115 protein-coding genes, 2 tRNA genes, 1 other RNA gene and 3 pseudogenes (1 of these 121 running past the window's edge) are annotated in these 111,046 nt (G+C 70.2%); 57 read left to right on the top strand and 64 right to left on the bottom strand.

Translation table 11 applies throughout. The features are described 5' to 3' along the window. Positions 1 to 21: 21 nt before the first annotated feature. From ACJ512_RS27840 to ACJ512_RS27855, 4 genes are all read right to left on the bottom strand, one after another. The gene (locus tag ACJ512_RS27840) at positions 22 to 402 is read right to left on the bottom strand and encodes a thiol-disulfide oxidoreductase DCC family protein (RefSeq protein ID WP_407688726.1); all 381 of its coding nucleotides are present in this window, start codon (positions 400 to 402) and stop codon (positions 22 to 24) included. A gap of 23 nt (positions 403 to 425) precedes the next feature. Beyond that, a complete protein-coding gene (locus ACJ512_RS27845; RefSeq protein WP_407688725.1) occupies positions 426 to 728 on the bottom strand; it encodes a DUF4193 domain-containing protein in 303 nt (100 codons plus the stop codon). 67 nt (positions 729 to 795) lie between these two features. Beyond that, positions 796 to 1,011 (bottom strand): hypothetical protein, encoded by a 216-nt coding sequence (locus ACJ512_RS27850; RefSeq protein WP_407688724.1) that lies wholly within the window; start codon positions 1,009 to 1,011, stop codon positions 796 to 798. A gap of 123 nt (positions 1,012 to 1,134) precedes the next feature. Continuing rightward, on the bottom strand, positions 1,135 to 1,431 hold the full coding sequence (locus tag ACJ512_RS27855) for a hypothetical protein (protein ID WP_407688723.1): 297 nt from the start codon (positions 1,429 to 1,431) through the stop codon (positions 1,135 to 1,137). Between the two features lie 150 nt (positions 1,432 to 1,581). On the opposite strand from ACJ512_RS27855, the gene ACJ512_RS27860 reads away from it, so the two are divergent. Beyond that, positions 1,582 to 2,256: an HAD family hydrolase gene (locus ACJ512_RS27860; protein ID WP_407688722.1), complete on the top strand. Its 675-nt coding sequence runs from the start codon at positions 1,582 to 1,584 to the stop codon at positions 2,254 to 2,256. Here the strand turns inward: ACJ512_RS27860 and ACJ512_RS27865 are convergent. Both ACJ512_RS27865 and ACJ512_RS27870 read right to left on the bottom strand, forming a co-directional pair. After that, complete coding sequence (locus ACJ512_RS27865; RefSeq protein WP_407688721.1) at positions 2,176 to 2,493, bottom strand: heme-binding protein; 318 nt, start codon at positions 2,491 to 2,493, stop codon at positions 2,176 to 2,178. The genes ACJ512_RS27860 and ACJ512_RS27865 overlap by 81 nt on opposite strands. A gap of 80 nt (positions 2,494 to 2,573) precedes the next feature. Beyond that, on the bottom strand, positions 2,574 to 2,942 hold the full coding sequence (locus ACJ512_RS27870; RefSeq protein WP_407688720.1) for an STAS domain-containing protein: 369 nt from the start codon (positions 2,940 to 2,942) through the stop codon (positions 2,574 to 2,576). Positions 2,943 to 3,113: 171 nt separating this feature from the next. Between ACJ512_RS27870 and ACJ512_RS27875 the strand changes: the two genes are divergently transcribed. The 5 genes from ACJ512_RS27875 to ACJ512_RS27895 are packed head-to-tail and all read left to right on the top strand — an operon-like array spanning position 3,114 to position 7,690. After that, positions 3,114 to 4,016, top strand: coding sequence for an STAS domain-containing protein (locus tag ACJ512_RS27875; RefSeq protein WP_407688719.1), 903 nt, complete (start codon positions 3,114 to 3,116; stop codon positions 4,014 to 4,016). Positions 4,017 to 4,038: 22 nt separating this feature from the next. Beyond that, entirely contained in the window at positions 4,039 to 4,428 is a 390-nt protein-coding gene (locus ACJ512_RS27880) for an STAS domain-containing protein (protein ID WP_407688718.1), read from the top strand. Next, positions 4,418 to 4,837 carry an anti-sigma regulatory factor gene (locus ACJ512_RS27885; RefSeq protein ID WP_407688717.1) on the top strand — a complete coding sequence of 140 codons (420 nt, stop codon included), beginning with the start codon at positions 4,418 to 4,420 and terminating at the stop codon, positions 4,835 to 4,837. Before ACJ512_RS27880 ends, ACJ512_RS27885 begins: the two co-directional genes overlap by 11 nt. A 58-nt stretch (positions 4,838 to 4,895) precedes the next feature. Continuing rightward, positions 4,896 to 5,468, top strand: a complete 573-nt coding sequence (locus ACJ512_RS27890; protein ID WP_407688728.1) for a SpoIIE family protein phosphatase — start codon at positions 4,896 to 4,898, stop codon at positions 5,466 to 5,468. Further along, positions 5,465 to 7,690 (top strand): SpoIIE family protein phosphatase, encoded by a 2,226-nt coding sequence (locus ACJ512_RS27895; RefSeq protein ID WP_407688716.1) that lies wholly within the window; start codon positions 5,465 to 5,467, stop codon positions 7,688 to 7,690. The genes ACJ512_RS27890 and ACJ512_RS27895 overlap by 4 nt, the downstream gene beginning before the upstream one ends. Here ACJ512_RS27895 and ACJ512_RS27900 read toward each other — a convergent pair. Then, positions 7,684 to 9,456 carry a glycoside hydrolase family 15 protein gene (locus tag ACJ512_RS27900; RefSeq protein ID WP_407688715.1) on the bottom strand — a complete coding sequence of 591 codons (1,773 nt, stop codon included), beginning with the start codon at positions 9,454 to 9,456 and terminating at the stop codon, positions 7,684 to 7,686. The genes ACJ512_RS27895 and ACJ512_RS27900 overlap by 7 nt on opposite strands. Before the next feature lie 93 nt (positions 9,457 to 9,549). On the opposite strand from ACJ512_RS27900, the gene ACJ512_RS27905 reads away from it, so the two are divergent. Further along, positions 9,550 to 10,569 carry an iron-containing redox enzyme family protein gene (locus ACJ512_RS27905; RefSeq protein ID WP_407688714.1) on the top strand — a complete coding sequence of 340 codons (1,020 nt, stop codon included), beginning with the start codon at positions 9,550 to 9,552 and terminating at the stop codon, positions 10,567 to 10,569. Here ACJ512_RS27905 and ACJ512_RS27910 read toward each other — a convergent pair. The 6 genes from ACJ512_RS27910 to selD form a co-directional block, all read right to left on the bottom strand. Beyond that, complete coding sequence (locus ACJ512_RS27910; RefSeq protein WP_407688713.1) at positions 10,566 to 10,760, bottom strand: CDGSH iron-sulfur domain-containing protein; 195 nt, start codon at positions 10,758 to 10,760, stop codon at positions 10,566 to 10,568. The two genes, ACJ512_RS27905 and ACJ512_RS27910, sit on opposite strands and share 4 nt — an antisense overlap. Then, on the bottom strand, positions 10,757 to 11,476 hold the full coding sequence (locus ACJ512_RS27915) for a HemK2/MTQ2 family protein methyltransferase (RefSeq protein ID WP_407688712.1): 720 nt from the start codon (positions 11,474 to 11,476) through the stop codon (positions 10,757 to 10,759). Before ACJ512_RS27915 ends, ACJ512_RS27910 begins: the two co-directional genes overlap by 4 nt. Before the next feature lie 122 nt (positions 11,477 to 11,598). Next, a complete protein-coding gene (locus ACJ512_RS27920; protein WP_407688711.1) occupies positions 11,599 to 12,153 on the bottom strand; it encodes a type 1 glutamine amidotransferase domain-containing protein in 555 nt (184 codons plus the stop codon). A gap of 37 nt (positions 12,154 to 12,190) precedes the next feature. Continuing rightward, the gene (locus ACJ512_RS27925; RefSeq protein WP_461479907.1) at positions 12,191 to 12,565 is read right to left on the bottom strand and encodes a malate dehydrogenase; all 375 of its coding nucleotides are present in this window, start codon (positions 12,563 to 12,565) and stop codon (positions 12,191 to 12,193) included. 104 nt (positions 12,566 to 12,669) lie between these two features. Further along, on the bottom strand, positions 12,670 to 13,656 hold the full coding sequence (locus ACJ512_RS27930; protein ID WP_407688709.1) for an LLM class F420-dependent oxidoreductase: 987 nt from the start codon (positions 13,654 to 13,656) through the stop codon (positions 12,670 to 12,672). Between the two features lie 38 nt (positions 13,657 to 13,694). Beyond that, a complete protein-coding gene (selD, locus tag ACJ512_RS27935; protein ID WP_407688727.1) occupies positions 13,695 to 14,687 on the bottom strand; it encodes a selenide, water dikinase SelD in 993 nt (330 codons plus the stop codon). 28 nt (positions 14,688 to 14,715) lie between these two features. On the opposite strand from selD, the gene ACJ512_RS27940 reads away from it, so the two are divergent. The 6 genes from ACJ512_RS27940 (at position 14,716) to nrfD (ending at position 23,246) form a co-directional block, all read left to right on the top strand. Next, positions 14,716 to 14,810, top strand: a tRNA-Sec gene (locus ACJ512_RS27940). A gap of 14 nt (positions 14,811 to 14,824) precedes the next feature. Beyond that, complete coding sequence (gene selA / locus ACJ512_RS27945; RefSeq protein WP_461479908.1) at positions 14,825 to 16,114, top strand: L-seryl-tRNA(Sec) selenium transferase; 1,290 nt, start codon at positions 14,825 to 14,827, stop codon at positions 16,112 to 16,114. Then, complete coding sequence (locus ACJ512_RS27950) at positions 16,102 to 17,805, top strand: SelB domain-containing protein (RefSeq protein WP_461479909.1); 1,704 nt, start codon at positions 16,102 to 16,104, stop codon at positions 17,803 to 17,805. The genes selA and ACJ512_RS27950 overlap by 13 nt, the downstream gene beginning before the upstream one ends. A 7-nt stretch (positions 17,806 to 17,812) precedes the next feature. Further along, complete coding sequence (fdh, locus tag ACJ512_RS27955) at positions 17,813 to 21,112, top strand: formate dehydrogenase (protein ID WP_407689586.1); 3,300 nt, start codon at positions 17,813 to 17,815, stop codon at positions 21,110 to 21,112. Further along, positions 21,109 to 22,128: a 4Fe-4S dicluster domain-containing protein gene (locus ACJ512_RS27960; RefSeq protein ID WP_407689585.1), complete on the top strand. Its 1,020-nt coding sequence runs from the start codon at positions 21,109 to 21,111 to the stop codon at positions 22,126 to 22,128. The genes fdh and ACJ512_RS27960 overlap by 4 nt, the downstream gene beginning before the upstream one ends. A gap of 44 nt (positions 22,129 to 22,172) precedes the next feature. Then, positions 22,173 to 23,246, top strand: coding sequence for an NrfD/PsrC family molybdoenzyme membrane anchor subunit (gene nrfD / locus ACJ512_RS27965; protein ID WP_461480165.1), 1,074 nt, complete (start codon positions 22,173 to 22,175; stop codon positions 23,244 to 23,246). Here the strand turns inward: nrfD and ACJ512_RS27970 are convergent. Next, on the bottom strand, positions 23,230 to 23,694 hold the full coding sequence (locus ACJ512_RS27970) for a GatB/YqeY domain-containing protein (RefSeq protein ID WP_461479910.1): 465 nt from the start codon (positions 23,692 to 23,694) through the stop codon (positions 23,230 to 23,232). The genes nrfD and ACJ512_RS27970 overlap by 17 nt on opposite strands. Positions 23,695 to 23,838: 144 nt before the next feature. On the opposite strand from ACJ512_RS27970, the gene ACJ512_RS27975 reads away from it, so the two are divergent. From ACJ512_RS27975 to ACJ512_RS27995, 5 genes are read left to right on the top strand one after another with little or no spacing between them, the layout of a single operon-like run. Further along, positions 23,839 to 24,969, top strand: a complete 1,131-nt coding sequence (locus ACJ512_RS27975) for a DUF7847 domain-containing protein (RefSeq protein WP_407689206.1) — start codon at positions 23,839 to 23,841, stop codon at positions 24,967 to 24,969. 24 nt (positions 24,970 to 24,993) lie between these two features. Continuing rightward, entirely contained in the window at positions 24,994 to 25,641 is a 648-nt protein-coding gene (locus tag ACJ512_RS27980; protein ID WP_407689205.1) for a DUF4129 domain-containing protein, read from the top strand. Further along, positions 25,623 to 26,768: a DUF4350 domain-containing protein gene (locus tag ACJ512_RS27985; protein WP_407689204.1), complete on the top strand. Its 1,146-nt coding sequence runs from the start codon at positions 25,623 to 25,625 to the stop codon at positions 26,766 to 26,768. The genes ACJ512_RS27980 and ACJ512_RS27985 overlap by 19 nt, the downstream gene beginning before the upstream one ends. After that, on the top strand, positions 26,762 to 27,730 hold the full coding sequence (locus ACJ512_RS27990; RefSeq protein ID WP_407689209.1) for an AAA family ATPase: 969 nt from the start codon (positions 26,762 to 26,764) through the stop codon (positions 27,728 to 27,730). Before ACJ512_RS27985 ends, ACJ512_RS27990 begins: the two co-directional genes overlap by 7 nt. Next, positions 27,730 to 29,064 (top strand): DUF58 domain-containing protein, encoded by a 1,335-nt coding sequence (locus ACJ512_RS27995; RefSeq protein WP_407689203.1) that lies wholly within the window; start codon positions 27,730 to 27,732, stop codon positions 29,062 to 29,064. The genes ACJ512_RS27990 and ACJ512_RS27995 overlap by 1 nt, the downstream gene beginning before the upstream one ends. A gap of 71 nt (positions 29,065 to 29,135) precedes the next feature. On the opposite strand, the gene ACJ512_RS28000 is transcribed toward ACJ512_RS27995, so the two are convergent. Beyond that, positions 29,136 to 30,128: a stage II sporulation protein M gene (locus tag ACJ512_RS28000; RefSeq protein ID WP_407689202.1), complete on the bottom strand. Its 993-nt coding sequence runs from the start codon at positions 30,126 to 30,128 to the stop codon at positions 29,136 to 29,138. Positions 30,129 to 30,153: 25 nt separating this feature from the next. Here ACJ512_RS28000 and ACJ512_RS28005 point away from each other — a divergent pair, with 25 nt between their 5' ends. Further along, complete coding sequence (locus ACJ512_RS28005; protein WP_407689201.1) at positions 30,154 to 30,981, top strand: RDD family protein; 828 nt, start codon at positions 30,154 to 30,156, stop codon at positions 30,979 to 30,981. Positions 30,982 to 31,135: 154 nt separating this feature from the next. Continuing rightward, positions 31,136 to 31,870 (top strand): PadR family transcriptional regulator, encoded by a 735-nt coding sequence (locus ACJ512_RS28010; protein ID WP_407689200.1) that lies wholly within the window; start codon positions 31,136 to 31,138, stop codon positions 31,868 to 31,870. A 78-nt stretch (positions 31,871 to 31,948) separates the two neighbouring features. Here the strand turns inward: ACJ512_RS28010 and glpK are convergent, their stop codons facing one another. After that, the gene (gene glpK / locus ACJ512_RS28015; protein WP_407689208.1) at positions 31,949 to 33,511 is read right to left on the bottom strand and encodes a glycerol kinase GlpK; all 1,563 of its coding nucleotides are present in this window, start codon (positions 33,509 to 33,511) and stop codon (positions 31,949 to 31,951) included. 91 nt (positions 33,512 to 33,602) lie between these two features. On the opposite strand from glpK, the pseudogene ACJ512_RS28020 reads away from it, so the two are divergent. After that, positions 33,603 to 33,854: pseudogene (locus tag ACJ512_RS28020) on the top strand (glutamate--cysteine ligase); the annotation flags it as partial. Between the two features lie 223 nt (positions 33,855 to 34,077). Here the strand turns inward: ACJ512_RS28020 and ACJ512_RS28025 are convergent. After that, positions 34,078 to 35,388: an ISL3 family transposase gene (locus ACJ512_RS28025; protein WP_461479911.1), complete on the bottom strand. Its 1,311-nt coding sequence runs from the start codon at positions 35,386 to 35,388 to the stop codon at positions 34,078 to 34,080. A gap of 113 nt (positions 35,389 to 35,501) precedes the next feature. On the opposite strand from ACJ512_RS28025, the pseudogene ACJ512_RS28030 reads away from it, so the two are divergent. Together ACJ512_RS28030 and ACJ512_RS28035 are read left to right on the top strand one after the other, a co-directional pair. After that, positions 35,502 to 36,740, top strand: a pseudogene (locus ACJ512_RS28030) (glutamate-cysteine ligase family protein); the annotation flags it as partial. Positions 36,741 to 36,753: 13 nt separating this feature from the next. Continuing rightward, on the top strand, positions 36,754 to 37,446 hold the full coding sequence (locus ACJ512_RS28035) for a class I SAM-dependent methyltransferase (RefSeq protein ID WP_407686027.1): 693 nt from the start codon (positions 36,754 to 36,756) through the stop codon (positions 37,444 to 37,446). A gap of 1 nt (position 37,447) precedes the next feature. Here the strand turns inward: ACJ512_RS28035 and egtE are convergent, their stop codons facing one another. The 9 genes from egtE to ACJ512_RS28080 all read right to left on the bottom strand — a co-directional run bounded on the left by egtE (position 37,448) and on the right by ACJ512_RS28080 (position 47,023). Then, on the bottom strand, positions 37,448 to 38,587 hold the full coding sequence (egtE, locus tag ACJ512_RS28040) for an ergothioneine biosynthesis PLP-dependent enzyme EgtE (RefSeq protein WP_407686026.1): 1,140 nt from the start codon (positions 38,585 to 38,587) through the stop codon (positions 37,448 to 37,450). Further along, positions 38,584 to 39,549, bottom strand: coding sequence for an L-histidine N(alpha)-methyltransferase (egtD, locus tag ACJ512_RS28045; protein ID WP_407686025.1), 966 nt, complete (start codon positions 39,547 to 39,549; stop codon positions 38,584 to 38,586). The genes egtE and egtD overlap by 4 nt, the downstream gene beginning before the upstream one ends. Further along, positions 39,549 to 40,256: an ergothioneine biosynthesis protein EgtC gene (egtC, locus tag ACJ512_RS28050; protein ID WP_407686024.1), complete on the bottom strand. Its 708-nt coding sequence runs from the start codon at positions 40,254 to 40,256 to the stop codon at positions 39,549 to 39,551. Before egtC ends, egtD begins: the two co-directional genes overlap by 1 nt. Next, the gene (gene egtB / locus ACJ512_RS28055) at positions 40,256 to 41,554 is read right to left on the bottom strand and encodes an ergothioneine biosynthesis protein EgtB (protein ID WP_407686023.1); all 1,299 of its coding nucleotides are present in this window, start codon (positions 41,552 to 41,554) and stop codon (positions 40,256 to 40,258) included. Before egtB ends, egtC begins: the two co-directional genes overlap by 1 nt. Next, positions 41,551 to 42,840 carry an ergothioneine biosynthesis glutamate--cysteine ligase EgtA gene (egtA, locus tag ACJ512_RS28060; RefSeq protein WP_407686022.1) on the bottom strand — a complete coding sequence of 430 codons (1,290 nt, stop codon included), beginning with the start codon at positions 42,838 to 42,840 and terminating at the stop codon, positions 41,551 to 41,553. Before egtA ends, egtB begins: the two co-directional genes overlap by 4 nt. 151 nt (positions 42,841 to 42,991) lie before the next feature. Then, on the bottom strand, positions 42,992 to 43,654 hold the full coding sequence (locus tag ACJ512_RS28065; RefSeq protein ID WP_407686036.1) for a sensor domain-containing protein: 663 nt from the start codon (positions 43,652 to 43,654) through the stop codon (positions 42,992 to 42,994). Between the two features lie 32 nt (positions 43,655 to 43,686). After that, on the bottom strand, positions 43,687 to 45,135 hold the full coding sequence (locus ACJ512_RS28070) for a catalase (protein WP_407686021.1): 1,449 nt from the start codon (positions 45,133 to 45,135) through the stop codon (positions 43,687 to 43,689). A 93-nt stretch (positions 45,136 to 45,228) separates the two neighbouring features. Next, positions 45,229 to 45,744 (bottom strand): hypothetical protein, encoded by a 516-nt coding sequence (locus tag ACJ512_RS28075; RefSeq protein WP_407686020.1) that lies wholly within the window; start codon positions 45,742 to 45,744, stop codon positions 45,229 to 45,231. A gap of 103 nt (positions 45,745 to 45,847) precedes the next feature. Continuing rightward, positions 45,848 to 47,023, bottom strand: coding sequence for a sensor histidine kinase (locus tag ACJ512_RS28080; RefSeq protein WP_407686035.1), 1,176 nt, complete (start codon positions 47,021 to 47,023; stop codon positions 45,848 to 45,850). A gap of 340 nt (positions 47,024 to 47,363) precedes the next feature. Between ACJ512_RS28080 and ACJ512_RS28085 the strand changes: the two genes are divergently transcribed. Further along, positions 47,364 to 47,693 (top strand): WhiB family transcriptional regulator, encoded by a 330-nt coding sequence (locus tag ACJ512_RS28085; protein WP_407686034.1) that lies wholly within the window; start codon positions 47,364 to 47,366, stop codon positions 47,691 to 47,693. A gap of 59 nt (positions 47,694 to 47,752) precedes the next feature. On the opposite strand, the gene ACJ512_RS28090 is transcribed toward ACJ512_RS28085, so the two are convergent. From ACJ512_RS28090 to ACJ512_RS28105, 4 genes are all read right to left on the bottom strand, one after another. Continuing rightward, positions 47,753 to 48,112, bottom strand: a complete 360-nt coding sequence (locus ACJ512_RS28090) for a hypothetical protein (protein WP_407686033.1) — start codon at positions 48,110 to 48,112, stop codon at positions 47,753 to 47,755. A gap of 101 nt (positions 48,113 to 48,213) precedes the next feature. Next, positions 48,214 to 48,423 carry a hypothetical protein gene (locus ACJ512_RS28095; protein ID WP_407686019.1) on the bottom strand — a complete coding sequence of 70 codons (210 nt, stop codon included), beginning with the start codon at positions 48,421 to 48,423 and terminating at the stop codon, positions 48,214 to 48,216. 215 nt (positions 48,424 to 48,638) lie between these two features. After that, a complete protein-coding gene (locus ACJ512_RS28100; protein ID WP_407686018.1) occupies positions 48,639 to 49,049 on the bottom strand; it encodes a type II toxin-antitoxin system death-on-curing family toxin in 411 nt (136 codons plus the stop codon). Beyond that, the gene (locus ACJ512_RS28105; protein WP_407686017.1) at positions 49,049 to 49,291 is read right to left on the bottom strand and encodes a DNA-binding protein; all 243 of its coding nucleotides are present in this window, start codon (positions 49,289 to 49,291) and stop codon (positions 49,049 to 49,051) included. Before ACJ512_RS28105 ends, ACJ512_RS28100 begins: the two co-directional genes overlap by 1 nt. 411 nt (positions 49,292 to 49,702) lie before the next feature. On the opposite strand from ACJ512_RS28105, the gene ACJ512_RS28110 reads away from it, so the two are divergent. Beyond that, entirely contained in the window at positions 49,703 to 50,098 is a 396-nt protein-coding gene (locus ACJ512_RS28110) for a hypothetical protein (protein WP_407686016.1), read from the top strand. A 451-nt stretch (positions 50,099 to 50,549) separates the two neighbouring features. Further along, a complete protein-coding gene (locus ACJ512_RS28115; protein ID WP_407686015.1) occupies positions 50,550 to 50,822 on the top strand; it encodes a hypothetical protein in 273 nt (90 codons plus the stop codon). 78 nt (positions 50,823 to 50,900) lie between these two features. On the opposite strand, the gene ACJ512_RS28120 is transcribed toward ACJ512_RS28115, so the two are convergent. The 9 genes from ACJ512_RS28120 to ACJ512_RS28160 form a co-directional block, all read right to left on the bottom strand. Beyond that, on the bottom strand, positions 50,901 to 51,440 hold the full coding sequence (locus ACJ512_RS28120) for a hypothetical protein (RefSeq protein WP_407686014.1): 540 nt from the start codon (positions 51,438 to 51,440) through the stop codon (positions 50,901 to 50,903). Positions 51,441 to 51,524: 84 nt separating this feature from the next. Then, positions 51,525 to 52,043, bottom strand: a complete 519-nt coding sequence (locus ACJ512_RS28125) for a hypothetical protein (protein ID WP_407686013.1) — start codon at positions 52,041 to 52,043, stop codon at positions 51,525 to 51,527. A gap of 271 nt (positions 52,044 to 52,314) precedes the next feature. After that, positions 52,315 to 53,214, bottom strand: a complete 900-nt coding sequence (locus tag ACJ512_RS28130) for an arsenate reductase/protein-tyrosine-phosphatase family protein (protein ID WP_407686012.1) — start codon at positions 53,212 to 53,214, stop codon at positions 52,315 to 52,317. Next, the gene (locus ACJ512_RS28135; protein WP_407686011.1) at positions 53,207 to 53,521 is read right to left on the bottom strand and encodes a hypothetical protein; all 315 of its coding nucleotides are present in this window, start codon (positions 53,519 to 53,521) and stop codon (positions 53,207 to 53,209) included. The genes ACJ512_RS28130 and ACJ512_RS28135 overlap by 8 nt, the downstream gene beginning before the upstream one ends. Then, positions 53,521 to 54,015 (bottom strand): hypothetical protein, encoded by a 495-nt coding sequence (locus tag ACJ512_RS28140; RefSeq protein ID WP_407686010.1) that lies wholly within the window; start codon positions 54,013 to 54,015, stop codon positions 53,521 to 53,523. Before ACJ512_RS28140 ends, ACJ512_RS28135 begins: the two co-directional genes overlap by 1 nt. 367 nt (positions 54,016 to 54,382) lie before the next feature. Beyond that, entirely contained in the window at positions 54,383 to 54,562 is a 180-nt protein-coding gene (locus tag ACJ512_RS28145) for a hypothetical protein (protein ID WP_407686009.1), read from the bottom strand. Between the two features lie 14 nt (positions 54,563 to 54,576). Next, entirely contained in the window at positions 54,577 to 55,422 is an 846-nt protein-coding gene (locus tag ACJ512_RS28150; RefSeq protein ID WP_407686008.1) for a hypothetical protein, read from the bottom strand. Beyond that, on the bottom strand, positions 55,422 to 55,907 hold the full coding sequence (locus ACJ512_RS28155; RefSeq protein WP_407686007.1) for a hypothetical protein: 486 nt from the start codon (positions 55,905 to 55,907) through the stop codon (positions 55,422 to 55,424). Before ACJ512_RS28155 ends, ACJ512_RS28150 begins: the two co-directional genes overlap by 1 nt. After that, a complete protein-coding gene (locus ACJ512_RS28160; protein ID WP_407686006.1) occupies positions 55,904 to 56,239 on the bottom strand; it encodes a helix-turn-helix domain-containing protein in 336 nt (111 codons plus the stop codon). Before ACJ512_RS28160 ends, ACJ512_RS28155 begins: the two co-directional genes overlap by 4 nt. A 541-nt stretch (positions 56,240 to 56,780) precedes the next feature. Here ACJ512_RS28160 and ACJ512_RS28165 point away from each other — a divergent pair. Continuing rightward, on the top strand, positions 56,781 to 56,912 hold the full coding sequence (locus ACJ512_RS28165; protein WP_461479912.1) for a hypothetical protein: 132 nt from the start codon (positions 56,781 to 56,783) through the stop codon (positions 56,910 to 56,912). A gap of 22 nt (positions 56,913 to 56,934) precedes the next feature. Here the strand turns inward: ACJ512_RS28165 and ACJ512_RS28170 are convergent, their stop codons facing one another. The 4 genes from ACJ512_RS28170 to ACJ512_RS28185 are packed head-to-tail and all read right to left on the bottom strand — an operon-like array spanning position 56,935 to position 59,874. Then, on the bottom strand, positions 56,935 to 58,746 hold the full coding sequence (locus tag ACJ512_RS28170) for a hypothetical protein (RefSeq protein WP_407686004.1): 1,812 nt from the start codon (positions 58,744 to 58,746) through the stop codon (positions 56,935 to 56,937). Next, positions 58,743 to 59,051 carry a DUF2742 domain-containing protein gene (locus tag ACJ512_RS28175; RefSeq protein ID WP_461479913.1) on the bottom strand — a complete coding sequence of 103 codons (309 nt, stop codon included), beginning with the start codon at positions 59,049 to 59,051 and terminating at the stop codon, positions 58,743 to 58,745. Before ACJ512_RS28175 ends, ACJ512_RS28170 begins: the two co-directional genes overlap by 4 nt. After that, entirely contained in the window at positions 59,051 to 59,665 is a 615-nt protein-coding gene (locus ACJ512_RS28180) for a hypothetical protein (protein WP_407686002.1), read from the bottom strand. Before ACJ512_RS28180 ends, ACJ512_RS28175 begins: the two co-directional genes overlap by 1 nt. Beyond that, the gene (locus ACJ512_RS28185; RefSeq protein ID WP_407686001.1) at positions 59,665 to 59,874 is read right to left on the bottom strand and encodes a helix-turn-helix transcriptional regulator; all 210 of its coding nucleotides are present in this window, start codon (positions 59,872 to 59,874) and stop codon (positions 59,665 to 59,667) included. Before ACJ512_RS28185 ends, ACJ512_RS28180 begins: the two co-directional genes overlap by 1 nt. A gap of 105 nt (positions 59,875 to 59,979) precedes the next feature. Between ACJ512_RS28185 and ACJ512_RS28190 the strand changes: the two genes are divergently transcribed. Continuing rightward, positions 59,980 to 60,579, top strand: coding sequence for a helix-turn-helix transcriptional regulator (locus ACJ512_RS28190; RefSeq protein ID WP_407686000.1), 600 nt, complete (start codon positions 59,980 to 59,982; stop codon positions 60,577 to 60,579). Continuing rightward, on the top strand, positions 60,563 to 61,768 hold the full coding sequence (locus ACJ512_RS28195; protein WP_407685999.1) for a tyrosine-type recombinase/integrase: 1,206 nt from the start codon (positions 60,563 to 60,565) through the stop codon (positions 61,766 to 61,768). The genes ACJ512_RS28190 and ACJ512_RS28195 overlap by 17 nt, the downstream gene beginning before the upstream one ends. Before the next feature lie 14 nt (positions 61,769 to 61,782). Here the strand turns inward: ACJ512_RS28195 and ACJ512_RS28200 are convergent, their stop codons facing one another. From ACJ512_RS28200 to ACJ512_RS28210, 3 genes are read right to left on the bottom strand one after another with little or no spacing between them, the layout of a single operon-like run. Beyond that, the gene (locus ACJ512_RS28200) at positions 61,783 to 62,877 is read right to left on the bottom strand and encodes a DUF4185 domain-containing protein (RefSeq protein ID WP_407686032.1); all 1,095 of its coding nucleotides are present in this window, start codon (positions 62,875 to 62,877) and stop codon (positions 61,783 to 61,785) included. 44 nt (positions 62,878 to 62,921) lie between these two features. Then, positions 62,922 to 63,959: an aspartate-semialdehyde dehydrogenase gene (locus ACJ512_RS28205; protein ID WP_407685998.1), complete on the bottom strand. Its 1,038-nt coding sequence runs from the start codon at positions 63,957 to 63,959 to the stop codon at positions 62,922 to 62,924. Continuing rightward, on the bottom strand, positions 63,960 to 65,225 hold the full coding sequence (locus ACJ512_RS28210; RefSeq protein WP_407685997.1) for an aspartate kinase: 1,266 nt from the start codon (positions 65,223 to 65,225) through the stop codon (positions 63,960 to 63,962). It abuts the gene before it with no gap. 248 nt (positions 65,226 to 65,473) lie between these two features. On the opposite strand from ACJ512_RS28210, the gene leuA reads away from it, so the two are divergent. Further along, a complete protein-coding gene (leuA, locus tag ACJ512_RS28215) occupies positions 65,474 to 67,282 on the top strand; it encodes a 2-isopropylmalate synthase (RefSeq protein ID WP_407685996.1) in 1,809 nt (602 codons plus the stop codon). 28 nt (positions 67,283 to 67,310) lie between these two features. Next, positions 67,311 to 67,694, top strand: a complete 384-nt coding sequence (locus ACJ512_RS28220) for an SHOCT domain-containing protein (protein WP_407685995.1) — start codon at positions 67,311 to 67,313, stop codon at positions 67,692 to 67,694. Between the two features lie 7 nt (positions 67,695 to 67,701). On the opposite strand, the gene ACJ512_RS28225 is transcribed toward ACJ512_RS28220, so the two are convergent. Beyond that, the gene (locus tag ACJ512_RS28225; protein WP_407685994.1) at positions 67,702 to 68,694 is read right to left on the bottom strand and encodes a DEDDh family exonuclease; all 993 of its coding nucleotides are present in this window, start codon (positions 68,692 to 68,694) and stop codon (positions 67,702 to 67,704) included. A gap of 307 nt (positions 68,695 to 69,001) precedes the next feature. Here ACJ512_RS28225 and ACJ512_RS28230 point away from each other — a divergent pair, with 307 nt between their 5' ends. Together ACJ512_RS28230 and ACJ512_RS28235 are read left to right on the top strand one after the other, a co-directional pair. Then, positions 69,002 to 70,240 (top strand): MurT ligase domain-containing protein, encoded by a 1,239-nt coding sequence (locus ACJ512_RS28230; protein ID WP_407685993.1) that lies wholly within the window; start codon positions 69,002 to 69,004, stop codon positions 70,238 to 70,240. Then, positions 70,233 to 70,940, top strand: a complete 708-nt coding sequence (locus tag ACJ512_RS28235) for a type 1 glutamine amidotransferase (RefSeq protein WP_407685992.1) — start codon at positions 70,233 to 70,235, stop codon at positions 70,938 to 70,940. The genes ACJ512_RS28230 and ACJ512_RS28235 overlap by 8 nt, the downstream gene beginning before the upstream one ends. A 92-nt stretch (positions 70,941 to 71,032) precedes the next feature. Here ACJ512_RS28235 and recR read toward each other — a convergent pair whose 3' ends face one another. Both recR and ACJ512_RS28245 read right to left on the bottom strand, forming a co-directional pair. After that, positions 71,033 to 71,644, bottom strand: a complete 612-nt coding sequence (gene recR, locus ACJ512_RS28240) for a recombination mediator RecR (protein ID WP_369736531.1) — start codon at positions 71,642 to 71,644, stop codon at positions 71,033 to 71,035. 13 nt (positions 71,645 to 71,657) lie between these two features. After that, positions 71,658 to 72,053, bottom strand: a complete 396-nt coding sequence (locus ACJ512_RS28245; RefSeq protein ID WP_407685991.1) for a YbaB/EbfC family nucleoid-associated protein — start codon at positions 72,051 to 72,053, stop codon at positions 71,658 to 71,660. Positions 72,054 to 72,151: 98 nt separating this feature from the next. Between ACJ512_RS28245 and ACJ512_RS28250 the strand changes: the two genes are divergently transcribed. Beyond that, positions 72,152 to 72,931 carry an Rv3717 family N-acetylmuramoyl-L-alanine amidase gene (locus tag ACJ512_RS28250; RefSeq protein WP_407685990.1) on the top strand — a complete coding sequence of 260 codons (780 nt, stop codon included), beginning with the start codon at positions 72,152 to 72,154 and terminating at the stop codon, positions 72,929 to 72,931. On the opposite strand, the gene ACJ512_RS28255 is transcribed toward ACJ512_RS28250, so the two are convergent. Then, the gene (locus tag ACJ512_RS28255; RefSeq protein WP_407685989.1) at positions 72,928 to 73,365 is read right to left on the bottom strand and encodes an SRPBCC family protein; all 438 of its coding nucleotides are present in this window, start codon (positions 73,363 to 73,365) and stop codon (positions 72,928 to 72,930) included. The genes ACJ512_RS28250 and ACJ512_RS28255 overlap by 4 nt on opposite strands. Before the next feature lie 152 nt (positions 73,366 to 73,517). On the opposite strand from ACJ512_RS28255, the gene ACJ512_RS28260 reads away from it, so the two are divergent. Further along, entirely contained in the window at positions 73,518 to 74,870 is a 1,353-nt protein-coding gene (locus ACJ512_RS28260; protein WP_407686031.1) for an FAD-binding protein, read from the top strand. Continuing rightward, positions 74,867 to 76,177, top strand: a complete 1,311-nt coding sequence (locus ACJ512_RS28265) for a class I SAM-dependent methyltransferase (protein WP_407685988.1) — start codon at positions 74,867 to 74,869, stop codon at positions 76,175 to 76,177. The genes ACJ512_RS28260 and ACJ512_RS28265 overlap by 4 nt, the downstream gene beginning before the upstream one ends. Here ACJ512_RS28265 and ACJ512_RS28270 read toward each other — a convergent pair. From ACJ512_RS28270 to ffs, 3 genes are all read right to left on the bottom strand, one after another. After that, entirely contained in the window at positions 76,174 to 77,949 is a 1,776-nt protein-coding gene (locus tag ACJ512_RS28270; RefSeq protein WP_407685987.1) for a DNA polymerase III subunits gamma/tau, read from the bottom strand. The genes ACJ512_RS28265 and ACJ512_RS28270 overlap by 4 nt on opposite strands. 64 nt (positions 77,950 to 78,013) lie before the next feature. Then, a complete protein-coding gene (locus ACJ512_RS28275) occupies positions 78,014 to 79,303 on the bottom strand; it encodes an aminotransferase class I/II-fold pyridoxal phosphate-dependent enzyme (RefSeq protein ID WP_407685986.1) in 1,290 nt (429 codons plus the stop codon). Between the two features lie 36 nt (positions 79,304 to 79,339). After that, positions 79,340 to 79,436, bottom strand: an RNA gene (gene ffs, locus ACJ512_RS28280) — signal recognition particle sRNA small type. Positions 79,437 to 79,515: 79 nt separating this feature from the next. Between ffs and ACJ512_RS28285 the strand changes: the two genes are divergently transcribed. Together ACJ512_RS28285 and ACJ512_RS28290 are read left to right on the top strand one after the other, a co-directional pair. Then, positions 79,516 to 79,604, top strand: a tRNA-Ser gene (locus tag ACJ512_RS28285). Positions 79,605 to 79,696: 92 nt separating this feature from the next. Beyond that, positions 79,697 to 80,458, top strand: a complete 762-nt coding sequence (locus tag ACJ512_RS28290) for a hypothetical protein (protein WP_407685985.1) — start codon at positions 79,697 to 79,699, stop codon at positions 80,456 to 80,458. Positions 80,459 to 80,475: 17 nt separating this feature from the next. Here the strand turns inward: ACJ512_RS28290 and ACJ512_RS28295 are convergent, their stop codons facing one another. Both ACJ512_RS28295 and ACJ512_RS28300 read right to left on the bottom strand, forming a co-directional pair. Continuing rightward, positions 80,476 to 81,222: an enoyl-CoA hydratase/isomerase family protein gene (locus ACJ512_RS28295; RefSeq protein WP_407685984.1), complete on the bottom strand. Its 747-nt coding sequence runs from the start codon at positions 81,220 to 81,222 to the stop codon at positions 80,476 to 80,478. Positions 81,223 to 81,230: 8 nt separating this feature from the next. Beyond that, positions 81,231 to 81,614 (bottom strand): hypothetical protein, encoded by a 384-nt coding sequence (locus ACJ512_RS28300; protein WP_407685983.1) that lies wholly within the window; start codon positions 81,612 to 81,614, stop codon positions 81,231 to 81,233. Between the two features lie 71 nt (positions 81,615 to 81,685). Here ACJ512_RS28300 and ACJ512_RS28305 point away from each other — a divergent pair, with 71 nt between their 5' ends. Then, entirely contained in the window at positions 81,686 to 82,750 is a 1,065-nt protein-coding gene (locus tag ACJ512_RS28305) for an NAD(P)H-dependent amine dehydrogenase family protein (protein ID WP_407685982.1), read from the top strand. Here ACJ512_RS28305 and lipL read toward each other — a convergent pair. Both lipL and ACJ512_RS28315 read right to left on the bottom strand, forming a co-directional pair. Further along, positions 82,693 to 83,988 (bottom strand): esterase/beta-lactamase LipL, encoded by a 1,296-nt coding sequence (gene lipL / locus ACJ512_RS28310; RefSeq protein WP_407685981.1) that lies wholly within the window; start codon positions 83,986 to 83,988, stop codon positions 82,693 to 82,695. The two genes, ACJ512_RS28305 and lipL, sit on opposite strands and share 58 nt — an antisense overlap. Then, positions 83,985 to 84,137 carry a hypothetical protein gene (locus tag ACJ512_RS28315; protein ID WP_407686037.1) on the bottom strand — a complete coding sequence of 51 codons (153 nt, stop codon included), beginning with the start codon at positions 84,135 to 84,137 and terminating at the stop codon, positions 83,985 to 83,987. Before ACJ512_RS28315 ends, lipL begins: the two co-directional genes overlap by 4 nt. 64 nt (positions 84,138 to 84,201) lie before the next feature. On the opposite strand from ACJ512_RS28315, the gene ACJ512_RS28320 reads away from it, so the two are divergent. The 5 genes and pseudogenes from ACJ512_RS28320 to ACJ512_RS28340 all read left to right on the top strand — a co-directional run bounded on the left by ACJ512_RS28320 (position 84,202) and on the right by ACJ512_RS28340 (position 87,154). Next, the gene (locus tag ACJ512_RS28320; protein WP_407685980.1) at positions 84,202 to 84,375 is read left to right on the top strand and encodes a CsbD family protein; all 174 of its coding nucleotides are present in this window, start codon (positions 84,202 to 84,204) and stop codon (positions 84,373 to 84,375) included. A 15-nt stretch (positions 84,376 to 84,390) separates the two neighbouring features. After that, complete coding sequence (locus tag ACJ512_RS28325; RefSeq protein ID WP_407685979.1) at positions 84,391 to 85,092, top strand: cutinase family protein; 702 nt, start codon at positions 84,391 to 84,393, stop codon at positions 85,090 to 85,092. A gap of 4 nt (positions 85,093 to 85,096) precedes the next feature. Continuing rightward, positions 85,097 to 86,068, top strand: a complete 972-nt coding sequence (locus tag ACJ512_RS28330) for an NAD-dependent epimerase/dehydratase family protein (protein WP_407685978.1) — start codon at positions 85,097 to 85,099, stop codon at positions 86,066 to 86,068. Positions 86,069 to 86,262: 194 nt separating this feature from the next. Beyond that, positions 86,263 to 86,898, top strand: a pseudogene (locus ACJ512_RS28335) (wax ester/triacylglycerol synthase domain-containing protein); the annotation flags it as partial. Then, positions 86,792 to 87,154: a WS/DGAT domain-containing protein gene (locus ACJ512_RS28340; protein ID WP_407686030.1), complete on the top strand. Its 363-nt coding sequence runs from the start codon at positions 86,792 to 86,794 to the stop codon at positions 87,152 to 87,154. The pseudogene ACJ512_RS28335 and the gene ACJ512_RS28340, both read left to right, overlap by 107 nt. Here the strand turns inward: ACJ512_RS28340 and ACJ512_RS28345 are convergent. Then, positions 87,151 to 87,537: a PPOX class F420-dependent oxidoreductase gene (locus ACJ512_RS28345; RefSeq protein ID WP_407685977.1), complete on the bottom strand. Its 387-nt coding sequence runs from the start codon at positions 87,535 to 87,537 to the stop codon at positions 87,151 to 87,153. The two genes, ACJ512_RS28340 and ACJ512_RS28345, sit on opposite strands and share 4 nt — an antisense overlap. A gap of 64 nt (positions 87,538 to 87,601) precedes the next feature. Between ACJ512_RS28345 and ACJ512_RS28350 the strand changes: the two genes are divergently transcribed. Further along, positions 87,602 to 88,156 carry a TetR/AcrR family transcriptional regulator gene (locus ACJ512_RS28350; RefSeq protein WP_407685976.1) on the top strand — a complete coding sequence of 185 codons (555 nt, stop codon included), beginning with the start codon at positions 87,602 to 87,604 and terminating at the stop codon, positions 88,154 to 88,156. On the opposite strand, the gene ACJ512_RS28355 is transcribed toward ACJ512_RS28350, so the two are convergent. Then, entirely contained in the window at positions 88,153 to 89,364 is a 1,212-nt protein-coding gene (locus ACJ512_RS28355; protein ID WP_407685975.1) for a cytochrome P450, read from the bottom strand. The genes ACJ512_RS28350 and ACJ512_RS28355 overlap by 4 nt on opposite strands. Positions 89,365 to 89,518: 154 nt before the next feature. Between ACJ512_RS28355 and ACJ512_RS28360 the strand changes: the two genes are divergently transcribed. From ACJ512_RS28360 to ACJ512_RS28370, 3 genes are read left to right on the top strand one after another with little or no spacing between them, the layout of a single operon-like run. Further along, positions 89,519 to 90,313, top strand: a complete 795-nt coding sequence (locus ACJ512_RS28360; RefSeq protein ID WP_407685974.1) for a rhomboid-like protein — start codon at positions 89,519 to 89,521, stop codon at positions 90,311 to 90,313. Between the two features lie 39 nt (positions 90,314 to 90,352). Continuing rightward, entirely contained in the window at positions 90,353 to 92,338 is a 1,986-nt protein-coding gene (locus ACJ512_RS28365) for a putative alpha/beta hydrolase (RefSeq protein WP_407686029.1), read from the top strand. Beyond that, positions 92,325 to 92,831 (top strand): hypothetical protein, encoded by a 507-nt coding sequence (locus ACJ512_RS28370; RefSeq protein WP_407685973.1) that lies wholly within the window; start codon positions 92,325 to 92,327, stop codon positions 92,829 to 92,831. The genes ACJ512_RS28365 and ACJ512_RS28370 overlap by 14 nt, the downstream gene beginning before the upstream one ends. On the opposite strand, the gene ACJ512_RS28375 is transcribed toward ACJ512_RS28370, so the two are convergent. Continuing rightward, on the bottom strand, positions 92,806 to 95,094 hold the full coding sequence (locus ACJ512_RS28375; RefSeq protein WP_407685972.1) for a peptidase: 2,289 nt from the start codon (positions 95,092 to 95,094) through the stop codon (positions 92,806 to 92,808). The two genes, ACJ512_RS28370 and ACJ512_RS28375, sit on opposite strands and share 26 nt — an antisense overlap. 175 nt (positions 95,095 to 95,269) lie before the next feature. On the opposite strand from ACJ512_RS28375, the gene ACJ512_RS28380 reads away from it, so the two are divergent. From ACJ512_RS28380 to ACJ512_RS28410, 7 genes are all read left to right on the top strand, one after another. Further along, complete coding sequence (locus ACJ512_RS28380; protein WP_407685971.1) at positions 95,270 to 95,659, top strand: hemophore-related protein; 390 nt, start codon at positions 95,270 to 95,272, stop codon at positions 95,657 to 95,659. Further along, a complete protein-coding gene (locus tag ACJ512_RS28385; RefSeq protein WP_461479914.1) occupies positions 95,656 to 95,955 on the top strand; it encodes a hypothetical protein in 300 nt (99 codons plus the stop codon). Before ACJ512_RS28380 ends, ACJ512_RS28385 begins: the two co-directional genes overlap by 4 nt. Before the next feature lie 63 nt (positions 95,956 to 96,018). Beyond that, the gene (locus ACJ512_RS28390; RefSeq protein WP_461479915.1) at positions 96,019 to 97,740 is read left to right on the top strand and encodes a transposase; all 1,722 of its coding nucleotides are present in this window, start codon (positions 96,019 to 96,021) and stop codon (positions 97,738 to 97,740) included. Between the two features lie 247 nt (positions 97,741 to 97,987). Continuing rightward, positions 97,988 to 99,709: a transposase gene (locus ACJ512_RS28395; protein ID WP_407689781.1), complete on the top strand. Its 1,722-nt coding sequence runs from the start codon at positions 97,988 to 97,990 to the stop codon at positions 99,707 to 99,709. A 247-nt stretch (positions 99,710 to 99,956) separates the two neighbouring features. Further along, positions 99,957 to 101,678 (top strand): transposase, encoded by a 1,722-nt coding sequence (locus tag ACJ512_RS28400; RefSeq protein ID WP_407689781.1) that lies wholly within the window; start codon positions 99,957 to 99,959, stop codon positions 101,676 to 101,678. A 247-nt stretch (positions 101,679 to 101,925) separates the two neighbouring features. Continuing rightward, positions 101,926 to 103,647, top strand: coding sequence for a transposase (locus tag ACJ512_RS28405; RefSeq protein WP_407689781.1), 1,722 nt, complete (start codon positions 101,926 to 101,928; stop codon positions 103,645 to 103,647). 383 nt (positions 103,648 to 104,030) lie between these two features. Further along, positions 104,031 to 105,248, top strand: a complete 1,218-nt coding sequence (locus ACJ512_RS28410) for an AAA family ATPase (protein WP_407688402.1) — start codon at positions 104,031 to 104,033, stop codon at positions 105,246 to 105,248. 437 nt (positions 105,249 to 105,685) lie between these two features. Here ACJ512_RS28410 and ligD read toward each other — a convergent pair whose 3' ends face one another. After that, positions 105,686 to 106,726: a non-homologous end-joining DNA ligase gene (ligD, locus tag ACJ512_RS28415; RefSeq protein ID WP_407688401.1), complete on the bottom strand. Its 1,041-nt coding sequence runs from the start codon at positions 106,724 to 106,726 to the stop codon at positions 105,686 to 105,688. Between the two features lie 11 nt (positions 106,727 to 106,737). Between ligD and ACJ512_RS28420 the strand changes: the two genes are divergently transcribed. Together ACJ512_RS28420 and ACJ512_RS28425 are read left to right on the top strand one after the other, a co-directional pair. Continuing rightward, positions 106,738 to 107,808: an ATP-dependent DNA ligase gene (locus tag ACJ512_RS28420; RefSeq protein ID WP_407688400.1), complete on the top strand. Its 1,071-nt coding sequence runs from the start codon at positions 106,738 to 106,740 to the stop codon at positions 107,806 to 107,808. Between the two features lie 44 nt (positions 107,809 to 107,852). Further along, positions 107,853 to 108,422: a DUF4352 domain-containing protein gene (locus ACJ512_RS28425; protein WP_407688399.1), complete on the top strand. Its 570-nt coding sequence runs from the start codon at positions 107,853 to 107,855 to the stop codon at positions 108,420 to 108,422. Between the two features lie 263 nt (positions 108,423 to 108,685). Here ACJ512_RS28425 and ACJ512_RS28430 read toward each other — a convergent pair whose 3' ends face one another. The 3 genes in view from ACJ512_RS28430 to ACJ512_RS28440 are tightly spaced (at most 6 nt apart) and all read right to left on the bottom strand, a layout consistent with a single transcriptional unit that may run on beyond the window. Next, complete coding sequence (locus ACJ512_RS28430) at positions 108,686 to 109,591, bottom strand: haloalkane dehalogenase (RefSeq protein WP_407688398.1); 906 nt, start codon at positions 109,589 to 109,591, stop codon at positions 108,686 to 108,688. 1 nt (position 109,592) lies between these two features. Beyond that, positions 109,593 to 110,078, bottom strand: coding sequence for an NUDIX domain-containing protein (locus ACJ512_RS28435; protein WP_407688397.1), 486 nt, complete (start codon positions 110,076 to 110,078; stop codon positions 109,593 to 109,595). A gap of 6 nt (positions 110,079 to 110,084) precedes the next feature. After that, positions 110,085 to 111,046: the 3' portion of a WS/DGAT/MGAT family O-acyltransferase gene (locus ACJ512_RS28440; protein ID WP_407688396.1), read on the bottom strand. 394 nt of this gene lie beyond the right edge of the window; the window shows 962 of its 1,356 coding nt (coding positions 395-1,356); the start codon falls outside the window, past its right edge — the gene reads right to left on this strand; it ends in the stop codon at positions 110,085 to 110,087.

The following is a 111,046-nucleotide window of genomic DNA, read 5'->3' on the forward strand; positions in this document are numbered from 1 at the left end:
GCGCACCAAGGCTTTAAGCGTCTACCCGCACCGCTGGGGCTCGGTCTCGCACAGCGGCGTCACGCCGCGGAACCGATAGCGGTGTGCGGCCACCCAGCGATAGACCGCATTCTGCACGGCGCCCATACCGGGGAGCCGGTAAAGCCACAGTGGCACGGGCGTGCCGAGCGCCGCGGACAGGGCCGCGTTGATGGCCCGGGCGCCCGACGAGACGGCGCCCGAGGAGTCCAGCCACCACGCCGACTCGGGCGGCCGGTCGCCGGGAACGCCCAGGCGGTCGGCCATGCCCGGCGCCTGAAACGGTTCGATGCGGAGCCGGCCGGTCCGGTCGAGCCGGGCCAGCCGCCTGGCCGCCCGGGTGCACATCCCGCACCGCCCGTCGAAAACCAGGGTGCCGTCCATGCCCCGAGTCTACGGCGATCCGGTCAGGCGCAGTCGGCGCAGATCGCCACTCCGGGCCCCGACTTGCGCAACCGGCTGCGGTGCTGCACCAGGAAGCAGCTCGAGCAGGTGAACTCGTCGGCCTGCTGCGGGATCACCGTGATCGACAGCTCTTCGGAGGACAGGTCCGCGCCCGGCAACTCGAAGAAGTGCACGTCGTTGGGATCCTGGTCGACGACGGCGGTCGACGTCTCGGGCAGGGTGGGTGCCAGCTCGCGGAGCGAGCCGATGTCGGAGCTCTCGGTGTCTGTAACGCGACGTGCGTCGTAATCGCTTGCGGTCGCCATGGCCTTTCCTTTCTCGACAGTGGCGGGTTGACGCACTTTCCTGTACTCATCACCCGTGGCTCATGCACTACCCCGTTGGACTACCGGTCACACCCCTGAACTCGAAAAAATCTGCACGTCCGCCGCCGACAGCGCCACCCGGCAGCACGGCGGTGCCCGTGCGACACCCAGGCAGGCCCAGCCACGGCGCCAGCACCGCCACGGCCAGGGCCGAGGCGGCCACCGTGACCTCCCCTACCACCAGCGCGGGCAGGCCGACGGCCAGTCCCAGCACCCACACCACCGCCGCCACCAACCCGGGGCGCCGGTAGTGCTCATGGGTGTCGTCGACAGCGTCGAACGCGCCTCGGTGTTATGCGGTCGGGTCCACGACCGAACGAAGGCCCGTCGCGTCCCTCGCCGCCGGTCAGCTGGTGGGCGGGGGTGGCGGCTCGTCGGACCCGGCCGCGTGCCGGCGCACCTCGGCCGTCCTGACGGCGCGGTGGGTGCGCATCAGCCAGAGCGCCGACACCGCCCCGGACAGGGCGGCCAGGACCAGCGCCACGAGCCCGACGACGGCGCTCCCGGCGGCCAGGGCGTAGATGCCCACCGTGAGCGCGACCACGGCGACCGCCCCGATGATCAGGCCCGGGACATTGGCGCCGTGGTTGACGGTTTCGCCGGCATGGCGGCGGGTGGTGCGTGCGTAATCGATCGGGTCCAACGTCGCTCCTCGGGAGAAGGTTTGCGTACCAGGGTGGTTCGAACAGAATCCGCGCGGCGGTGTCCCCCGCGTCTACCCCTCGGCGCGGAGGGCAAACACCCGTGCCCGCTCGCCGGTGTCAACCCGACGCGGGACGGGTATGCCGGGCGCATGAATAGCCCCGCGGTCCTGTTCGACGTGGACGGCACGCTCGTCGACTCCAACTACCTGCACGTCTACGCCTGGCAACGGGCCTTCGACGCCGAAGGCCTGTCCGTCGCGGCCTGGCACATCCACCGCTGCATCGGCATGGACGGCGCGGAGCTGGTCCGCACGCTTTCACACGACGCGCCCGAGGACGTGCGGGAACGGCTCAGCGACGCGCACAGCCGCTACTACCGCGACGCCAGCGGACTGCTGGCCCCGTTGCGGGGTGCCCGCGCGTTGCTGCACCGCGTCGCCGGGCTCGGGCTGCAGGTGGTGCTGGCCAGTTCGGCACCCGGCGACGAACTGGAGGCGTTGCGCAAGGTCCTCGACTGCGACGACGTCATCGCCGCCACCACGTCGTCGCGCGACGTCGACACCGCCAAACCCGAGCCCGGCATCATGCGGGTCGCCCTGGACCGCGCCGGCGTGGGAGCCGAACAAGCCGTGTTCGTCGGTGACGCCGTCTGGGATGCGCACGCCGCGGCGAGCGCCGGGCTCCCCTGTATCGGGGTGCTCAGTGGCGGCATCTCCCGCGCGGAGTTGCAGGACGCCGGTGCGTCACCCGTCTTCGCCGACGCGCAGGACCTGCTGGACCACCTGGAATCCACCCGCATCGCGGCGCTGGCCGGGGGCGGCTGAGGGTCGCTGCGGATTCCGCGCCACGACCGGCATCATGATGCCGCGCAGGTCGTTGTACTGCTGCGGGTGCGTCCGCACATAGTCATGCAAACTGACCGCGGCCTGCTCGTGCGGCCGCAGGTAGGCGGTGGTCACCCGCGGTGCGGCCGCCGCCGGGGCGCTCACCACGCCGGCGAGCAGACAGCATGCCGCGGCGCCGGCCAGCGGACGGTAGGTGGCGAGACGGCGGATGTTCATGGTCTCCCAGTCCTTCACACGTTCCGGACCCCCCCGCCACGGCGGATAGCCGCACCCGCGGATGTCCAAACGCCGCCGTTTCAGCGGTTGAGCTTGCCGTCCCGCACCGCGGTCAGCGCGTCGTCCAGCGTCGGATACAGCGGGAAGGTCTTGTCCAGACCGGTCAGATGGATCGGCCGCCTGGTCGCCGGACCCCGCGCGACCACGCCGAAGTCGGCGGACTTGCCGAGCTTCTCGTAGGTCGCGGCGAGAATCTTCAACCCCACCGAACCGAGGAACTCCACCGCGGAAAGATCGATGACCAGCGCCGTCGGTCCCTCGGCGACCACTGCGCCGATGGCTTGTTCGAGGGCCGGAGCGGTGACCAAATCGATCTCGCCGCTCACACTGACCACGGAGACCCCATCGTGGTCGGCGACCATCGTGGTAATCGAATCAGGAGCTGACAATGGCGATCCTTCGTCCTGGGCCATGACTAATGGTGCAAGCGTAACCCGCCGCACGAACGGCGAGAAGAAGAAGACGCCCTCACCGCCTGCCCCACAGCAATCCAAGCTAGTCTCGCACAAGGTATGCGGCGCACCGCGGCGTGCGCCCCGGGAGGGCATCAGGGAGGAAAGATGTCGGAATCTCCATCAGATTTCCCCGGCACCGCCACGGCCGCCCTGCCGGTGAGCATCTCCAGCGACGGCCTGCTGCCGCAACTGGTCCAGCACCTGCGCCAGAACCGCACCATCCTGCGCGAGGAATGGGCCCGCAGGATCACCGAAGCGCAACTGCTCACCGCGATGACACCGGACGAGCTGTTCGGCGAGGCCACCGCCGTCTACGACAACTACGTCGAGGTGCTCGAGACGGGCAGCGTCGAGGCGCTGCAGGCCTACGCCCGCGACCTGTCCGAACGCATCATCCCGCGGGGTGTGGAGACCGACGAGGTCATCGGCATCGTCCTGCTGCTGCGCGACGTGCTCGCCCGCTCGCTGTTCAAGAAGTACCAAAGCAACTTCGAGATGCTCAACCGGGTGCTCGACGCCTACGAGCCGGCGGCCAACCGCATCGCCAACACCGTGGCCGTCAGCTTCGTGCAGGAGCGCGAGCGCATCATCCGCCAGCAGCAGGAGGCGATCCGCGAGCTTTCGACGCCGGTGCTGCAGGTGCGCGAACAGCTGCTGATCCTGCCGATCATCGGCGTGCTCGACAGCCAGCGCGCCCGCCAGGTCACCGAGCAACTGCTGCGGGCCATCCGCGCCAACCGCGCGAAGGTCGTGGTCATCGACATCACCGGTGTGCCCACCATCGACTCGACGGTGGCCAACCACCTCGTGCAGACCGTCGACGCGTCCGGCCTGATGGGCGCGAGCGTCATCATCACCGGCCTGTCCTCGGAGATCGCGCTGACCCTGGTGACCATCGGGCTGGACCTGTCGAAGATGAACGCCGTCGGCGACCTGCAGGGCGGCATCGAGGAGGCCGAGCGCCTGCTCGGCTACGAAGTCACCCGCGCCGGGGAGCAGACCGGGTGAGCCCAGCCGGGGTGAGGGGACCATGCCGGTACCGATCCTGAAACAGGGGACGATCCTCATCGCCACGGTGCAGGCGGCATTGTCCGATTCCGACACCGAGCGTCTGCGCCACGACCTCATGGAGCACGTCAGCCGGTACCGCGCGCAGGGCATCATCGTCGACGTCACCGCCATCGACGTGATGGACTCCTTCGCCGCGCGGTCGCTGCAGACCATCGCCCGGATGACGCGGCTGCGCGGCGCCGACACCGTGATCGTCGGCCTGCAGCCGGAGGTGGCCTTCGCGATGGTCCAGCTGGGGCTGGCGTTCGACGACATGACCACCGCCCTGGACCTCGAAGAAGGGCTCTCCGTGCTGCATCGGCAGCTGCGGGCCGGCAAACCGGCGATCGGGCGCGACGGTGGCGGCTGACGCGTGCGACGTCGTCGTCGCCATCGATCAACCCGACGACATCGTGGCCGCCCGCAAAGCCGGACACCAGCTCGCTCTCGACCTCGGGTTTTCCCTGACCGACGTCACGATGATCGCCACGGCGATCTCGGAGATCGCGCGCAACATCACCAGCTACGCGGGTCGCGGCACGGTCCGCGTCACGGTGGCCGACCAGGAGGGCCGCAAGGCCCTGGTGGTGCGCGCCGAGGACCACGGCCCGGGCATCGCCGACGTCGAGCGCGCCATGGAGGACGGGTACTCGACCGGCCGCGGCCTGGGCATGGGCCTGCCCGGCGCCCGGCGCCTGATGGACCGGCTGGCGGTGGAGTCCGTGCCGGGCCACGGCACGGTCGTCGAGATGTGGAAATGGGTTCCCTCCGGTGCGTGAGGACTGGGACGGCGGGGGCCGGCTCGGGCCGATCGAGTGGGCCACCGCGGGCCGCCCGCTGCCCGGGGAGGCCGTCTCCGGTGACCAGCCCGTCGCGATCGACATCGCCGGCGAGGCCGCCTTGTTCGGGGTGATGGACGGGCTCGGCCACGGCCCGGCAGCCGCGACACCCGCGCTGCGCGCCGTCGATGCGCTGCGGCGCGCCCGCTCCGAACGCCTGGAGGTTCTGGTGCAGCTGTGCCACCGCGTGCTGGCCGGCACCAGGGGGGTCGCCATGACCCTGGCCCGGGTGGACTTCACGGCCAACACCCTGACCTGGACCGGGGTCGGCAACGTCACCGCCAACCTGATCGCCAAGTCCGCCCGCGGCATCCACGTCCGGTCGTCGGCGCGCCTGACCGCGGGCGTCGTCGGCTACCGCATTCCGGAGATCCGGCCGGCGCAGGTGGTGCGGCTGCGCGCCGGCGACCTGATCGTCATCGCCAGCGACGGCATCAACCACTACCCCGTGGAGGGAATCGACTTCGCCGCCTCCACCTCCGCCATTGCCGAACATATATTGGTCGAGCACGCCAAGGACACCGACGACGCGATGGTGCTCACCGCTCGTCACCGGGGAGCAACCAGATGAGCAACGCCGACGCCTTTCGCGCCCGCTACGACGTCGCCCTGCGCACCTACCTGGCCGCCCGCGACGAGGACAGCCTGGCCGTGGGGCACGAGCTCGGGCGGATCGCGCTGCAGGACCGGATCAGCACGCTCGACATCGTCGAGCACCACTTCGGTCTGGTCCGCGACTCCGGGCTCACCTCCGCCGTCGACGCTGCGGGCGCGTTGGAGTTCCTGCTGCAAACGCTGGCGCCGCTGGACGTCGCGACCCGGGGCTTCCTCGACGGCAACAGGCGCTATGCCGAGCAACGTGCCCGCGCCGAGGAGATGGCCGACCGCGACAAGTTCCGCACCGCCCTGGTCAACTCGCTGCAGGAGGGGTTCTTCGTCGCGGATCGGGAGGCGACCGTGGTCGAGATGAACCACGCCCTGGTCGAGATCGTCGGGTACCCTGCCGAGGGCCTGCCCTACCGGTGGCCGCACCCCTGGCTGCTCGACAAAGAAACCGCCCTGCAACAACGTTCGGTGGTGCGGGACAGCGGCGGCAGCCACTACGAGACACCGATCCGGCACCGGGACGGCCACCTCGTGTGGGTCCTGGTGACCATCAACGCGGTGCAGCGCTCCGGCACCGGTCTCGATGCGTACGTGGGTACGGTTCGCGACATCACCGCCGAACGCGCCTTCGCGGCCCGCGAGAGCGCGGTGCTGCGGCTGGCCACGGCGGTGGCCGTGGCCAAGAGCGTCTCGGAGCTGCTGTCGATCACACTCGACGAGTGCCGGGCGGCGCTCGACGTGCAACGCGTGCTCGTCGTCGAATGGCCAACCGGGGACGGCGAACCCAACGTCCAGGTGGCGGGCCGGCCGGCCCAGTCCTGGCGCCAGCTCGACCCGTGGCTGCGCCAGACCTTCCAGCAGGCGCGCCACCAGCTGCCGCTGACGGCCAAGCCGATCGAACGGCCGGACCGGCCCGGCAAGTCACAAGGGCTGGTCGCGGTGCTGTCCGGCTCCGGCGACCTGGCCCTGTGGCTCGAACTGAGCTCACCGCGCTGGGTCAGCGCGGACGACCGGCTGCTGGTCACGGTGCTCATCGGCCACCTCAGCCTGGCCATGCAGCATGTCCGCCAATTCGAGACCGCCCGCGAGACGTCCCTGACGCTGCAGCGCGCCATGCTGCCCCCGATCCAGCCGCCGCCCGGATTCGCCGTACGCTACGAACCGGCCGTCCCGCCGCTGGAGATCGGGGGCGACTGGTACGACGTGCTCCCCGTCGGCGAACACCGCATCGGCATCGTGGTCGGCGACTGCGTGGGCCGCGGATTGCCGGCCGCCGCGGTCATGGGTCAGCTGCGCAGCTCGGCGCGCGCACTGCTGATCAACGGCGCCCAGCCGGCCCTGCTGCTCGAGCAGCTCGACCTGGCGGCGTCGCTGATCCCCAACGCTTATTGCACAACGGTTTTCGTGGCCATCGTGGACACCGGGTCAGGGGCCATGGAGTACAGCAACGCCGGCCACATGCCCGCGGTCATCGTGGGTCCCGAACCGGGGGCGACGACCGTGCTCGCCGACGCCTCGTCGGTACCGCTCGCGGTGCTCCGGGACGTGCCCCGCCCGCAGGGCGTGCGGGTGCTGCCGGCCGGCTCGACGCTGATGGTGTTCACCGACGGCCTGGTGGAGCGCAAACACGAGTCGATAGATCTCGGGATCGACCGTGCCGCAAAGGTTTTGGCACAGTCGAGGGCGTTGCCCCTGGACGCCGTCGGGGAGTCGGTGCTTCGCGAACTTGCCCCGGTGCCGGGATTCGACGACGATGTGGCCATGGTGATCTACCGGCACCGGCGGCCACCGTTCCGATTCGAAACCCACGCCGGCGCAGACCAATTGGCCGGCATGCGGCGCAGGCTCGGCGAGTGGCTCGAGGGCGCCGGCGTTCCGGAGTCGCTGAGCGCCGACATCGTGCTGGTCGCCAGCGAAGCGTGCACCAACTGCGTGGAGCACGCCTACCGCGGGCGCGGGGACGGGACGATGCTGGTCGAGGCCGACGCCGTCGACCGGGAAATCCGGCTGCGGGTCGTCGATTCCGGCTCCTGGAAGCAGCCCGCCGCCAACCCCGGGAACAGCGGGCGGGGGCTGCTGCTGATGCGGGCGATCAGCGACTCGATGGAGATCCACCCCACGGCCGACGGGACCACCGTCGAGGCCAACTTCCGCCCGCCGGCGCCCGCCGCGGCACATGGTCACTGATCGCGCTGCAGATGGCGGGCGGTGTTGATCAGGCCCACCATGCTGAAGGCCTGCGGGAAGTTGCCCAACTGGCGCGCGGTGTCGGTGTCGTACTGCTCGCCGAGCAGACCGACGTCGTTGCGTAGGTCGAGCAGGCGCTCGAACAGCGCGCGGGCCTCGTCGCGGCGGCCGATGCCGTGCAGGGCGTCGGCCAGCCAGAAAGTGCATGCCAGGAAGGCACATTCGCCGCCGTGGATGCCGTCGACGTCGCCGTCGGCGCCGGGCCGGTACCGCACGATCAGTCCGTTGTCGCCCAGCTCGCGCTGCACGGCCTCGACGGTGCCCACCACACGCGGATCGTCCCACGGCAGGAAGCCGACCCGCGGTATCAGCAGCAGCGCGGCGTCCAGGCCACGGGAACCGTAGAACTGCGTGAACGTCCCCCGGTCGGCGTCGAAGCCGTGTTCGCAGACGTCGGCGTGGATGCGGTGCCGCAGGGCCCGCCACTCCTCGACCGGACCGTCGAGTCCCTGCTCTTCCACGCTGCGCACCGCGCAGTCCAGACCGGCCCAGGCCATCACCTTGGAATGCACGAAATGCCTACGCGGCCCGCGGACTTCCCACAGGCCCGAGTCCTCGGAGTCCCAATGCCCTTCCAGGAAGTCGAGCAGCTCCCGCTGGACCTCCCACCCGGTCTCCTCCGGGTCCACACCGCTGTCGCGCGCCAGGTACAACCCGCACAGCACCTCGCCCCACACATCCAGCTGGAATTGACCGGCGGCGGCGTTGCCCACGCGCACCGGGGCCGAATTCTCGTAGCCGGACAACCAGTTCAGCTCGTGCTCGGTCAGCCGGCGGGTGCCGTCGACGGCGTACATGATCTGCAGCTTGGCCGGATCACCGGCGACGGCCCGGACCAGCCAGTCCCGCCACGCCTTGGCCTCGTCGACGTAGCCGGTGTCCAGCAGCGCCTGCAACGTGTAGGTGGCGTCGCGCAACCAGCAGTACCGGTAGTCCCAATTACGTTTGCCGCCAAACACTTCGGGCAGTGCCGCGGTGGCCGCGGCCACCACCCCGCCGGTCGGCCGGTAGGTCAGCGCCTTGAGCGTGATGACGGCGCGGCGCACCGCCGCGTCCCAGGGCCCCCGGTAGGTGCAGCGGTCGATCCAGGTTCGCCAGAACATCTCCGTGTCCAGCAGGACCTGCTGCGCCTCCGCCTGTGCGGCGTTGCGATTGTGCGTCGGCATGTGCGTGAGCACGAACGGGATCTTCTCGCCCCGAGCCACCTCGAACTCGGCCACCACGGCCTGGTGATCCCCCTCCAGCCGCACGGAGGTGCACAGGCACAACGTGTCGGGACCCGCGGTCGCGCGCATTCCCTGCTCGGTGAACGTGATCCAGGGCCGGACGCTGCCGTAGTCGAACCGGATCACCAGCCGCATCCGCATCCGTACCTTCCCGGACAAACCCTCGACCACCCGCACCACGTCGGCGGCCTCCCCGCGCGGCGGCATGAAGTCGGTGACCCGCACCGTGCCCTCGTGGGTGTCCCACTCGCTGTCCATGATCAGCGTGTCCTCGCGGTACCCGCGGCGGGTCGCCGCCCCGGTCCCGACCGGGGCGATGCGCCAGTGCCCGGCCGAGTCGTCGTCCAGCAACGCCGCGAAGCAGGCCGTCGAGTCGAAACGCGGAAGACACAACCAGTCGATGCTGCCGTTACGGGCCAGCAACGCCGCGGTGTGCAGGTCCCCCAGCACCGCGTAGTCCTCGAGGGGTACCGACGCCATCAGTGTTGCCCTACGGGCGACTGCGTCCACATCATCCCGATCGTATGCCCGCGGCCGGCCGTTTGCTCCGGCCGGTGACGGGTATCCATCGGCGTGACCCGCGCACCGATCATCGCCGAACCGGCCCTGCCGGCGGCCCACGGACCGTTGTCGACGGCAGTTCGCCTGGCGCTGACCGGACCGCCCTCCTACGACCACCTGGCGCGCATCGGTTCCGGGGCGCGCGATTCCGACCCTTACGGCCTGGACCTGCAGCTGGCGCTGTGCATGTGCTACGAACTGCACTACCGCGGTTTCGCCGGCGTGGACCCCGCCTGGGAGTGGAACCCCGCGCTGCTGGGTTTGCGCGGTGAGCTCGAACGCGTGTTCCTGGCCGGCGTGCGGCGCGACGTCGGGCCGATCGAACCGGGCCGCAGCGCGGCGACCGAAATGGAGGCGCTCACCGTCGAGCCGCCCGGCGGCACCGGCCCCTCATATCACCTGCGCGACAACGGAACCTGGGAGCAGATGCGCGAGTACTTCGTGCACCGTTCGCTGTACCACCTCAAGGAGGGCGACCCGCACGCCTGGGCGATCCCCCGCCTCACCGGCGGCGCCAAGGCCGCGTTCGTCGCGATCGAGTACGACGAGTACGGCGCCGGGCAGGGCCCACGCCTGCATCAGCAACTCTTCGCCGACCTGCTGGCCGCCGCCGGCCTGGACACGGCCTACCTGGGCTACCTGGACGCCGTCCCGGCCGAGGCGCTGGCGGTGGTGAACCTGATGTCGCTGTTCGGGTTGCACCGCGCGTTGCGCGGGGCGGCGGTCGGCCACTTCGCGTCGATCGAGATCTCCTCACCACCGGGCTCGCGGCGGATGGCCGAGGCGCTGCAGCGGATGGGCGCACCGGCGGCCTGCGCGCGGTTCTACCGCGAGCACGTCGAGGCCGACGCGGTCCACGAACACGTGGTGCGGGTCAACGTGATCGGCGATCTCGTGGCGCGCGAACCGCAGCTCGAGCCCGACGTCGTCTTCGGGATGCGGGCCAACGCGCTGCTCGAAGACCGCTTCGCCGGCGCCGTGCTGGCGGCGTGGGAGCAGGGGCGGTCGTCGTTGCGCAGGCCGGTCGACTAGCCCTCGGCGACGCGGCGGCACCGGCGATGGCTGGTGTCGCACAACGGATACTCCTCGCTGCGCCGGCAGGTGCAGACCGCCACCATGAACCGGTCGGACTCCACGACTTCGCCGCCGGGCATCTCGATGCGCACCGGGCCCGAGACCAGCACCGGCCCGCCCGGCACCACCTGTACCCGGGTGGCGCTCACCGCTTGTCCGCCCGGATCACGACGAGTTCCTCCTCGCGGCAGCCGCGCGGGATGCGCCCCGTCCGCTCCAGCCAGGCCGCCCTGGCCATCAGCACCGGGCCGAACGGAATCGGTTCGGAGGCAACGATATCCGCCTGCATACCGGCGGAGCGCAAGATGTCCAGCGACCGGCCGGCGTCGGCGAAGGCGGACTGCACCATCAACATCGTCCCCCCGTCGCACAACAGCTTCGGCGCGGACCGGCACAGCGGATCCAGTATCGACCGGCCGTCGCCGCCCCCGTTCCAAGCCCGGGCCGGGCCGGCGACCGCCGGGATGGCCTCGGGACCGGCGCCGGGCGGCGTCGGCACGTAGGGCGGGTTGGAGACGACCACCTCGAACGGGGCCAGGTCCAGAGCGCGTGTCCAAGAGCCTTCGCGGACGTCGACCACCACCCCGGCGCCGGCGGCGTTGCCGCGCGAACACCGCACGGCGTGCGGGCAGATGTCGAAGGCGGTGACGCCGGCGCAACCCAACTCGGCCGCCGCGATCGCCACGAACCCGCTGCCGGTGCACAGGTCGAGCACCCGGCGCCCGGGAATCAGCGCCGTGCGCTGCATCGCGGCCACCAGCAGGCGCGAGTCCTCCTGCGGCCGGTACACGTTGCCGTTTTCGGGCCCGGTTTCGGGGACGGTCGGGTTCAGCGCGCCGGGCGGCGCGGGGAATGTGATTGTCAACCTGGGCCTTTCGAAAGCCGTTAGAGCATGGCCGCGGCGGTCGCGGCGTGGCCTGTGTAATGCCCGCAAACAGGCGGGCTCAAACGGTGCGGCCTTTCGGGCATGCCCGCACGCGTTCGGCGTCAGTCCGAAGGCGTGCGAGCGAACTCGGCGAGGATCGCCGCGCAGAACGCGGGCAGGTCCTTCGGCGAGCGGCTGGTGATGATGTTGCCGTCGACGACGACCTCCTCGTCCACCACGTCGGCGCCCGCGTTGCGCAGGTCGGTGCGGATGCTCGGGTACGACGTCAGCTTGCGCCCGGGCACGACCCCGGCCTCCACCAACGTCCAGGGGCCGTGACAGATAGCGGCCACCGGCTTCCCGGATGCCACGAAGTCGCGCACGAACGAGACGGCGCCGTCGTCGAGGCGCAGCTTGTCCGGGTTGACCGTCCCGCCGGGCAGCACGAGGCCGTCGAACTCGCCGACGGAGACATCGGCCACCGCCCGGTCGACCGCGAACGTGCCGGCCGGCTCGAGATCGTGGTTGCGCGCCTGGATCTCACCGGCCTTCAACGACACGACCTCGACGCGGGCGCCCGCCCCGGTCAACGCCGAACGCGGCTGCTCGAGTTCGACCTTTTCCACACCGTCGGCGGCCAGGATGGCGATCGTCTTGCCCTGCAACTCCTCTGACATTGCGCGCTCCTTCAATGATTGCGTGTGCTCGAAGATTTCATGCCCGTGCCGTCCGCAACGCCGCGTACACGTCGGCCCCGGCGATCCCGGTGAGCACCGCTGCCGCGACCGCGCCCTGCCGCCGCCGGCCGCGGCCGCGCCGGGCCACGCCCACGAGCAGCAGCCCCATGTCCAGCGCGTCCCCGGCCACCCTGGTCCACACCCGCTCGGCGGGACCGCCCAGCAAGGCGACGCCGTGGCCGCATTCCCGCACGCCGAGCGCACGGATGACCCGGCGGGTGACGGCGGTGTCGTCCACGCCCGCGACCGCGGCGACCTTCCCCGGCGCCACCAACTCGGAGAGCCCCAGAGCGAAACTGGCGCCGCCGAGCGCTTTCACCAAAGTCGCGGTTGTTCCGGAACGTGGACTCACATCGACCCCTTGCATGCTGGAAAGTGTTGTAGCGCAGCCGCTTTTGCTCGGGCTGGCCATCGGTCGTTGATTGGTACCCCCGGATGCAGCGGCCAAACCTGCGGTCAGCCGGAGGCGGCCCGCAGCGCCTCGAGCAGCGGTTCGGCGGCCTCGGCCAGAAACCGGTCCTGGGTCTCGCCGCCGATCTGGACGAGCGCGATGTCGGTGAACCCGGCCTCCCGGTAGGGCCGCACGGCCTCGACGACCGCGTCCAGGTCCGGGCCGCACGGGATGGTCTCGGCGACGTCCTCGGGCCGCACGTACTGCGTCGCGCCGGCGAAACCGGCCGGGGTGGGCAGGTCGGCGTTGACCTTCCAGCCGCCGGCGAACCAGCGGAACTGGTCGTGCGCGCGCTCGACGGCGGCGTCGCGGTCGGGGTCCCAGCTCACCGGGATCTGGCCGACGATGCGCCCACTGCCGGCCATGTTGGCCGCCTGGCGGGCGCCGTGCCACGCGTGGACGAGTCCGCCGTCCGGCTCGGTGGCGATCATGTGGTCGCCGAGCTTGGCGAACTGGTCGACGGCCTTCATGCCCCCCATCGCCACCCCGATGCCGACCGGGACCTCGGGCACGTCCCACAGCCGCGCCGAGTCGACCTCGAAGTAGTCGCCGCGCCAGCTGACCAGCTCGCCGGTGAACAGTTCGCGGATGATCTCGATGGCCTCGCACAGCATCTCCTGCCGGCGCTCGACGGTGGGCCAGCCCTCGCCGACGATGTGTTCGTTGAGGTTCTCCCCACTGCCCAGGCCGAGCGTGAAACGCCCGTCGGACAGGATCTGCACGGTGGCCGCCTTCTGGGCGACGATCGCCGGGTGATACCGCATCGTCGGGCAGGTCACGTAGGAGTACAGGTCGACCCGTTCGGTCGCATGGGCCACCGCGCCCAGCACCGTCCACGCGTGCGGGGCGTGGCCCTGCGACACCAGCCACGGCGAGAAGTGGTCGCTGCACACCTCGAAGTCGAAGCCACGTTCTTCAGCCGAAACAGCATATCGCACAAGGTCTTTCGGTCCACTCTGCTCGGTCATCAGAGTGTAGCCAAAGTTCGTCATACCGCCCTGGTTACCCCGGCCGGTCGGTGGCAAACCGCTCAGCGAACCACGATGGTGCGCTCCCCGCGGGCCACGAGTTCCCCGATGACGGGCGCCCCCGGGATCTCGGCCGCGACCAGCAGACCGCCCGAGGTCTGCGCGTCGGCGAGCAGCAGCGCCTCGTCGGCGGTCACCGCCGACAGGTCCACGTGCGGGGCCACCCACTCGAGATTGCGCCGGGTGCCGCCGCTGACGTGGCCGGCTTTTAGCGCCTCCCGCGCGCCCTCCAGGTAGGGCACCGCGGCCGAGTCGATCACCGCGGTGACACCGCTGGCTCGCGCCAGCTTGTGCAGATGCCCGAGCAGACCGAAACCCGTGATGTCCGTGGCACATTCGGCGCCCGCCGCCAGCGCCGCCGCCGCGGCGGCGGCGTTGAGCGTGGTCATCGCGTCGATGGCCTGCGGGAAGCGTTCGCCGGTGGCCTTGTGCCGGCTGTTCAGGACGCCTACGCCCAGCGGCTTGGTCAGCGACAGCGGCGTCCCCGGCCGGCCGGAGTCGTTGCGCAGCAAACGCTTCGGGTCCCCGATGCCGGTCACCGCGAGCCCGTACTTGGGTTCGGGGTCGTCGACGCTGTGCCCGCCGGCCAGATGGCAGCCCGCCAGCGCGCACACGTCCAACCCGCCGCGCAGCGTCTCGCTCGCCAGCTCGAACGGCAGCACGTCGCGCGGCCAGCCCAGCAGGTTGACCGCCACGACCGGCCGGCCGCCCATCGCGTAGACGTCGGAGAGGGCGTTGGCGGCCGCGATGCGGCCCCAGTCGTAGGCGTCGTCGACGACCGGGGTGAAGAAGTCCGTCGTCGCGATCAGCGCCGTGTCGCCGTCGATGCGCACCACCGCCGCGTCGTCCCCGCTGTCCAGCCCGACCAGCAGTTCGCCGACCGCGTCGCGCGGCGTGGCCGCGCCCAGCCCCCGCACCACCTCCTCGAGTTCGCCGGGCGGGATCTTGCACGCGCAGCCGCCGCCGTGGGCGTACTGAGTCAGCCGGTAGTACATGGCGTCCATAATTGTCCCCATGGTCCAGGGAGGTGTGTCCGGTCTGGTGACCGGCGCGGTCTTCAAAACCGTCGAGCGGCAGGTGCTGTCGTTGGCGGGTTCGATTCCCGTCCGCCTCCGCCACCCTGGGCCCTGACATGAGCGATGGGACCGATCCGCGCCGGCGGGTGCCCCGCACCGACGCGCTGCTCGCCGATCCCCGCCTCGCCGAAGCCGAGCGGGTGCTGGGCCGCGAGCTGGTCAAGTCGGTGATCGCCGCCGCCCAGCAGGCCGCGCGCGACGGCGAGCTCGCCCCGGAGCGGGTCGCCGACCACGCCGTGGCCGCGCTGCCGCGCACCGCGTCGGGCCTGCGGCCCGTCGTCAACGCCACCGGCGTCGTCGTGCACACCAACCTGGGCCGGGCGCCGCTGTCGCCGGCCGCGCTGGACGCCGTCGTCGCCGCCGGCGGGGCCACCGACGTCGAGTTCGACCTGGCGACGGGCCGGCGCGCCCGCCGCGGCCGCTCGGCGCTGGCCGCGCTGGCCCGGGCCGTCCCCACCGCCGGCGGCGTGCACGTGGTCAACAACAACGCCGCCGCGCTGCTGCTGGCCGCGCTCGCGCTGGCCCCCGGCCGCGAGATCGTGATCAGCCGCGGCGAGATGGTCGAGATCGGCGACGGGTTCCGCATCCCGGACCTGCTGGCGTCGGCCGATTCGCGGCTGCGGGAGGTCGGCACCACCAACCGCACCGCCCTGGCCGACTACACCGGCGCGATCGGGCCCGACACCGGCTTCGTGCTCAAGGTGCACCCGTCGAACTTCCACGTCAGCGGGTTCACCTCGGCGGTCGCGGTGCGCGAGCTGGCCGGGCTGGGTGTGCCGCTGGTGGTCGACATCGGCTCCGGGCTGTTGGCGCCGCATCCGGTGCTGCCCGACGAGCCCGACGCGACGTCGGCGTTGCGCGACGGCGCCGACCTGGTCACCGCCAGCGGCGACAAGCTGCTGGGCGGGCCGCAGGCCGGGCTGCTGTTCGGCGACGCCGCGCTGGTCGAGCGGCTGCGCCGGCATCCGGCGGCGCGCGCCCTGCGGGTGGACAAGCTCACCCTCGCCGCGCTGGAGGCCACCCTGGTGGGCCCGCCGCCGCCGGTGGCGCGGGCCCTGACCGCCGACGTCGCGGCGCTGCGCGCGCGGGCGCAGCGGCTGGCCGCGGTCCTGCCGGGCGCCGAGGTGGTCGACTGCGTGGCGGCCGTCGGCGGCGGCGGCGCCCCCGACGTGCGGTTGCCCAGCGCCGGGCTGAGCCTGCCGGAGTCCTACGCCGCGGCGCTGCGCGCCGGCGACCCGCCGGTGGTCGGCCGCGTGGAGGCCGGCCGGTGCCTGCTGGACCTGCGCACCGTGGCCCCCGACGACGACGAGGCGCTGGCGGCGGCGGTGCGGGCGTGTTCGTCGTAGCCACCGCCGGGCACGTCGACCACGGCAAGTCGACGCTGGTGCACCGGCTCACCGGCATGTGGCCGGACCGCCTGGCCGAGGAGCAGCGCCGCGGCCTGACCATCGACCTGGGCTTCGCCTGGGCCGACATCGGCGGGCGGCGGATCGCGTTCGTCGACGTGCCGGGCCACGAGCGGTTCGTCGCCACCATGCTCGCCGGCGTCGGGGCAATGTCACCGGAAAGCCTCGTCGTGTTCGTGGTCGCGGCCACCGAGGGCTGGATGCCGCAGTCCGAGGAACACCTCGCGGCGCTGCACGCCCTGGGCGTCCGCCACGGGTTGCTGGTGATCAGCAAGGCCGACCTGGCCGACCCCGCACCGGCCGTCGAGGCGGCCCGGGAGCGGTTCGCGGCCACCTCGCTGGCCGACCCGCCGGTGGTGCTCGGCACCGACCTGGACCGGGTGCGCGCCGGGCTGGTCGCGCTCACCGACCGGCTGCCCGCACCGGACCGCGGCGCCGACGTGCGCCTGTGGGTGGACCGCACCTTCACCGTCCGGGGCGCGGGCACGGTGGTGACCGGGACGCTCGCGGCCGGCACCGTCCGGGTCGGCGACGAACTCGAAGCCGCCGGGCGGCGCGTCACCGTGCGCGGGCTGCAGTGTCTGGGCGAGGACCGCGCCGAGGCCGGCGCGGTGGCCCGGGTCGCGCTGAACCTGCGCGGCCTGGACCGCCGGCACATCGGCCGCGGCGACACCGTGCGCACCCCCGGGGCGTGGCTGGACACCGCCGAGGTCGACGTCGCGCTGCGGGCGCCGCAGACGCTGCACCGCGAGCTGGTCCTGCACGTCGGGTCCGCGGCGGTGCCGGTGCACGTCCGCCCGCTCGGCGCGGGCGCGGCGCGGCTGCGGCTGCGCCGGCCGCTGCCGTTGCGGGTCTCCGACGTCGGGCTGCTGCGCGACCCCGGGGAGCACCGGATCGCCGCGGGGATCGAGGTGCTCGACGTGCGTCCGCCGGCGCTGCGCCGCCGCGGCGCCGCGCGGGCCCGCGCCGACGAGCTGGCGACCGGTAGCGCCCGCCCGCCCGACTGCGCCCGGGCCGACGAGCTGCGCGCGATGGGCCTGCCCGCGCGTGGCGAGCGGATCGGCGACTGGGTGGTGGACCCGCAGTGGTGGGCGCGACGGCGTGCGGACGCGGTGTCGGCGGTGCGGCGCTGGGCCGCCGAGCACGACGTCGCGGCCGGCATGCCGCTGGACGCGCTACGCCGCCAGCTCGGGCTGCCCGCCGCCGCGCTGGTGTCCCTGCTGCTCGAGGGCAGCGGGCTGACGGTGTCCGACGGCTTGGTCGCACCGCCCGGCGTCGGCCTGCCGGCCCGCGTCGAGGAGGCCGTGCGCACCCTCGAGCAACGGCTGGCCGCCGAACCGTTCCGCGCCCCGGAGGCCGACGACCTGGCCGCCCTGCAGCTGGGTGCCCGCGAGCTGGCCGCGGCGGTGCGCGCCGGGCGGCTGACGCGCATCGCCGACGGGGTGGTGCTGGGTCCCGACGCGCTCGACCGCGCGGCCGCGATCCTGGCGGCGCTGCCGCAGCCGTTCACCGTGAGCGAGGCCCGGCTCGCGCTGGGCACCACGCGGCGGGTCGCGGTGCCTTTGCTGGAGCGCCTCGACGCCCGGCGGCTGACCCGCCGCGGCGGCGACGGCACCCGCGAAGTGGTTTGATCGAAGGATGGATTTCGGCAAGCTGCTGCAGTCGTGGCCGGTCTACCGCCAGCTCACCGGCGCCGACGCGCTGGGCCGCGGCAAGGCCGCACAGTCCGAGCGCTCCGCGGGGCTGCAGCCCCGCACCGCCACCGCCGACAGCGTCGCGCATTCGGTGTGTCCGTACTGCGCGGTCGGCTGCGCGCAGAAGGTGTACGTCACCGACGGCGAGGTCGTCCAGATCGAGGGCGACCCGGACAGCCCGATCTCCCGGGGCCGGTTGTGCCCCAAGGGATCCGCGAGCAAGCAACTGGTCACCGGGTCGCAGCGCGAGACCACGGTGCGCTACCGCGCCCCCTACGCCACGCAGTGGACCGAGCTCGACCTGGACACCGCGATGGACATGGTCGCCGACCGGGTGCTCGACGCCCGCCGCAAGGGCTGGCAGGACTTCGACAAAGACCGCAACACCCTGCGCCGCACGATGGGCATCGCCAGCCTGGGCGGGGCGACGCTGGACAACGAAGAGAACTATCTGATCAAGAAGCTGTTCACCGCGCTGGGCGCGCTGCAGATCGAGAACCAGGCCCGTATTTGACACAGCGCCACGGTTCCCGGTCTGGGAGCCTCCTTCGGTCGCGGCGGCGCGACGGACTATCAGCAGGACCTCGCGAACTCCGACTTCATCGTCATCATGGGCTCGAACATGGCCGAGGCGCATCCGGTCGGCTTCCAGTGGGTGATGGAGGCCAAGGCGCGCGGCGCCGAGGTCGTCCACATCGACCCGCGGTTCACCCGCACCAGCGCGGTCGCCGACCGGCACGTGCCGCTGCGCGCGGGCACCGACATCGCCTTCCTCGGCGGGGTGATCAACTACATCCTGTCCAATGAACTGGACTTCCGGGAGTACGTGACCGCCTACACCAACGCGTCGTTCATCCTCGACGAGGGCTACCGCGACACCGAGGACCTCGACGGCCTGTTCAGCGGCTACGACCACGACACCGCCTCCTACGACCCGGCGAGCTGGCATTACGAGTCCACCGGCCACGGCGGCCGGGGCGGGGCGGGCGACAAGCAGCAGGGGGCGCCCACGCAGCTCGGCTCGGGCGGGCCCCCGATCGAGGGCGGCGCCGGGGACATCCCCAACGACCCGGCGCTGCAGCACCCGCGCTGCGTCTACCAGGTCCTCAAGCGGCACTACGCCCGCTACACCCCGGAGATGGTGGAGCGGGTGTGCGGGGTGCCGGCCGAAACCTTCACCCAGATCGCGCGGGCGTGGACGCAGAACTCGGGCCGGGAGCGCACCGCCGCGCTGGTGTACAGCGTGGGCTGGACCCAGCACTCCACCGGCGCCCAGTACATCCGCGCCGGGTCCATCATCCAGCTGCTGCTGGGCAACATCGGCCGCCCCGGCGGCGGGATCTTCGCGCTGCGCGGGCACGCCAGCATCCAGGGCTCCACCGACGTGCCGACGCTGTTCAACCTGCTGCCCGGCTACCTCACGATGCCGCAGGCCGGCCAGGAGACCCTGGCGGACTACCTCGAGAAGATCACCAGCCGCAACCAGAAGGGCTTCTGGCACAAGGCCGACACCTACATGGTGTCGCTGCTCAAGGAGTACTGGGGCGAGCACGCGACGCCCGACAACGACTTCTGCTTCGACTACCTGCCCCGGATCAACGGCGACCACAGCACCTACCGCACGGTGCTGGACATGATCGACGGCACCGTGTTCGGCTACTTCCTGCTCGGCCAGAACCCGGCCGTCGGGTCCGCCCACGGGCGGCTGCAGCGCCTCGGCATGGCCAACCTCGACTGGCTGGTGGTGCGCGACCTCGTCATGATCGAGAGCGCCACCTTCTGGAAGGACGCGCCGGAGATCGAGACGGGCGAGATCTCGCCGGAGACGTGCCGCACCGAGGTGTTCTTCTTCCCGGCCGCCTCCCACGTCGAGAAGGCCGGCACCTTCACCCAGACCCAGCGCATGCTGCAGTGGCGGGAGAAGGCGGTCGACCCGCCCGGCGACGCCCGCTCGGACCTGTGGTTCTTCTTCAACCTGGGCCGCAGGCTGCGCGAGAAGCTGGCGGGCTCGACCGACGTGCGCGACCGCCCGCTGCTGGACCTGGCGTGGGACTACAGGACCGAGTCGGCGACCGACGGCCCCGAGTCCGAAGAGCCGTCGGGCGAGGACGTGCTGCGCCGCATGAACGGCATCGACCTGACCACGGGCCGAGCGGTGAACGGCTACACCGAGCTCAAGGCCGACGGCAGCACGGCCTGCGGCTGCTGGATCTACAGCGGGGTGTACGCCGACGAGGTCAACCAGGCGGCGCGGCGCAAACCGAAGGAGCAGCAGGGCCCCTACGACAACGAGTGGGGCTGGACCTGGCCGGCGAACCGCCGGGTGCTCTACAACCGGGCCTCTGCCGACCCGGCGGGGCGGCCGTGGAGCGAGCGCAAGAAGCTCGTCTGGTGGGACCCCGACAAGGGTGAGTGGACCGGCCACGACATCCCCGACTTCGAGCTGAACAAGCCGCCGGACCACCGCCCGCCCGAGGGCGCGGTGGGTGTGGAGGCGCTGCGCGGCGACGACGCATTCATCATGCAGGCCGACGGCAAGGCCTGGCTGTTCGCGCCCAACGGGCTGGCGGACGGCCCGCTGCCCACCCACTACGAGCCGCACGAGTCGCCGGTGCGCAACGCGCTCTACGCCCAGCAGGGCAATCCGACGCGAATCGTGTACGGGCGCAGCGACAATCCATCCAACCCGTCGCCGCCGGAGGCGCACGGCGAGGTGTTCCCGTTCGTGTTCACCACGGCCCGGCTCACCGAGCACCACACCGCCGGTGGGATGAGCCGCCAGCTGCCCTATCTCGCGGAGTTACAGCCGGAGCTGTTCGTGGAGGTCTCCCCCGAGCTGGCGCGCATGCGCGGGCTGACGCACATGGACTGGGCGCACGTGGTCACCAGCCGGACGGCGGTGGAGGCCCGGGTGTTCGTGACCGACCGGATGAAGCCCCTGCGCATCGAAGACCGCGTGATCCAACAGGTTTGGATGCCGTATCACTGGGGCTACGCCGGACCGATCGAGGGGGATGTGGTCAACGACCTGCTCGGGGTGGTGCTGGACCCGAACGTGTTCATCCAGGAGAGCAAGGTCGCCACCTGCGACGTCCGGCCCGGGCGGCGGCCGCGCGGGCCCGAGCTGCTGGCTTACATCGCCGACTACCGCCGTCGCGCCGGTATCACCGCCGAAACGGGTACTCGGCTGGACACCACCCGGCCCGACCCGGTGGCCCATCTCGAGCCGGAGGAAACGCCTTGAGCGACAACAGCTTTTACGGAGATTTGCCGGATCCCGCCGGTAACGCCGGATACGCGGGGGACCACCCGCCGCGGGTGGGGTTCTTCACCGACACCTCCGTCTGCATCGGCTGCAAGGCCTGCGAGGTGGCGTGCAAGGAGTGGAACTCCGTGCCTGACGACGGCTTCAACCTGCTGGGGATGTCGTTCGACAACACGGGCATGCTGGGCGCCAGCACCTGGCGCCACGTCGCCTTCATCGAGCAGGATCGCCCGCTGGGCCGGCAGGATCCGGGCATGGCGGGGTCGCCGACCGGCCCGTCGGGCAGCGGCGAGTCGGCCGACATCGCCGCGGCCGCGATCGAGTCCATGCCGCGCGGCGGCGCGGAACTCGGCAACACCCCGGTGGACCTGGAGTTCCCGAAGTTCGCGCGCCCCGGGGACGGCAGCGGCGCCCAGACCCGCACCGACTTCCGCTGGCTGATGAGCTCCGACGTCTGCAAGCACTGCACCCACGCGGGCTGCCTGGACGTGTGCCCGACGGGCGCGCTGTTCCGCACCGAGTTCGGCACCGTCGTGGTGCAGCAGGACATCTGCAACGGCTGCGGCTACTGCGTGTCCGGCTGCCCGTACGGGGTGATCGACCGGCGCGAGGGCGACGGCCGGGCGTGGAAGTGCACGCTGTGCTACGACCGGCTGCGGGACGGCCTGGAACCGGCGTGCGCCAAGGCGTGCCCCACCGACTCCATCCAGTTCGGTGTCCTCGACGAGCTGCGCGAGCGCGCCGCCCGCCGCATCGACCAGTTGCACGGGCTCGGGGTGAGCGAGGCGCGGCTCTACGGTCACGACCCGAACGACGGGGTGGGCGGCGACGGCGCGTTCTTCCTGCTGCTCGACGAGCCCGAGGTGTACGGGCTGCCGCCGGACCCGGTGGTGCCGACCCGCGACGCGCCCGCGATGTGGCGCTACGCCGGGATCGCGGCGTCGGCGCTCGTCGCCGCCGCGGTGTCGTCGTTCCTGGGGCGGGGCCGGCGGTGAAAGAACAGCGCAGCGACGCGGGCGCCGCGGACGTCCACGCCCAGATGTTCAGCCGGGGCCGGGACGGCGGCGGCGGGCGCGAGCAGCTCGCCGTGCCGCGGGCCGAATTCCGGTCGTACTACGGGCGCGCGGTGCTCAAGTCCCCGGTGTGGGAGTGGAAGATCGCGGCCTACCTGTTCGCCGGGGGCCTGTCGGGGGGCTCGGCGCTGCTGGCCGCCGGGGCCGACCTCACCGGCCGGCCCAAGCTGCGCCGCGTGGGGCGGGTCGGGGCGCTGGCCGGCCTGGTCGCCAGCATGTACTTCCTCGTCGCCGATCTGGGCCGCCCCGAGCGGTTCCACCACATGTTGCGGGTGGCCAAGCCGAGTTCGCCGATGAGCGTGGGCACCTGGATCCTGTCCGCCTACGGGCCGGGCGCCGGGCTGGCCGGGGCCGTGGAGCTGATGCCGCCGCCGCTGCGACGGTCCGCTCCCGGCCGGCTGCTGGCCGCCTCGGCTCGCCCGGCGGGGCTGTCGGCGGCCGCTTTCGCGCCCGGGGTCGCGTCCTACACCGCGGTGCTGCTGTCGCAGACCGCCGTCCCGGCCTGGAACGCCGCACACCCGTACCTGCCGTTCGTGTTCACCGGGTCGGCCGCGGCCAGCGGCGGCGGGCTGGGGATGCTGCTGGCGCCGGTCGACGAGGCCGGCCCGGCCCGCCGGCTGGCCGTCCTGGGCGCCGGGCTCGAGGTCGCGGCGTCGCGGCTGCTGGAGCGGCGCATCGGCCTGGCCGCGCAGGCCTACACCACCGGCAAGGCCCACCGGCTGCGCAAGCCGGCCGAGTACCTGACGGTCGCGGGGGCGCTGGGCGCGGTGGCGGGCGGACGCAACCGCGGTGTCGCGGCCCTGTCCGGGCTGGCGCTGCTGGCCGGCAGCGTGCTGCAGCGGTTCGGGGTGTTCGAGGCCGGGGTCGAATCCACCCGCGACCCGAAGTACGTCGTGGTGCCGCAGCGGGAACGGCTCGACGCCGGCCGCCCGGCCCGCGGCGACGACCGGCCGCCGCAGTTCCCGCGGGTCGTCGCGGCGGTGCGGGCCGCGCGCGGCGCCGCGGCGCGCGCGCTCGGCCGCGCTACAGGCGCTCTTTGACCGCCGCGGACAGGCGGCCGCCGTCGGCCTTGCCGGCCGCGATCGCGGTGGCCGCCTTCATCACCAGGCCCATCTGCTTCATGCCCGGACGTTCCCCGATCTCCTCGGCGACCTGGGCGATGGCGGTGTCGGCGACGTCGGCCACCTCGGCCTCGGTCAGCGGTGTGGGCAGGTACTCGTCGATGACGCGGCCCTCGGCGTGCTCGTTGGCGGCCATGTCGCCGCGGCCGTTCTCGGTGTAGATCTCGGCGGCCTCGCCACGCTTGCGGGACTCCCTGGCCAGCACCTTGATGACGTCGTCGTCGGTGAGTTCCTTGGCCTGCTTGCCGGAGACTTCCTCGGTCTGGATCGCGGCCAGCAACATGCGCAGCGTCGCTGTGCGCAACTTGTCCTGCGCCTTCATCGCCTGGGTCAGGTCCGCCCGGATCCGGGCCTTGAGTTCCGCCATGCCTGGAACGGTACGCGCCACGGCCACCCGGGAGATTGCGACACCGAGATTGAGAAATGACCCGGCCGCCGACAGGATGGATGCCATGACGAACGACGGGCGCGGCTCCTTGGGCTACTTCGGCTCCGAAGGCCGCCGGACTTGGTGAACGCGCCCCCGCCCGGCCCGCAGTACGGCTCCCCATACGGCTCGGGCCCCCAGTACGGCTCCCCATACGGCTATGGCCCGCCGCAATACGGCTCCCCATACGGCTCCCCATACAGCTATGGCCCGCCGCAATACGGCTCCCCGTACCGGCCGCCGGCAGCCGTCAAACCCGGGATCATCCCGCTGCGGCCGTTGACCCTGAGCGAGATCTTCAACGGGGCGGTCGGCTACATCCGCGCCAACCCGAGGGCCACGCTCGGGCTGAGCGCGACGGTGGTGGTGGCGATGCAGATCATCACGCTCGTGGCCACGCTCGGGCCCCTGACGGCCTTCGGCAGCGTCTCGACCCAGCCGCCGGGCGAGTTGACCTCCGGGGTCGCCGTCGCCTTCCTGGCGTCGATCGCCGCCGGCCTGCTGATCACGTGGCTGGGCGGCATGCTGCTGTCCGGGATGCTCACCGTCATCGTCGGGCGCGCGGTTTTCGGATCGACGATCACCATCGGCGAGACCTGGGCCAGGATTCGCGGGCGGCTGGTTCCCCTGCTCGGCCTGGCGCTGCTGGAGGCCGCCGCGGTCGCCACCCTCGGGGGCCTGGTGGCGGTCGCCGCGGCCCTGCTGGCGGCGCTCGGCACCGGGGCGGCGGCGATCCTGTTCGGTTTCCCGCTGCTGCTCGGCGTGCTGGCGTTGCTGGTGTACCTGTACACGGTGGTGCTGTTCGCGCCGGTGCTGATCGTGCTGGAGCGGCTGCCCGTCGTCGACGCGATCACCCGATCCTTCGCGCTGGTCCGCAACGGCTTCTGGCGGGTGCTGGGCATCCGGACGCTGACGTTCGTGGTGGCAACCGTCGTCGCGAACGCGATCGCCGCGCCGTTCAGCATCGCGGGCCAGCTGCTGCTGGGCGGGACCGCGTCCACCGCCGTCCTGGTCCTCGGCACCGCGATCGCCTCCGTCGGGTCGGCGATCGGGCAGATCATCACCGCACCGTTCAACGCCGGAGTCGTCGTGCTGCTCTACACCGACCGCCGCATGCGGGCCGAGGCGTTCGACCTGGTGCTGCAGACCGGGGCCGCCGGCGGTCCCTATGCGGTCGCGTGCACCGACAACCTCTGGCTGACCCGGCCCGCGTAAGGGCCGAGCGAGGACCACCACACCGTGCCTTCCATCGACATCGACCGCGATGCCGCCCACCGGGCCGCGCAGGCCGAGCTGGACAAGCCGGTCTATTCCCGGGGTTCGGCGTGGCAGCAACTGTCCGACTGGATCAACGAGCAGCTGTACCGGCTGCTGGAGAAGACCGCGTCGCTGCCGGGTGGATGGTTCACCGCCGCGGTGCTGTTCGTCCTGCTGGCGGTCGCGACGGTGGTCGCCGTCCGGGTCGCGCGGCGCACGCTGCGCACCCGTCGCGGTGGGGTCGCGCTGTTCGCGGCCACGCAGCTCACCGCGGCGCAACACCGCGCCACCGCCGAAACCTATGCCGCCGAAGGCGATTGGGCCGCGGCGATCCGGCACCGGCTGCGCGCGGTCGCCCGCCAGCTCGAGGAGACCGGGGTGCTCGATCCGGCCCCCGGGCGGACCGCCACCGAGCTGGCCCGAGACGCGGGCGCCGCACTTCCCCACCTGGCCGGCGAATTGTTCCAGGCGGCAACGGCTTTCAACGACGTCACCTACGGCGAGCGGCCCGGGACCCAGCCGGAGTACCGGATGATCGCCGACCTCGACGAGCACCTGAGGTCGCGCTCGCCCGCCGCGCCGGCGCCGGCGCCCGCCGGCACCGTCGAGTCATGGGCGCGGGTCCGGTGACGGCGGCCTCCGGCGCCGCGGCGCAGCGCCGGCGCACCTGGGGCTGGGTGGCGCTGTCGCTGCTCGTCGTCGCGGTCGTCGCCGGCGTCGGCGCCTACCTGACCGCGCCGCGGTCCGGGGCGCGGATGGATCCGGCGTCGACCGCGCCCGACGGTGCCCACGCCCTGGTGACACTGCTGCGCGACAACGGCGTCGAGGTCGTCGTGGCGTCCGGCATCGCCGACGTCGAGCGCGCGGCCCGCCCCGCCACGCTGATCCTGGTGGCGCAGAGCCAGTACCTGACCGACCCACTGCTGGACGAACTGGCCCGCGCCCCGGGCGATCTGCTGCTGGTCGAACCGACGGCGCGGACCCGCGAGGCGCTGCTGCCCGGGGTGCGCAAGGCGCCCGCGCCGAAAAGCTTCGACAGCAGCCCGGACTGCACCCTGCGGGAGGCCGAGCGGGCCGGGGCGGTGCGCTTCGGGCCCAGCGACAGCTACCGGGCCGCCGACGGCAGGACCGTGACGAGTTGTTACGGCGGGGTGCTGATCCGGTTCCGGGCCCACGGCCGGGCCGTCACCGTGGTGGGCAGCGCCGAGTTCATGACCAACGGGGGCCTGCTGCGGGCGGGCAACGCCGCGCTGGCGATGAACCTCGCCGGCGACCGGCCCCGCCTCATCTGGTACGCGCCCCAGCACACCGAGGGCGAGAACTCCTCCACCACATCGCTGTTCGGCATGATTCCGCCCAACGCGACGTGGCTGGTCTGGCAGCTGCTGCTGGTGGTGACGCTGGTCGCGTTCTGGAAGGGGCGCCGGCCGGGCCCGCTGGTGGCCGAGGAGTTGCCCGTGGTGGTGCGCGCGTCGGAGACCGTCGAGGGCCGTGCCCGGCTGTACCGGTCGCACCGGGCCCGCGACCGCGCCGCCGCGGCGCTGCGCGCCGCCACGCTGCAGCGGTTGCTGCCCCGGCTCGGCCTGGGCGCGGGCGCCTCGCCCCCGGCGGTGGTGGCGGCGCTCGCGCAACGCAGCGGCGCCGACGCCGGGCTCGTCGCCCACCGGCTCTACGGCCCACCCCCGTTGACCGACGACGACCTGCTACAACTTGCCCGTGCGCTCGACGACATCGAAAGGCAGGCCACCGGATCGTGACACAATCGACTCCCACCGCTGACTCGGCCCGAGAGGCGCTGCTGGCATTGCGCGCGGAACTGGCCAAAGCCGTCGTGGGACAGGAGGGGGTCGTCAGCGGGCTGGTGATCGCGCTGCTGTGCCGCGGCCACGTCCTGCTGGAAGGCGTTCCGGGAGTGGCCAAGACGCTGCTGGTGCGCGCGCTGGCCGCGGCGCTGCGACTCGATTTCAAGCGGATCCAGTTCACCCCCGACCTGATGCCCGGAGATGTCACCGGTTCGCTGGTGTACGACGCGCGCACCGCCGCGTTCGTGTTCCGGCCGGGCCCGGTGTTCACCAACCTGCTGCTGGCCGACGAGATCAACCGCACCCCGCCCAAGACCCAGGCCGCGCTGCTGGAGGCGATGGAGGAACGTCAGGTCAGCGTGGACGGCGAGCCCAAACCGCTGCCCGACCCGTTCATCGTGGCCGCCACCCAGAACCCCGTGGAATACGAGGGCACCTACCAACTGCCCGAGGCGCAGCTGGACCGCTTCCTGCTCAAGCTGAACGTCACACTGCCGCCGCGCGACGCCGAGATCGTCATCCTGCACCGGCACGCGCACGGCTTCGATCCCCGCGACCTGTCCGCGATCACGCCGGTGGCCGGTCCCGACGAACTGGCCGCCGGACGCCGGGCGGTGCAACGGGTGCGGGTCGCCGACGAGGTGCTGGGCTACATCGTCGACATCGTGGGGGCCACCCGCACCTCGCCCGCCCTGCAGCTGGGCGTGTCGCCGCGGGGGGCGACCGCCCTGCTGGCCACCGCGCGGTCCTGGGCGTGGCTGTCCGGCCGCGACTACGTCACCCCCGACGACGTCAAGGCCATGGCCTCCTCGACGCTGCGGCACCGCCTGATGCTGCGGCCCGAAGCCGAGCTGGAAGGGGCCGGCGCCGACGGCGTCCTCGGCGGGATCCTGGCCTCGGTCCCGGTACCCCGCTAGTGGTCCTGACCGGACGCACCGGCCTGGTCGCACTGCTGTGCGCCCTGCCGATCGCGGTGTCCCCTTGGCCGGCAAGGGCTTTCGTGGTCCTGCTGGCGGCGCTGGCCACCGCGGTTGCCGTCGACGTCGCGCTGGCGGCCGGCACCCGCGGGCTGGGGTACACCCGCTCGCCGGACGGTTCGGTGCGGCTCGGCCAGGAGGTGGACGCGGTGCTGACGGTCCGCAACGACGGCCGCCGGCGGTTCCGCGGGCAGGTCCGCGACGCGTGGCCGCCCAGCGCCCGCGCGCAGCCGCGCATCCACGCCGTCACCCTCGGGGCCGGCCAGCAGCTGCGGATCCGGACCCGCCTGCGGCCGGTGCGGCGCGGCGACCAGCGCGCGGCGGCGGTCACGACCCGCTCGATCGGGCCGCTGGGGCTGGCCGGACGGCAGGCCTCGCGGCCGGTGCCCGGCCTGGTCCGGGTGCTCCCGCCGTTTCTGTCCCGCAAGCATCTGCCGTCGCGGCTGGCGAAGCTGCGCGAGATGGACGGGCTGCTGCCCACGCTGATCCGCGGGCAGGGCACCGAATTCGACTCGCTGCGCGAATACGTCGTCGGCGACGACGTGCGCTCCATCGACTGGCGCGCCACCGCGCGCCGCGCCGACGTGGTGGTGCGCACCTGGCGGCCCGAACGCGACCGCCGGGTGGTGCTCGTGCTCGACACAGGGCGCACGGCGGCCGGGCGCGTCGGCGTCGACCCGGCTTCGGCCGATCCCGGAACCGGACCGGCGGGCTGGCCCCGGCTGGACTGGGCGATGGACGCCGCCCTGCTGCTCGCGGCGCTCGCGGCGCGGGCCGGCGACCACGTGGACTTCCTCGCCCACGACCGGGTGAGCCGGGCCGCGGTGTTCGGCGCCTCGCGCACCGAACTGCTCGCCCAGCTGGTCGAGGCGATGGCCCCGCTGCAACCGACACTGGTCGAAACCGATTGGCGCGCAATGGCTTCGGCCCTGGTCCGGCGCGCCCGGCACCAGTCGTTGGTGGTGCTGCTGACCGACCTCAACGCGACCGCCCTCGAGGAGGGGCTGCTGCCGGTGCTGGACACGCTGTCGGCCCGGCACCGCCTGCTCCTCGCGGCGGTCGCCGACCCCCGCGTCGACGAGATGGCCGGCGGGCGCGCCGACGCGGCGGCGGTGTACGACGCCGCGGCCGCCGAGCGCTCCCGCAACGAGCGGCGCGCGATCGCCGCCCGGCTGCGCGGCCGCGGGATGGAGGTCGTCGACGCCGCGCCCGCCGAGCTCGCGCCCGCCCTCGCCGACCGCTACCTGGCGATGAAGGCCACCGGCCGGCTGTAGTCTCACCGCGAGAGTGCGAGTACCGACGGCCTTACCCGAAGAATGTGTTGCCAGTTGCACTCTCGCGGGACTCAGCCCGTCGGGACCACGTCCGGGGCGTCCTCGATGTCGCCGGACTCCCCGGCCTTCGCCGCCCGGCGACCGAAGTAGACCACGTACGACAGGAACGCGGCCTCGGCCAGCACGCCGATGCCGACCCGCACGGCCGTCGGCAACGGCGCCGGCGTCACCAGCGCCTCGATCAGCCCGGACACCAGCAGCACCGCCACCAGACCCACGGCGACCGACACGACGGCGCGGCCCTGCTCGGCCAACACCTGTGCGCGCGGGCGGTCCCCCGGCGAGATCACCGACCAGCCCAGCCGCATGCCCGTCGCGCCCGCCAAAAACACCGCGGTCAGCTCCAGCAGCCCGTGCGGGGCCAGCAGGCCGAGCAGGACACCGCCCTTGCCCGCGTTGAACATCAGTCCGGCGATCAGGCCGACGTTGGCGGCGTTCTTGAACAGCACGATCGGGATCGGCAACCCCAGCAGCACCGACAACGCGATGCACTGCGCGGAAACCCAGGAGTTGTTCACCCACACCTGCAGCGCGAACGCCGCCGCGGGGTGCGCGCTGTAGTACGAGGCGACGTCGTGGTTGACCAATTCGTCGATCTCACTTGGCGTTCCGACCGCCGACTGCACCTCCGGGTTCGCCGACACCCACAACGCGATGACCGCCACCACGGCCAGGAACACCACCGCCGTGCCCAGCCACCACCGCCAGGTGCGATAGGCGACCACCGGGAAGGACACCGTCCAGAACCGGACGAACGTCCTGCTCAGCGGTGCGTGCGCGCCGGTCACCACCGAGCGCGCGCGGGCCACCAGGCTCGACAGCCTGCCGGTCAGCAGCGAGTCCGAGGACACCGAGCGCAGGATCGACAAGTGGGTGGACACCCGCTGATAGAGCTCGACGAGCTCGTCGACCTCCGCGCCGGTCAGCGACCGGCGCCCCTTGACCAGCCGGTCCAGCCGGTCCCAGGTAGCGCGATGGGTCAGCACGAATGCGTCGACGTCCACCCTGGGCAGGGTACCGTTCGGTGTTATGTCGGAGGTGGTGACCGGGGACGCCGTGGTGCTCGACGTGCAGATCGCCCAGTTGCCCGTGCGGGCCGTGGGCGCGCTGATCGACATCGCGGTGATATTCGTCTGCTACGTGCTGGGGCTGCTGCTGTGGGCCGCCACCCTGACCCAGTTCGACAGCGCGCTGACCGCCGCCATCCTGATCGTCTTCACGGTGCTGGTGATCGTCGGGTACCCGCTGATCTTCGAAACCACCACGCGGGGAAGGTCGGTCGGCAAGATCGTGATGGGCCTGCGGGTGGTGTCCGATGACGGCGGCCCGGAACGGTTCCGGCAGGCCCTGTTTCGCGCGCTGGCATCGGTCGTGGAGATCTGGATGCTGGCCGGCAGCCCCGCCGTCATCTGCAGCATCCTCTCGCCGCGGGCCAAACGAATCGGTGACGTCTTCGCCGGCACCGTGGTCGTCAGCGAACGCGGGCCCCGGATGGCGCCGCCGCCCGCGATGCCACCGGCGCTGGCGTGGTGGGCGTCGTCGCTACAGCTGTCGGGCCTGGACGCCGGCCAGGCCGACGTCGCACGCCAATTCCTCTCCCGGGCACCGCAACTCGATCCCGGCCTGCGCCAGCAGATGGCGTACCGGATCGCCGTCGACGTCGTGTCACGCATCGCCCCGCCACCCCCGCCCGGCGCACCGCCGGAACTCGTGCTCGCCGCGGTCCTGGCCGAACGGCACCGTCGCGAACTGGCGCGCCTGCGACCGCCGGGTCCACCGCTGTGGGGTTACGGCCCGCCGGCCGCCCCGTGGCCGCCGTTGGGGCCGCCGCCCGGCGGGTTCGCCCCGCCGCGCTGATCGCCCGGCACTCCCCCTGCCGGCCCGTCCCCTGCGGGACGGGCCAACGTGGTCCCCGCGCGCCCTCGACGTTGCATCGCGTTAGTTCGCGATATATCGTTATATATCGAAGCGGACGACCGTCGCTTCACCCACCAGACGTAAGGACAACACAATGAACCACCCATTCACACCGGGCAACGGCCCGTTCGGCGACCGGCCCGGCCCGGGCCTCGGCTTCGGGCCGGGGCCCGCACTGGGGGCACCGCCCCTCCGGCGCGCCCTGCGCGGCGCCAGGCGGCACGCCCGGCACGAGTTCTTCGAGCACCTGCGCGACCACGCCGGCGACCATGGCGGGCCGATGGGCTTCGGCCCCGGATTCGGGCCGGGCTTCGGCCCGGGCTTCGGGCCCGGGTTCGGCTTCGGGCCGGGCGGGCGCCGCGGCGGCGGAGGCCGTCGCGGCGGGCCCGGCCGCGGACGGCGCGGCGACGTGCGGGCGGCCATCCTGGTGCTGCTGGCCGAGCGGCCGATGCACGGCTACGAGATGATCCAGCAGATCGCCGAGCGCAGCAACGGGATATGGAAGCCCAGCCCCGGGTCGGTGTACCCGACCCTGCAGTTGCTCGACGACGAAGGCCTGATCGCCGCGAGCGAGACCGCGGGCAGCAAGAAGCTTTTCGAGCTGACCGAGGAGGGCCGCGCGGCCGCCGGCAAGATCGAGACCCCGCCGTGGGACGAGATCGCCGAGGGCGCCGACCCGGGCCAGATGAACCTGCGGGCCGCCGTGGGCCAGTTGTTCGGCGCGGTGGCGCAATCCGCGCACACCGCCACCGCCGAACAGCAGCAGCGCATCGTCGAGATCGTCAACACCGCGCGCCGGGAGATCTACGGCATCCTCGGCGAGGACTGACCCCCATCCTTTGACCGCGAGCGTGCGCAGATGTACAGCCGCACCGGCGTGTCGGCGTACCGACGCGCACGCTCGCGGTTAAGGAATATCCACCCAGTCCAGGCTCCGCTGCACCGCCTTGAGCCAGCCCGCGTACGCGGCGGCGCGCCGGTCGTCGTCCCAGGACGGTGTCCAGCGCCTGCCCTCGCGCCAGTTGGCCCGCAGCTCGTCGGGGCCCGTCCAGAAGCCGGCCGACAGGCCGGCCGCGTAGGCGGCGCCCAGCGCGGTGGTCTCGGCGACCACCGGCCGCACCACGTCCACTCCCAGCACGTCGGCCTGGATCTGCATGCACAGATCGTTTGCCGTGATCCCGCCGTCGACCTTGAGCACCTCGAGGGGCACACCGGAGTCGGCCTGCATGGCATCCACCACGTCGCGGCTCTGGTAGCAGATCGCCTCGAGCGTCGCACGGGCCAGGTGTGCGGCGGTGTTGAACCGGGACAGGCCCACGATCGCGCCGCGGGCATCGGAGCGCCAGTACGGGGCGAACAACCCGGAGAACGCCGGCACGAAGTACACCCCGCCGTTGTCGGGGACCTGGCGGGCCAGCAGCTCGCTCTGCGCGGCGGCGCCGATGATACCCAGCTGGTCGCGCAGCCACTGCACGGCCGAACCGGTGACCGCGATCGAACCCTCGAGGGCGTAAACGGGTTCGGCGTCCCCGAACTGGTAACAGACGGTGGTCAGCAGGCCGTGGCCGGAGCGCACGATCGCCTCGCCGGTGTTGAGCAGCAGGAAATTGCCGGTCCCGTAGGTATTCTTCGCCTCGCCCGGCTTCAGGCACACCTGGCCGACCATCGCCGCGTGCTGGTCGCCGAGGACCCCGGTGATCGGCACCTCGCCACCGAGCGGCCCGAACTCCGTCGTGACCCCGTACGGCTGCCGCGGTGACGACGGCGCGATCGCCGGCAGCATCGCCCGCGGCACCGAGAAGAACGACAACAGCTCGTCGTCCCAGTCCAGCGTCTCCAAATCCATCAGCATGGTCCGGCTGGCGTTGGTCACGTCGGTGACGTGCACCCCGCCCCGCGCGCCGCCGGTCAGGTTCCACAACACCCAGCTGTCGGCGGTGCCGAACAGGGCCTCACCCCTCTCGGCGGCCGCGCGCACCCCGTCGACGTTGTCCAGGATCCACTGCAGCTTCCCGCCGGAGAAGTACGTCGCCGGCGGCAGGCCCGCCTTGCGGCGGATCACCTCGCCGCGCCCGTCGCGGTCCAGCGCCGACGCGATGCGGTCGGTGCGCGTATCCTGCCACACGATCGCGTTGTAGTACGGCCGACCGGTGCGCCTGTCCCACACCAGCGTCGTCTCCCGCTGATTCGTGATGCCCAGCGCGGCAATGTCTTTCGGTCCCAGCCGGGCGGCGTTGAGGGCCGTCATCAGCACCGAGGCGGTGCGCTCCCAGATCTCGACCGGGTTGTGTTCCACCCAGCCCGCGCGGGGCAGGATCTGCTCGTGCTCGAGCTGATGGCAGGCCACGTCGGCGCCGTCGTGGTCGAAGATCATGCACCGGGTGCTGGTGGTGCCCTGGTCGATGGCGGCGATGAACTCGGGCAACGGCTCTCCTCCGGCGTGAACTGCGACACTTCCTGGCGTCTCCATGATGGTCCACCCGCTGCTCGGCAGCGCAGCGAACATGCCGGTTGACCCCGCGCCCTTGCGCCCGCGCCGGTAAACCTGTTCCATCGGCGATGTGGGCGAAGAGGTCAAGCGCACCACGTATAACCGCGCACACAGGCGGGAATACCGGCGCAAGGTGCGGCTGTGTCTGGACGTTCTCGAGACGATGCTCGCGCAATCGCACTTCGACTCGGACCGGCCGCTGACCGGCATGGAGATCGAGTGCAACCTCGTCGACGCCGACTACCAGCCGGCCATGGCGAACCGCTACGTGCTCGACGCCATCGCCGACCCCGCCTACCAGTCCGAATTGGGCGCCTACAACGGCTCTCCTGACGCATCCGTGGGTCCGATCTGGTGATGGTTGGACGTTTGTCTGGTCCTTTCCGCGATAGTTGCTTTTGGCGCTGCCTCGCGTAGGGAGGGGTCCATGTGGAGCCCCCGAGCGCAGCGAGGCGGAACGACATGGACGCCGACGAGCGGGTGGCGCAGAATCGGCAACGCTCGGGGAAGGGGGCACCCTCCGAGAGGTGCCCTGGTGGGGGGTGTCAGCCGCGGCCGGGTAGGGCGGGTCGCTGCCCGCCGAGGGCGAGCATGGCCAGGGCGATCAGTGCGGCGGGGTTGTGGAAGCCGAATGCGATGCGGGTCAGGACCCGGATCTTGGTGTTGGTGGATTCGATCAGTCCTTGGGATAGGCCGTGGTCGAGGGCAGCGTCGATGGCTTGACGGTGGCGCACGATGCGGCGGGCCAGCTCGACGAACACCGGGATGCGGCAGCGCCGCGCCCAGGAGGTCCATTTATCGAGGGCGTCTTTGCCTTGTTGGCCTTTGACCGAGAACACATGCCGCAGGCCCTCTTTCAAAAGGTAGGCGCGGTAAAGCCGGGTGTCGGTTTTGGCGATCCAGGCCAACTTGGCGCTCTGGCGTTCGGTGAGGTCTTCGGGGTTTTTCCACAGCGCGTAGCGGGCGGCTTTGAGTCGGCGGGCCTGCTCGTGTCCGGGTCTGGGTGCGGCGTCGTTGGCGGGGCGGCCGCGGCGGCGTTTGGGCTCGCTACGGGCCAGCGTCCGCGCATCGTTCCAGGCCCGGCGCCGCTCGGCATCAAGGGCCTCGGTGGCCCAGGACACGACATGAAACGCATCGGCGCACAGGATCGCGTCCGGGCAGCGTTCGGCGACCACGGCAGCGATCCAGTCCGCGGCATCGGCGGAGACGTGGGTGATCAACGCGGCCCGCTCAGCACCCAAAGCGTCGAAGAAGCGTCGCAGGGTCGCCTTGTCGCGTCCCGGCGCGGCCCAGACCAGATGCCCGCTGTCGTGGTCAACGACCACCGTCAAGTACTTGTGGTGGCGTTTGTAGGAGATCTCGTCGATGCCGATCCGGCGTAGGTTGGCAAACCGATCAACAGTCTTTTCGGTGTCGGCCCACACCCGCGCCACGATCGCCCCGACGGTGCGCCACGCGATGCGCATCAACTCGCAGACCGCCGTTTTCGAGCAAGCCACCGCCAGCCAGGCCACCGTGTCATCGAAGGCCAGCGTGTGTCCGGCGTGATGACGCGACCACGGCACCGCAACCACGGTCGGCCCGTGGGTGGGGCAGTTCACCCGCGGCGCCTCGGCCTCCAACAGCACTTGCACCGTCCCCAAATCCAGGCCCCGCCACCGGCGGAGACCCTCCCCGCGGTCATACCAAGGCGCCTTGCTCCCACAGCGCCCACAACGCTGTGAAACACCGCTGCGTGGGCGCACCCGCGCCACCACCACCTCGGCGCCCTCGTCCTCCTCGCAGAATTCGATGTCCTCGACCACCGTGCGCCTATCGACACCCAGCAGCGCACGCCATAACCTCGCATTGCGCACGTCGTTGCCCGCTTCCTTTGGTTCCTGACCTTTGACAGCCAGAAACCCTAAGCCACAACGACGTGCGCCTACTCAGCGCACAAAACCACCCACGGAAGCGTCAGGGGAGCCCCTACAACATCGAATTCAACGTGCCGCCCCGCGCGCTGGCCGGGCACACCGCCTCCGACCTGGAGGCCGAGGTGCGGGCCAGCCTCAACGAGGCCGAGAACAAGGCGAACTCGGGCGGCGCCCACATCGTGATGATCGGCATCCTGCCCACCCTGATGCCCGAGCACCTGCGGGGCAACTGGATGAGCGAGTCGCGGCGCTATGCGGCGCTCAACGACTCGATCTTCGACGCCCGCGGTGAGGACATCCCGATCAACATCTCCGGGCCGGAGCCGCTGACCTGGAGCGCCGCCTCCATCGCCCCCGAATCCGCTTGCACCAGCATGCAATTGCACCTGCAACTGGCGCCGGAGGAGTTCGCGGCCAACTGGAACGCGGCCCAGATGCTGGCCGGGCCGCAGCTGGCGCTGGCCGCCAACTCGCCCTACTTCTTCGGCCACCGGCTGTGGGCGGAGACCCGCATCGAGGTTTTCGCGCAGTCCACCGACACCCGCCCCGAGGAGCTCAAGACCCAGGGCGTGCGACCGCGGGTGTGGTTCGGCGAACGCTGGATCACCTCGGTGCTGGACCTCTACAGGGAGAACATCCGCTACTTCCCCTCGTTGCTGCCCGAGGTGTCCGAGGAGGATCCCGCCGCCGAGTTGGCGGCCGGGCGCGTCCCGCATCTCTCCGAGTTGCGCCTGCACAACGGGACCGTGTACCGCTGGAACCGGCCGGTGTACGACGTCTCGGAAAGCGACGGGGTCGGTCGCCCGCACCTACGGCTGGAGAACCGGGTGCTGCCGGCCGGCCCGACGGTCATCGACATGCTGGCCAACTCGGCGTTCTACTACGGGCTGCTGCGCAGCCTGTCGGAGGCGCAGCAGCCGCTGTGGAACGCGATGAGTTTCGGCGCGGCACAGGCGAACTTCCTCGAGGCGGCGCGGCGCGGCATGGCCGCGCGGCTGCACTGGCCCGGCGTGGGCGAGGTGACGCCGTCGCGGCTGGTGCTGGACACGCTGTTGCCCCTGGCCCACGAGGGGCTGCGCCGCTGGGGGGTCGACGCCGGGGTGCGCGACCGCTTACTCGGCGTCATCGAGGGCCGCGCCGCGACCGGCCGCAACGGGGCGACCTGGCAGGTGTCGACCGTGCGGGCCCTGCAGGACGGCGGGATGACCAGGCCCGCCGCCCTGGCCGAGATGCTGCGGCGCTACTGCGCACACATGCACGCCAACGAGCCGGTGCACACCTGGGAACGCTAGTACGTTGGAAGCCATGACTTCCGATGACGTGATGGACTGGGACAGCGCCTACCGCGGGGAGGGGGAGTTCGAGGGTCCGCCGCCGTGGAACATCGGTGCGCCCCAACCCGAACTCGCCGCGCTGCTGGCGGCCGGCAGGTTCCGCAGCGACGTGCTCGACGCCGGGTGCGGGTTCGCGGAGTTGTCGCTGGCGCTGGCCACCGAAGGCTACACCGTGGTCGGGATCGACCTGACCCCCACCGCGGTCGCGGCGGCCACCCGGGCCGCCGCCGAACGGGGCCTGAGCACCGCCAGTTTCGTGCGGGCCGACATCACCGACTTCGCCGCCTACCCGCCGGGCTCGGCCGGCCGGTTCAACACGGTCGTGGACTCCACGCTGTTCCATTCGCTGCCGGTCGAGGGCCGCGACGGCTACCTGAGCGCGGTGCACCGCGCCGCCGCGCCGGGGGCCGGCTACTTCGTGCTGGTCTTCGCCAAGGGCGCCTTCCCCGCCGAGATGGAGACCAAGCCCAACGAGGTCGACGAGGACGAGTTGCGCGCCGCGGTGAGCAGATACTGGGAGATCGACGAGATCCGGCCCGCCTACATCCACGCGAACATCCCGCCGGCCGCCGACGCACCGTTCGAGATGCCCGCACACGAGCGCGACGAGCAGGGCCGGATGAAGCTGCCCGCCTACCTGCTCACCGCGCACAAGGCGGGCTGACCTACCCGGTGGCGGCCGTCGCCGCGATCAGCGCCTCGGCGAAGGTTTCCAGGTCCCCGGCCGTGGTGTCCACGTGCGGCGAGATACGCAGCCGCGGCGCCGAGAGCTCCAGCGGCGCCCGCTGCACCCCGACGTAGGTGGTCAGGATCCGCCGCTGGGACAGCAGCCAATCCCGCACCGCCTGCGGGTCGGCGCCGTCGGTCGGGGCCAGGGTGGTGATCGCGCCCGGCTCCTCGGCCTCCTCGACGACGGCCCAGCCGGGCACGTCGGCGAGCGCGGTGCGCCCGGCCGCGCCCAGCTCGGCCAGCCGCGCCCGCACGGCGTCGGGCCCGTACGCCAAATACTCGCCGAGCGCGCACGAAAACCCCACCCGCGCAGCGACATTGGCCTCGCCGAACTCCAGCTGCCGGGCCACGCTCAGCGGGGAGGTCCACTCCGGCGGCTCCAGCCTCGGGCGCAGCCGCTCCATCAGGTCGCGGCGCACCGCCAGGAAACCCACCCCGCGCGGCCCGGCAATCCACTTGCGCGACGTCGCATACGTCACGTCGGCGCCCACCGCGCAGTCGATCTGGCCCAGCGCCTGGGCGGCATCCACCACCAGCGGCAGGTCCAGCTCCGCGCACAGCCGCGCGACCATCGAAACCGGTTGCACCACACCGCTGTGGCTGCCCACCGCGGTCAGGTGGACCAGGTCGGGCCGGTCGGCGTCCAGGACGAAGGCCGCGTCGTCGAGCGCCAGCCGTCCGTCCCTGGTCGGCAGCAGCCGGCGCTCGAACCCGTGGGCGGCCAGCATGGCCACGTTCGGGCCGTATTCGCCGGGCAGGCACGCCACCACGCGCCGGTCGGCGGGCCAGGCGCCCAGCAGCAGGTCCAGCGCGTGCAGCGCGCCGGTGGTGTAGACGACCTCCGCGTCGGGCCTGCCGCTCAGCGCGGCGGCGGCGGCCCGTCCGGCCTCGAGCACCGGCGCGGCGGCCTCCGCGGCCACATAGCCGCCGACCTCGGCCTCGTGGCGGGCGTGCCGGGCGGCGGCGTCGATCACCGCGAGGCTCTGGCGCGAACAGGCCGCGCTGTCCAGGTGCAGCCCGGCCACCGGTGGGCGGGCCGACCGCCACCGGTCGGCCAGCGAGTCGCCGTGGGTCACATCACGGCCAGCGACAGCCCGAAGTCTCCCGCGGCGTCCGTCCACCACCCGGATCGGCGCAGCCCGGCGCGGACCAGTTCGGCGCTGACGCCGTCGGGCCGGAACTTGCACGACACCTCGGTCAGCATCTCCTCGCCGGCGGCGAAGTCGACGGTCAGCTCCAGGGCGCCGACGCGCACCCGCTGGGCGCGATCGGCCCGCAACCACATCTCGATGCGCTCCTCGGACGCGTTCCAGCGGGCGACGTGCGCGAAGGCGTCGACGTCGAAGTCGGCGTCGAGTTCGCGGTTGATCACCGCCAGCACGTTGCGGTTGAACCGCGCCGTCACCCCGGCGGAGTCGTCGTAGGCGCGCACCAGCCGGCCCGTGTCCTTGACCAGGTCGGTACCCAGCAGCAGGCTGTCGCCCGGCCGCATCACCGCGGCCAGGTTGGCCAGGAACTCCCGGCGCGGTCCGGGGGTGAGGTTGCCGATCGTCGACCCCAGGAACACGAACAGGCGCCGGCCGCCGTCGGGGATCTCGGTGAGGTGCTCCTCGAAATCGCCGCACACGGCCCGGATCTCGACGCCCGGGTATTCGCGCTGGATGGCCTCCGCGGCCGTCGAGAGCATGCTGGCGTCGACGTCGAACGGCACGAATTTGCGCAGCGAACCGCGGCCGTGCAGGGCGCTGAGCAGCGTCCGGGTCTTCTCCGAGGTCCCGCTGCCCAGTTCGACCAGGGTGTCCGCCCCGCTGGCCGACGCGATCTCGCCCGCCCGGTCCCGCAGGATCTCCGCCTCCGCGCGCGTGGGGTAGTACTCGGGCAGGCGGGTGATCTGGTCGAACAGCTCGCTGCCCAGCGGATCGTAGAACCACTTGGGCGGCAACGTCTTCGGCGTGCTCTGCAGGCCTTCCGACACGTCGCGGCGCAACGCGCGGTACGCCGAGTCGGCGGCCAGGTGGTTGGACAGCGACAGCGTCATCACGATCCTTTCGGGTTGTCCAGCGCGGTGAATGTCACCCGCTCGGCGGTGACTTCGACGAGGTGGTGGTCCGGCACGTCCTCCCATCCCCCGTCGTCGTCGTAGGGTTCGCTGGCCAGCACCACACCATCGTCGCGGCGCAGGATGGACAACGTCTCGTTCCACGTCGTCGCCAGCAGGCGCGACCCGTCGGCGGCCAGCACGTTGAGCCGGGCGGCGGGGTCGGCGGCGCCGATCCCGGCGACGGTCTCACCCAGGGCGTCGAGCCCGCGCGCGAAGATGGTGGCCGCCAAAAGGGCGCTGTCGCAAGCCGATTCGGCGGGTGCCGGTGGCAGCACGGCGCGGTCGACGACGCCGTTGTGCGACAACAGCCACCGCCCGTCGGTGAACGGCGCGGTCGCGCTGGCCTCGATGGGCATGCCGACGGTCGCCGAGCGGACCGCGGCGACCACGCAGTGGCTGCGCAGCGCCGGCGCGACCGACTCGAACGACACGTCACCCCACAGCGGCGCCGCGCTGCGCCAGCGCCGGGGCGCCGCCGGATCCGACGCGCCGTCGAAGAAGCCGACGCCCCAACCGTCGGCGTTCATCAGGCCGTTCTTCTGCCGGCGCGGGGCGTAGGACTGCACCCGCAGGCCATAGCGCGGCTCGAGCACCAGCGAGGAGACCGTGACGTCGGCGCCCAGCCAGCCGAGGTGGCGGCACATCAGGCGCCGCCCCCCGCGCCCTCGGCGTCCCAGGCCAGCCGGACGCCGGAGAAGATCTGGCGGCGGTAGGGGTGGTCCCAGTTGCGGAAGCTGGGCCGCACGATGCCCGGCTCCACCGCCCACGATCCCCCGCGCAGCACCCGGTAGTCGCCGTCGAAGAACGGACGGGAGTACCGCTCGTAGACCATCGGGACGAAGCCCGGCCATCCCCGCAGCGGCGAGGACGTCCACTCCCAGACATCGCCGAGCAGCTGCTCGACCCCGTACGCCGAGGCGCCGCCCGGGTAGGCGCCGACGGGTGCGGGGCGCAGCGCCGACCCGCCCAGGTTGGCCAGGGCGGCGGAGGGCGCCTGTTCGCCCCACGGGTAGCGCCGGCGCGTCCCGGTCGCCGGGTCCCACGCGCAGGCCTTCTCCCACTCCGCCTCGGTGGGCAGCCGCGCCCCGGCCCACGCCGCGTAGGCCTCGGCCTCGAAGTAGGTGACGTGCTGGACGGGCTCGTCGGCCGGGATGTCCTCCACGTGGCCGAACCGGGTGCGGGTCGCCCCGTCGGCGCTCCAGAACTGCGGGGCGGTCAGCCCCGCGCTGCGGCGATACTGCCAGCCGCGCTCCGACCACCACCGCGGCTGCCGGTAGCCGCCGTCGTCGAGGAACTGCCGCCATTCGCCGTTGGTGACGGGCACGGTGCCGATGCGGAACGCCGGCAGGTCGACCACGTGGGCGGGCCGCTCGTTGTCCAGGGAGAACGGTTCCGCCGCGGCGTCGACCCCCAGCACGAACGGGCCGGCGGGCACCAGCACCGAGGTGCCGGCCAGCCCCGGCCGGCCCGCCGGCAGCACCGCGGTGTCGGGCAGCAGCGGGGCGCCGGTGCGCAGGTTCAGCGCCTGCAGCATCGTCTCGCCGTGCTGGTTCTCGTGGCTGACCACCATGCCGTAGACGAAGCCGTCCTCGTCCTCACCCAGCACGTCGAGGGCGTCCAGCGCCGCCGAGCGCACCGTCCGGCAGTAGGAGCGCGCCTGCGCCGGGGACAGCAGCGGCAGTTCGACGCGGCTGGCGCGGGAATGCACGAAGGCGTCGTAGAGACCCTCGACGGCCGGCGGCAGCATCCCGGGCCGGGCGGCGTCGCCGCCCCGCAGCAGCCACAGCTCCTCCTGCTGCCCGATGTGCGCCAGGTCCCACACCAGCGGGCTCATCAGGGGGTCGTACTGCCGGCACAGCTCGTCGTCGTCGAAGTCGACCAGCCGCAACGTCCGCGCCCGCGCGCGCGCCAGGTCGTCGGCGATCCGCTCCCGAGAACTCACAGGCCCGCTCGCGCCAGCCGGGCCACCGCCGGCGCCGCACCGTGCTCGGTGACCTGGTCGCAGAAGTCGTCGGCGGGGCAGCGGCCCTGCTCCACGGCCCGGGCCAGCCGCTGCATCCCCTCGCTCAGCTCTGCCGGGGCCCGCTCCGCAGCCAGCGCCACGCACCGATTGGCCGCGGTGTAGAGCCGGCGATCCCGCAGCCCGACGCGCGCCGCGGTGTCCCACGCGGTGGCCACCGGTTCGACGGCTTCGGCGGCGACGGCGGCGGCGGCGGGGTCGTCGAGCAGGGCCACCAGGGTGTACACCACGGCAGGCCAGAACGCCTGCGGCAGGCTGTCCAGGTAGCGGATCTCCAGCCATTGGCGCGGACGGACCGGCGGGAACAGGGTGGTCAGGTGGTATTCCAGGTCGGCGGTCGTCGGGCGGCGGTCGCCCAGCAGCACCCGGCCGTCCACCCAGTCGGTGAAGGGCACGTAGTGGGTGACGGCGACGGCCTCGGGGTCGTTCACCAGCATCACCGGCGCGTTCAGCGCGTAGTGCGCCCATTCGGTGCCGGGGTCGTCGCAGCTGGCACCCAGCACCGGCCCGCAGCGCGCCGAGTCCATCTGGCCCCAGACCCGCTGCCGGGTGGACGACCAGCCGGACAGTTCACCGCCCAGCATGGGCGAGTTGCCCGCGATCGCGATCATCGTCGGCCCTAGCGCGTGCGCCAGCCGCACCCGCTGCGCCCACCCGGACTGCGGGCCCGCGTCCAGATTGACCTGGATCGAGGCGGTCGACGTCATCATCGCCGCGCCGACATCCCGGAAGCCGTCGGCGGTGAAGAACTGCTCCATGGCGCGGTAGCGCGCCCCGGGATTGATGCGCTGGGGCGGCCGCAGCGGGTCCGCCCCCAAAAAGACCAGGCCGAGCCCGGCGTCGGCGAAGGCTTTCTGGAGCACCGCCTGGTCGCTGTGCATGGCGTTGATCGCCGGCACGACGCCGTCGGCGGGCGGCCCGGACAGTTCCACGGCCCCGCCGGGTTCGACGGTGACCGCGCTGGCCCCCGGCAGCGCCGGCAAAAAATCCAGCACCTCGAGAATCTCGTCCCAGCCCGGCCTGCGGTGCGGATCGGTCGGGTCGTGGCAGTGCGCCTCCACCTCGAGTCCGACCCGCCCCAGCGATCCGTCGGCCAGGCAGCTGCCGGCGATATAGGAGGCGGCGGCCGAGGCATCGGCCATCTCGGCTTCGACCGGGCAGGTCGTGGCTAGCTGCGAGGCCGCGCCGGTGGTGCCGGCGAACGTCATATCACGATCCCTCCGGGCCCCTGCGGACCGCTCGCTCGGGCAACTATCCCGACGATAACCACGACCATTTCATCTTGCAGACCGTGCCGACATATTCCCGTTTCCGCGCCTTTTCGCCGCACGGCCTACACGGATACCCAGCTTTTCGCATTTATTGACCCAGCGCGTTCTGCATCGCTCCGGCGAGCACGTTGACCGCGGGCCCCGCGTTGCCAGATTGGCAGACCTTGGCCTGCAGCAAAACGTTTTCACGCAGCCTGGTTTGATCGAAACAGCGCCGATCGGTGGCGGCCTCCTGCTTCGTCCAGTCCGCGTCGGTCGCCGTCGCCGGACCCCCGGCGAACGACCAGACCTGGGTGGACCCGTCGTCCAGGTGCAGCGCCGTGGTCTGTCCCGAGCAGCCCGCGGTCCGGTCCACCACCCGGTGGAAGGCCCTGGCCGCGGCGTCGTTCGTGGCGAACACCCCGACCGCCTGCTTGGCGTAGTGGGTCTGGTCGGTGGCCGACGTCTGGGTGGTCGCCCCGTTGAACGATGCCAGGTCGGGGTCGTCGTAGACCTCGGGCAGCCCGATGTCGGCCCAGTTGTTGCAGGCCGGCACGTCCACCCAGAACGCCTGGAACGGCTCGGTGAACACCGACTCCCAGCCCATCGGCGCGCCGACGATGTTGCCGACCGACCCCTTGCCCAGCACCGCGTAGGACACCACGCCCGGCTCGGAGGGCGCGGCGGCCGCGACGGGACGCCCGAGAGCCGGGCCGACGGTCCCGCTGGCCCCGACGGCGCCGATGGCCAGAGCCGCCGCTGCGGCCCGCATGGTCATGCAGCCGATCATGCCAGGCGCCGGAATCAGCCCTCGTTGGCGCGAACCCCCTCCTCGACCTTCTTCCCGAGGTCGGGGTCGACGTTGCGCCAGTACTCGAACACCCGCGAGGGCACCGGCTCTTTGACGCCCTTGGACACGTGACCGATGATGTTGTGCGCCAACCGCTCACGCGCCTCGTCGTCCATCACTTCGCGGACCATGGTGCCGGCCTGGCCCCAGTCGTCGTCCTCGGCGTGCAGGGTGTAGGCGCAGCGCACCATGTCCCCGTCGGCGTGCCAGCGCACCTCGGCGGCGCGCGCCGGGTCGGCCTGCGGCCCGCCGTAGGAGTTCGGCGCGTACACCGGGTCGGAGGCGTTCTTGATCCGCATGGCCCCGTCCTTGGAGTAGCTGTGCACCTCGACCCTGGGCTCGTTGACCGGGATCTGCCGGTAGTTGGTCCCCAACCGCGCGCGGTGCGCGTCGGAGTAGGAGAACCCGCGGGCCTGCAGCATCTTGTCCGGGCTCAGGCCGGTGCCCGGCACGGTGTTGTTCGGCTCGAAGGCGGCCTGCTCGATCTCGGCGTGGTAGTCGGTGACGTTGCGGGTCAGCGTCATCTTGCCGACGTCGATCAGCGGATAGTCGCTGTGCGGCCACACCTTGGTCAGGTCGAACGGGTTGAACCGGTAGTTGCGGGCCTCCTCGTAGGGCATGATCTGCATCTTCAACGTCCAGCTCGGGTGCTCGCCGCGCTCGATCGCGTCGTACAGGTCACGCGTGTGGTAGTCGCCGTCAGCGCCGGCCAGGTGGTCGGCCTCCTCCTGGGTCAGGAATCCGATGCCCTGGTCTGTGATGAAGTGGTACTTCACCCAGAAGATCTCACCGGCGGCGTTGATCCAGCTGTAGGTGTGGCTGCTGTAACCGTTCATGTGCCGCCAGGTCTTCGGGATGCCGCGGTCGCCCATCAACCAGGTCACCTGGTGCGCCGATTCCGGGGAGAGGCTCCAGAAGTCCCACTGCATGTTGTGGTCGCGCACGTTGCGTGCCTGCGTGCGCTTCTGGGAGCGGATGAAGTGCTGGAACTTCAGCGGGTCGCGCATGAAGAAGACCGGCGTGTTGTTGCCGACCATGTCGAAGTTGCCTTCGGTCGTGTAGAACTTCAGCGCGAAGCCGCGCGGGTCCCGCCAGGTGTCCGGGCTGCCGCGCTCGCCGGCGACGGTGGAGAACCGGGCCAGCATCTCGGTCTTGGTGCCCGGCTGGAACACCGCCGCCCGGGTGTACCGGCTGACGTCGTTGGTCACCTCGAAGTGGCCGAACGCGCCGCCGCCCTTGGCGTGGGGCTGGCGTTCCGGGATGCGCTCCCGGTTGAACATCGCCATCTGCTCGATCAGGTAGTGATCCTGCAGCAGGATCGGGCCGTCGGGCCCGATGGTGAGCGACTGGTCGTCGCTGGGTGCGGGGATTCCGGCATCCGTTGTGGTGTAGCGATCCGTCATCTCGCCCTCTTTTCTTCAGCCGTTCGGTGTCGGCCGTCTGCGCGGGCCTTACCGCGCAGACGGTTACCCGCACCGCCCGGTTCCCAATCCGTGCTACGGGCGTGGACCCGGGGGGCTGGGCGCCGGCGTGCTCGACGCCTGACCGGGGCCGCCGCCCGGGCCGGCCTGACCGCCGCCGGGCCCACCCGGGCCGCCCGGCCCCCCGGGCCCGCCGGGAGGCATGGGGACGATCATCCCCGGGCCACCGGGCCCGCCGAACGGCCACGGGCCGGGGCCGCCGGGCCCGAAGCCTCCCGGGCCGGGGCCGGGGCCCCACGGGCCCATTCCCGGACCGGGGCCCGGGCCGGGATCTCCGGGACCTCCGGGACCTCCGGGACCGAACATCATGCCGGGGTGATGGCGGTGGTGGCAGTGGCCGTAGCCGAACACCATCGCCCCCGAGAAGAAGATGACCGACAGGATGAACATGATGCCCGCGACGATCACCACCCACGCCGCGGCCGTGTAGAGCCTCGGCGGCTTGGGCCGCTGCGGCGGCGCCGGCGGTGGCTGCGGTGGTCCGGGAGGAACGGGCGTCGGCTGCGCGGACGGCTCGGGTGTTTCAGTCATGACTTGAATACTGCCCCGGGTGGCAACCGCGTTAACAGACCCAGGGACAAAATTGCTGTGAATTGAGATCCGGTGCCCATCCCGCGCGGGTGCCCGGGCGCGTTCAGTCGGCGCCGGCGGCGGTGGTCACCGATACCCGCGTGCCCCCGCCCGGCGTCGACGTCAGGTTCATCGATCCGCCCATTGCGTCGATGCGGACCATCAGCGACGCCAGCCCGATATGTCCTTCGGCCACACGCCGACGCACGATGGCAGGGTCGAACCCTCTCCCGTCGTCGACGACGCTCAGCGTGATGGTGTCGGCCTCCCGGGTGAGGCCGACCTGCACGGTGCGCGCCCCAGCGTGCTTGTACACGTTGGCGAGCAATTCGCGGGCGGCGCGATACAGCAAGGATTGCGACCGCGGCCGATCGACGTCTTCGAGGTCGGCTTCGACGACGAAGTTCCCGCGCTGCTCGTAGTCGCTGATCAGCTCCCGCAGCGCGGCGGTGAGACCCAATTCGGAGAGCACCTGGGGATGCAGCGCGGTGACGGTGCCGCGCAGGCGGGTCACCGTGTTCTGCACCGCCTGGTAGGCGGCGTCCAGCCCCGGACCGGTATAGCGCTCCCGGACTTCGTCGAGGTCGAGCCGCGCCGCCAGCAGGTCCTGTAGCGGTCCGTCGTGCAGTTCCTCGGCCAGCGCGCGGGAGTGCCGCTCGTCGGCGCGCATCGATTCCGCGACAAGGGTGCGGCGCATGTCCAGCAGAGCCGCCACGCGCGCCGCGGCGCGGGTCAGGAAGTAACACAGCGCGGTCATCGCGGCCGCCAACCACAGCAGCAGTCCGAAATGCGTGTAGACCACGGTCGGCAGCTCGACCGTGTCATCACGCTTGGAATAGACGATCCACACACCGAGGTAACCGAAGGCGGTGCAGATTCCGACGGCGGCGGCCAGCGCCGGGCGGTCCTGGAACGCCACCGAGATCGGCAGCAGGAAGAACACCGGCAGCAACGCCACGGTGGCCCCTCCCGACACCACGCACAGCGCCACCACGGCCAGCACGTCGATGCCTGTCGAGACCCAGCCGGCCCACGACGGCACCGGGCCGCGCAGCACCACCACCGCCCATACCAGTGCGGCGACGCTGTAAGTGCTGAGTATCAGCGCATAGCCCAGCGGCAACCAGTGCTCGACCTCCCACACCGAGACCAGCAAGACGATCAGACCGATCAGCGGCAAGCGCAGGAACGCCGACAGTCGGACGGGTTCGGCGGAGACGAAGTCGACGAATCGAGCCAGCGGGCGGCCGACGCTCCTCGAGCAGTCCGCGCCACAGCGCCGCAGCGACAGCCCCGCCGCGATCACCGGGCGTCGACCTCGCCGCTCGACGTCAGCGCGCGCATGCGCCCACTGGGGAACGGCGGGTGGTCCACGCCCACGACCACACGCACCTTGTCGGTCGCCGGCGCGCCGATCATGGCGGTCAGTGTCGCACAGCGGCGGGCTGCCGTTCCCCCAATCGGGGGACACTCGATTCATCCCGTGCACCCGCCGGTCGGCGGACAGACACCGCTGAGCCGCGCGGGAATAGTGGTCGCCCGGGGTGGGCGAACACGAACCGCACACAGGAGCATCGAAAGTGAGAACAAAACCCGCCTACGTCCGCACCGTCGCCGCAGCCGCAACCAACATCGACTGGGTGTCGCAAGCGCACTGCCTTTCCAGCGATCCCGATGAACTTTTCGTTCGCGGGAAGGCACAGCGCAGCGCGGCCGCCATCTGCCGGCATTGCCCCGTCATCGCCGAGTGCCTCGCCGAGGCGCTCGACAACCAAGTGGAGTTCGGTGTTTGGGGTGGCATGACCGAACGGGAGCGGCGGGCGTTGCTGAAGCAGCATCCCGAGGTGGCGTCCTGGCGCGACCTCTTCGTCACCCGGCGCAAGACCCGCGGCACCGGCCGATCGGCGTGACACCAAGGGCCGACGGCCCGGCACTCCGGTGAGCGCCGGGCCCTCGCTTCGGTCTAGCCCTACGGCGAAGGCGTCACCGACGGGGAGACCGAGGACGGCACCTGTCCTGGGCCGTTACCGGGCCGCATCGTCCCGGGCCCGCCGCCGGGGAGCGCCGCGGGGCCCGCGCCGCCCGGCCCGCCCGGACCGTGCGGGTGCATCATCATCGCGTGGTGCTTGTGGTGGTGGAAGCCGCCATGGTGTCCGGGGAACCCGGCGTGCCGGCCCAGCACGAAGCCGGTGAAGAAGATCACCGCCACGATGAAGACCGTGCCGGCGACGATGGCGACCCACGCCGCGACCTGGAAAACCCGCGGGGTCTTGTGGGGCGCCCCGGTGGCGGGAACGGGCGCCGGGTCCGTCGCGGTCGAAGACCGCACTGTCGTGTTTTCGGGTGTTTCACTCATGAGACAAATGATGCACGCGTAAACACCGGCCGCGGCTATGCGCCACTTATGTAGCGGCTATGAGGCGAATGCGGTCACCCCATGCCGCCGCCGGCGCCGCCGCCGAGGTCGTGCGGCTCCTCGTAGATCTCCGTGGGCTCCGTGGGCGGCGGCGCGGGCTGCCCGGACGTCGGCGGGGCCGCCGTGGTGGTCGCCGCTCCGGCGCCGCCGCCGACGCACAGGGCCGCCAGCGCGACCCACGCGGCGCCGCCGAAGAGCGCAAGCCGCTTTCCAGCTTCAGGCACCATCAAATCCTTCGTTCTCGGCTCGGACGCGATGACATCCCCCGCGCGTCGCGCGCAGGTTGTTGACTTCGTGCCGTCGACCGTAACTCGTGGAAGGGGGTAGCACATCTCGCCCGGCAACGTGGAAACGGCGCCGAAACATTTGCTGGTCGCTAATCCGGTTTGAACGGGTTGAGCTGGTCGTGATCGCGAACCCATCAGGCGCATTCGCACTATCAGTCGGGCGAGCACATCCAATCGTCGGCCACTGGGAGCGGTCGCACCCAGGCTTTGAGAGTGGCCGCGATGTTGGGCACATCAAGCTGACCCTCGGCAACATCCACCACGAGGGCCACAACGGCGCCGTCGTCAACCGACAGCCCATAACCGTTGATTTGGTAGAAAACAGACGTTGCCGCCCACGCCGTGCGCTTGTTTCCGTCGACGAACGGGTGGTTACGCGCCAGCCCGTGCAGAAGCGCTGCAGCTTTCTCGTGGATGGTGGGGTACGCGTCGTCACCAAATGCACTCGCCTGCGGCCGCATCACCGCCGAATCGAGCAACCCAAAGTTTCGGAGCATGTCGGGGCCAACGAACCGCGCGTTGAGCATCTCCACGTTGTCGCAGGTCAGATACAAGGTGAACATCAAAGGTCGGCCAACTTGTCGAACGCAACCTTGTGCTGTTCCAGCGCCTTCTCGAAGGCCGCGCGAACCATGTCGGTTTGCGCATGCGCCTTCATGTATTCGATGACAGCCCGCTTGATCACCTCGTTGCCCGAGGTGTTCGTGAGAAACGCGTAGTTCTTGACCGCTTCGGCCAGCTCGGCCGGCAGGCGCAGTGTGAGGGCGATGGTTCCCTGCGATGCGTGCGCGGCGTTGGTGTCCATGCCACCATGATGGCATGGTGGCACTTTGGTGTCCACCCTCGTAATCTGTGATATTGCCGAAGTCAGCAGCTCGGCCAGGCACGGGCACCGCCGGTTGCGCGTCATCCCCCAGCGCATAGGACAGAGATGGCACGGTGGTTGCACAAGGTCCGCGAGAAGGTCGACATCGAGTACCGGCTCAGCCCTCGCAGTCGGACACCGGCGCCCGGATCCACAACGCGGCCGCTGGCCTCCGATCAGGGCTTGAACGGGTTGACCGCGAACCCGTTTCTGCGCGTTTGGCAAAGCAGACGTAACTTGAAAGAAGTAGTTCGCGCAGGTCACAGGCGTTTGTGTTGCTGGCGGCAAAATGGCTGTTCTGGATCTGCTGCGGACGCACTGCGGACGGAATCTCGGCGAGAGGAGATAGCAATGGCGACCCACTCATGTCCCAAGTGTGGTTTCGAGGAGCCCCGCGACGTCTGGCACGAACGCCACCCGGTCGCTGCGGTCCTCTTGGCACTTCCCGTGCTGTACACCATCGTCGGCGTGATCCTGGCCTACCCGTGGTTCTGCATACCGCTGCTGATCGTCACCGCGGCCGTATGGGTCGACCGGCGTAACCGCAGACGCGCCGCCATCGCTGCCCGAGCCGACTGGGAACACCGCGAACGGATGGCCCGGGCGATCTTCAGCCCACACCCGCTGCTACCGGCGCCGCTCAACCCACCGCCGAAGCCGCGGACGGCCCCGGTATCGGTACGGCACGTCCTGACCGACTGGCCAACCACCCCGATGCTCACCAGGCCGATACGGACCAGACGATGACCGGCCGCACCCTTCAACGGGAACGACTGTTTTCACCGCGAGCGAACACCTACAGAGAGACACTGCCTGCTTATCGGGCTTCCAAGCGGACTGAGCAACATCTTGGAGAGAAGATGAAACGACTACTCGTCGCCGCAGCAATAACCGCCTTCGCAGCCTTCGCAGCCACCCCAGCGCATGCAGATCCGCCACCCCCGTGGCAAGACCCCCACATCCCCGACCGACCCCACGGCAACTGCGCCGGCGGCCAGGGCGGCGCGTTCGGGTTCGGATGGTGCGACGGCGCACCCTACCCAGACGGCACCCACTGGCATCAAATCCTCGGCACCGGCGGCTCTTGGGGTGGCGGGAACTGGGCGCACAAACCCGAATGCGTCAACCCTGACAACAGCCCCGCACCGCCGAGCGGCTGCGGCGGCAACGCCTGAACACGGCCCGATTGGAGACCACGATGAAACGCATACTCGCCGCTGCTGCGCTTCTGCTGTCCGCCTACGGGTTCGGCGCGTTCAACCCAGCGCCGGCCCACGCCGAACCAGGCTGCCAACCCTTCGGAGGTCCCGGCTGCTGCCAGTTCCTCGGTGACAACTACACCGTGTACTACCCGTGCACGCAGTACCAGCCTTGGCTGCCCTACGGGACCGCGAACAACCCGCCGTACGGGTCACCGCTACCGCCCGAAGACTGCACATTCCCCAACGAAGGCAAGATAGGCTGCCCATGATCGACCCCGGGCCTGGTCTGTCCCGGATTTTCTGGGCGTTGCTGATTTTGACGCTGCGGTTAGCTTTCGCCGTCTTCTCTACGCTTCTGGCGAAGTTGACTCGCGTGGGTGACCAGCGAGAGCTTTCTCAAGTACCTCTATGAATGCGAGGGCCTGATCGCGTGAGAACTCGTCTGGGCGCCCCGCGACGTTGATCTCGACGATGACATTGGCATCGTCGCGGAAATGAATCCGCACCGTTGGACGCACTTCTTGGAGCGTTCGGGTGGATGGATCACGGTAGAACTCGGCGCCGCGGAATTCGAGATGAGTAATCGCTTGGACAGGGCGGACCCACCCGCGAACTTCCGGGGGATCATTGTCGTCGGGTCGCCCAGAGCCAGCCAGCAAGCCGATCGAATCGCCGCGAATCCACATCACTGTGTGCTCGTGGTCGCTCTCTTCGAAGACGGATGCACCGGTGACAAAGGCGTCGACCGAATCGAGCGGGCCGCCCATGAACTGCGACAGCGCCTGGATGAAGTCGTTGTACTGGCCGGGCCAAAAGCCAACATTGAGTTGTCCGCACGCCTCCACTGCGCGCTTCAATGCACCGGTTTGCTTGGGATCGAACAACATGGCGTCAACGCTACGGAGGACACGCCAAGCCGTGAGCGGAAATCACCACTCTCAAGCCCAAGGGGCCCAGTGCGTGCGTCTCGATCAACCTAGCGGCGCGCCCTTGCCAAATTCTCGGAAGTTGAGCACCATGCGGTCACTCCCTTCGACCGATTTGAACCCGAACTCGCTGTAGAAGTCGGCGATCTTCTCGTTCATCGGGTCAACGACGAGGACGGCACCCCCGATCAGCATCACAGCCTCCGCTGCATTGAAATAGGCGTCGGCGAGCAAGTCGAGGCCAAGACCCCGGCCTTGATAGGTTTCGTCGAGAGCCAGCTTGCCAATCAAGATCGCTGGTAATTGGTGCTTACGCGGGAATCCGGGTGGTCGAATCAGGCCAAAGAACGATCCGTCTTCTTCACGAATCGTTGTTTGAAGCAGAGTGAAGTACGCGATGACGATGTCTTCATCATCAGCCCAAACATGCGTCGCCGACTTACCGAGCTTCTGATCAGCTAAGGCGTTTTTACACAGCCACCTGTCGAGGTGGTGATGCCCGCACGAGAAGTGCGCCGTGCGGTGCTTTTCGAGTAGCGGAACAGCGCGGTACGACGCTGTCACCGACTGCCGTGGCGACGCTCCGCCGCTCGGACAAGGGCCTCTTTGGCTCGTTGCGAAGGCTCCGGGCGGAGCCGGGTGATGGCAGCGATCTGACCACGCTTCACGTGAGTCACGTCCACTTGACCTCGTTGCGTGGTTTCCCTGCCCATTGCGTCACTCCTCCGCATCAAGCCGACGGGTTACCGCAGTATGCCCCACAATAGGTGCGCTAGTCGGCATTTATCTCACCGTCGCCAGCACCCAGCATAGCCAGGGCGTCTCGGCCGCAAATTCAGCCTTGGATCCAGACGGGCACCCCATATCGGTTGACCAGCAGATCTCCGACCCGCTGATCGCATCCCGCGGCCACGATGTACAGCTCGAGGATTTCGCCCGAAGCGGCGCGCCACTCAACGCCGAGGTCATCGAACTTCGGCAACAGCGGGTCGCTGTACGGCACGGCCCCATTGAGGCACACGCGGCCGGTGACGTAGGCCGGTTGCGCGGCCACGCCCAGGATCGACGCCCACGCTGCTGTCTGGCGCCTAAAGGCGCCCGCCCGCGCCGATACCGCGGCCCAGCTCCGATCAGCGTAGACACCACAAACGCAACGCGCCGCTGGCGGCTGGTGCGCCGCGTCGCGGCGACACACTGCTTGCTCAAATGCCGTCGACCAAGAGCCGGACGCGACTGGGTTGCGCAGCAGATCCTCCCCGGGCCGCACAATCCAAAAGCGCCAACCCTCGACGCTGTGTGTCCGCGCCAGGTGCTCGTCCACCAGGCGATGCAGCGACGGCAGCGCGGCCGAGATGCGGTCGAACGCGACATCGTAATCCGCAGCCACACATGGATTCGGCACTTGCACATAGTGCAGCCGGTCATCGGCGACGCCGTGCGCTTGGAGCTGGCCCACATGCTCACGGCCGAGCGCGACCACCACATCGGCGCCGAGCACCTGGGCGCCGATGGCCGCGGCCCGATGATCCGGCACCGGGTAGTCGCGCTGGACGAGTAGCCGGGCGGCAGGAGCGTCCATACGTGCGCCGACAAGCGGGCACGTTCCGGCGCTGGACACCCGCACCGCGTCCGCCAAGCCGCGCTGCCGCAACTGCTCGGTGAACATGGCCGCGGCCATCGGCGAACGCCCCCGGTTATAGCGGCAGATGAATGCGACGTGCAGCGGCTTAGTCATCGTCATCTTCCGGCGAGTCCGCAGGAATAACCGTGTCATCGACCAACACCGCGAACCATCTCATCGCCTGATCTCGCCGCAACGGCACCTTCGGCAACCCCCAGCCCTTCAATCGGCGCCCCTGCAGCACTGCCGGATGGCCGGCTTCCAAAGCATCCAGCAGCCGCCGCGACGGCCCATGGATGCGCCGATAGCCGGAATCAGCCACATGGGCGTCCCACGACGCCGCATGCTCCCGCTCCCGCGCCAACAGCGCGGAATACAGGCCGGGAACATGCGTGGCACTGTCATACTCGAGCCGCGGCATCACAAACCCCGAGTCCAGCGCGACAGCGCAGCTTTGGACGCCTTCTGCGAACGTCGCGACCGCGGCCCGGACATGTCGGGCTCCGTGCTAACCGACTTCAGTAGCCGCGACACCTGTGCATCGAGGAGCCGCATTTCGGCGCTGAGCCGCAACTGAGCCGACACCTTGTCACTCTCATCGAATAGCCGCTGCAGGTCTTGCCGGCGGTCGATCGTGTCGGCGATCAAATCGAGGACCGCACGCTCGGCGGCCGTCCATTTGAGCGTCGCACCCAACCGCGCGGCATTCGCCTTCAACTCAGCGTCAAGCCCGTCGAGTAGCTGGCGCGCCTCCGCGCAATGCCCGCCAGCGGCCGTAACCGTAACGCGATCAGCGTTACGGTCGTCGCCCCGCCGGCCCCGGTGCGCGCGTTGCTTGCAAGCAGGCGAACAGTACAGCGCGCGGGCACCGCCGGTGAACTCGCTCTCGCAGGTCACGCACTGTTTCGACACCATTAATCCGCACCCCTTTCCATCACGCCGCTACGCGGCACCGCCATCGACGAGAGCTGGCCTTCGGCGCCCGCGAAAAAGGCCCTGCGAAACGATGCGTGCGAGGCAAAATCCACAGAACAGCGCGGCGCAGGGATCGACCGGGTACCCCCCTTCTGGCACCCCCTCTGCGGAGCTACTGATTTCAGCCGCTGGCGCTGCTCTGCGTTGTCGGGTTCGCGTTGTGTGGCGTTGGTGGTCATGCTGTTTGGTCTTCGTGGTTGGGGTTGGGCCGGCGGCGCGGCGTGCAGCGTTGCGTGATGGTTGTCCACGCCCACCATGAACGCTGCACCGGAGATCGGTTGTGCGCGCGCCGCCGGCCCAAGCTGGGTCAGCCGTTGAGCGCGATAACGCGGGTTTCGAGGCTGTGAATCGCGTCGATGACGGCGCGGACTGCGGGATCGCTAAGGACTGGGCCGGTGGTCGATGCGAAGGTCGCTGCGGCGACCACCGCCTGTGTGAGTGGCGTTGCGGCGAGTCCTGCTGCGCCTGTGTCGAATGTGTCGCTCATAGATGGGTTTCCTTTCAGATGACGCGTGTCGGTGACTGGTTGATCGGCGGTTTACGGATGCCGGGAACCGGCGTGTTGGGTTTCGGGTTGGCCCGCGCGTTGCGGTCGGCGCGCAGTTGGTCGAGGTCGGCCAGTGTGGGGATCCACGCCTTGGCACCCGAAGTTACGAGCCAAAGCAACAACTCGATGGGGTCTGTCGGCCAGGGTTCGCGCCTGGGGTTCGGGCTGCCGTCGAGCTTGATCACTTCGACGCCGCCGCGGCCACGCCACTGCGGCCAAATCTCATCGAGATTGGCGATGTAGAGGTCACTCGCGTGGTCTTCGCCGCCGCCGTCTTTGCGGCGTGCGTTCATCGAGTAGTCCGCGGGCGCGGCGGTCATGAGCCGGTCCTGGGCTTCGCGGAGTTCGCGGTAGTCGTTGTGTAGCGCGGGCAGTCGCTTCCACTGCGCGCCGAGGTCTTTGTCGATCGCTTCTGCGGGGGTGGTGGCGCCGTCGAGTTCGTCGGCGATCGCGGCGACTTCGTTGAGGACCGCTGTCAGCTCGGCGTTGAGTTTCGCCAGGGCCGGGTTGACGTTCATGCGGAAGCTGCTGGATGCGGTGCTGCGGGCGTCGCGTTCGAGCTGGATGAGTACACCGCGGCGCTGTTCATGGAGTGCCGCGGCTGACCGATGGGCAACGGTCGCGTCGATCCATTCACTGGTGACTTTGCCGCTGCTCAACGGGTTGAGTTCGGGCGGAACGGTTTCCGGGGGTTTGAGCGCGGTCAGTGCTTGGCGTGCCTGCTCGGCCACGTCGAGGGCTTGGCGGTAGCCGGGCAGTTCGTCGAGGGCAGCCGCGAGGTACTTGTTGTCCGGTTTCACTATTGCGGTCCTTTCGGTCCGAATCTCTTCAAAGCTTCTGCTCGGCCTCCGTCGCCGGGCCGTCGTCGAGTCGAATGGCTGTCCGTGTGGAGGGATTGATCGTTGTGTCCGAATCGCCGCGCGGCTTCGGCGCGGCCGGCGGCACCGGGCGATGTGCCGGGCGGTTGGCCGCCGTGTTGGCCCCAGCTCGAACGCTGCTGGCCGCCGGCCTGGTCGTGCTGCACACCGAAGAGCGCGGTCAGCTTGCCCATTACCTTCTCCTCGTCGACCTCGCCGTCGCCGTTGACGAACTTGGCCGGGTCGACGCCGGACAGCCAAGCGTCCAACTGGCCGCCTGAAAGAACTTGCGAGGCAACTTCCTTCAACTGCTCCGCGCTGCTGGGTGGTCGGACGCGCGCGGTGAACGCGGTCCAGTCTTCGTCGTTCATCCGGCTGGCGTAGTCCTCGAGCTGGGCTTGCTGCCGCTCAGGGTCGTTGTCACTCAATGGTTCTCCTTCCAGTGCTCGACGGCTGTGCGTGGGAAGCGCCAGCGGTCGCCCTGCTGGATGCCGCCGAGTTCATCGCGGTGGCGACGGACCCACCTGTCGTTGCGCCCGATCAGTTGTGCGACTTGCATGCTGCTGAGTGTGTCGGGTTCGGAGATTCCCCAGCAACTTTCGTGTCCGCGCGCGGACGTGTGCTTGCGGATCGCTGCGTCCGTGTCGTCGAAGTGCCAACGCAACCACGGTTCCACGGCCGCGCCGGATAACTGTCGGGCGCGCACGGCTTCGGCGGCGCAGCGGTAGGCGCACTGAAGGCGGTAATCGGCCGTCGTCATCTAGACGCACTTCCGAGTCCGTCAAGCCAGATCGGGCGATTGGGGGCACACGGGACATACGCGAGCGTTGAATCCGCGATCACCCAGTGACTACCTGCGCAGTAAGGGCACGACAGGATTTCGGCGAGCTGGCGCCCGTCGCGCAACCGTCGCGCCTGGGAGACGGTCGCGGTCTTCATTGGGCCAGCCCTTGCCTAAGTAGCCGCCGATAGGTGGGGCAACTGTCGTCGTGGCGGATCTCGATGTGCCACAGACCGAACTGGTCCTGTATCGGATATGTCGTCTCGCTGCGACAGTCCGGGCAGCGGTAGGCCGCGGCAACCGCCCGGACGGTAGCGGGGACGTCCCGGTTGCGACGTCGGCGGTCAGCGCGGTTCACGATTCGCACCCGAACATCGGCGGGACGCTATCCGGTGATGAATCCGGTGAAAGTCGTGAATTCCCAGGTGAGCGGGCTATGCCGTTTCCGTCAACCTTGCACTCTCCTATGTGGTGGGTTGGTTCGCTGAAATCTCTTGCTGCGTAGGGTGTTCCGTCTCCGGTGCTGATGCCGGCTGCTGCGCGCTGGATGCACGGGACGCGGCGCACGCGGCCGTCCGACTTCGTGCACCATTGGCCCGGTGCGGCGCCGCAATGCGTGCAGGTGATCTCCAAGGCGCCGGTGTCGCTGTAGGCCGCCCAGATGGCGCGATGCTTCACGATGCCTCGCCATCGGCAGCGTCGCGCTTGATAAGCCAGACACGATCGTTTCGGGAATTGCCAGCGGCGGGGACCGACTCGATTCGAGGATGCTTAGTCGCGGCCTTGGCTGCCGCTTCCCAGTTGTAGCCGGCGGCCGCGGAGGCCCGCTGGTAGTCGCTCTGGTCGATCTCGGTTGCCGCGTCGGGAAGGCTGCGGAGGTACTGGGTGAAGAACTCGGTGGCGGGCACGTAGGCGCTTTGCCGGTCGCCGGTAATCGACCATGTTGCGCCGCGACTGGTGCGGGCGATCGCAACGACGTCGGGGTGCGCCGACGCGGCCTGAGAGATGTTGCTTCGTGTGTACCCGGCGCCCTCGCCGGCCCGGTTGACAGCAAACGATTCTGCGGTGGTGTGCCCGGCCGCGCGCAGTTCGGCAATGTGATTGTTGAACCACTTCTGGCACGACAGCTTCGGACGGTCCCCGTCGGGCGACCTGCGGGAATCTAAGTCAGTGACGGTAGCGGCTGGTACACCGGTGTACGCAGGTACACCTCTGTTGGCCTGCTGTTTTAGGGGTGTACTTTCGGTACACCGGTGTACTTCTGGCGTGAGACGATAGCGGATTCCTTTGTCGGTTTGGATGGCGACGATTCGACCTTCGTCAGCTAACTCTGATACTGCCGCCGAGAAGTTGTCACGGAGGTCCGCCTTCAGCTTCCGGCGAAGGTCCACTCCCGAAATCTCGCCCGATCGTCCGAGCCAACGGAGGGTAGCGTCTTTGGCACGCATGAGTTTGCGGTCGGAAATGAGTTCTTCTCTTTCGGCGGTCGCAAGTGCGCGCCCACGATTGCTACGCTGGGCGGCTTCGGCGCGCTCGCGCTGCACCCATGCGCGGGTGTGATCAGACATGGACATCACGACTCCGGCCAGCCGCCAATCCTCTCCGTTGATCGCGGCCAGTTCGTCGCGGTTGTCGAGGATCATCAACGCCGCAGCGACCTTGAGCTGTACGAGTAGGCGGTGGCCGTCGAGGGGGTCGACCGTGCCACGGTGCATCGCCAGCTGGTGGGCGTCGATGGCCTCTCGGGCGACGTCGGGCACCGCGAGGTCACCGTCGAAGTCGGGCTGTGTGACCGTCAGCGGAGCGGGTTCGGCGGGGCGTTCGTCGGGCATGTCCGGATCGAGTACAGGCAGCCAGACCTGTCTCTGGGGGGTGCCACCGTCGGCGCCGTCGAGTAGGGCGCCAGCCCGGCCGGGCTGTACGCCGAGGATCATCCCGCAGCGATAAGTGTGTGCGGCTACCCGCGTGCGAGTGTGGGATTGGGCGTTGGTGAAGCCGAGTTGTTCGCCGCTGAACGCTTTGCGTAGTTCACTTTCCAGCGTGGAGCCTGATCGGGAGAAAAGGGCAGCGGCGGTGTCGATCTCGGGTGCGCTGAAGATAGCGGAGACAATCTGTTCACGCTCGGGGATGCCGTACTTGTCCGTGGGTGGTGGCATGAATGTGCGGGCGATGCCTTCGCCAGAGCCGATCGGGAACTCGGGCAGCTCGACGACATCGCCGTGGCGCCAGCGGAAAACGATTGCGTCGCGCGCCGCAGCTTCGCTGGTACCTTTGCCGGCACCGGAGGGGCCGGCGAGGACGACGAACACGTTCAGTGAGCCACGACCGCCCGCCGTAGGCGGCAACGCCACACTGGGCGGGATGATGCCGGCCGCCCGAACTATGGACACGCCGAGCACCGCCCATGGGCAGCGGCGGCGGCTCTGCGCGAACTGATGGATATGTGCCAGGACTGGCCGGGCAGACCAGAACTCGTCGGGTGTCAAGCCGACCTCCTACGTGGGATGTAGACCGTGTTCCGCTGGCGGATCTCGCGCGCGACCGACGACCAGTCCGCGCCCGCGGAGATGGCCTGGGAGGCTTCGGCGAGAGCGGCCTGGGCGGTGTCGATACGCAGGGCGTCGCGACGGCCGCCGTCGAGCACAGCGGCCAGCTTGCGAGAGTCTGAGTCGTCCAGGCGCTGCCAGGCAGGGGAGCCGGCCAACGGCCAGCTCCCCGCCTCGTCCAGCATCGGAACCACGAAAAGGTGAACCGGCCACCAATCCACGGTTCGAGATTCGATACCGCTCACTACCGCTGACCCTCCGGCGCGGCGATGCGGGTGATGCCGTCACTCACGTCGGCGGCCGCAACGAGAAGCGCGGCGAGGGTGCGGGCATCGCCGGAATGGACGTTGACCCGCTGGGTCTGCCACTCGATGCCGTCGTGAACGAGGAACTCGAGCTGGACGCCTTTGCGGTTGCGATCGGCCGCCGCTGCGTAGTCAGTCGTGAAGGTTCCGTGTAGGAACGCGTGGATGGTTGAGACCCAGACTTGTGCCCGGTTCCAGTCTGGTTCGGTCACGGCGGAGTCGACGCCACCGATCTGGCGCTCACAGTAGGGCCACCGCTCATCGTGCGGCTCGTCCCGGCCCACGCACCAGGTGGTGTGCCAGCCATGCCGCTCTACGAGATCGGCAGACGACTCGGGGCAGTCGGGCACATGCCGGCCGATGCCGCGGCAGCAAGCGCGGGTGGTCGAATCGACCAGGTGGCCGGTGCGGTCGGCGGTCTGGTCGTCGTCGATGGGCGGTTGTAACATTGGAGTGCCTTTCTGTGCTGTTGCGATGGATGGGTTGGAGCGGTCCCCGCCCGGTGTTGGCGCACCGGGGACAACGGGGGCCGCTTTGTTGTTGTTGGCGGCCATCAGGCGGCCCCACCCCCGCGTCGGGTAGCCGTCTCCTGCTCGGCAAGCCACCGCTCTATCTCGGACCGGCGATACACCACGCGACCCCGCGGACCGATGGTGAAACTCGCCGGCCCCTGATTTGTGCTGCGCCAGAAGCGCAGCGTGCCCGGATTGAACGGATACTCCGAGCAGACCTGTTTGGTTGTGAGGATGTCGTCTGCGGTCATCGAGAGACACCTTCCTGTTTTCGCATTAGACCTAATTTGGGGAACATGGGATCAGCATGTCGCTGTTGGCATCGCTTGTCAAGCGAAATCGGGTATGTTGCGATTATGGGAATCACGTCCGCCGAAGACAGGTTCAGGGAGCGGTTACGCCGCGAACGTGAATCTCACCACTGGTCACAGGCTGACCTGGCGCGCAAGCTGACCGCTGTAGGGCTCAGTGTCCACCCGACGACCATCGCCAAGATCGAGGCAGGAGACCGGGCGGTGCGGATAGCCGAAGCGGTGGCCATCGCGGAAATCTTCGGGTTCTCGCTGGACGAGGCATTTGGTCGCACAGCCACCGACGACACAGAGTTCTCTTACCGATTCCGCACATTGCAGGAGAAGGCGGTTGAGGGCCTGTCTACCCTAGAGATCTTCCAACGGCGTTTCGGCAATCGCTGGCACGGATTACTAGAGTTCGAATTCACCGACGGGCGCGCGTTGATAGAAGCAAACGGCGGCAAGGCAATTGACCACATCAGATCTGCTCTCATTGCGCTCATGCGAATAGCCGAGATGGACGAACCAGCCCTCAGCGCGGAAGACAAGGAGAAACACCGGAAGCACGGTAAACGGTTTGGAGGCATGGGAGCACTAGGGCGAGGGCTCGCGGCCCTCATCCCGACCGAAGCACAGGAAGCTGACCATGAGTCAGATACGTAACCGCCGTGCCGGCGTCGAGGATCGTTGGACGAAGACGGTCCGGCTTTCTGATGGCACAACTGAGACCGTTCCCAGTGCCGCGGATGGCAAAGGGAAGCGTTGGCGCGCAAGGTATGTCGATGAGGACGGCCGCGAGCACGCGAAGGCGTTCGCTCGGAAGGCGGACGCGCAGTCGTGGCTGGATACAGAGATCACCACGAAGTTCGCCACGGGCACCTATGTGGACCCGAAGCGCGGCAAGGTCACGTTTGCGAGTTTCTACCGGGAGTGGTCGTCGCGGCAAGTGTGGGTGTCGGGAACCGCTCATACGATGGATCTCACTGCGAATTCGGTGACGTTCGGCAGCATCAGCGTGGCCGACATCAGGCCGTCACACATCGAGGTCTGGGTGAAAGCAATGCAGGACAAGGGACTCGAGCCGACGACAATTCGGACCCGATTCGCGAACGTCCGCAGTGTGCTTCGCGCGGCGGTGCGCGACAAATTCATGCCGCGCGACGTGACCGTGGGGATACGGCTGCCCCGGACCCGGAAGGCGTCGGCGGCGATGACCATTCCGGCCGCCCAGGAGGTCGGCGCGGCCATCCGCGCGACCGATGACATCGAGCCCTGGTACGCGGCATTTATCGCGGTCTGTGCGTTCGCCGGACTGCGCCGCGGGGAAGCCTGCGCGCTGAAGCTCTCCGACGTCGATTTCATTCGCAAGGAGATCCGGGTGCACCGTCAGGTCCAATGGACCGCCGACGGGCAGATGGAGATCCGCGGCCCGAAGTACGGCTCCGAGCGCACCGTGTACGTCCCCGAGGCGCTGGTGAAGATCCTGGCCGAGCATGTGCGCCTGTACCGGCCCGGCGACGACCCAGACAGGTGGTTATTCGCCGGGGCTCGGGATGAGCAGCGGCCGGCGCACGCGGCGACGGTGGCGCGGTGGTGGCGCAAGGTCCGCCAGAAGGTCGGCATCGAGTACCGACTGCACGATCTGCGGCACTTCTACGCATCGGGTCTGATCGCGGCCGGGTGCGATGTGGTGACGGTGCAACGGGCGCTCGGGCACCATTCCGCGTCGGTCACCTTGGACACCTATAGCCATCTCTGGCCGAACGCCAACGACCGGACCCGCAACGCGGCCGCCGGCCTCGTCGATCAGGCGCTCGGATCTGCTGCGGACGCACTGCGGACGGGGGACTGAAAAATGGCCTCTGATCAGGACTTGAAGGGGTTGACCGCGAATTGGATCACCCGGTAGGGCGCTCTCTCCCGAGCCCGGGTGTCCCACTGGCTGACGAAGATGCGCAGCTCGTCGAGAGTGGAGCCCGGCGAGAGGTAGCCGCCGTAGGGCTGGGCGAGCCGGTTGTCGAAAGGCGGCGGCAGGGCCTCGGCGGGTTCGGGCCAGTCGTCGTGCCGCACCACCGTCGTCACCGGCGCGTCGCCCAGCGAGGTCGGGTCGTCGGCGACCCGCACCTCCATGTTCTCCGTGCCCGCGTTGAAATACGACAGCACCGTCTTGCCGTCGATCTGCCGGATGGACATCTCGCCGACCTGGTCGGGCCACAGCGGCGTCGGCGGCTTGTTCCAGCCCCCGCCCGGCCCGGACGCCCAGCCCTGCCACCGGGACCGGTCGGTGAACGTCTGCGGGGTGGCCCGGTAGAGCAGCACCGGGTCCCGCCGGGTGAAGCTGTCGGCCACGATGTACACCCACCCGCGGGGCGACTCCGGGGTGGGGATCGGGTCGTAGTAGCCGCTGATCTGCGTCTGCGAGCCGCCCTGGTAGGACGCGGCGCGCCGCGATCCCGGCACCGTGCGCCAGCCGGGGCGCGACGGCTCGGCCGCCACCAGCCGGGAGCTGACCGGCTCCAGGGCCCTGGCCGTCGTCACCATCAGGTAGTTGCGCCGGTTGATCCGCACCACCCCGGCGGGCAGCTGGGAGTCCCCCGCCGGGGTCGCCTCGGCCAGCAGCGGCCGGCCCACCCCCAGGACACCCGTGTAGCGCACCCCGCCGGGGTCGTCGACGGACGCGGTGTCCACGTGCAGCGCGACCGGGGAGTACCAGCCGCCGAACCCGACGCCCTGACCGGCGAAGCTGTCGCCGCAGACCTGCAGCGTCTCGCTGGGGAACTCGACGAACTCGCACAGGTCGGTGGCGCCGATCCCGTAGTCGCCGGTCGGGGTCCCGGTGCCGGCCGTCGGGCCGATCCGCAGCACCTGCCCCGGGGCCAGCGGCGGCAGGATCGGCTCCGGGGCCGGCGCCGGCGGATCCGCGTGGGCGCTCCAAACACATTGGGGCGCAAGGAAACACATTGCCAGCGCGGCGCGCAGCGAGCGGGCGAAGCGCACCGGTCGGACTATAGTTCGGCGGCCAACAGCTCGGCGATCTGGATCGTGTTCAGCGCCGCGCCCTTGCGCAGGTTGTCGCCGGATACGAACAGCGCAAGGCCGCGCCCGTCGGGCACCCCCGGGTCCTGCCTGATCCGGCCGACCAGCGATTCGTCGACCCCGGCGGCGGCCAGCGGGGTCGGCACGTCGACCACCTTGACGCCGGGCGCGCCGTCCAGCAGCTGCCGGGCCCGCTGCGGCGACAGCGGCCGCGCGAACTCGGCGTTGATCGACAGCGAGTGGCCGGTGAACACCGGGACCCGCACGCAGGTGCCGCTGACGGCCAGGTCGGGGATGCCGAGGATCCTGCGGCTCTCGTGGCGCAGCTTCTGGTCCTCGTCGGTCTCCCCCGACCCGTCGTCGACCAGCGATCCCGCCAGCGGTACCACGTTGAACGCGATCGGGGCGACGTAGGTTTGCGGCGCCGGGAAGTCCACCGCCCCGCCGTCGTGCACCAACCGCTCGGCGTCGTCGATGACCGCGCGCGCCTGGCCGGCCAGCTCCTCCACGCCGGCCAGGCCGCTGCCGGAGACCGCCTGGTAGCTCGACACCACCAACCGGGTCAGCCCGGCCTCGTCGTGCAGCACCTTGAGCACCGGCATCGCGGCCATCGTGGTGCAGTTCGGGTTGGCGATGATGCCCTTGGGTCGACGGTGCGCATCCCGCTCGAAGTTCACCTCGGACACCACCAGCGGCACGTCGGGGTCCTTGCGCCACGCCGAGGAGTTGTCGATCACCGTCACCCCGGCCGCGGCGAACCGCGGCGCCTGCACCAGCGACATCGTCTTGCCGGCGGAGAACAGCGCGATGTCCAGGCCGGCCGGGTCGGCGGTCTCGGCGTCCTCGACCTCGATCTCCCGGCCGCGGAATTCCAGCTTGCGGCCCTGTGAGCGGGCCGAGGCGAAGAACCTGACCGTGCTCGCGGGGAACTCGCGCTCGGCGAGCAGCGTGCGCATCACCTGACCCACCTGGCCGGTGGCCCCCACCACACCGATGGACAGACCCATCTAGCGGCCCGTCCCGGCGTACACCGTCGCGGTCTCCTCGCCGCCGAGCCCGAACGCCTCGTGCAGCGCCACCACGGCCTTGTCCAGCTCGGTGTCGCGGCACAGCACCGAGATCCGGATCTCGGAGGTGGAGATCAGCTCGATGTTGACGCCCACCTCGGCCAGGGCCTCACAGAAGGTCGCCGTCACGCCGGGATGGCTGCGCATGCCCGCCCCGATCAGCGACACCTTGCCGATGTGGTCGTCGTAGAGCAGCTGGAGGAACCCGATCTCGTCCTTGAGCGCGTTGAGCTTGGCCACCGCGGTGGGCCCGCTGTCGCGCGAGCAGGTGAAGGTGATGTCGGTCTTGCCGTCCTCGACCTTGGAGACGTTCTGCAGCACCATGTCGATGTTGACGTCGGCGTCGGCGACGGCGCGGAACACCTTGGCCGCGTAACCCGGGATGTCGGGGATGCCGACGACGGTCACCTTGGCCTCGCTGCGGTCGTGCGCGACTCCGGTCAGGATGGGATCTTCCATTGGCTTGTCCTTGATCGATCCGACGACGACGGTGCCCGCACTGTCCGAGTACGAGGAGCGGACGTGCACAGGCAGGTTGTAGCGGCGCGCGTACTCCACGCAGCGCAGCATCAGGACCTTCGCCCCGCACGCCGCCATCTCGAGCATCTCCTCGAACGTCACCGTGTCGAGCTTGCGGGCGTCGTGCACGATCCTGGGGTCCGCGCTGAAGATGCCGTCCACGTCGGTGTAGATCTCGCAGACGTCGGCCTTCAGCGCGGCGGCCAGGGCGACGGCCGTGGTGTCCGACCCGCCGCGGCCCAGCGTGGTGACGTCCCGGGTGTCCTGGCTGACGCCCTGGAACCCGGCGACCAGCACGATGCGGCCCTCGTCGAGCGCGGACTGCACCCGGCTGGGCGTGACGTCGATGATCTTCGCGTTGCCGTGGGTGCTCGTGGTGATGACCCCGGCCTGCGAGCCGGTGAACGAGCGGGCGTGCGCGCCCAGCGATTCGATCGCCATCGCCACCAGCGCGTTGGAGATCCGCTCGCCGGCGGTCAGCAGCATGTCGAGCTCGCGGGGCGGCGGGACGGGGCACACCTGCTGGGCCAGGTCCAGCAGGTCGTCGGTGGTGTCGCCCATCGCCGAGACCACCACGACGACGTCGTTGCCCTGCTTCTTGGTCTCGACGATGCGCTCGGCGACCCGCCGGATCCGGTCGGCGTCGGCCACCGACGATCCGCCGTATTTCTGCACGACGAGTGCCACTGCTTTTTGCCTGCCCTTCCGGCCCAGCGAATTCCCCGCTCGGTTTGAGTCCACAACAGAATACGTGCACGCGCATCCGGAATTTTTCGGCGGTTTTGGCACACGCGATCAGCGCGGTAGAGTTGCGCACGTGCAGCGGGTGCTCCTCCTCGGACGCCGCGACGGGGTCTGATCCAGACCGGCCTCCCGTCGCGGGCGTTCGCGATGCGCCGGTCTAGGTTCCTTCTGACACCCCCGGAGCAGTTACCGTGAATTCCAATTCCGACACCTATACGTCTTCCCGCACCATCGTCACGCCCGCGGGTCCGCCCGCGCCCGGCCAGGCCCCGTGGAATCCCCAGCGCGGCTCGTCGATGCCGGTCCACCGGTATCGGCCGTTCGCCGAGGAAGTCGAGCCGCTGCGCCTGGCCGACCGCACCTGGCCCGACCGCGTCATCGAACGTGCCCCGCTGTGGTGCGCGGTGGACCTGCGCGACGGCAACCAGGCGCTGATCGACCCGATGAGCCCGGCCCGCAAGCGCCGCATGTTCGACCTGCTGGTGGGCATGGGCTACAAGGAGATCGAGGTCGGCTTCCCCTCGGCCAGCCAGACCGACTTCGACTTCGTCCGCGAGATCATCACCGAGGGCGCAATCCCCGACGACGTCACCATCCAGGTGCTCACCCAGTGCCGGCCGGAGCTGATCGAGCGCACCTTCCTCGCCTGCGAGGGGGCGCGGCAGGCGATCGTGCACTTCTACAACTCCACGTCGATCCTGCAGCGGCGCGTGGTGTTCCGCGCCGACCGCGCCGCGGTGCAGGCGATCGCGACCGACGGCGCCCGCAAATGCGTCGAGGAGGCCGCCAACCATCCCGGCACCCGCTGGCGGTTCGAGTATTCGCCGGAGTCCTACACCGGCACCGAGCTGGAGTACGCCAGGGATGTCTGCGACGCCGTCGGCGAGATCATCGCACCCACCCCCGAGAACCCGATCATCTTCAACCTGCCCGCCACCGTGGAGATGGCCACGCCCAACGTCTACGCCGACTCCATCGAGTGGATGAGCCGCAACCTGGCGCGCCGCGACTCCGTCATCCTGAGCCTGCACCCGCACAACGACCGCGGGACCGCCGTCGCCGCGGCGGAACTGGGGTATCAGGCCGGCGCCGACCGGATCGAGGGCTGCCTGTTCGGCAACGGCGAGCGCACCGGCAACGTGTGCCTGGTGACGCTGGGACTCAACCTGTTCTCCCGCGGCGTGGACCCGCAGATCGACTTCTCCAACATCGACGAGGTGCGCCGCACCGTCGAGTACTGCAACCAGCTGCCGGTGCCCGAGCGCCACCCCTACGGCGGCGACCTGGTCTACACCGCGTTCTCCGGCAGCCACCAGGACGCCATCAACAAGGGCCTGGACCAGATGAAGGTCGACGCCGACGAGGCGGACTCCGACGTCGAGGACATGCTCTGGCAGGTCCCGTACCTGCCGATCGACCCCAAGGACGTCGGGCGCACCTACGAGGCGGTGATCCGGGTCAACTCGCAGTCCGGCAAGGGTGGGGTGGCCTACATCATGAAGACCGACCACGGCCTGGCGCTGCCGCGGCGGCTGCAGATCGAGTTCTCCCGCGTGATCCAGAAGATCGCTGAGGGCACAGCCGGGGAGGGCGGCGAGGTCTCGCCCAAGGCGATGTGGGAGGCCTTCTCCGAGGAGTACCTCGCCCCGAAGCGGCCGCTGGAGCGGATCAAGCAGCACGTCAACACCGCCGACGACGACTGCGGGGTCACCAGCATCACCGCGACCGTCAAGGTCGACGGGGTGGAGACCGAGATCAGCGGTACCGGCAACGGTCCCCTGGCCGCGTTCGTCGACGCCCTCGGGAGCGTCGGGTTCGAGGTGGCCGTCCTGGACTACTCCGAGCACGCGATGAGCTCGGGCGGGGACGCGCAGGCCGCGGCGTATGTAGAGGCGTCCGTACACGGCCGCACGGTGTGGGGGGTGGGGATCGCGCCGTCGATCACCACCGCGTCGCTGCGCGCGGTCGTTTCGGCGGTCAACCGCGCCTCGCGGAACTAGAGGCGCCGACGAGTAAGGAGCAATCACCGTGTGGCACACCTCGTGGGGCTTCCTCTGGTCGGCCATCGTCGCGTTCGCGTTCATCGCCTACCTGCTGATCCTGTTCAGCATCATGGCCGACCTGTTCTGGCGGGACCACAACACGACCGGTTGGGTCAAGGCCGTGTGGGTGTTCTTCCTGGTGCTGTTTCCGTACGTGGCGGCGCTGATCTACCTGATCGTCCGCGGCGAGGACATGACCATGCGCGCGCGGGAAGCCGCCGCGCTGGTCAAGCGGGGCAGCCAGGCCTACTTCCGCGACGTCACCGGCCGATCGCCGGCCCAGGAGATCGCCCACGCCAAGGAACTGCTGGACGACGGCACGATCACCCCGGACGAGTTCGACACGCTGAAGGGCAAGGCGCTGGACTAGAGGACCGTCAGAACAGGGCGAGCTGCGGGTCCAGCGCGGACGCGTCGGTGAGCTGCTCCATCCTGGTGCCGCCGACGACGGCACCGACGCAGTCCATGAAGTGCGCATCGGTGACCACGGGCACCCCCAGCTGCCGGGCCAGATAGCCCTTGCCCTGCTCGGGGGCCGCGTCGTTGCAGACGACCAGGGAGGTTTCCCGGTCGACGGTGTCGCTGTAGGCCAGCCCGGCGTGCAGGATCCGCTCGACGAGCTCCTCGTGAGTGCGCCTGACCTCGGCGGCCAGCGCGACCCGCATGCCCTGCACCAACGGCCGGCCCCGCACGAACGGCCCCGGGTTGAGGTAGGGGCACGGCATCCGGGACGCCAGCGCCTTCAGCGGCCGCAGCTCGTCGTGGGTGACGCGGCCGTTGGGCCACCGTCGCCGGGTGACCGGACGCACAGGCAGCCACACGTCGCGTTCGCGGGCCCGCCGCAGCGCCGACGCGAACACGCCGGTCAGCACCACGGCGTCGTCGAAGGCGTCGTGCGGGCGCTGCTGGGTCACTCCCCAGTGCGCCGCCAGCGTCTCGAGCCGCATGTTGCCGATCCCGAGGTCCAGCCGGCGGGCCAGCTCGAGGGTGCACATGACGGTGTCGACGGGGAGCTCGGTTCCGGCGAGCTCGGCCTCAGCGGCCAGGAACGCGTAGTCGAACGCGACGTTATGCGCGACCAGCGTGCGCCCGCGCAGCACCGCGGCCACGTCGCCGGCGATGTCGGCGAACTGCGGCTGATCCTCGAGCATCGCGGCCGTCAGCCCGTGCACGTGGGTGGGGCCCGGGTCCACCCCCGGGTTGAGCAGGCTCACCACCGACTGCTCCACCCGCCCGTCGGCGTCCAGGCCCAGCGCGGCGAGGCTGATGATGCGCGCCTGACCCGGCCGGAACCCCGAGGTCTCGACGTCGACGACCGCCCAACCGCCGTCCGGCTCGCCGGCCGGCCGCCCCCAAGACACCGGGTTCATGAACGACAGGATGGCACGTCGGGCCGACATCGCCCGGCCGTTCACCGCCGTGTCGCGCTCGAAACGATGCGGCCGACCCGCAGCGCCCGGCGCTCCGCGCCGCGCTCGCGATCGCGCTCGACCCGATGCGGCCGACCCGCAGCGCCCGGCGCTCCGCGCCGCGCTCGCGATCGCGCTCGAAACGGTGCGGCCGACCCGCAGCGCCCGGCGCTCCGCGCCGCGCTCGCGATCGCGCTCGACCCGATGCGGCCGACCCGCAGCGCCCGGCGCTCTGCGCCGCGCTCGCGATCGCCCTTAAACTTCCCGGGTGATCACCACCCGCGCCCGCGTGGCCCTCGCCGCGGGAGCGTGCGCGCGCTGGGCGTCGCGGGTGAGCGGGCGCGGCGCGGGAGCGATGATCGGCGGCTTGGTCGCGATGACGCTGGACCGTTCGGTGCTGCGTCAGCTGGGCGCGGGCCGGCGCACGGTCGTCGTCACCGGGACGAACGGCAAGTCGACCACGACCCGGATGACGGCGGCGGCGCTGGGCACCGTCGGGCCCGTGGCGACCAACGCCGAAGGCGCCAACATGGACGCCGGCCTGGTGGCCGCGCTGGCCGCCGACCGCCACGCCGCACTGGCCGCGCTGGAAGTCGACGAGATGCACGTGCCGCACGTCCTGGATGCGGTGGAGGCCGCCGTCGTCGTTCTGCTCAATTTGTCGCGCGACCAGCTGGACCGCGTCGGGGAGATCAACGTCATCGAACGGGCGCTGCGGGCCGGCCTGGCGCGGCACCCCGCGGCGGTGGTCGTCGCCAACTGCGACGACGTGCTGATGACCTCGGCCGCCTACGACAACCCGAACGTCGTGTGGGTGGCCGCCGGCGGTGCGTGGGCGAACGACTCGGTCAGCTGCCCGCGCAGCGGCGAGGTGATCGTCCGCGAGAAGGGCCACTGGTACTCCACCGGGGCCGACTTCAAGCGGCCCAGCCCGCAGTGGTGGTTCGACCCGGAAGATGGGGGGATCCTGTACGGGCCCGACGGCCTGGCCCTGCCGATGCGGTTGGCGCTGCCCGGGGCGGTGAACCGGGGCAACGCCGCCCAGGCCGTGGCGGCCGCCGTCGCGCTGGGCGCCGACCCGGCTTCGGCCGTCGCGGCGGTCTCGGGAGTCGACGAGGTCGCCGGGCGCTACCGGACCGTGCGGGTCGGCCGGCACGAGGCGCGGCTTCTGCTGGCCAAGAACCCGGCCGGCTGGTCCGAGGCGCTGTCGATGGTGGACAAGCACGCGGCCGGCGTCGTCATCGCGGTCAACGGGCTGGTGCCCGACGGGGAGGACCTGTCGTGGCTGTGGGACGTCCGGTTCGAGCACTTCGAGAACACTGCTGTGGTGGCCGCCGGTGAGCGCGGCACCGACCTGGCCGTGCGCCTCGGGTATGCGGGGGTCGAGCACACGCTGGTGCACGACACCATGGCCGCCATCGCGTCGTGTCCGCCCGGGCGGGTGGAGGTCGTCGCCAACTACACCGCGTTCTTGCAGCTGCAGCGGGCATTGGCGCGCCATGGCTGAATCGACCGTGCGTATCGGGCTGGTGCTGCCCGACGTGATGGGCACCTACGGCGACGGCGGCAACGCGGTGGTGCTGCGGCAACGCCTGCGGCTGCGCGGCATCGCCGCCGAGATCGTCGAGATCACGCTGGCCGATCCGGTGCCCGCGTCACTGGACCTGTACACCCTCGGCGGCGCGGAAGACTACGCCCAGCGGCTGGCCACCCGGCATCTGCTGCGCCACCCGGGGCTGCAGCGCGCGGCGGAGCGGGGCGCGCCCGTGCTGGCCATCTGCGCGGCCGTGCAGGTGCTCGGGCAGTGGTACGAGACGTCGGCCGGCGAACGGGTCGACGGGGTGGGGCTGCTGGATGCGACGACGTCGCCGCAGGCGGCGCGCACCATCGGCGAGCTGGTGAGCACGCCGATGCCGGCCGGGCTCACCCAGCCGCTGACGGGGTTCGAGAACCACCGCGGCGGCACCGTGCTGGGTCCCGCGGCGGCACCGCTGGGCGCGGTGACCAGGGGCGCGGGTAACCGGGCCGGGGACGGCTTCGACGGCGCGGTGCAGGGCAGTGTCGTCGCGACCTACATGCACGGGCCGTGCCTGGCCCGCAACCCCGAGCTCGCCGACCTGCTGCTGGGCCGGGTGGCCGGCGAGCTGGCGCCGCTGGAGCTGCCCGAGGTGGAGCTGCTGCGCCGCGAACGGCTGGCGGCCCGCTAGCGCCGCCGGTGCCGCACCGAGATCCACCTTTTGCAGAAAAGCGCGAGAAGGGACCTGCGAAACGTCGATCTCGGCGCGGGAACCAGCCCGCGTCAGACCATCGCCCGGCGACCGGCGAGCGCGCGCCCCAGCGTGAGCTCGTCGGCGAACTCCAGGTCGCCGCCCATCGGCAGTCCGGACGCGATCCGGGTGACGGTCAGGCCGGGGATGTCGCGCAGCATCCGCACCAGGTAGGTTGCCGTCGCCTCCCCCTCGGTGTTGGGGTCGGTCGCGATGATCACCTCGGTGATGTCGACGTCGTCGACGCGCTCACCGATGCGGCTCAGCAGCTCGCGGATCCGCAGCTGCTCGGGGCCCACCCCGGACAGCGGATCCAGCGCGCCGCCCAGGACGTGGTAGCGGCCGCGGAACTCGCGGGTGCGCTCGACGGCCTGGATGTCCTTGGGCTCCTCGACGACGCACACCACGGATGCGTCTCGACGGCTGTCAGAGCAAATTCTGCACCGCTCGTCGTCGGAGACGTTGCCGCACACCGCGCAGAATCGGACGCCGTCGCGCACCCGGGACAGCACCGCGGTCAACCGGTCGATATCGGGCGGTTCCACCGACAACAGGTGGAAGGCGATCCGCTGAGCGCTCTTCGGGCCGATCCCCGGCAGCTTGCCCAGCTCGTCGATCAGATCCTGGACGGGTCCCTCGAACATGTCGGTACGAGGTCTACAGCTCCGGCATCCGGGTCGGCGGAGCCGGCGGCGCGGGCGGAGCGCCCGGAGCACCGGGCGGGGGACCGCCCATGCCGCCGGCCAGCGCCCCGAGCCGTTCCTGCGCCATCGTGGTGACCTGCTGGGACGCGTCGGACATGGCGCCGACGATCAAGTCCTGCAGGGTCTCGATGTCGGAAGGGTCGACGACCTTGGGGTCGAGCTGCACCCCGACCACCTGCCCGCTGCCCTTGACGACGACCTTGACCAGACCGCCGCCGGCCTGACCGTGCACCTCGGCGTTGGCGAGCTGTTGCTGGGCTTCCAAAAGCTTCTGCTGCATCTGCTGCGCCTGGGCGAGCAGGGCGGACATATCGCCTCCGGGACCTCCGGGTTGACCTCCGGGTTGCATGACAATCCCCTCGCATCTCGGTATCGAGTTGGTTTCGCCTACGGGTGTCGGGCGGTTCGAAACCCCCAGCGTAGACCGCCCCCGGTTACCGTGGCGTGGTGGACCTACGAGTGAGCAGGCGTGTCGGGCTCAAGACGGCGGTCGCGGCGCTGGTGGCCGCGTCGGCGGCGATCCTTGCCGGCCCGGCCGCGGCCCCGGTTGCGAACGCGGCCCCATCCAACATCGCCGGCATGATCGTCTTCATCGACCCCGGCCACAACGGCGCCAACGACGCCTCCATCAGCCGCCAGGTGCCGACGGGCCGCGGCGGCACCAAGGACTGCCAGGCCAGCGGCACGTCGACCAACGCCGGCTACCCGGAGCACACGTTCACCTGGGACACCGCGCTGCGGGTGCGCGCCGAGCTGAACGCGCTGGGCGTGCGGACCGCCCTGTCGCGCGGCAACGACAACGCGCTGGGGCCGTGCATCGATGAGCGCGTCAACGTGGCCAATTCATTGCACCCCAATGCGATCCTGAGCATCCACGCCGACGGCGGCCCCCCGTCCGGCCGGGGCTTCCACGTGAACTACTCGGCACCGCCGCTCAACCCGGTGCAGGCCGGGCCGTCGGTCCAGTACGCCCGGATCATGCGCGACCAGTTGCAGGCGTCGGGCATTCCGCCCGCCAACTACATCGGCCAAAACGGACTCTACGGTCGCTCGGACCTGACCGGCCTGAACCTGGCGCAGTACCCCGCGATCCTGGTCGAGTGCGGCAACATGAAAAACCCCGCCGACTCGGCGCTGATGCAGTCCCCCGAGGGCCGGCAGAAATACGCCGACGCGATGGTGCGCGGTGTCGCGGGCTACCTGGCCACCCAGAGCCAGGCCCGTTAGCCCTCCAGCTCCTTCTTCAGGTTGGCCAGCACCTCGCCCTGAATCCTCTTCAGCCCCAAGGGCGCGAAGGTCTTCTCGAAGAATCCCTTGACGCCGCCCGCCCCGGTCCAGGTGGTCTTGACGGTGACGCTGGACCCGGGCCCGGCGGGCGCCACCGTCCAGTTGATCACCATGGACGAGTTCGCGTCCTTCTCGATGACGGTGTGGCCGGCGACGTCGACGCCGACCTGCACGTCGCGCACGCGCGATCTGGTCGCCTGCAGCTTCCACTTGGCGACCGTGCCCGCGCCCTGCCCACCCTGCAGCACCTGGTACTGGCTGTACTGCGGGGAAAGGATTTTCGGGCGCATCTCCTCATAGTCCGCGACCGCGGCAAGGGTGGCCGCGGGCTCGGCATTGACCAAGATCGTGCTGGCTGCGCTTACCTGTCCCAAGGCAACTTCCCCTCATGATCGTTTCCGCATGCTCGTTTCTGCGTGTCGCCGCCCGCGCACGGGTGCACGGGCAGTTGCCGAAGACTAGGGTATATGTGGTGCCAATCCCTGGATCCACACTCTCAGCCCACACCGCCGGCGTCGACCGGTTGATGGCGAGTTATCGATCCATCCCGCCGACCTCCGCCGTCCGGCTCGCCAAACCCACCTCAAACCTGTTCCGCGCCCGCACCAAACACGACGCGCCCGGGCTGGACACCTCCGGGCTGACCGGCGTCCTCGGGGTCGACCCCGAGACCCGCACCGCCGACGTCGCCGGCATGTGCACCTACGAGGACCTGGTGGCGGCGACGTTGCGCTACGGCCTTTCGCCACTGGTCGTCCCGCAATTGAAGACGATCACCCTCGGCGGTGCGGTCAGCGGGCTGGGGATCGAGTCGGCGTCGTTCCGCAACGGGCTGCCCCACGAGTCGGTGCTCGAGATGGACATCCTCACCGGCGGCGGCGAACTGCTCACCGCGTCGCGCACCCGGCATCCTGACCTGTTCCGCGCATTTCCCAATTCCTATGGCACCCTGGGCTATTCGACCCGGCTGCGGATCGAGCTGGAGTCGGTATCGCCCTTTGTGGCGCTGCGGCACATCCGATTCCACTCGCTGACGGAGATGGTGACGGCGGCCGAACGCATCGTCGACACCGGCGGGCACGGCGGCGCTCCCGTCGACTATCTCGACGGCGTGGTGTTCGGCCCGGAAGAGAGCTACCTGAGCATCGGCAGGCGGACGTCGACCCCGGGTCCGGTCAGCGACTACACCGGCAAGGACATCTACTACCGGTCGATCCAGCACGACGCCGCGGGTCCGGACGCCGCCAAGGACGACCGGCTGACGATCCACGACTACTTCTGGCGTTGGGACACCGACTGGTTCTGGTGCTCCCGAGCGTTCGGCGTGCAGGATCCGCGGCTGCGGCGGTGGTGGCCGCGCCGCTACCGGCGCAGCAGCGTCTACTCGAAGCTGGTGGCGGCCGACCGGCGCTTCGGCATCTCGGACCGGCTCGACAAAAGTCACGGCCGCCCGGCGCGGGAGCGGGTGGTGCAGGACGTCGAGGTGCCCATCGAACGCGCCGCCGAGTTCCTGGAATGGTTCCTGCACACCGTGCCCATCGCCCCGATCTGGTTCTGCCCGTTGCGGCTGCGCGATCACGACGGCTGGCCGCTGTATCCGATGCGGGCCGACCACACGTATGTCAACATCGGGTTCTGGTCCTCGGTGCCGGCCGGGGCCGCTGCAGACGAGGCAGGCCCAGCGGACGCAACGAACCGGATGATCGAGGCGAAGGTGAGCGAACTCGACGGGCACAAGTCGCTGTATTCGGACTCCTTCTACACCCGCGAGGAGTTCGACGCCCGCTACGGCGGCGAGGCCTACAAGACGGTCAAGAATACCTACGACCCCGACTCTCGTCTCCTAGACCTCTACGCGAAGGCGGTGCAACGGCGATGACGACAATCCGAGAACCCCACCGCACCACCGCGGGGAAACTCAGCATGGCCGAGATCCTGGCGATCTTCGCCGCGACGGGGCGGCAGCCGCTGAGGTTCACCGCCTACGACGGCAGCACCGCCGGCGACTCCGACGCGGTGCTGGGCCTGGACCTCCGCACACCCCGCGGCGCCACCTACCTGGCCACGGCCCCCGGCGAGCTCGGCCTGGCCCGCGCATACGTGTCGGGCGACCTGCAGCTGTACGGGGTGCACCCCGGCGACCCCTACGAGCTACTCAAGACGATGACCGACCGGGTCCAGTTCAAGCGGCCGTCGGCGCGGGTGATGGCCAACGTCGTGCGCTCGCTCGGCGTCGAGCACTTCCGGCCGATCACGCCACCCCCACAGGAGACGCCGCCCCGGTGGCGCCGGGTCGCCGACGGCCTGATGCACAGCAAGACCCGGGACGCCGAGGCCATCCACCACCACTACGACGTCTCCAACACCTTCTACGAGTGGGTGCTCGGTCCGTCGATGACCTACACCTGCGCGGCGTATCCGCATGCCGACGCGACGCTGGAAGGGGCCCAGGAGAACAAGTACCGGCTGATCTTCGACAAGCTGCGGCTGCGGCCGGGCGACCGGCTGCTCGACGTCGGTTGCGGGTGGGGCGGCATGGTCCGCTACGCGGCGCGCCAGGGCGTGCGCGCCATCGGCGCCACCCTGTCGGCCCAGCAGGCGAAGTGGGCGCAGCAGGCGATCGCGGAGCAGGGGCTCGCCGGGCTGGCCGAGGTGCGCCACGCCGACTACCGCGACGTGGGTGAGGCCGGGTTCGACGCCGTCTCCTCGATCGGGCTGACCGAACACATCGGCGTGCGGAACTACCCCGCCTACTTCGGCTTCCTGCGGTCCAAGCTGCGCACCGGCGGTCTGCTGCTCAACCACTGCATCACCCGCCGCGACAACCGGTCGACCTCGTTCGCGGGGGGATTCACCGACCGCTACGTGTTCCCGGACGGGGAGCTGACCGGTTCCGGACGCATCACCACCGAGATCCAGGACGCCGGGTTCGAGGTGCTGCACACGGAGAACTTCCGGCACCACTACGCGATGACGCTGCGGGACTGGTGCCGCAACCTGGTCGGGCGCTGGGACGACGCGGTCGCCGAGGTCGGCCTGCCGACCGCCAAGGTGTGGGGCCTGTACATGGCGGCCTCGCGGGTGGCCTTCGAGCAGAACAACCTGCAGCTGCATCACGTGCTGGCGACCAAGGTCGGCCCGTCGGGCGACGACGGCCTGCCGCTGCGGCCCTGGTGGCAGCCCTAGCCGCCGTCGATGCGGCGGGCGCCCAACTCGTTCTGCAGCAGTTCGAGGGCGGCCTCTTCGGGATCACGACGCGGCGCCGACGGCTCGCTGCCGGCCTCGGCGAGCATGTGCTCCTCCTCTTCGGCCCGCGGGTCGGGCACCGGGTCGGGCTCGGGCGCTTGCGGCTCGGGGGTCACGGCCGCCGGCGACGCCGCCGTGCCGGTCTCGCAGCGCACCCGCCAGTTCACGCCCAGGGCGTCCTTGAGCGCCTCGGCGATGACGTCGGCGTTGCGCTGCTCGGACAGGCGCTTGGCCAGCGGCGCCGACTCGTGGGTCAGCACCAGCGTGTTGCCCTCCACGGCGCGTACCGTCGCGCCCGCCAGCATCACCTCGGTGGTGCGGCTGCGCTGGCGCACCTTGTCGCGCACGGTAGGCCACATGGTCCGCACCGCGGCCGCGTTGGGCTCACCGGCGACCGGAGCCGCGACGGGAGCCGGTTCGGGCTCGGGCGCCGGGGCCGGTTCGGCCACCTGCTCGCGGCTCCGCTCGGGCTTGGGCTTGGGTTCCGGCTCGGGTGCGGGCCTGGGTTCGGGTCTGGGGGCCCGCGGCGGGGCCGCGACGGCCGGTGCCGGGATCGACATCTCCAGCCGGGTCTCGATGCGCTCGACGCGCTGCAGCAGCGCCGACTCGGCGTCGCTGGCCGACGGCAGCAGCAGCCGGGCGCAGACCACTTCGAGCAGCAGCCGTGGCGCCGTCGCCCCCCGCATCTCCCCCAGCCCGGCCTGCACCACCTCGGCGTAGCGGGTCAGGGTCGCCGCGCCGATGCGGGTGGCCTGCTCGCGCATCCGGTCCAGCACGTCTTCAGGCGCGTCGACGACGCCGCGGCTGACCGCGTCGGGGACGGCCTGCATGACGATCAGGTCGCGGAAGCGCTCCAGCAGGTCGGTGGCGAACCGGCGCGGGTCGTGGCCCGCGTCGATCACCGACTCGACGGCGCCGAACAGCGCGGCGGCGTCGCCGGCGGCTAGGGCGTCGACGGCGTCGTCGATCAGCGCGACGTCGGTGGCGCCCAGCAGCCCGAGCGCCCGCTGGTAGGTGACGTGGGAGTTCTCGGCCCCGGCCACCAGCTGGTCCAGCACCGAGAGGCTGTCGCGCGGCGACCCGCCACCGGCGCGGATCACCAGCGGGTAGACCGCGTCGTCGACGACGACGCCCTCCTGCGCGCAGATCCGCTCGATCAACGTCCGCATGGTCTTCGGCGGCAGCAGCCGGAACGGGTAGTGATGGGTGCGCGACCGGATCGTCGGGAGCACCTTCTCCGGTTCGGTGGTGGCGAAGATGAAGATGAGGTGTTCGGGAGGTTCCTCGACGATCTTGAGCAGCGCGTTGAAACCGGCGGTGGTCACCATGTGCGCCTCGTCGACGATGAACACCCGGTAGCGCGACTGGGCCGGCGCGTAGAACGCGCGGTCCCGCAGCTCGCGGGTGTCGTCCACGCCGCCGTGGCTGGCGGCGTCGAGTTCGACCACGTCGATGCTGCCGGGCGCGTTGGGCGCCAGCGCGGTGCACGAATCGCACACTCCGCACGGGCTGGCCGTCGGGCCCTGCACACAGTTCAGCGACCGCGCCAGGATGCGCGCCGACGACGTCTTCCCGCACCCGCGCGGGCCGGAGAACAGGTACGCGTGGTTGATCCGGCCGGCTTCCAGGGCGATCGACAGCGGCTCGGTGACGTGCTCCTGCCCCACCACCTCGGCGAAGGTTGCCGGCCGGTACTTACGGTAGAGAGCCACGCAGAGCAGGCTACCGACGAACGCCGACGACCGTGGGCCTGGCCGTCGAGTAGTGCGCCCGCCCTCAGTTCACACTGGATGTCGCGGACAGCACGGACTCCGACGCGGCCAGCAGCGCACACGTCGCCAGGCCGTCGACCGCGTCGCGCAGGTCGGGCAGCGACGGGAAGGTGGGAGCGATCCGGATGTTCTTGTCGTCGGGGTCGTTGCGGTACGGGAACGACGCGCCGGCCTCGGTCAGCGCGATGCCCGCGTCCTTGGCCAGCGCGACCGTCCGCTTGGCGGTGCCGGGCAGCACGTCGAGGCTAATGAAGTAGCCGCCCTTGGGGTCGGTCCACGAGGCGATCTTGGAATCGCCGAGCCGCTGCTCGAGGATCTCGAGCGCGAGCGCGAACTTCGGCGCGAGGATCTGCTGGTGGCGCAGCATGTGCAGGCGCACCCCGTCGGCGTCGCCGAAGAAGCGCAGGTGCCGCAGCTGGTTGACCTTGTCCGGGCCGATCGACTTCTTGCCCGCGTACTGCAGGTACCAGGCGATGTTGCCCAGCGATCCGCCCAGGAAGCTGACGCCGGCGCCGGCGAAGGTGATCTTGGAGGTGGACGCGAACACGTACGGGCGGTTGGGGTTGTCGGCCGTGGCGGCCAGACCGAGGACGTCGATCTGGCTGACGAAGTCGTGCGTCAGGGTGTGCACCGCGTAGGCGTTGTCCCAGAACAGCCGGAAGTCGGGCGCCGCCGTGCGCATCTGGACGAGCCGGCGGACCGTCTCCCAGGAGTAGGTGATGCCGGTGGGGTTGGCGAACACCGGCACCGACCACATCCCCTTGATGGCCGGGTCGACGGCCACCAGCTCTTCGATCAGGTCGACGTCCGGGCCGTCCTCGAGCATCGGGACTCCGATCATTTCGACGCCCATCGTCTCGGTGATGGCGAAGTGCCGGTCGTAGCCGGGGACGGGGCAGAGGAACTTGACGGCCGGCTCGTCCTTCCAGGGCCGCTGGGAGTCCACGCCGCCGTACAGCATCGAGAAGGCGACGATGTCGTGCATCAGCTCCAGGCTGGAGTTGTTGCCCGCGATCAGGTTGGGCACCGGGATGCCCAGCAGCTCGGCGAAGACGGCCCGCAGTCCGGGCAGGCCGTGCAGGCCGCCGTAGTTGCGGGTGTCGGTGCCCTCGGGGTCGCGGAATTCGTTCCCGGGCAGGCTCAGCAGCCGGTTGGACAGGTCGAGCTGCTCCGGCGCGGGTTTGCCGCGGGTCAGGTCCAACGACAGCTTCTTGGACTGCAGCTGCGCATACTCCTGCTGGTGGCGTGCGTGCAGTGCGGTCAGCTCGTCAGGGCTGAGGAAGTCGAACGACACCGATGAGCCTTTCGTCGATCTGGTGCGGCGCCCCGAACATGGGGGACCCCGCGCACCCGACAGAGCCCATTGACCCTTGCTGCCTTCCGGCCCTGGGGGAGTTCACAGGATAGACGCCGCGCGGGGTCCTCCGGCGAGTGTAGTACCCGCGTCGGGGCGCCACGCACAAGCCGCAGGTCCCACCGCTGGACTCAGCAGTTACCATGGCCCACGGAGGATTCGCCTAGTGGCCTATGGCGCTCGCCTGGAACGCGGGTTGGGTTAACAGCCCTCGCGGGTTCAAATCCCGCATCCTCCGCCATACGGAGCGCACCTTGAGCAAGGCGCGGACGAACACGACGTGGGTTCTGGTCGCCCCTGGACTGGCGTGAACTCACCAGCCTGAGGAGGCGTATGGGCCGGAAGTGGTTCGTGCTGTGGCACGCGTTGTCCGCGATTGCCGCCGGTGTCCTCTACTTCTACTGCGTGTTGCCCCGCTGGTACGAGCTGATGGGTGAGATGCCGCGGGCGCTGGGGATGGCCGGCCGGATCGCGTCGGGCGCACTGATCGGCCTGGCCGCGCTGCCGGTGGTGTTCGTCCTGTTGCGCAGCCGCAGGCCGGAGCTGGGGACCCCGCAGCTCGCCCTGCGCATCCGGGTGTGGTCGGTGGTGGCCCACGTGCTGGCCGCGGTGCTGATCGTCGGGACCGCGATCAGCGAGATCTGGCTCAGCCTGGACGCCGCCGGGCGGTATCTGTTCGGGATCTACGGCGGCGCCGCCGCGATCGCGGTGCTCGGCATCTTCGCGTTCTACCTGGCGTTCGTGGCCGAGTTGCCCCCGCCACCGCCGAAACCGATCAAGGCACGCAAGCCCAAGAAGCGTCGCCTCCGCCGCGCGAAGGGCGAAGCCGAAGAGGCCGAAGAGGCCGAGGAGTCCGAAGAGACCGAAGAGACCGAAGAGGCCGAGACCACCGACGAAGCCGCAGAGGAGACCGGGGAAGCCGGGGAAACCGAGGAGCTCGAGGCCGCCGAGACCCAGGAAGCCCCGACCGCCGAAGCGGCCGAGGAGCCCGACGACGCCCCGGGCGGGTTGCGCAACCGCCGGCCGACCGGGAAGGGCTCACACCGGATGCGGCGCAGGCGCAGCCGCGGCGGCGTCGCGGTCGACGACGAATAGACGAATAGCGGGCGGGCTCAGTCGCGGCGCCGCAAACGCTCCACGTACTGGGCGAGGCGCTGCTGGGTCTCGGCCGAGCCCCACATCCGGCGCACCTCGTCGTCGATGTCGGCGGACTCGCGAATCCGCGCCATGGTCGGGGCGCGCAGCTGGCCCTTGGTGTGGCGATAGGCGTCCGCCGGGATGCCGCCGAGCTCCGTCGCCTCCGCCACCGCCATCGCCATGAGATCGCCGTCGACCACCCGGTGGGCGAGCCCGGCTGCTATCGTCTCGGCCCCGCTGTAGGTGCGCCCGCCGAGCAGCACCACGTCGGCGTGGTCGCCGCATGCATAACGCACGACCTCGAGCGCGGCGACCGGCAACGGCACCCCGACGTGCACCTCGGTCACCCCGATCTGCGCCTCCGGGGTGATCAGGCGCCGGTCGCACGCGCAGGCCAGCACGCACCCACCCGCGATGGCCGCACCGTTGACCGCGGCCACCGTGGGCCCCGGATAGGTGAAGAGCGCCTCGAACGCCTCCGACAGGGCGGGGACCAGCCGATCGGTGTAGTCGCTGCCCTCCGCCACCGCGCGTTTGAGGTCGACGCCGGCGCTGAAGACCCGGCCGGCACCGGTGACGACGAGCGCACCGGCGTCGTCGGAACGCGCCAGGTCTCTGACCGCCAGGGCCACCTCTTCCAACAGGTCGACGTCGAGGGCGTTGACGCTTCCCGACGACAGGGTCAGCACCCGCACCGATTGCACGGCATGAATCTCGATCACTCGTCCACTCAAGCACGGGGCGGATCGGCGAGCACCACCGGAATGTCGGTGTTCTCGTCGGTGTGATAGCTGGCGCACACGCGGTGGTAGCCGTCGGCGATCTGCAACGCGACACCGGTGACCAGGTCGCCGCGCACCAGCAGGATGGCCGAGAGGGGCTGGCCCTTCTCGATCTTGGCCAGATCCGCCGCGACATGCGGGTTGTCGGCGGGCAGCAGGCGCAGCCGCGCCGCTCGCAGAATGTCCTTGGCCTTCTTGTGGACGACGTTCCCGGCCTTCAGCCGCTCCGTCAACTGCGTGACGGTCTGCGCGTCGGCGAGCAGCGCGAGGTAGTCGGCCGCGGCCGGAAAGTCATGGGCCTCGGGCCTTTCCAGCCATTTCACACCGGGCATCGGATGTCCTCCTTCGTACGGTCGCCGGGTTCACTATCGCCCGGGCGCGGGTGATTCCCTATGCTGAGCGAGTGCCAAACACCTATCGCGTCGTTCAATGGAACACCGGAAACGTCGGCAAGAGCTCGCTGAAGTCGATCGTGACCAATCCCCTGCTGGAACTGGTCGGCTGCTACGCGTGGTCCCCCGAGAAGGTCGGCCGCGACGCCGGCGAGCTGGTCGGCATCGAGCCGCTGGGCGTGGCCGCCACCAACGACGTGGACGAGCTGCTCGCGCTGAAGCCCGACTGCGTCGTCTACAACCCCATGTGGATCGACGTCGACGAGCTGGTGCGCATCCTGTCCGCGGGCGTCAACGTGGTGACGACGGCGTCGTTCATCACCGGCGGCAACCTCGGCGACGGCCGCGACCGCATCCTGCACGCCTGCCGGACGGGCGGCGCGACGATCTTCGGGTCCGGCGTCAGCCCCGGTTTCGCCGAGCTGCTGGCCATCGTGTCGGCGATGGTGTGCAACCGGGTCGACAAGGTCACCGTCAACGAGGCCGCCGACACCACGTTCTACGACTCCCCCGAGACCGAGAAGCCGGTCGGCTTCGGCCAGCCGATCGACAACCCGGACCTGCCGGCGATGGCCGCCAAGGGGACGGCCATCTTCGGGGAGGCGGTCCGGCTGGTGGGCGACGCGCTGGGCGTCGAGCTCGACGAGGTGCGGTGCGTGGCCGAGTTCGCCCAGACCACAGCGGACCTGGAGATGGCGTCCTGGACCATCCCCGCGGGATGCGTTGCGGGGGTCTACATCAGCTGGCAGGGGATCGTCGGCGACACCGCCGTGATCGACCTGAACGTGCGCTGGCGCAAGGGCCAGACCCTCGAGCCGGACTGGAAGATCGACCAGGACGGCTGGGTGATCCAGATCGACGGGCAGCCGACGGTGACCACCAAGGTCGGCTTCCTGCCGCCGCCGTACTTCCAGGCCACGACGATCGAGGAATTCATGGACCTCGGCCACATCATGACCGCGATGCCCGCCATCAACGCGATCCCGGCCGTCGTCGCCGCGGCCCCGGGGATCGCGACCTACACCGATCTCCCGCTGACGCTGCCCCGCGGCAACGTGCCCAAGGCGTCGGTGTAACCGGCGCCCAGCCCGGGCACCTCGAGCGGCCCCCGGTGCCGGGCCGCCTCGACGGCGTTGCGCAGCGGGCCGGCCAGCCCCGCGAACGACCCCATGTCGAACAACAACGGCGTCAGCAGCCGGTTGTGCACGAACCCGAACGCGCTGCCCGTCGCGGGATCGGCCCATCCGAGCGTCCCGCCCAGGCCGACATGCCCGAAACCGTTGAGCAGGCCGGGAATTGGCGACTCGTGGTAGCCGAGGTGAAAAGGCATGGGCACCATCATGTTCGCGTCGGGCCACTTGATCCGGGACCGCCCGGTCAGGCCGCGCGCCAACTCCTCGGAAAGGTATTGCCCGCCGTCGATGCGGCCGTCGTTGGCCAGCGCGGCATACATCTTGGCCAGTCCACGGCCGGTCACCACGCCGTTGGCCGCGGGCACCTCGCCGTCGAGGAAGGGTGTCTCGCCCTTGACCAGCGAGACGACCCCCGGGAAGTACATCGCGCCGAGTGCCCCGGAGAACTTCAGGCCGGCCACCCGCGGCGCGAGGAAGTCGACGACCGGGGTGCGCAGCCTGCCCTGCGGCATCAGGATCTCGGCGACCGTGGTCGGTGCCCCCTGCGGCGGGCGCCCGAGGTGCACCCCGTCGGTGTCGAGGGGTCGGGCCACCTCCTGTCGGATCAGCTCCCGCATGCCCTTGCCCGTCACCGCCCGCGCCAGCCCGGACAGCAACCACCCGTAGGTCAGCGCGTGGTAGGCCTGCACGCCGCGCAGGTGGTCGACGGGCGCGGCGGCCAGGCGCTGCTCCATCAGCAGGTGGTCCATCAGCTCGGTCTTGGTGACGCCGCGCAGATGCGACAACCCGGACCGGTGCCGCAGGACGTCACGAACGGTGATGTCGCCCTTGCCGTTCGCGCCGAACTCGGGCCAGTACGCGGCGACGGGTTCGTCGTAGGACAGCAGTCCGCGGTCGGCCAGCCGGTGGATCACCGTCGAGGCGACACCCTTGGTGGCCGAGAACACCATGGCGCCGGTGTCGGCGCTCCAGCTCCGGGTGCCGGCCCGGTCCGACCACCCCGTCCAGACGTCGACGACGGGCACGCCGTCGATGTAGACGCACAGGGCACCCCCGCCGAACCGGCGGCCGAAGAAGAGCTGGGCGAACAGTTTGACGACGTTTCCGAAATGCGGGTCTGCGGCACCGGATACACCGCGGGGCAGGCCGTCGGCGCTCACCAGCAGCTCCGTTGCGGTCATCGGCGTTCGTCCGGCGGCTCTTCGGGAGCCGGGGGGACCGCGGGCGAGTTCTTCAACCACTTCCGCAGCCGGAGCAGCTGGTTGGCCACCATGCCGAGGGCGAGCAGTGTCACGCCGACGAGGATCGCCACGACGATTGCGGTGCTCACGAATTCCATGGTGACAGGCGCGGTCGGGTTTCAACATCACCCGCGGCGGGGTAAATGGTCCACCATGAGCGCCGAAGACAAAATCAAGAACAAGATCGAGGATCTGGGTGGCCGGGCCAAGGAGGCCGTCGGCAAGGTGACCGGGGACGAGGACACCCGGAACGAGGGCAGGGCGGACCAGGCCAAGTCGAGCCTGAAGGACGCGGGTGAGAAAGTGAAGGATGCCTTCAAGAAATAGTCACCGCACCGCCCGATGAACGTTTTCGACTCAATTCGCAGCGCAATATTTCGCCCGTTGGTGGTGGCCGTCGCGACGGCGGCCGCCCCGCTGTGCTGCCCCGCGCCCCCCGCGGCCGCCGGCCCGTGTCCCGACGTCGAGGTGGTCTTCGCCCGCGGCTCCGGGGAGCCGCCCGGGCTGGGCGGGGTCGGACGGTCGTTCGTCGATGCGCTGCGCCCGCAGATCGGTGCGCGGACGCTGGGTGTCTACGCGGTCAGCTATCCCGCGAGTACCGACTTCTCCAACCCCGACTTCCCGGCCGGATTCATCGAGGGGGTGCGCGACGCGAGCTCCCACGTCGAATCCACGGCGGCCAACTGCCCCAACACCAAGGAGGTGCTGGGCGGGTACTCCCAGGGCGCCGCGGTGGCCGGGTTCGTCACCTCGGCATCCGTGCCGCCCGGCGTCCCGGCCTCCGAGGTGCCCAAGCCGATGCCGCCCCAGGTCGCCAACCACGTCGGGGCGGTCACCATGTTCGGGACGCCCTCGGACCAGTTCATGAAGCAGTACCGGGCGCCGGTGATCGTGATCGGGCCGCTGTACCGACCGAAGACCATCGAACTGTGCGCGCAGGGCGATTCGGTCTGCGGTGACGGCAGCAATCCCGCGGCCCACATGTCCTACACGGTGAACGGCATGGTTCAGCAGGCCGCCCAATTCGCCGCGGGCCACCTGTAGTCCCATGCACGTACTCGTCACGGGCGGAACGGGATTCGTCGGCGGGTGGACGGCCAAGGCCGTAGCCGACGCCGGGCACTCCATCCGGTTCCTGGTCCGCACCCCCGCCAAGCTGCAGACGACCGTCGCCCGGCTGGGCGTCGACGTGTCGGACTTCGCGGTCGGCGACATCACCGACCGGGTGTCGGTGCGCGAGGCGCTGCGCGACTGTGACGCCGTCGTGCACAGCGCCGCCCTGGTGGCCACCGATCCGCGGCGGACCGCGGCGATGCTGGCCACCAACATGCAGGGCGCGCAGAACGTGCTCGGTCAGTCCGTCGAGCTGGGCCTGGATCCGATCGTGCACGTGTCGAGCTTCTCCGCCCTGTTCCACCCCGGCCTGGACACCCTGTCGGCGGACCTGCCGGTGGTCGGCGGGTCCGACGGGTACGGCACCTCCAAGGCGCAGGTCGAGATCTATGCCCGCGGGCTGCAGGACGCCGGCGCGCCGGTGAACATCACCTATCCCGGCATGGTGCTCGGCCCGCCGGTGGGCGACCAGTTCGGCGAGGCCGGCGAGGGCGTCCGGGTCGCGCTGCGCATGCACGCGATCCCGGGCCGGGGTGCGGCGTGGCTGGTCGTCGACGTCCGCGACGTCGCGGCGTTGCACGCGGCGCTGCTCGAGCCCGGGCGCGGGCCGCGCCGCTACATGGCGGGCGGCCACCGGGTCCCGGCCGCCGACCTCGCGGCGATGCTGGGGCAGACGGGCCGCACCCCGATGGTCGCCGTCCCGGTTCCCGACGTCGCGCTGCGCGTCGCCGGCGCGGTCCTGGACCGGGCGGGCCGGCTGCTGCCGTTCGACACGCCGTTCACCGCGGCGGGCATGCAGTACTACACCCAGATGCCGGCGTCGGACGACTCGCCCAGCGAGCGCGACCTCGGCATCGTCTGGCGCGATCCGCGCGACACCCTGACGGACACCATCGCGGCGCTGTGACCGCGCGCTAGGACTTAAGGCTTCCGCAACGGGCCCTAATGCCCTCGTCGGGCATAGCCGCCGGGAGGAACATCGCGATACCGTTTGCGATTCCCGACGGGCGGTAGGAGTCCGCAATGACCAAACCGATTCCAGCCCTAGATCTTTCATGGTTGCTGATCGAGTCGCCCACCGGCACGACCCACGTCGGGGCGATGATGCTGTTCCAGAAGCCGCCCGGTCGCGCGCCGATCGTCCGGGACATCGTCGAGGAGTTGCGGGCATACCCGCCGTCGCCGCCGTTCAACTACGTGCCGGAGATCGTGGGCCGCGGCGGACCCCATTTCCGGGAAGTCGCGGGCTGGGACCAGCGCTACCACATCGGGCATCTGGCGCTGCCCGCCGGCGCCACCTACGACGACCTGCTGCACCTCGTCGCCGACCTGCACGAACCGATGCTCGACCACGACCGGCCGCTTTTTCGCTTCTGGGTGATCGACGGGGTCCCCGGCCGGAAGTTCGCGATATACACCAAGACTCATCACTCGATCATCGACGGGGAATCCGGCCTGCAGCGAATCTATGCGGGGCTGAGCACGTCCGACCGGCCCACCGTGCCCATCCCCGGCTTCGCGCTCGACACACCGGCGCCGCCGCAGCACCCGTCCACGCCACTCGCAGAGCGGATCGCGGCTCCACCACGTGGTGCACTCGGTCGCCGCGGCCAAGAAGGAGTTGGCCGGCATGTCGACCGAGGCGGCGATGACCTACGCGGTCGGACTCGTCGCGCTCGCGGGGCTGGGCGCATCCACGCACCTCGACCGCATCGCGCACCCCGCGTGCAACCTCGTCATCTCCAACGTCGCCGGCGCCAAGGAACCCCGCTACCTCAACGGTGCACGGCTGCTCGGCATCTACCCCGTATCCGCGCTGGCCGCCTCGATCGGGCTCAACGCCACGCTGGCGTCCTACCACGACAGCATGGATTTCGGGTTCGTCGCCAACGCCGCGGCGCTCGGCGACCTCACGCGACTCACCCGGCACACGGCGCAGGCCTACGCGGAGCTGAAGCGGGCCGCAAGCACCGTATCGGTCTCGAAACACTAAGCGGCGGGCTCGATCTCGAGTCCGACGTGGACCTTGTCGATGCCACCGCGCACGAGCGAGTGCGCATAGAACCACCAGGCGTGGTACCAGTACCGCTTGAGCACGGCGTTGTAGACGCGCCGCGTCTCGGACTTGGGCAGCACCCGGGCCACCCCTTCGACGGCATCACTTTTGGGCTTGCCCAGCGATCCGCTCCGGGCGATCGTCACTCGGGGGGTGTTGCGGATGCGCTTGACTTTCCACGACGCGTCGTCAGTGATGACCAGCAGCTTGTTCCCCTCGGGAACCCCCCAGATCGCGGTCGGTTTGGGCCGGCCGTCCTTGGTGAACGTCGTCAACAGCAGGTACTTGGACTTGATGACGTCCTGGAAACTGGTGGTCACGCCGGGACAGTTCCCGATCGCACGCCTTTCTAATCCTCGGGCGCCGCTGTGGCAGTCTTTGTCGATGGCCACCACGCGGGACCTGCTGATCGAGGCCACGAGTCAGATCATGGTCGAGGAGGGTTACGCCGCGGCCACGTCGCGTCGGGTCGCGGCCCGGGCCGGCGTCAGACCCGCCCTGGTGCACTACCACTTCCCCAGCATGGACGAGTTGCTCCTGGCCGTATTCCGCCGCGGCGCCGCCGCTTACCTCGAGCGCCAGCAGCGGGCGCTGGCGGCCGAGCGGCCGCTGCACGCCTTGTGGGACACGCTCACCGAACCCAAGGACACCCGGCTGCTGCTGGAGTTCATGGGACTTGCCAACCACCGCAAGGAGATCCGCACCGAGATCGCCGCCTGGTCGGAGCGGTGGCGCGAGACGCAGACCGCCGCGCTGGACGCCATCGTCCGGGAGCACGGCCTCGACCCGGGGGAGTTCCCGCCGGCGGGCCTCGCGGTCGTCATCGCGGCGGTCGGCCGGACCCTGATCCTCGAGCAGGGCCTGGGCAGCAGCGCCGGCCACCGGGAGGCCGTCGCCCTGGTCAACCGGTTCCTCGACCGCTTCGAGATGCCGCGTTAGGGCAACACGACCCGCAGCCGCTCCCAGCCGCGGACGGTCGAGGTGGACGCGAGTTGGGCTGTGGCGTAGTCGATGTCCCACTCGGGCCAGCGGTTGAGCAGTTCGTCGAGCGCCACGCGGCCCTCCAGGCGGGCCAGGTTCGCGCCGAGGCAGTAGTGCACGCCCTTGCCGAACGTGATGTGGGAGATGTTGTCGCGGCCGATGTCGAACGTGTCGGGAGCGGCGTAGCGGCGCGGGTCGCGGTTGGCGGCGCCGAACAGCAGGAGCACGGCGCTGCCGGCGGGAACCGTGGTGCCGTAACACTCGAAGTCGCGCGCCAGCCAGCGGGCGACGTGCGGCCCGGTGGGCTCGAACCGCAGGGTCTCGTCGACGGCGCGGTTGAGCAGCGACCGGTCCCGGTGGATCCGCCGGCGCTGGTCGGGATGCTCGGCGAGCACCTTGGCCAGCCAGCCGATCAGCCGGCCGGTCGTCTCGTTGCCCGCACCGGCGACGACCTGGGTGTAGTGCAGCACCTCTTTGCGGGTCAGCTTGCGCCGCACGCCGCGCTCGTCGTCGAACTCGACGTTGAGCAGCGTCGTCATCAGGTCGTCGGACGGGTTCCTGGACCGCCATTCGACGTAGTCGGCATAGATCCGGCCGTCGGCGATCGACTCGGCGTCGGCGACCCGCAGCGGTGCACCCGGTTTGGTGCGCAGGTTGGCGTCGTTGGCGTCGCGGACCGAAACCTGTTCGGACTCCGGGATTCCCAGCAGCATGCCGATCACCCGCATCGGCATCATGGACGCGAGTTCGGCGATGATGTCGAAGCCCGGCGACCCCACCAGCGGGTCCAGGCACCGGATGCAGTACCGGCGGATCTGGTCTTCGAGGGCGGCCATCCGGCGCGGGGTGAACACCCGCGACATCAGCCCGCGCAGCCTGGTGTGCTCGGGCGGGTCCTGGAACATCATGACCCCGCCGGGCATCTCGTACTCCGACTGGACCAACTCGAGGATGTCGCTGCGGCGGCTGGAGAAAACCTCCCAGTTGGCCAGCGCCTGCTCGACATCGGAATGCCTTGACAGCGCCCAGAAGTCGTACCGCTTGTTGTGGTAGACCGGCGCTTCCTCGCGCAGCCGCGCGTAGACCGGGTAGGGGTCGGCGATGATGCCGACGTCGTAGGGGTCGTAGTACACGGCCGTGTCGTCGGTGACGGTCGGGCCCGCCATGGCAACCTCGCTTCCGGCTCCTGGGCGATCGCCCAGTCTTGCGCGCCGGCCGCGCCGGCGTCAAGCACCGCCCGGGTGTGAAGAATGATGACCCGGGCGTGAAACATGCGTTAAGGGCCTCGCCAACCGGGCGGCGCGCCGCCATGGTGGGAGCATGGGCTCTCCCACGGCTGTGACCGCCCGCCTGCTGTCCGGCGCCGGGGCGGTGCGCGTCACGCTGGCCTACGCCGTCGCGCTGGCCGGTGTGTCGCTCACACTGACCGCGCTCGGCCGGCACGCGCGCGAGGCCGCCGTGAGCCGCATGAGCACCAACCTGCACAACCTGGCGCACGGCCGGGTCACCACCCTGGTCGGCAGCGCGTTCGTCGACAGCGGCGGCGGCCTCGTGGTGTGGCTGCCGGGATTGGTGTGCCTGCTGGCTCTGGGCGAACTCGCCTGGCGCGGCAGGGGTGTGCTGCTCGCGTTCGTGGTCGGCCATGTCGGTGCCACCCTGATCGTCGCGGCGGGATTGGTCGCCGCGGTCGAGACGCGATGGCTGCCGGGCTCGGTGGCGCACGCCAGCGACGTGGGGATCAGCTACGGCGCCGTGGGCGTTCTCGGCGCGCTGACGGCGGCGATGCCGTCACGCCGGCGGGCGGCCTGGGCCGGTTGGTGGATCGGCGCCGCGGTGGCGGCGGCCCCGGCCGCGGGCTTCACCGGCGTCGGCCACGTCGTCGCGCTGCTGCTGGGCATTGGCCTGTCGGCGCGCCTGCCGGCGATGACCCGCTGGACGGTCCTGCACGTGGTACTGCTGGCCGTGGGTGTGGTCTTCGGCTTCTGCGTGCTGGCGGGGCCGTCGGTGACGGCACCGGTCGCCGCACTGGCGGGGGCGGTGTGCGCCGGCCTGGCCGGAAAGGCCGTTACCCACAGCCGGTGCCGCTTGCGCACCCGGGCCGGCGCCGCACGGTAGTAGGGTTGGGCCAGCTCAAAAGGGGTGGCCATGACAGCGATGCGGCTCCGCTGCATAAGCCTCGCCGCGCTGATCGCCGAAGCGGGCGGTGACCCGTGGGCGATCGATCGCGGCCTGCAGGCCGGCAGCCCGGCGCAGATCTCGCGCCTCGCCGAGGCGTTCCACGCCGCCGGCCGCTGCACCGCCGAGGCCGACGCGGCGTTCACGCAGGCCCGCGGCCGCTTCGACGCGGCCTGGAACCACCGCGACGGCGATCACCCGATCAACGCCTCGGCCGAGGTCGCGCGGGCGGCCGCGGTGCTGGGCGCGCAGTCGCTGCGGCTGCCCGCCATCGGCGTCGACCTGGAGAACGTCGCCGCCGCGCTGGCCGAGGCGCAGCGCGGCGCGGCCGGGCAGATCGCGGCCCTCGAATCCCGGTTGCCACAACTCGACCGCCTCATCGGGCAGGCCGCCGAACTCGAACGCGATCCCGGCCTGACGCCCTCCGCCCGAAGCGATCTCGAGGCCCTGATCACCGCCTGCGAAGACGACGCGATCGACGACACCCGGGCCGCCCTGGGCGCGCTGCGGTCCCTGCGCGACGACTACGCCGGATCCCTGCGCACCGCGCTGGCCACGGTGCGCGGCGACGGCTACGACGCGTCGCCGCTGCAGGCCCTCGACGGCCCCGAGCCGTCGGCCGGCACCACGCCCGAAGACGTGCGCAGGTGGTGGGATTCGCTCGGCACGCAAGACAGGGAGCGCCTGATCGCGGCCCACCCGCCCGGGCTGGGCAACCTCGACGGCATGCCGGCCGAGGTGCGCGACGCGGTGAACCGGGCGGTGCTGCACGACGACCTGAGCAGGGTGGAGGATGCGGGCCGCGCGCGCGGCATCTCACCCCGGCGCCTGCGCGACGCCGTGCTGCACGACCGCGACGACGATCTGCTCGCCCGCCCCGGCGGGTACGGGCTTTCGGCCGCCGACGTCGCCCGCTACCGGAACGCGGTGAAGACCGACCAGGGCGTCGGGCACGACGAGGGGCCCGACCCCGACCATCCGCGGCCCGTCCTGCTCTGGGCCTACGACCCGGCGGCATTCAACGGCAAGGGCAGGGCGGCGATCGCGATCGGCAACCCGGACACGGCCCACAACGTCGCCGTCGTGGTGCCCGGCACCAACAGCAGCGTGCAGAAGGGCTGGCTCTACGACGGGCACAACGACGCCGTCAACCTCTACGACCAGGCGCTGAGAGCCGACCGCACCCGGTCCACCGCCGTGCTCGCGTGGATGGGCTACGACGCTCCGGACCTGGACCCCGCGACGCTGCGGGAGGTCGGCACACCGTGGCTGGCGCGCCAGGGCGGCGGGCTGCTGGCCGCCGACGTCAACGGCCTGGCGGTCACCCATGACGGCCCCGTCCCGGCGCACGTGACCGTCATCGGCCATTCCTACGGTGCGACGACGGTGGCCGACGCGTTCGCCAACAGCGGCATGCACGCCGACGACGCCGTGCTGATCGGTTGTCCCGGAACCGATCTGGCGCACAGCGCCGCGGATTTGCGGCTGCGCGGCGGCCGGCTCTACGTCGGCGCCGCCTCGACCGACGCGATCAGCTGGATCGGGGAATCGGGCAGCGCCGCCCCCAACGCGCTCAACGCCCTGCTCGGCGGCCCGTTCGGGCCGTGGGCCGGCCTGGGCCCCGACCCCGCGCACGACGGCTTCGGGTCGGTGCGTTTCCGGGCCGAGGTCGCCGGCTCCCCCAGCGCCGTGCCGTGGTTCGACGACCATTCGCACTACTACGACGTGGGCGGCGAAGCGCTGCACAACATGACCGAGATCAGCACCGGTCACGGCGATGCCCTGGGCGGCGAAGGGATGCTGGCCGCCGCCCGCGACGAAGAACGGATAGCCACGCCCCGCGAGGTGCGCACGCCCTTCGGAACGATCCCGCTGCCGCACATCGAAATCCGCGCACCTTTCACCGGCGATCCGGAATGGGATCGCGGCTCCGACTCCGTCACCCGCGACCATGAGTTCAGGTAGCCGGTCGCGCCGGTTCGCGGCGCTGACCGCCGTGGCCGTCGTGCTGGGAGGTTGTGCGTCGATGTCTCCGTCCGGGCAGGAGCCCGACTCCCCGCTGTCCGACCGGCAGGCCATCGCCCAGGTTGTCGACGCGGCCAGCCAGATCGCGAAAGTTGCCGGCCTGCAAGACCCTTCGGGCGGTTTCAGCTGGGAGTCCTGCAACGACCAGGGCGAGCCGCCGTACCGCGGCCGCGTCGACATGACGTTCGCCGTGCCGCCCGGCGTCGACCACGACGCCTACTTCGCGCGGATCGCCACGACCATGGTGGCCGACGGCTGGGCGCCCGCCACGGGAACCGCCATCCACCGGGACGGTGTGCTGGCCCGGATCGGCGTGAGCCCCTTCACCGGGGCCGACGGGGCGGTCCAGCTCTTCGGCGAGTGCCGCAACATGTCCGACCACCGCGCCGACAGCAACGGCTTCAGCATCAAAGATCAACTGCGGCAAGGGTGATCCGGTGCCGGCCCGCCGGAACGGCGACCGCCGCACCCGTGACGGTGTCGCCGATCCGCACCTCGGTGCCGGGCGGCAACCGGTCCAGCGTGATCGTGGCCGGGTCGTCGGTGGAGACGGTGATCGTGGCGCAGGGCAGGGCGGCCAGCCCGGCCCGGGCGGTGTCGACGGTCAGGGCGGCGACGCCGTCGAGCCGCAGCGTCAGGCGGGGCCGCGGTTGCGCGCGGCGCCCGAACCGCCAGGAGCGTTGCGCGTACACCCCGGGCGTCGGGTTGAAGTTCATGATGAGCCCGCCGCGGCGGTGGGTGCGGAACGTCTGATCGGGCCGCGCGTAGGACCGCGCCTCCACGACGGCGACGCCGCCGCGGCGCGCCGCGGTCCGCGTGGTGGCCCGCAGTTCCGACAACCACCAGACCCGGTGCGGCCCGACGCCCAGCCCGGGGCGCGACAGCTGCGGGTACCAGGCGAAGCTGATGCGGCCGGGGTCGGCCATCCGGGTCGCCGTGCCCATGTGGGCGACCGCGTCATCGAACTTGCCCTGCAGCGCCAGGGCCACATGGTCTTCGGCCGGGTAGACGGTGAAGCGGTAACGGTAGCCGAGCCGGTCGAGCCGGAACACCTGCTGCAGCACCGACGGGATCGGCACGAACTCGTCCAGCACGCCGTGGGCGATGACGAAGGGCAACCATCGGGCGTTGCGCAGCAGCGGCCACGTTTCACCCTCCCGCGCGCAGTGCGAGTCGGGGTCGGGATCGGCCGCGATGTCCATTCCGGGCAGCAGCCGGATGCCGCACGTCGGGGGCCCGGCGAGCACGACGGCCTGCGCGAACACGCTCGAATAGGTCAGGCCCAGCCGGTAGGCCGCATAGCCGCCCATCGAGAAGCCGGCGATCACGGTGCGGTTCGGGTCGGTGCCGAGTTGCTCGGCGGCGCGCGCCCAGACTTCCCAGAAGTCCAGCTCACCCTCGTCGAGGTACCAACACGCCGGGCCCCGCCCCAGCGGGGTGACCACCACCGAGTCGCGCTTCTCGCAAATCTGTTCCAGCAGTTGCGGATCGACGGCGGCGAACTGGTTCTGGCCCATCGCGATCGAGTGCAGCAGCAGGGTCAGGGGCAGCGTGCGCCCCGGTGCGAAGCTTTTCGGCAGGCACACCGAGTAGGGCTGGACACGGCCGAGGAAGTGCGGCTCGGTGGCCAGGAAGTCCGCTTCGGCCACCCCCTGGCCCAGCTCCAGCGAGGAGACGTACCAGCGCGTCGAGATGCCGGTCACCACCGGCTCCGCGGTTGTCGCGCCGGCCGCGAGTTCGTCCCACGCCACGACGAGGCCGAACCGCGACACGTCGCCGTCGGCGAGCGCGGCGGCCTGCGCCTGATCCATCCAGAAGTTGTGGCGCACGGGTTCCTGGTCGTGCCGGCGGAAGGCGACGTTGTACACGTTGGGTTGACCCGACTGCGCTCCGCGCTCGGCCGGCACGTCGGCGAACCCGTCACCGGTCGGGTCGGCCAGACCGGCCACCAGCCGCACCGTCCAGGTCCCGGCCGGCTCGGCCAGCGCGCGCGGGACCTGGGCGAGGAACGACCGCGCCTCCCGGTCGACGCTGTGCCCGACCGCGGTGCTCGCCCCGGTGGCCAGGTCGATCAGCCAGGCGCCCGCCCCGGACACCAGCAACGCGGAGTCGACGCCCGGGGAGCGCACCCCCGCCCCGGCCGGCCAGTGCCCGTCGCCGCCCGGGGCGGCCCCCGTGTCGAACGCGAACAGCCCGATCGGCACCGACGGGTCCTGCAGGGTGTTCCAGTCGATCCGCCACCAGGTGTGGGTGTCGGTGAGCCCGACGGCGACGCGGAAGATGTCGGCCCCGTTGCCGGCGGCGGGCCCCTCCGGATAGAGGTAGGTGCCCTTGGGCGGCACGATGCGTCCGGGCGGCATGGTGATCCGGGTGCCGCCCGCCCCGTGGTCGTCGTGGAGGAAATCGGTCCAGAACACCGCACCCGCGGCCATCCGTCCGGTGCCGCAGGTGCGCGGGAAGTGCTCGCCGAACGGCCAGCCCTGCGGTGCGGGCAGCGGTGGTTCGGGCCGCCGGGCCGCATCCGGCACACCCTCCGGCATGCCGTCGACCACGACCGGCGCCGCCGTGGTCGCGGGTTCCTCGCCGCCACGCGGCCCCGCGCCGCCGGCCAGACGGCGCGCGGTGCGCAGGGGCAACACCGCGACGTCGAAAACGGAGCCGGGCAGCCGCGTCACCCAGTCGATCGGCAGCCTCATGTCGTTGTGGGGACTACCCGCCACGGCGGCGGCCGATGTTCTCCCGATGTTGAGGAATGAGTGAGAAAACGCCGGCGCCGCCCGGCATCGTGTATCGCGCGCACGCAGCTACCCCGATCTGGTTAGCTGGCCCCGGGGGGACGACACCATCGATCGCCCCGTGAAGGAGCCAGTCATGTTCCCCTCAACACTCATCCGGCGCCGCGCCGTGGTCGGCGCGCTGACCGCCGGCGCGGTTTGCGGCGCGCTGCTCGGTGCCACCGCGGCGACCGCCGCGGCCGATGCGACGCCCCGGCCGCCGAACTGCACGGCCGCCGACGTTGCCGGGGTCGCGGCCGGCGTCGCGGCGGCGCTGTCGGCCTACCTGTTCACCCACCCCGACGTGAACGAGTTCTACACCGGCCTTCAGGACCAGCCGAAAGGCCAGATCCGCGACGACGTGCAGAACTACTTCGGCGCCAACCCGGAGGAGCAGGCCGACCTCGAGAACATCCGGCAGCCGATGGTCGACATCAGGCAGCGCTGCAACTGGACTCCGCTGCTCAGTGCGGAGGGTGCGCAATGACGCCGCGGTATTGGGCCGCGGCGGGGATCGCCGTGTTTGCTCTGACCGCGATCCCCGAGGCGTGGGCCGTCATGCAGCCCTCCGGCGTGGCCCGCGCCGACGTCTGCGCGAGCGTCGGCAGGCGCATTTCGGTGAGCGGGTGCACCAACGTTGCGGACACGATCGGCACCTATGCCCCGCCGCCGGCCGACTACGCGCCGCTGCCCGGGGACTATCCGCCACCACCGCCGCCACCGCCCGGACCGACTGTGTGCGCCAACTTCGGCCGGCGAATCAGTGTGAGCGGGTGCACCTAGGTGGCTGGTGTTTTTCGCGTGGCGTTGACCGGGTAATCGGGTGCGGTCGGCGAGAATGGTTGGGTGAGTTTGGGTTTGACGCCGAAACAGGCGGATTTGTGGCGGTCGACGGTGGATTTCTGCGAGGGCCGGGTGGCGCCGGACTCGATTTACAGCGTGCTGCACCGGGAGTGCTTCAACTTGTTCGGCGATGAAATGTTCGCCGACTTGTTCACCGATGTCGGCCGGCGCAGCGTGCCGCCGATGATTGTGGCGGTGGTGATGGTGTTGCAGCGCATCGAGGGGCTTTCGGATCGGGAGGCGGTGGATCGGTTCGCGTTCGACGCGCGGTGGAAGTATGCCGCGGGCGGGCTGGACTTCGATTATCCGGGGTTTGTGCACACCGTGTTGGTGGACATGCGCGCGAGGCTGGCCCGCTCGGATCGCCCGGACCGGATCTTTGAGGTCACCCTGCAAGCGGCCAAGGCGGCCGGGCTGGTGGGCCGTAAGCGGGTGCTGGACTCGACCCCGCTGTATGACGCGGTGGCCACCATGGACACGGTCACATTGATCCGCTCGGCGATCCGGGGACTGCTGGCGGTCGCCGGCGCGGAGCTGCAACCCGCGCTGCGGGCGCGGCTGTCCCGCGACGACGACTACGTCAGCGCCGGCAAACCGGTGTGTGACTACGACGACGTGGCGGCGCGCGAGGCGCTGGTGGACGCGCTGGCCCGCGACGCGTCTGCGCTGCTGGCCTGCCTGGATGAGCAGGCGCTGAAGCCCGAGGTGGACAAGGCGGCCAAACTGTTGGCCACCGTGGTCGGCCAGGACCTCGACCAAGACGCCGCCGACGGGATATTCCGCATCGCGCGCCGTGTGGCCGCCGATCGGGTGATCTCCACGGTGGACCCGCAGGCACGCCACGGCCACAAGACCTCCGCGCGGGGTTTCGACGGATACAAGGGTCACATCGCGATCGACCCCGACGCCGAGATCATCACCGCCACCGAAGTCACCGCCGGCAACGCCGGCGACGCCCAACCCGCCACCGACCTGCCGGCCGGCGACCTACCCACTCCGGTGACCAGCGACACCAACACCGCCGACGGAGATTGCGTTGATCCTCAGGACGACTCGAGCCTCGGTGCAAGTGCTGGCACGACGACCGCGGCCAGCGCGGTCGGTGATGGTGATGGCGACGGGAGCGCCCCCAGCGTGTGCGGAGCCCAAGACCAGCGATGCCCGGCGGTTTACGGCGACGCCGCCTACGGTGCGGGCAAACTGCTGGCCGTGTTGGAAACCGCGGGCGCGGAAATCTTCACCAAGGTGCAGCCACCGACCGCGCCGGGTGGCCGCTACGCCAAGGACCGCTTCGTCATCGACCTCGACGTCGGCACGGTCACCTGCCCGGGCGCGGTGACCGTGCCGATCCGCCCGGCCAAGGGCGGCGGCGGCAACGCGGTGTTCGGCCCGGCTTGCGCCTGCTGCCCACTGGCCGAGCAGTGCACCAGCTCAACCGCCGGGCGCACCATCGCGATCAGCCGCTACGAGGCCGAACTCACCCGTGCTCGCACCACCCAAGCAGATCCGGGCTGGGTCGCCGACTACAAGGCCACCCGGCCGAAAGTGGAACGCAAGATCGGCCACCTGATGCGCCGCCGCCACGGCGGCCGCCGTGCGCGCGTGCGCGGCACCACCAAGGTCGCCGCCGATTTCTCCCTGCTGGCCGCCGCGATCAACCTCGCACGCCTGGGTGTGCTCGGATTACACCGGGAAGGCGCAAACTGGGCCGCCGCCACGACCTGAGGCCGGTCGGCGATGCCAACCGGCCCACCAGGACCGCCTGTAGACCAGCCAAGCAACGGAATCGCCAATCCCGACAACCGAATTCACCTGAGCTAGGAACCGCTCACGACCACACGAGCATCGCCCAATAGCCCGACCGGTCAACCAGCGCCCCCACAATGGCCGTTCGACACCAGCCACCTAGGTGGCTGGTGTTTTTCGCGTGGCGTTGACCGGGTAATCGGGTGCGGTCGGCGAGAATGGTTGGGTGAGTTTGGGTTTGACGCCGAAACAGGCGGATTTGTGGCGGTCGACGGTGGATTTCTGCGAGGGCCGGGTGGCGCCGGACTCGATTTACAGCGTGCTGCACCGGGAGTGCTTCAACTTGTTCGGCGATGAAATGTTCGCCGACTTGTTCACCGATGTCGGCCGGCGCAGCGTGCCGCCGATGATTGTGGCGGTGGTGATGGTGTTGCAGCGCATCGAGGGGCTTTCGGATCGGGAGGCGGTGGATCGGTTCGCGTTCGACGCGCGGTGGAAGTATGCCGCGGGCGGGCTGGACTTCGATTATCCGGGGTTTGTGCACACCGTGTTGGTGGACATGCGCGCGAGGCTGGCCCGCTCGGATCGCCCGGACCGGATCTTTGAGGTCACCCTGCAAGCGGCCAAGGCGGCCGGGCTGGTGGGCCGTAAGCGGGTGCTGGACTCGACCCCGCTGTATGACGCGGTGGCCACCATGGACACGGTCACATTGATCCGCTCGGCGATCCGGGGACTGCTGGCGGTCGCCGGCGCGGAGCTGCAACCCGCGCTGCGGGCGCGGCTGTCCCGCGACGACGACTACGTCAGCGCCGGCAAACCGGTGTGTGACTACGACGACGTGGCGGCGCGCGAGGCGCTGGTGGACGCGCTGGCCCGCGACGCGTCTGCGCTGCTGGCCTGCCTGGATGAGCAGGCGCTGAAGCCCGAGGTGGACAAGGCGGCCAAACTGTTGGCCACCGTGGTCGGCCAGGACCTCGACCAAGACGCCGCCGACGGGATATTCCGCATCGCGCGCCGTGTGGCCGCCGATCGGGTGATCTCCACGGTGGACCCGCAGGCACGCCACGGCCACAAGACCTCCGCGCGGGGTTTCGACGGATACAAGGGTCACATCGCGATCGACCCCGACGCCGAGATCATCACCGCCACCGAAGTCACCGCCGGCAACGCCGGCGACGCCCAACCCGCCACCGACCTGCTGGCCGGCGACCTACCCACTCCGGTGACCAGCGACACCAACACCGCCGACGGAGATTGCGTTGATCCTCAGGACGACTCGAGCCTCGGTGCAAGTGCTGGCACGACGACCGCGGCCAGCGCGGTCGGTGATGGTGATGGCGACGGGAGCGCCCCCAGCGTGTGCGGAGCCCAAGACCAGCGATGCCCGGCGGTTTACGGCGACGCCGCCTACGGTGCGGGCAAACTGCTGGCCGTGTTGGAAACCGCGGGCGCGGAAATCTTCACCAAGGTGCAGCCACCGACCGCGCCGGGTGGCCGCTACGCCAAGGACCGCTTCGTCATCGACCTCGACGTCGGCACGGTCACCTGCCCGGGCGCGGTGACCGTGCCGATCCGCCCGGCCAAGGGCGGCGGCGGCAACGCGGTGTTCGGCCCGGCTTGCGCCTGCTGCCCACTGGCCGAGCAGTGCACCAGCTCAACCGCCGGGCGCACCATCGCGATCAGCCGCTACGAGGCCGAACTCACCCGTGCTCGCACCACCCAAGCAGATCCGGGCTGGGTCGCCGACTACAAGGCCACCCGGCCGAAAGTGGAACGCAAGATCGGCCACCTGATGCGCCGCCGCCACGGCGGCCGCCGTGCGCGCGTGCGCGGCACCACCAAGGTCGCCGCCGATTTCTCCCTGCTGGCCGCCGCGATCAACCTCGCACGCCTGGGTGTGCTCGGATTACACCGGGAAGGCGCAAACTGGGCCGCCGCCACGACCTGAGGCCGGTCGGCGATGCCAACCGGCCCACCAGGACCGCCTGTAGACCAGCCAAGCAACGGAATCGCCAATCCCGACAACCGAATTCACCTGAGCTAGGAACCGCTCACGACCACACGAGCATCGCCCAATAGCCCGACCGGTCAACCAGCGCCCCCACAATGGCCGTTCGACACCAGCCACCTAGGTGGCTGGTGTTTTTCGCGTGGCGTTGACCGGGTAATCGGGTGCGGTCGGCGAGAATGGTTGGGTGAGTTTGGGTTTGACGCCGAAACAGGCGGATTTGTGGCGGTCGACGGTGGATTTCTGCGAGGGCCGGGTGGCGCCGGACTCGATTTACAGCGTGCTGCACCGGGAGTGCTTCAACTTGTTCGGCGATGAAATGTTCGCCGACTTGTTCACCGATGTCGGCCGGCGCAGCGTGCCGCCGATGATTGTGGCGGTGGTGATGGTGTTGCAGCGCATCGAGGGGCTTTCGGATCGGGAGGCGGTGGATCGGTTCGCGTTCGACGCGCGGTGGAAGTATGCCGCGGGCGGGCTGGACTTCGATTATCCGGGGTTTGTGCACACCGTGTTGGTGGACATGCGCGCGAGGCTGGCCCGCTCGGATCGCCCGGACCGGATCTTTGAGGTCACCCTGCAAGCGGCCAAGGCGGCCGGGCTGGTGGGCCGTAAGCGGGTGCTGGACTCGACCCCGCTGTATGACGCGGTGGCCACCATGGACACGGTCACATTGATCCGCTCGGCGATCCGGGGACTGCTGGCGGTCGCCGGCGCGGAGCTGCAACCCGCGCTGCGGGCGCGGCTGTCCCGCGACGACGACTACGTCAGCGCCGGCAAACCGGTGTGTGACTACGACGACGTGGCGGCGCGCGAGGCGCTGGTGGACGCGCTGGCCCGCGACGCGTCTGCGCTGCTGGCCTGCCTGGATGAGCAGGCGCTGAAGCCCGAGGTGGACAAGGCGGCCAAACTGTTGGCCACCGTGGTCGGCCAGGACCTCGACCAAGACGCCGCCGACGGGATATTCCGCATCGCGCGCCGTGTGGCCGCCGATCGGGTGATCTCCACGGTGGACCCGCAGGCACGCCACGGCCACAAGACCTCCGCGCGGGGTTTCGACGGATACAAGGGTCACATCGCGATCGACCCCGACGCCGAGATCATCACCGCCACCGAAGTCACCGCCGGCAACGCCGGCGACGCCCAACCCGCCACCGACCTGCTGGCCGGCGACCTACCCACTCCGGTGACCAGCGACACCAACACCGCCGACGGAGATTGCGTTGATCCTCAGGACGACTCGAGCCTCGGTGCAAGTGCTGGCACGACGACCGCGGCCAGCGCGGTCGGTGATGGTGATGGCGACGGGAGCGCCCCCAGCGTGTGCGGAGCCCAAGACCAGCGATGCCCGGCGGTTTACGGCGACGCCGCCTACGGTGCGGGCAAACTGCTGGCCGTGTTGGAAACCGCGGGCGCGGAAATCTTCACCAAGGTGCAGCCACCGACCGCGCCGGGTGGCCGCTACGCCAAGGACCGCTTCGTCATCGACCTCGACGTCGGCACGGTCACCTGCCCGGGCGCGGTGACCGTGCCGATCCGCCCGGCCAAGGGCGGCGGCGGCAACGCGGTGTTCGGCCCGGCTTGCGCCTGCTGCCCACTGGCCGAGCAGTGCACCAGCTCAACCGCCGGGCGCACCATCGCGATCAGCCGCTACGAGGCCGAACTCACCCGTGCTCGCACCACCCAAGCAGATCCGGGCTGGGTCGCCGACTACAAGGCCACCCGGCCGAAAGTGGAACGCAAGATCGGCCACCTGATGCGCCGCCGCCACGGCGGCCGCCGTGCGCGCGTGCGCGGCACCACCAAGGTCGCCGCCGATTTCTCCCTGCTGGCCGCCGCGATCAACCTCGCACGCCTGGGTGTGCTCGGATTACACCGGGAAGGCGCAAACTGGGCCGCCGCCACGACCTGAGGCCGGTCGGCGATGCCAACCGGCCCACCAGGACCGCCTGTAGACCAGCCAAGCAACGGAATCGCCAATCCCGACAACCGAATTCACCTGAGCTAGGAACCGCTCACGACCACACGAGCATCGCCCAATAGCCCGACCGGTCAACCAGCGCCCCCACAATGGCCGTTCGACACCAGCCACCTAGGTGGCTGGTGTTTTTCGCGTGGCGTTGACCGGGTAATCGGGTGCGGTCGGCGAGAATGGTTGGGTGAGTTTGGGTTTGACGCCGAAACAGGCGGATTTGTGGCGGTCGACGGTGGATTTCTGCGAGGGCCGGGTGGCGCCGGACTCGATTTACAGCGTGCTGCACCGGGAGTGCTTCAACTTGTTCGGCGATGAAATGTTCGCCGACTTGTTCACCGATGTCGGCCGGCGCAGCGTGCCGCCGATGATTGTGGCGGTGGTGATGGTGTTGCAGCGCATCGAGGGGCTTTCGGATCGGGAGGCGGTGGATCGGTTCGCGTTCGACGCGCGGTGGAAGTATGCCGCGGGCGGGCTGGACTTCGATTATCCGGGGTTTGTGCACACCGTGTTGGTGGACATGCGCGCGAGGCTGGCCCGCTCGGATCGCCCGGACCGGATCTTTGAGGTCACCCTGCAAGCGGCCAAGGCGGCCGGGCTGGTGGGCCGTAAGCGGGTGCTGGACTCGACCCCGCTGTATGACGCGGTGGCCACCATGGACACGGTCACATTGATCCGCTCGGCGATCCGGGGACTGCTGGCGGTCGCCGGCGCGGAGCTGCAACCCGCGCTGCGGGCGCGGCTGTCCCGCGACGACGACTACGTCAGCGCCGGCAAACCGGTGTGTGACTACGACGACGTGGCGGCGCGCGAGGCGCTGGTGGACGCGCTGGCCCGCGACGCGTCTGCGCTGCTGGCCTGCCTGGATGAGCAGGCGCTGAAGCCCGAGGTGGACAAGGCGGCCAAACTGTTGGCCACCGTGGTCGGCCAGGACCTCGACCAAGACGCCGCCGACGGGATATTCCGCATCGCGCGCCGTGTGGCCGCCGATCGGGTGATCTCCACGGTGGACCCGCAGGCACGCCACGGCCACAAGACCTCCGCGCGGGGTTTCGACGGATACAAGGGTCACATCGCGATCGACCCCGACGCCGAGATCATCACCGCCACCGAAGTCACCGCCGGCAACGCCGGCGACGCCCAACCCGCCACCGACCTGCTGGCCGGCGACCTACCCACTCCGGTGACCAGCGACACCAACACCGCCGACGGAGATTGCGTTGATCCTCAGGACGACTCGAGCCTCGGTGCAAGTGCTGGCACGACGACCGCGGCCAGCGCGGTCGGTGATGGTGATGGCGACGGGAGCGCCCCCAGCGTGTGCGGAGCCCAAGACCAGCGATGCCCGGCGGTTTACGGCGACGCCGCCTACGGTGCGGGCAAACTGCTGGCCGTGTTGGAAACCGCGGGCGCGGAAATCTTCACCAAGGTGCAGCCACCGACCGCGCCGGGTGGCCGCTACGCCAAGGACCGCTTCGTCATCGACCTCGACGTCGGCACGGTCACCTGCCCGGGCGCGGTGACCGTGCCGATCCGCCCGGCCAAGGGCGGCGGCGGCAACGCGGTGTTCGGCCCGGCTTGCGCCTGCTGCCCACTGGCCGAGCAGTGCACCAGCTCAACCGCCGGGCGCACCATCGCGATCAGCCGCTACGAGGCCGAACTCACCCGTGCTCGCACCACCCAAGCAGATCCGGGCTGGGTCGCCGACTACAAGGCCACCCGGCCGAAAGTGGAACGCAAGATCGGCCACCTGATGCGCCGCCGCCACGGCGGCCGCCGTGCGCGCGTGCGCGGCACCACCAAGGTCGCCGCCGATTTCTCCCTGCTGGCCGCCGCGATCAACCTCGCACGCCTGGGTGTGCTCGGATTACACCGGGAAGGCGCAAACTGGGCCGCCGCCACGACCTGAGGCCGGTCGGCGATGCCAACCGGCCCACCAGGACCGCCTGTAGACCAGCCAAGCAACGGAATCGCCAATCCCGACAACCGAATTCACCTGAGCTAGGAACCGCTCACGACCACACGAGCATCGCCCAATAGCCCGACCGGTCAACCAGCGCCCCCACAATGGCCGTTCGACACCAGCCACCTAGAGTCGGTCCCCGTCCTGCGGCCTCGGTCAGTTCGCACCTAAACCAGTTGCGGACCGCCCCGAGGTAGAGCAGGGACGGTTCGTGCGCGATCCGACAAACTTGGCGGACTCGCGTGCATCCGCCTCAACGATGGTGCACACAGCCTTACAAGTCTTATTGGGTTTTATCTGAAGTTAAAAAGATGCTATAAAGCTAACAAATGGATCCGCACGTCAACCCGTACACGCCCAATGCAGGCGCAACACCACCTCTGGTCGTCGGTCGGGATGACCAGCTGGAGTCGTTCGATGTCCTGCTATCAAGGCTTGAGCGTGGCCGCACGGAGCAATCGATGATCATCACTGGGCTGCGCGGAGTCGGCAAAACGGTGCTGCTGGGCCAGTTCCGAAAGAAGGCCACGGCCCGGAAGTGGGCCACGATTGATCTAGAGGTCAGCAAGCACGATAACGACGACTTTCGCCGACAGCTCGCACGAGGTTTTCGGTCCGCCCTGTTCGAAATTTCATCGAAGGCACGTTGGGGTGATCGGGCGCGGCGTCTGGCCGCGGTGATCAAATCATTCACGTTCGCCATTGATCCGGATGGCAGGATCACGGCAGGTCTCGATACGGATGCGGCGGAAGGGGTCGCCGATTCCGGAGATCTCGCAACCGATCTCACTGAGCTTCTTGTGGCCGTAGGCGAGGCTGCCGAAGAACACAGGACGGGCGTCGTACTGCTACTCGACGAAATTCAGTTCTTGCGGCGCGACCAGCTTGAAGCGGTGGTCGCCGCGATCCACAAGACCGTTCAGCGGGAACTTCCGATCACAATGGTCGGAGCCGGTTTACCGCAGATCGCTGAACTTGCCGGCGAGGCGAAGTCCTACGCCGAGCGCCTTTTTAAGTTTCCCGACATCGGAGTGCTCTCAGAGGCGGACGCACATGCGGCGCTGCATGAGCCTGCCATGGAGGAGGGTGTCACCTTCGAGCTTGATGCGCTACAGCTTGCGTGTCAGGTGACAGGGCGCTACCCCTATTTTCTTCAAGAACTCGGCTATGCCGTCTGGCCGCTGGCGTCCGACAATCGAATCACGCGCACGGACGTGGAGCGGGCACAGCCTGTTTATGAAGAAAAGCTCGACAGCAGCTTTTTTCGAGTGCGGCTGGATCGCGCGACCGAGCTTGAACAGGCCTATCTAAGGGCGATGGCTGAACTTGGTCCAGAACCGCAGCTTGCCAGCGCCGTCGCCAGGCTCCTCAATCGGAGTTCGGAGCAGTGTGGGCCGACCCGCGCCGGACTGATTGAGAAAGGCCTCCTGTACACGCCAAGTCACGGGTATGCGGCGTTCACGGTCCCGCACTTCGATCAGTTCATGCGGCGTTCTGTACCAGAACTTTCCGTTCCTGCTGTGAGGCAACGGCGCAAGCGACGTTAAGGCTTACGGTGCAAGTCGAAAACCGCCTGCTACCGGGAAGTTCCGGTTATGGGGACCTCCGCCACAACGGTTCGGGCTTGTCGATGAAAATTCCGACCAGCGGATCGGAGCGGCTGATGTCCTCCGCAGGGAGCCACTTCGTGACGCGGCGCAGTCCGCGCCAGCGCGTGCGGATGGTGCCGTTGTCCGGCCGCGGTGCGCAGGCAGTCGAGCCATTAGAGAACAGTGTCCCGGTCGAGGCTGGACACATCGGCTGGCTGCTTGCGATAACGAGCCACTCGCTGAGATAGGTGATGGACTGGCCGTACAGCATGAGGTGCGATCGGCCTGTCCTGGACCCGAAGCGACCGGTTGAAGCTGCCACGCAACGCTTCGATAGCTCGAGCATGTAGTGCGGTTATCGGGCGAGCCTGCGTTTTGCTAGGAGGTGCACAACATCAAGCACGAGTGTTTTTCCTGGTTAGATCGGCATTTCGGGACGGCTGCACCCGTTTCGGCTCGCCCGGCATCTTCGGGTAGTTCGGCGGATACGGCAGGTCGCCCAGGCCGCGCTCGTCGTCGGCCGCGGCCAGCTCGAGTAGCGGGGCGATCGACTGGGCCACGTCGTCCATGCCCGCCCACGGGTCCGCGCGGCTGAGCACCAGGCCGGGCACGGTCGCCATGGTGTAGTCGTCGGGCTCGGCGCGGGCGAGCTCGTCCCAGGTCAGCGGCATCGAGACGGTGGCGATCGGCGTGGGCCGCAGCGCGTAGGCCGCCGCCATGGTGCGGTCGCGGGCGTTCTGGTTGAAGTCGACGAAGATGCGCTCACCGCGCTGCTCCTTCCACCAGGCGGTGGTGACCGCGTCGGGCGCGCGGCGCTCGATTTCGCGGGCCAGCGCGATGCCCGCCCGCCGCACCTCGACGAAATCCCAGTCGGTCGCGATGCGCAGGAACACGTGGATGCCCCGCCCGCCGGACGTCTTCGGGTAGCCGGCCAGCCCGAGCTCGGCCAGCAGGGGCCGCAGCACGTCGACGGCGACCGCGCGGGCCTGCGCGAAACCGACGCCGGGCTGCGGGTCCAGGTCGACGCGCAGTTCGTCGGGGTGGTCGGTGTCGGGGCAGCGCACCTGCCAGGGGTGCAGCGTGATCGTTCCCATCTGCGCCGCCCACACGATCGCGGCGGGATGGGTGACCCGCAGCGTGTCCGCCGTCCGGCCCGAGGGGAACGTCACCCGGCAGGTCTGCAGGTAGTCGGGGTGGTGGGCGGGCACCCGCTTCTGGTAGATCTCCTCGCCGTCGATGCCGTCGGGGAAGCGCTGCAGGTGCGTGGGCCGGTCGCGCAGCGCGTCGAGCATCGGGCCGCCGGCCATGGCGCGGTAGTACTCGACGACCCGGCGTTTGGTGCCCTGGGACCCCAGCTCGGGGAAATACACCTTGTCCGGGCTCGTCAGCCGCACGGCGATGCCGTCGACGTCGAGCTCCTCCGCTGCAGCAGCCATATCCTCAGCCTATGGACCTACCCGTGCTGCCGCCGGTTTCGCCGATGCTGGCCAAGCCGGTGCGAACGATCCCCCCGGAGGCGTCCTACGAGCCCAAGTGGGACGGGTTCAGGTCGATCTGCTTCCGCGACGGCGACCAGGTGGAGCTGGGCAGCCGCAACAAGCGCCCGATGACCCGCTATTTCCCCGAGCTGGTCGCGGCCGTCGCCGCGGAACTGCCGCGGCGCTGCGTGATCGACGGGGAGATCGTCGTCGCCACCGACCACGGCCTGGATTTCGAGGCCCTGCAACAGCGCATCCACCCGGCCGATTCGCGGGTGCGGATGCTGGCCGCCAAGACGCCGGCGTCGTTCATCGCGTTCGACCTGCTCGCCCTCGGCGACGACGACTACACGCGGCGCCCGTTCAGCGAGCGGCGCGCCGCCCTGGCCGGCGCGCTGGGCTCCGGCCCGTCGTTTCACGTCACCCCGGCGACGACGGACATCGACACCGCGCGGCGCTGGTTCGACGAGTTCGAAGGCGCCGGCCTCGACGGCGTCATCGCCAAACCGCTGGCGCTGACCTATCAGCCGGACAAGCGGGTCATGTTCAAGATCAAGCACGAGCGGACCGCCGACTGCGTGGTCGCCGGCTACCGCGTGCACAAGTCCGGCGGTGACGCGATCGGCTCGCTGCTGCTCGGGCTCTACGACGGGGACGGGCGGCTCGCGTCGGTCGGCGTCATCGGCGCCTTCCCGATGGCGAAGCGGCGGCAGCTGTTCGCCGAGCTGCAGCCGCTGGTCACCGGCTTCGACGAGCACCCGTGGAACTGGGCCGCGCACGAGGCCGGCGAACGCACCCCCCGCAAGAACGAGTACTCCCGCTGGAACGCCGGCAAGGACCTCTCGTTCGTCCCGCTGCGGCCCGAGCGGGTGGTCGAGGTCCGCTACGACCACATGGAGGGACGGCGGTTCCGCCACACCGCCCAGTTCAACAGGTGGCGCCCCGACCGCGACCCCCGCTCGTGCACCTACGGGCAACTCGAACAGCCGCTCACCTTCCGACTCGGCGACATCGTGCGCGGCCTCGGCGAAAACCACTAGCTTCTGAAATATCGTCGACGTTCACGCGACCAAAGGGGCCACTCATGAGACGTTCCATTGCCATCACGCTGTCGGGCGTGACCATCGCGGTGGCGGCATGCTCGGGAAAGACCGGCACAGCCAACCAGTCGGCCACCTCGAGCCCACCGATGTTCAGCACCACCCCGACTTCCACGGCGCCTGTCGATCCGGTCGCCCACGTCGGTGCCACCCTCAATCTGACCGGCGACAGAGGGCCGTTGGCCGTCACCCTCACCAAAATCATCAACCCGGCGACGGGGACGTCCGGGCCGCCGACCGACGACAAGGGCAACCCGAGAGGCACCTACGTCGCCGCGATGCTGACCGTCCACAACACCAGCACCTCGGCGCGCAAGGACGACGCGAACAACGACGCGGTGCTCGTCGGGTCGGACAACCAGGACTACTCGACGGCCCTGGGCAGCGTGACCGAATGTACGAACTTCGACGAGGGCGAGTACGAGCTGCGCGCGGGAGAGTCGGTCAACGGGTGCGTCGTGTTCGTCATGCCCCCGGGCGTGAAGCCGGCCAAGTTCAAGTACACACCGTCCTCGGGCTTCGCCAACAGCTTCGGGGAATGGCTCATCCCCTAAGCCCGTCAACCCATCCCCGCGAGCGTGCGCGTTTGTACGCCGGCATCGGCGTGTCGCTGTACAGACACGCACGCTCGCGGCCGAAGGCGAGAAGCCCCTACGGCGGACCGCTGAACGCCATGATCGGGTCCCGCGACTGCGCCGGCAGCGCCGAGGCGAAGTCCTCGACGACGTCGAACCGGCCCCGCTCGGCGATCCGGTCGAGCAGATCGTCCAGGCCTGGTCCAGCAGCCGCAGCAGCAGGCCCCGGGGCTCGGGCCCGCTCAACGGCGCAGGAACTCCACGATGTGACGCGCCAGCTCCTCGCCGGCGTCCTCCTGCAGGAAGTGCCCGGCGCCGCGGATGACGGGGTGCTCGATGCCCTGCGCGCCGCGCATCTCGCGCCGGAACACCTCGCCCATCGGCCCGGTGATGGGGTCGGCGTCGCTGAACGCGACCAGCATGGGCGTCGGGCTCACCGCCAGCTTCGACCACGCCGCCTTGTTGGCGGCCGCCGCGGGGTCGTCCGGCGAGACCGGCACCAGGCCGGGCATGGCGCGCGGCCCGGCGCAGTACTCGTCGCCGGGGAACGGCGCGTCGTAGCCCGCCAGCACCTCCTCGCTCACCTGCTGCGCCGAGGCGCCCTGCACGAACAGGCTGACCTTCAGGTCCGGCATCGTCTGGATCGCCTCGCGGAACTGCCACCACACCTTGGCCATCGGCTGCTCGCCGTTGGGCAGCCCGGTGTTGGCCACGACCAGCCGGGCGAACCGCTCGGGGTGCTCGGCGGCCAGCCGCAGCCCGATCAGCCCGCCCCAGTCCTGGCCGACCAGGGTCACGTCGCCCAGGTCGAGGACGTCGAGGACCAGCGCGCGCATCCACTCCACGTGGCGCGCGTAGGTGTGGTCCTCGATGCGGGTCGGCTTGTCGGAGCGACCGAACCCGACCAGGTCGGGGCAGATGACGCGGTGGCCGGCCTCGACCAGGATCGGGATCATCTTGCGGTACAGGTAGGACCAGGTCGGCTCGCCGTGCAGCATCAGCACCGGGTCGGCGTCCTGCGGACCGTCCTCGACCCAGGCCACCCGCAGGCTGCCCCCTTCGCCGTCGGGCACCTCGCAATAGCTTGGCGCGTAAGGGAAGTCGGGTACATTGTCGAACCGTTCGTCGGGTGTCCGCAGTGTCTGCATGTCACGTTCCTTCCTGAAGCCCCGCCAATGCCCGATGCGCCATCAACCGATCCAGAAACTCACGCTGCCCCGTCAAGAGCTTGGTGCGCGCCTCCGCCACGGTAAACCAGGCGACCCGGTCGACCTCGGGGACGTCCAGCAGCCTGCCCGAGCCCTTCGGCCACTCCAGCTCGAAGCTGTTGCTGCGCGCGCCGGTGACGTCGAGGTCGCCGTGCACGGCGAAGACGCTGACCACCTTGCCGCTGGGTTGCCTGATCCGGCCCAGTTCGGCGCGGGGGCCGGCCGGCACCGGCAGCCCGAGTTCCTCGGCGAACTCGCGCCGGGCCGCCGCCCAGGGGTCCTCCCCCTCGGAGTACTCGCCCTTGGGCACCGACCACACCCCGGCGTCCTTGCGCGCCCAGAACGGGCCGCCGGGGTGGGCTATCAGGACCTCGACGACGCCGTCGCGCACGCGGTACAGGAGCACACCGGCACTGAGCCTGGGCACGACCCCTCAGGCCCCGACCGCGCGTTCCAGGTCTTTGAGCGAGGTTTCCAGGTGCGCGAGCAGCCGCTGCAGGTGCGGCACGCTGCGCCGGCATCCCACCAGGCCGAAGTCCATCGTGTCGGCGTTGTTCACCAGGGTGATGTTGAGCGCCTGCCCGTCCAGCACGATGGACATCGGGTAGTTGCCGTCGAGCCGGGCGCCCCCGTAATACATCGGCTGGGTGGGCCCGGGCACGTTCGAGATGACGATGTTGAACGGCGGCGCCGTCGAGGACACCCAGCCCGGGACCGCGGCCAGGCTCAGCGCCGCCATGTTCGCGGCCGACAGCGCCAGCGCCTGCAGGCGCGGCAGCTGGGAGAACACCTTCTTGTTGTCGCGCATCGACTCGCTGACGGTCTGCAGCCGCCGGGCCGGGTCGTCGGTGTCGGTGGCGAGGTTGCAGAGGATGGCCCCGACGAGGTTGCCGCCGGCGTCGGCCTCGTCCTCGCGGCGCAGGCTCACCGGCACCATCGCCAGCAGCGAGGTGTCCGGCAGCGCGTCGTGCTCGAGCAGGTAGTAGCGCAGCGCGCCCGAGCACATCGCCAGCACGACGTCGTTGACGGTCACCCCGGCGGCCTTCTTGACGGCTTTGATGCGGTCCAGCGACCACGACTGCGCGGCGCACCGGCGGGCGCCGCCGATCTTGACGTTCAGCATCGTGCGCGGCGCGCCGAACGGCAACGTCAGCTGCTGCTCGAGCAGCGCCGCGCGGGCCAGCGTCACCGTCGAGGGGGCAAGGGCGGCAACGGATCCCGCGGTCCGCATCAGCGAACGCACGGGCGACGCGGGGCTCGACCCCCGCTTGGGTTTCGGCAGGGTCCACGGCGCCCGGATCTCGCGGTCGCCGGGGTCGTCGGACAACGCGCGCTGCATCAGCTTCAGCGCCGAGACACCGTCGATCAAAGCATGGTGCATCTTCGTGTAGACCG

It is taken from the genome of Mycobacterium cajalii (genome assembly GCF_045809005.2).
Taxonomy (GTDB): Bacteria; Actinomycetota; Actinomycetes; order Mycobacteriales; family Mycobacteriaceae; genus Mycobacterium.

Bases quoted from the DNA above. Each gene is read 5' to 3' on its own strand.
- ACJ512_RS27840 (WP_407688726.1), bottom strand. From the start codon at position 402: ATGGACGGCACCCTGGTTTTCGACGGGCGGTGCGGGATGTGCACCCGG.
- ACJ512_RS27845 (WP_407688725.1), bottom strand. From the start codon at position 728: ATGGCGACCGCAAGCGATTACGACGCACGTCGCGTTACAGACACCGAG.
- ACJ512_RS27860 (WP_407688722.1), top strand. From the start codon at position 1,582: ATGAATAGCCCCGCGGTCCTGTTCGACGTGGACGGCACGCTCGTCGAC.
- ACJ512_RS27865 (WP_407688721.1), bottom strand. From the start codon at position 2,493: ATGAACATCCGCCGTCTCGCCACCTACCGTCCGCTGGCCGGCGCCGCG.
- ACJ512_RS27875 (WP_407688719.1), top strand. From the start codon at position 3,114: ATGTCGGAATCTCCATCAGATTTCCCCGGCACCGCCACGGCCGCCCTG.
- ACJ512_RS27880 (WP_407688718.1), top strand. From the start codon at position 4,039: ATGCCGGTACCGATCCTGAAACAGGGGACGATCCTCATCGCCACGGTG.
- ACJ512_RS27895 (WP_407688716.1), top strand. From the start codon at position 5,465: ATGAGCAACGCCGACGCCTTTCGCGCCCGCTACGACGTCGCCCTGCGC.
- ACJ512_RS27900 (WP_407688715.1), bottom strand. From the start codon at position 9,456: ATGGCGTCGGTACCCCTCGAGGACTACGCGGTGCTGGGGGACCTGCAC.
- ACJ512_RS27920 (WP_407688711.1), bottom strand. From the start codon at position 12,153: ATGTCAGAGGAGTTGCAGGGCAAGACGATCGCCATCCTGGCCGCCGAC.
- ACJ512_RS27930 (WP_407688709.1), bottom strand. From the start codon at position 13,656: ATGACGAACTTTGGCTACACTCTGATGACCGAGCAGAGTGGACCGAAA.
- selD (WP_407688727.1), bottom strand. From the start codon at position 14,687: ATGTACTACCGGCTGACTCAGTACGCCCACGGCGGCGGCTGCGCGTGC.
- selA (WP_461479908.1), top strand. From the start codon at position 14,825: ATGAGCGATGGGACCGATCCGCGCCGGCGGGTGCCCCGCACCGACGCG.
- nrfD (WP_461480165.1), top strand. From the start codon at position 22,173: ATGTTCAGCCGGGGCCGGGACGGCGGCGGCGGGCGCGAGCAGCTCGCC.
- ACJ512_RS27970 (WP_461479910.1), bottom strand. From the start codon at position 23,694: ATGGCGGAACTCAAGGCCCGGATCCGGGCGGACCTGACCCAGGCGATG.
- ACJ512_RS27985 (WP_407689204.1), top strand. From the start codon at position 25,623: ATGGGCGCGGGTCCGGTGACGGCGGCCTCCGGCGCCGCGGCGCAGCGC.
- ACJ512_RS28005 (WP_407689201.1), top strand. From the start codon at position 30,154: ATGTCGGAGGTGGTGACCGGGGACGCCGTGGTGCTCGACGTGCAGATC.
- ACJ512_RS28010 (WP_407689200.1), top strand. From the start codon at position 31,136: ATGAACCACCCATTCACACCGGGCAACGGCCCGTTCGGCGACCGGCCC.
- glpK (WP_407689208.1), bottom strand. From the start codon at position 33,511: ATGGAGACGCCAGGAAGTGTCGCAGTTCACGCCGGAGGAGAGCCGTTG.
- ACJ512_RS28035 (WP_407686027.1), top strand. From the start codon at position 36,754: ATGACTTCCGATGACGTGATGGACTGGGACAGCGCCTACCGCGGGGAG.
- egtD (WP_407686025.1), bottom strand. From the start codon at position 39,549: ATGACGCTGTCGCTGTCCAACCACCTGGCCGCCGACTCGGCGTACCGC.
- egtC (WP_407686024.1), bottom strand. From the start codon at position 40,256: ATGTGCCGCCACCTCGGCTGGCTGGGCGCCGACGTCACGGTCTCCTCG.
- egtA (WP_407686022.1), bottom strand. From the start codon at position 42,840: ATGACGTTCGCCGGCACCACCGGCGCGGCCTCGCAGCTAGCCACGACC.
- ACJ512_RS28065 (WP_407686036.1), bottom strand. From the start codon at position 43,654: ATGCGGGCCGCAGCGGCGGCTCTGGCCATCGGCGCCGTCGGGGCCAGC.
- ACJ512_RS28070 (WP_407686021.1), bottom strand. From the start codon at position 45,135: ATGACGGATCGCTACACCACAACGGATGCCGGAATCCCCGCACCCAGC.
- ACJ512_RS28075 (WP_407686020.1), bottom strand. From the start codon at position 45,744: ATGACTGAAACACCCGAGCCGTCCGCGCAGCCGACGCCCGTTCCTCCC.
- ACJ512_RS28100 (WP_407686018.1), bottom strand. From the start codon at position 49,049: ATGTTCACCTTGTATCTGACCTGCGACAACGTGGAGATGCTCAACGCG.
- ACJ512_RS28105 (WP_407686017.1), bottom strand. From the start codon at position 49,291: ATGGACACCAACGCCGCGCACGCATCGCAGGGAACCATCGCCCTCACA.
- ACJ512_RS28110 (WP_407686016.1), top strand. From the start codon at position 49,703: ATGGCGACCCACTCATGTCCCAAGTGTGGTTTCGAGGAGCCCCGCGAC.
- ACJ512_RS28115 (WP_407686015.1), top strand. From the start codon at position 50,550: ATGAAACGCATACTCGCCGCTGCTGCGCTTCTGCTGTCCGCCTACGGG.
- ACJ512_RS28120 (WP_407686014.1), bottom strand. From the start codon at position 51,440: ATGTTGTTCGATCCCAAGCAAACCGGTGCATTGAAGCGCGCAGTGGAG.
- ACJ512_RS28130 (WP_407686012.1), bottom strand. From the start codon at position 53,214: ATGACTAAGCCGCTGCACGTCGCATTCATCTGCCGCTATAACCGGGGG.
- ACJ512_RS28135 (WP_407686011.1), bottom strand. From the start codon at position 53,521: ATGCCGCGGCTCGAGTATGACAGTGCCACGCATGTTCCCGGCCTGTAT.
- ACJ512_RS28140 (WP_407686010.1), bottom strand. From the start codon at position 54,015: ATGGTGTCGAAACAGTGCGTGACCTGCGAGAGCGAGTTCACCGGCGGT.
- ACJ512_RS28145 (WP_407686009.1), bottom strand. From the start codon at position 54,562: ATGAGCGACACATTCGACACAGGCGCAGCAGGACTCGCCGCAACGCCA.
- ACJ512_RS28160 (WP_407686006.1), bottom strand. From the start codon at position 56,239: ATGACGACGGCCGATTACCGCCTTCAGTGCGCCTACCGCTGCGCCGCC.
- ACJ512_RS28180 (WP_407686002.1), bottom strand. From the start codon at position 59,665: ATGGCCGCCAACAACAACAAAGCGGCCCCCGTTGTCCCCGGTGCGCCA.
- ACJ512_RS28185 (WP_407686001.1), bottom strand. From the start codon at position 59,874: ATGACCGCAGACGACATCCTCACAACCAAACAGGTCTGCTCGGAGTAT.
- ACJ512_RS28190 (WP_407686000.1), top strand. From the start codon at position 59,980: ATGGGAATCACGTCCGCCGAAGACAGGTTCAGGGAGCGGTTACGCCGC.
- ACJ512_RS28195 (WP_407685999.1), top strand. From the start codon at position 60,563: ATGAGTCAGATACGTAACCGCCGTGCCGGCGTCGAGGATCGTTGGACG.
- ACJ512_RS28200 (WP_407686032.1), bottom strand. From the start codon at position 62,877: ATGTGTTTCCTTGCGCCCCAATGTGTTTGGAGCGCCCACGCGGATCCG.
- ACJ512_RS28205 (WP_407685998.1), bottom strand. From the start codon at position 63,959: ATGGGTCTGTCCATCGGTGTGGTGGGGGCCACCGGCCAGGTGGGTCAG.
- ACJ512_RS28225 (WP_407685994.1), bottom strand. From the start codon at position 68,694: ATGAACCCGGTGTCTTGGGGGCGGCCGGCCGGCGAGCCGGACGGCGGT.
- ACJ512_RS28235 (WP_407685992.1), top strand. From the start codon at position 70,233: ATGGCTGAATCGACCGTGCGTATCGGGCTGGTGCTGCCCGACGTGATG.
- recR (WP_369736531.1), bottom strand. From the start codon at position 71,644: ATGTTCGAGGGACCCGTCCAGGATCTGATCGACGAGCTGGGCAAGCTG.
- ACJ512_RS28245 (WP_407685991.1), bottom strand. From the start codon at position 72,053: ATGCAACCCGGAGGTCAACCCGGAGGTCCCGGAGGCGATATGTCCGCC.
- ACJ512_RS28260 (WP_407686031.1), top strand. From the start codon at position 73,518: ATGGCGAGTTATCGATCCATCCCGCCGACCTCCGCCGTCCGGCTCGCC.
- ACJ512_RS28265 (WP_407685988.1), top strand. From the start codon at position 74,867: ATGACGACAATCCGAGAACCCCACCGCACCACCGCGGGGAAACTCAGC.
- ACJ512_RS28290 (WP_407685985.1), top strand. From the start codon at position 79,697: ATGGGCCGGAAGTGGTTCGTGCTGTGGCACGCGTTGTCCGCGATTGCC.
- ACJ512_RS28300 (WP_407685983.1), bottom strand. From the start codon at position 81,614: ATGCCCGGTGTGAAATGGCTGGAAAGGCCCGAGGCCCATGACTTTCCG.
- lipL (WP_407685981.1), bottom strand. From the start codon at position 83,988: ATGACCGCAACGGAGCTGCTGGTGAGCGCCGACGGCCTGCCCCGCGGT.
- ACJ512_RS28320 (WP_407685980.1), top strand. From the start codon at position 84,202: ATGAGCGCCGAAGACAAAATCAAGAACAAGATCGAGGATCTGGGTGGC.
- ACJ512_RS28325 (WP_407685979.1), top strand. From the start codon at position 84,391: ATGAACGTTTTCGACTCAATTCGCAGCGCAATATTTCGCCCGTTGGTG.
- ACJ512_RS28330 (WP_407685978.1), top strand. From the start codon at position 85,097: ATGCACGTACTCGTCACGGGCGGAACGGGATTCGTCGGCGGGTGGACG.
- ACJ512_RS28340 (WP_407686030.1), top strand. From the start codon at position 86,792: ATGTCGACCGAGGCGGCGATGACCTACGCGGTCGGACTCGTCGCGCTC.
- ACJ512_RS28350 (WP_407685976.1), top strand. From the start codon at position 87,602: ATGGCCACCACGCGGGACCTGCTGATCGAGGCCACGAGTCAGATCATG.
- ACJ512_RS28355 (WP_407685975.1), bottom strand. From the start codon at position 89,364: ATGGCGGGCCCGACCGTCACCGACGACACGGCCGTGTACTACGACCCC.
- ACJ512_RS28360 (WP_407685974.1), top strand. From the start codon at position 89,519: ATGGGCTCTCCCACGGCTGTGACCGCCCGCCTGCTGTCCGGCGCCGGG.
- ACJ512_RS28365 (WP_407686029.1), top strand. From the start codon at position 90,353: ATGCGGCTCCGCTGCATAAGCCTCGCCGCGCTGATCGCCGAAGCGGGC.
- ACJ512_RS28370 (WP_407685973.1), top strand. From the start codon at position 92,325: ATGAGTTCAGGTAGCCGGTCGCGCCGGTTCGCGGCGCTGACCGCCGTG.
- ACJ512_RS28375 (WP_407685972.1), bottom strand. From the start codon at position 95,094: ATGAGGCTGCCGATCGACTGGGTGACGCGGCTGCCCGGCTCCGTTTTC.
- ACJ512_RS28380 (WP_407685971.1), top strand. From the start codon at position 95,270: ATGTTCCCCTCAACACTCATCCGGCGCCGCGCCGTGGTCGGCGCGCTG.
- ACJ512_RS28385 (WP_461479914.1), top strand. From the start codon at position 95,656: ATGACGCCGCGGTATTGGGCCGCGGCGGGGATCGCCGTGTTTGCTCTG.
- ACJ512_RS28410 (WP_407688402.1), top strand. From the start codon at position 104,031: ATGGATCCGCACGTCAACCCGTACACGCCCAATGCAGGCGCAACACCA.
- ligD (WP_407688401.1), bottom strand. From the start codon at position 106,726: ATGGCTGCTGCAGCGGAGGAGCTCGACGTCGACGGCATCGCCGTGCGG.
- ACJ512_RS28420 (WP_407688400.1), top strand. From the start codon at position 106,738: ATGGACCTACCCGTGCTGCCGCCGGTTTCGCCGATGCTGGCCAAGCCG.
- ACJ512_RS28425 (WP_407688399.1), top strand. From the start codon at position 107,853: ATGAGACGTTCCATTGCCATCACGCTGTCGGGCGTGACCATCGCGGTG.
- ACJ512_RS28430 (WP_407688398.1), bottom strand. From the start codon at position 109,591: ATGCAGACACTGCGGACACCCGACGAACGGTTCGACAATGTACCCGAC.